This is a genomic window from Streptomyces sp. NPDC048291 (assembly GCF_043201715.1).
Classification (GTDB): Bacteria; Actinomycetota; Actinomycetes; order Streptomycetales; family Streptomycetaceae; genus Streptomyces.
Window position 1 is genome coordinate 113,500 of sequence record NZ_JBICZC010000018.1, and the last position, 115,343, is coordinate 228,842.

Annotated in this window: 72 protein-coding genes and 2 pseudogenes (2 of these 74 only partly in view); 21 read left to right on the forward strand and 53 right to left on the reverse strand. The window is 72.8% G+C overall.

Annotated features, from left to right (window positions below; all coding sequences use genetic code 11):
• Both ACGF5O_RS41295 and ACGF5O_RS41300 read right to left on the reverse strand, forming a co-directional pair.
• Positions 1-1,478: the 5' portion of a phosphocholine-specific phospholipase C gene (locus tag ACGF5O_RS41295; RefSeq protein ID WP_393815078.1), read on the reverse strand. Its footprint begins 550 nt before the window's first position; the window shows 1,478 of its 2,028 coding nt (coding positions 1-1,478); the start codon lies at positions 1,476-1,478; its stop codon lies off the left edge, out of view.
• 140 nt (positions 1,479-1,618) lie between these two features.
• Entirely contained in the window at positions 1,619-2,032 is a 414-nt protein-coding gene (locus ACGF5O_RS41300; RefSeq protein ID WP_393815079.1) for an SsgA family sporulation/cell division regulator, read from the reverse strand.
• A gap of 348 nt (positions 2,033-2,380) precedes the next feature.
• Between ACGF5O_RS41300 and ACGF5O_RS41305 the strand changes: the two genes are divergently transcribed.
• Entirely contained in the window at positions 2,381-3,811 is a 1,431-nt protein-coding gene (locus ACGF5O_RS41305; RefSeq protein ID WP_393815080.1) for a PP2C family protein-serine/threonine phosphatase, read from the forward strand.
• Positions 3,812-3,881: 70 nt separating this feature from the next.
• Here the strand turns inward: ACGF5O_RS41305 and ACGF5O_RS41310 are convergent, their stop codons facing one another.
• A complete protein-coding gene (locus ACGF5O_RS41310; RefSeq protein ID WP_393815081.1) occupies positions 3,882-5,378 on the reverse strand; it encodes a hypothetical protein in 1,497 nt (498 codons plus the stop codon).
• 266 nt (positions 5,379-5,644) lie between these two features.
• Here ACGF5O_RS41310 and ACGF5O_RS41315 point away from each other — a divergent pair, with 266 nt between their 5' ends.
• Positions 5,645-6,784, forward strand: a complete 1,140-nt coding sequence (locus ACGF5O_RS41315) for an aminoglycoside phosphotransferase family protein (RefSeq protein ID WP_393815082.1) — start codon at positions 5,645-5,647, stop codon at positions 6,782-6,784.
• A gap of 295 nt (positions 6,785-7,079) precedes the next feature.
• On the forward strand, positions 7,080-9,092 hold the full coding sequence (locus tag ACGF5O_RS41320) for an N-acetylmuramoyl-L-alanine amidase (RefSeq protein ID WP_393815083.1): 2,013 nt from the start codon (positions 7,080-7,082) through the stop codon (positions 9,090-9,092).
• 21 nt (positions 9,093-9,113) lie between these two features.
• On the opposite strand, the gene ACGF5O_RS41325 is transcribed toward ACGF5O_RS41320, so the two are convergent.
• From ACGF5O_RS41325 to ACGF5O_RS41360, 8 genes are all read right to left on the reverse strand, one after another.
• Positions 9,114-9,611: a hypothetical protein gene (locus ACGF5O_RS41325; RefSeq protein WP_351960988.1), complete on the reverse strand. Its 498-nt coding sequence runs from the start codon at positions 9,609-9,611 to the stop codon at positions 9,114-9,116.
• A gap of 512 nt (positions 9,612-10,123) precedes the next feature.
• Positions 10,124-12,787, reverse strand: coding sequence for an ATP-binding protein (locus ACGF5O_RS41330; RefSeq protein WP_393815084.1), 2,664 nt, complete (start codon positions 12,785-12,787; stop codon positions 10,124-10,126).
• A gap of 131 nt (positions 12,788-12,918) precedes the next feature.
• The gene (locus ACGF5O_RS41335) at positions 12,919-13,821 is read right to left on the reverse strand and encodes a universal stress protein (RefSeq protein ID WP_393815085.1); all 903 of its coding nucleotides are present in this window, start codon (positions 13,819-13,821) and stop codon (positions 12,919-12,921) included.
• Between the two features lie 155 nt (positions 13,822-13,976).
• The gene (locus tag ACGF5O_RS41340) at positions 13,977-14,219 is read right to left on the reverse strand and encodes a DUF397 domain-containing protein (protein ID WP_362587515.1); all 243 of its coding nucleotides are present in this window, start codon (positions 14,217-14,219) and stop codon (positions 13,977-13,979) included.
• Positions 14,220-14,302: 83 nt separating this feature from the next.
• The gene (locus ACGF5O_RS41345) at positions 14,303-15,469 is read right to left on the reverse strand and encodes a thiolase domain-containing protein (protein WP_393815086.1); all 1,167 of its coding nucleotides are present in this window, start codon (positions 15,467-15,469) and stop codon (positions 14,303-14,305) included.
• Positions 15,466-16,512, reverse strand: a complete 1,047-nt coding sequence (locus ACGF5O_RS41350) for a thiolase domain-containing protein (protein ID WP_393815087.1) — start codon at positions 16,510-16,512, stop codon at positions 15,466-15,468. The genes ACGF5O_RS41345 and ACGF5O_RS41350 overlap by 4 nt, the downstream gene beginning before the upstream one ends.
• Positions 16,512-17,453, reverse strand: coding sequence for a Zn-ribbon domain-containing OB-fold protein (locus tag ACGF5O_RS41355; protein ID WP_393815088.1), 942 nt, complete (start codon positions 17,451-17,453; stop codon positions 16,512-16,514). The genes ACGF5O_RS41350 and ACGF5O_RS41355 overlap by 1 nt, the downstream gene beginning before the upstream one ends.
• 111 nt (positions 17,454-17,564) lie before the next feature.
• Positions 17,565-18,365, reverse strand: coding sequence for a crotonase/enoyl-CoA hydratase family protein (locus ACGF5O_RS41360; RefSeq protein WP_393815089.1), 801 nt, complete (start codon positions 18,363-18,365; stop codon positions 17,565-17,567).
• Positions 18,366-18,552: 187 nt separating this feature from the next.
• On the opposite strand from ACGF5O_RS41360, the gene ACGF5O_RS41365 reads away from it, so the two are divergent.
• Together ACGF5O_RS41365 and ACGF5O_RS41370 are read left to right on the forward strand one after the other, a co-directional pair.
• Positions 18,553-20,163: an acyl-CoA synthetase gene (locus ACGF5O_RS41365; protein WP_393815090.1), complete on the forward strand. Its 1,611-nt coding sequence runs from the start codon at positions 18,553-18,555 to the stop codon at positions 20,161-20,163.
• 111 nt (positions 20,164-20,274) lie between these two features.
• The gene (locus tag ACGF5O_RS41370; protein ID WP_393815091.1) at positions 20,275-22,053 is read left to right on the forward strand and encodes a sulfatase; all 1,779 of its coding nucleotides are present in this window, start codon (positions 20,275-20,277) and stop codon (positions 22,051-22,053) included.
• On the opposite strand, the gene ACGF5O_RS41375 is transcribed toward ACGF5O_RS41370, so the two are convergent.
• The 4 genes from ACGF5O_RS41375 to ACGF5O_RS41390 all read right to left on the reverse strand — a co-directional run bounded on the left by ACGF5O_RS41375 (position 21,990) and on the right by ACGF5O_RS41390 (position 26,803).
• Positions 21,990-22,826, reverse strand: a complete 837-nt coding sequence (locus ACGF5O_RS41375) for an alpha/beta fold hydrolase (protein ID WP_393815092.1) — start codon at positions 22,824-22,826, stop codon at positions 21,990-21,992. The genes ACGF5O_RS41370 and ACGF5O_RS41375 overlap by 64 nt on opposite strands.
• Before the next feature lie 63 nt (positions 22,827-22,889).
• Positions 22,890-23,609, reverse strand: a complete 720-nt coding sequence (locus ACGF5O_RS41380) for a class I SAM-dependent methyltransferase (RefSeq protein WP_393815093.1) — start codon at positions 23,607-23,609, stop codon at positions 22,890-22,892.
• Positions 23,610-23,637: 28 nt separating this feature from the next.
• Positions 23,638-25,158, reverse strand: coding sequence for a fibronectin type III domain-containing protein (locus ACGF5O_RS41385; RefSeq protein WP_393815094.1), 1,521 nt, complete (start codon positions 25,156-25,158; stop codon positions 23,638-23,640).
• Positions 25,159-25,300: 142 nt separating this feature from the next.
• Positions 25,301-26,803, reverse strand: coding sequence for an acyl-CoA synthetase (locus tag ACGF5O_RS41390; protein ID WP_393815095.1), 1,503 nt, complete (start codon positions 26,801-26,803; stop codon positions 25,301-25,303).
• A 302-nt stretch (positions 26,804-27,105) separates the two neighbouring features.
• On the opposite strand from ACGF5O_RS41390, the gene ACGF5O_RS41395 reads away from it, so the two are divergent.
• The 3 genes from ACGF5O_RS41395 to ACGF5O_RS41405 all read left to right on the forward strand — a co-directional run bounded on the left by ACGF5O_RS41395 (position 27,106) and on the right by ACGF5O_RS41405 (position 32,673).
• Positions 27,106-28,581: a cytochrome P450 gene (locus ACGF5O_RS41395; RefSeq protein WP_393815096.1), complete on the forward strand. Its 1,476-nt coding sequence runs from the start codon at positions 27,106-27,108 to the stop codon at positions 28,579-28,581.
• Entirely contained in the window at positions 28,565-29,572 is a 1,008-nt protein-coding gene (locus ACGF5O_RS41400) for a (-)-alpha-amorphene synthase (protein ID WP_393815097.1), read from the forward strand. The genes ACGF5O_RS41395 and ACGF5O_RS41400 overlap by 17 nt, the downstream gene beginning before the upstream one ends.
• A gap of 188 nt (positions 29,573-29,760) precedes the next feature.
• Positions 29,761-32,673, forward strand: a complete 2,913-nt coding sequence (locus tag ACGF5O_RS41405) for an ATP-binding protein (protein ID WP_393815098.1) — start codon at positions 29,761-29,763, stop codon at positions 32,671-32,673.
• 27 nt (positions 32,674-32,700) lie between these two features.
• Here ACGF5O_RS41405 and ACGF5O_RS41410 read toward each other — a convergent pair whose 3' ends face one another.
• From ACGF5O_RS41410 to ACGF5O_RS41450, 9 genes are all read right to left on the reverse strand, one after another.
• Positions 32,701-34,254 carry an acyl-CoA synthetase gene (locus tag ACGF5O_RS41410; protein WP_393815099.1) on the reverse strand — a complete coding sequence of 518 codons (1,554 nt, stop codon included), beginning with the start codon at positions 34,252-34,254 and terminating at the stop codon, positions 32,701-32,703.
• Positions 34,251-35,360, reverse strand: coding sequence for a nitronate monooxygenase (locus ACGF5O_RS41415; RefSeq protein ID WP_393815100.1), 1,110 nt, complete (start codon positions 35,358-35,360; stop codon positions 34,251-34,253). Before ACGF5O_RS41415 ends, ACGF5O_RS41410 begins: the two co-directional genes overlap by 4 nt.
• Positions 35,361-35,467: 107 nt before the next feature.
• Positions 35,468-37,039 (reverse strand): phytoene desaturase family protein, encoded by a 1,572-nt coding sequence (locus tag ACGF5O_RS41420; RefSeq protein ID WP_393815101.1) that lies wholly within the window; start codon positions 37,037-37,039, stop codon positions 35,468-35,470.
• Between the two features lie 130 nt (positions 37,040-37,169).
• A complete protein-coding gene (locus ACGF5O_RS41425) occupies positions 37,170-39,392 on the reverse strand; it encodes a tetratricopeptide repeat protein (RefSeq protein ID WP_393815102.1) in 2,223 nt (740 codons plus the stop codon).
• Positions 39,393-39,452: 60 nt separating this feature from the next.
• Positions 39,453-40,298, reverse strand: a complete 846-nt coding sequence (locus tag ACGF5O_RS41430; RefSeq protein WP_393815103.1) for an oxygenase MpaB family protein — start codon at positions 40,296-40,298, stop codon at positions 39,453-39,455.
• Positions 40,299-40,307: 9 nt separating this feature from the next.
• Positions 40,308-41,486, reverse strand: coding sequence for an acyl-CoA dehydrogenase family protein (locus ACGF5O_RS41435; RefSeq protein WP_393815104.1), 1,179 nt, complete (start codon positions 41,484-41,486; stop codon positions 40,308-40,310).
• Positions 41,487-41,580: 94 nt separating this feature from the next.
• Positions 41,581-42,105, reverse strand: coding sequence for a cupin domain-containing protein (locus ACGF5O_RS41440; protein WP_393815105.1), 525 nt, complete (start codon positions 42,103-42,105; stop codon positions 41,581-41,583).
• 110 nt (positions 42,106-42,215) lie between these two features.
• The gene (locus ACGF5O_RS41445) at positions 42,216-43,448 is read right to left on the reverse strand and encodes an MFS transporter (protein ID WP_393815106.1); all 1,233 of its coding nucleotides are present in this window, start codon (positions 43,446-43,448) and stop codon (positions 42,216-42,218) included.
• Positions 43,449-43,471: 23 nt separating this feature from the next.
• A complete protein-coding gene (locus tag ACGF5O_RS41450; protein WP_393815107.1) occupies positions 43,472-43,924 on the reverse strand; it encodes a hypothetical protein in 453 nt (150 codons plus the stop codon).
• Positions 43,925-44,126: 202 nt separating this feature from the next.
• Between ACGF5O_RS41450 and ACGF5O_RS41455 the strand changes: the two genes are divergently transcribed.
• Positions 44,127-45,113 carry a methyltransferase gene (locus ACGF5O_RS41455; RefSeq protein WP_393815108.1) on the forward strand — a complete coding sequence of 329 codons (987 nt, stop codon included), beginning with the start codon at positions 44,127-44,129 and terminating at the stop codon, positions 45,111-45,113.
• Between the two features lie 77 nt (positions 45,114-45,190).
• Here ACGF5O_RS41455 and ACGF5O_RS41460 read toward each other — a convergent pair whose 3' ends face one another.
• On the reverse strand, positions 45,191-46,420 hold the full coding sequence (locus tag ACGF5O_RS41460) for a cytochrome P450 (RefSeq protein ID WP_393815109.1): 1,230 nt from the start codon (positions 46,418-46,420) through the stop codon (positions 45,191-45,193).
• 600 nt (positions 46,421-47,020) lie between these two features.
• Positions 47,021-47,308: a hypothetical protein gene (locus ACGF5O_RS41465; RefSeq protein ID WP_393815110.1), complete on the reverse strand. Its 288-nt coding sequence runs from the start codon at positions 47,306-47,308 to the stop codon at positions 47,021-47,023.
• A 9-nt stretch (positions 47,309-47,317) separates the two neighbouring features.
• On the opposite strand from ACGF5O_RS41465, the gene ACGF5O_RS41470 reads away from it, so the two are divergent.
• Positions 47,318-47,566: a cytochrome P450 gene (locus ACGF5O_RS41470; protein ID WP_393815111.1), complete on the forward strand. Its 249-nt coding sequence runs from the start codon at positions 47,318-47,320 to the stop codon at positions 47,564-47,566.
• Positions 47,567-47,570: 4 nt separating this feature from the next.
• Here ACGF5O_RS41470 and ACGF5O_RS41475 read toward each other — a convergent pair whose 3' ends face one another.
• Positions 47,571-50,429 carry an ATP-binding protein gene (locus tag ACGF5O_RS41475; RefSeq protein WP_393815112.1) on the reverse strand — a complete coding sequence of 953 codons (2,859 nt, stop codon included), beginning with the start codon at positions 50,427-50,429 and terminating at the stop codon, positions 47,571-47,573.
• A 206-nt stretch (positions 50,430-50,635) separates the two neighbouring features.
• On the opposite strand from ACGF5O_RS41475, the gene ACGF5O_RS41480 reads away from it, so the two are divergent.
• Positions 50,636-51,292 (forward strand): sigma-70 family RNA polymerase sigma factor, encoded by a 657-nt coding sequence (locus tag ACGF5O_RS41480; protein ID WP_393815113.1) that lies wholly within the window; start codon positions 50,636-50,638, stop codon positions 51,290-51,292.
• 655 nt (positions 51,293-51,947) lie between these two features.
• Here the strand turns inward: ACGF5O_RS41480 and eccCa are convergent.
• From eccCa to ACGF5O_RS41505, 5 genes are all read right to left on the reverse strand, one after another.
• Positions 51,948-55,961 carry a type VII secretion protein EccCa gene (gene eccCa, locus ACGF5O_RS41485; protein ID WP_393815114.1) on the reverse strand — a complete coding sequence of 1,338 codons (4,014 nt, stop codon included), beginning with the start codon at positions 55,959-55,961 and terminating at the stop codon, positions 51,948-51,950.
• Positions 55,962-55,995: 34 nt separating this feature from the next.
• A complete protein-coding gene (locus ACGF5O_RS41490) occupies positions 55,996-56,394 on the reverse strand; it encodes a YbaB/EbfC family nucleoid-associated protein (RefSeq protein ID WP_393815115.1) in 399 nt (132 codons plus the stop codon).
• 122 nt (positions 56,395-56,516) lie between these two features.
• Positions 56,517-80,075 (reverse strand): lonely Cys domain-containing protein, encoded by a 23,559-nt coding sequence (locus tag ACGF5O_RS41495; RefSeq protein WP_393815116.1) that lies wholly within the window; start codon positions 80,073-80,075, stop codon positions 56,517-56,519.
• A gap of 14 nt (positions 80,076-80,089) precedes the next feature.
• Complete coding sequence (locus ACGF5O_RS41500; RefSeq protein ID WP_393815117.1) at positions 80,090-80,563, reverse strand: WXG100 family type VII secretion target; 474 nt, start codon at positions 80,561-80,563, stop codon at positions 80,090-80,092.
• Between the two features lie 13 nt (positions 80,564-80,576).
• Positions 80,577-83,387, reverse strand: a complete 2,811-nt coding sequence (locus ACGF5O_RS41505) for a WXG100 family type VII secretion target (RefSeq protein ID WP_393815118.1) — start codon at positions 83,385-83,387, stop codon at positions 80,577-80,579.
• Positions 83,388-83,564: 177 nt separating this feature from the next.
• On the opposite strand from ACGF5O_RS41505, the gene ACGF5O_RS41510 reads away from it, so the two are divergent.
• Positions 83,565-84,311: a hypothetical protein gene (locus ACGF5O_RS41510; RefSeq protein WP_393815119.1), complete on the forward strand. Its 747-nt coding sequence runs from the start codon at positions 83,565-83,567 to the stop codon at positions 84,309-84,311.
• 86 nt (positions 84,312-84,397) lie between these two features.
• Here ACGF5O_RS41510 and ACGF5O_RS41515 read toward each other — a convergent pair whose 3' ends face one another.
• Positions 84,398-87,118, reverse strand: a complete 2,721-nt coding sequence (locus ACGF5O_RS41515) for a right-handed parallel beta-helix repeat-containing protein (protein ID WP_393815120.1) — start codon at positions 87,116-87,118, stop codon at positions 84,398-84,400.
• Complete coding sequence (locus ACGF5O_RS41520) at positions 87,115-87,945, reverse strand: hypothetical protein (RefSeq protein WP_393815121.1); 831 nt, start codon at positions 87,943-87,945, stop codon at positions 87,115-87,117. The genes ACGF5O_RS41515 and ACGF5O_RS41520 overlap by 4 nt, the downstream gene beginning before the upstream one ends.
• Positions 87,946-88,191: 246 nt before the next feature.
• On the opposite strand from ACGF5O_RS41520, the gene ACGF5O_RS41525 reads away from it, so the two are divergent.
• A complete protein-coding gene (locus ACGF5O_RS41525; RefSeq protein WP_393815122.1) occupies positions 88,192-88,875 on the forward strand; it encodes a LuxR C-terminal-related transcriptional regulator in 684 nt (227 codons plus the stop codon).
• Positions 88,876-88,966: 91 nt separating this feature from the next.
• Here ACGF5O_RS41525 and ACGF5O_RS41530 read toward each other — a convergent pair whose 3' ends face one another.
• The 4 genes and pseudogenes from ACGF5O_RS41530 to ACGF5O_RS41545 form a co-directional block, all read right to left on the reverse strand.
• On the reverse strand, positions 88,967-90,361 hold the full coding sequence (locus ACGF5O_RS41530) for an EsaB/YukD family protein (RefSeq protein ID WP_393815123.1): 1,395 nt from the start codon (positions 90,359-90,361) through the stop codon (positions 88,967-88,969).
• Positions 90,362-90,412: 51 nt separating this feature from the next.
• Positions 90,413-90,736, reverse strand: coding sequence for a WXG100 family type VII secretion target (locus ACGF5O_RS41535; protein ID WP_362587402.1), 324 nt, complete (start codon positions 90,734-90,736; stop codon positions 90,413-90,415).
• A 54-nt stretch (positions 90,737-90,790) separates the two neighbouring features.
• Positions 90,791-91,114, reverse strand: a complete 324-nt coding sequence (locus ACGF5O_RS41540; protein WP_362587399.1) for a WXG100 family type VII secretion target — start codon at positions 91,112-91,114, stop codon at positions 90,791-90,793.
• A gap of 283 nt (positions 91,115-91,397) precedes the next feature.
• A pseudogene (locus tag ACGF5O_RS41545) lies at positions 91,398-91,940 on the reverse strand (IS5/IS1182 family transposase); the annotation flags it as partial.
• Positions 91,941-92,088: 148 nt separating this feature from the next.
• On the opposite strand from ACGF5O_RS41545, the gene ACGF5O_RS41550 reads away from it, so the two are divergent.
• Positions 92,089-92,478 (forward strand): hypothetical protein, encoded by a 390-nt coding sequence (locus ACGF5O_RS41550; RefSeq protein ID WP_393815124.1) that lies wholly within the window; start codon positions 92,089-92,091, stop codon positions 92,476-92,478.
• Between the two features lie 147 nt (positions 92,479-92,625).
• A pseudogene (locus tag ACGF5O_RS41555) lies at positions 92,626-93,416 on the forward strand (IS5 family transposase); the annotation flags it as partial.
• Here ACGF5O_RS41555 and ACGF5O_RS41560 read toward each other — a convergent pair.
• Together ACGF5O_RS41560 and ACGF5O_RS41565 are read right to left on the reverse strand one after the other, a co-directional pair.
• Complete coding sequence (locus tag ACGF5O_RS41560) at positions 93,407-94,201, reverse strand: DeoR/GlpR family DNA-binding transcription regulator (protein ID WP_393815125.1); 795 nt, start codon at positions 94,199-94,201, stop codon at positions 93,407-93,409. The pseudogene ACGF5O_RS41555 and the gene ACGF5O_RS41560 sit on opposite strands and share 10 nt — an antisense overlap.
• Positions 94,202-94,594: 393 nt before the next feature.
• Complete coding sequence (locus tag ACGF5O_RS41565; protein WP_393815126.1) at positions 94,595-95,566, reverse strand: LysR family transcriptional regulator; 972 nt, start codon at positions 95,564-95,566, stop codon at positions 94,595-94,597.
• Positions 95,567-95,749: 183 nt separating this feature from the next.
• On the opposite strand from ACGF5O_RS41565, the gene ACGF5O_RS41570 reads away from it, so the two are divergent.
• Positions 95,750-96,331 carry an RICIN domain-containing protein gene (locus tag ACGF5O_RS41570; protein ID WP_393815127.1) on the forward strand — a complete coding sequence of 194 codons (582 nt, stop codon included), beginning with the start codon at positions 95,750-95,752 and terminating at the stop codon, positions 96,329-96,331.
• Positions 96,332-96,641: 310 nt separating this feature from the next.
• Here ACGF5O_RS41570 and ACGF5O_RS41575 read toward each other — a convergent pair whose 3' ends face one another.
• From ACGF5O_RS41575 to ACGF5O_RS41605, 7 genes are all read right to left on the reverse strand, one after another.
• Positions 96,642-99,095, reverse strand: a complete 2,454-nt coding sequence (locus ACGF5O_RS41575) for a hypothetical protein (RefSeq protein WP_393815128.1) — start codon at positions 99,093-99,095, stop codon at positions 96,642-96,644.
• Between the two features lie 107 nt (positions 99,096-99,202).
• Positions 99,203-101,782 carry a hypothetical protein gene (locus ACGF5O_RS41580; RefSeq protein ID WP_393815129.1) on the reverse strand — a complete coding sequence of 860 codons (2,580 nt, stop codon included), beginning with the start codon at positions 101,780-101,782 and terminating at the stop codon, positions 99,203-99,205.
• A 151-nt stretch (positions 101,783-101,933) separates the two neighbouring features.
• Positions 101,934-102,401 carry a nuclear transport factor 2 family protein gene (locus tag ACGF5O_RS41585; RefSeq protein ID WP_393815130.1) on the reverse strand — a complete coding sequence of 156 codons (468 nt, stop codon included), beginning with the start codon at positions 102,399-102,401 and terminating at the stop codon, positions 101,934-101,936.
• Positions 102,402-102,475: 74 nt separating this feature from the next.
• Entirely contained in the window at positions 102,476-103,312 is an 837-nt protein-coding gene (locus ACGF5O_RS41590) for an EamA family transporter (RefSeq protein WP_393815131.1), read from the reverse strand.
• The gene (locus tag ACGF5O_RS41595; RefSeq protein ID WP_393815178.1) at positions 103,312-104,514 is read right to left on the reverse strand and encodes a Glu/Leu/Phe/Val dehydrogenase dimerization domain-containing protein; all 1,203 of its coding nucleotides are present in this window, start codon (positions 104,512-104,514) and stop codon (positions 103,312-103,314) included. The genes ACGF5O_RS41590 and ACGF5O_RS41595 overlap by 1 nt, the downstream gene beginning before the upstream one ends.
• Positions 104,515-104,940: 426 nt before the next feature.
• A complete protein-coding gene (locus ACGF5O_RS41600) occupies positions 104,941-105,321 on the reverse strand; it encodes a ferredoxin (RefSeq protein WP_393815132.1) in 381 nt (126 codons plus the stop codon).
• A 56-nt stretch (positions 105,322-105,377) separates the two neighbouring features.
• Entirely contained in the window at positions 105,378-105,821 is a 444-nt protein-coding gene (locus tag ACGF5O_RS41605; protein ID WP_393815133.1) for a universal stress protein, read from the reverse strand.
• A 359-nt stretch (positions 105,822-106,180) separates the two neighbouring features.
• Here ACGF5O_RS41605 and ACGF5O_RS41610 point away from each other — a divergent pair, with 359 nt between their 5' ends.
• Both ACGF5O_RS41610 and ACGF5O_RS41615 read left to right on the forward strand, forming a co-directional pair.
• Positions 106,181-106,846 (forward strand): CBS domain-containing protein, encoded by a 666-nt coding sequence (locus ACGF5O_RS41610; RefSeq protein WP_393815134.1) that lies wholly within the window; start codon positions 106,181-106,183, stop codon positions 106,844-106,846.
• A 117-nt stretch (positions 106,847-106,963) separates the two neighbouring features.
• On the forward strand, positions 106,964-107,329 hold the full coding sequence (locus ACGF5O_RS41615; protein ID WP_393815135.1) for a DUF6479 family protein: 366 nt from the start codon (positions 106,964-106,966) through the stop codon (positions 107,327-107,329).
• 25 nt (positions 107,330-107,354) lie between these two features.
• Here the strand turns inward: ACGF5O_RS41615 and ACGF5O_RS41620 are convergent, their stop codons facing one another.
• The 3 genes from ACGF5O_RS41620 to ACGF5O_RS41630 all read right to left on the reverse strand — a co-directional run bounded on the left by ACGF5O_RS41620 (position 107,355) and on the right by ACGF5O_RS41630 (position 109,380).
• Positions 107,355-107,810 carry an RpiB/LacA/LacB family sugar-phosphate isomerase gene (locus ACGF5O_RS41620; RefSeq protein ID WP_393815136.1) on the reverse strand — a complete coding sequence of 152 codons (456 nt, stop codon included), beginning with the start codon at positions 107,808-107,810 and terminating at the stop codon, positions 107,355-107,357.
• A gap of 20 nt (positions 107,811-107,830) precedes the next feature.
• Positions 107,831-108,757: an NAD(P)-dependent oxidoreductase gene (locus ACGF5O_RS41625; protein ID WP_393815137.1), complete on the reverse strand. Its 927-nt coding sequence runs from the start codon at positions 108,755-108,757 to the stop codon at positions 107,831-107,833.
• A gap of 137 nt (positions 108,758-108,894) precedes the next feature.
• The gene (locus ACGF5O_RS41630; RefSeq protein ID WP_393815138.1) at positions 108,895-109,380 is read right to left on the reverse strand and encodes a MarR family winged helix-turn-helix transcriptional regulator; all 486 of its coding nucleotides are present in this window, start codon (positions 109,378-109,380) and stop codon (positions 108,895-108,897) included.
• A 200-nt stretch (positions 109,381-109,580) separates the two neighbouring features.
• Between ACGF5O_RS41630 and ACGF5O_RS41635 the strand changes: the two genes are divergently transcribed.
• The gene (locus tag ACGF5O_RS41635) at positions 109,581-110,549 is read left to right on the forward strand and encodes an alpha/beta hydrolase (protein ID WP_393815139.1); all 969 of its coding nucleotides are present in this window, start codon (positions 109,581-109,583) and stop codon (positions 110,547-110,549) included.
• Between the two features lie 75 nt (positions 110,550-110,624).
• Here ACGF5O_RS41635 and ACGF5O_RS41640 read toward each other — a convergent pair whose 3' ends face one another.
• On the reverse strand, positions 110,625-110,981 hold the full coding sequence (locus tag ACGF5O_RS41640; RefSeq protein ID WP_393815140.1) for a 5-carboxymethyl-2-hydroxymuconate Delta-isomerase: 357 nt from the start codon (positions 110,979-110,981) through the stop codon (positions 110,625-110,627).
• Between the two features lie 313 nt (positions 110,982-111,294).
• Here ACGF5O_RS41640 and ACGF5O_RS41645 point away from each other — a divergent pair, with 313 nt between their 5' ends.
• On the forward strand, positions 111,295-112,116 hold the full coding sequence (locus ACGF5O_RS41645) for a class I SAM-dependent methyltransferase (protein WP_393815141.1): 822 nt from the start codon (positions 111,295-111,297) through the stop codon (positions 112,114-112,116).
• A gap of 15 nt (positions 112,117-112,131) precedes the next feature.
• On the opposite strand, the gene ACGF5O_RS41650 is transcribed toward ACGF5O_RS41645, so the two are convergent.
• Positions 112,132-113,703 carry a Fic family protein gene (locus ACGF5O_RS41650; RefSeq protein ID WP_393815142.1) on the reverse strand — a complete coding sequence of 524 codons (1,572 nt, stop codon included), beginning with the start codon at positions 113,701-113,703 and terminating at the stop codon, positions 112,132-112,134.
• Positions 113,704-113,961: 258 nt separating this feature from the next.
• Here ACGF5O_RS41650 and ACGF5O_RS41655 point away from each other — a divergent pair, with 258 nt between their 5' ends.
• The gene (locus ACGF5O_RS41655; RefSeq protein ID WP_393815179.1) at positions 113,962-115,131 is read left to right on the forward strand and encodes an MFS transporter; all 1,170 of its coding nucleotides are present in this window, start codon (positions 113,962-113,964) and stop codon (positions 115,129-115,131) included.
• On the opposite strand, the gene ACGF5O_RS41660 is transcribed toward ACGF5O_RS41655, so the two are convergent.
• Positions 115,117-115,343 carry the 3' portion of a response regulator gene (locus ACGF5O_RS41660; protein WP_393815143.1) on the reverse strand. The gene runs 454 nt beyond the window's last position, so 227 of the gene's 681 nt are visible here — the last part of the coding sequence; its start codon lies beyond the right edge, outside the window — the gene reads right to left on this strand; it ends in the stop codon at positions 115,117-115,119. The genes ACGF5O_RS41655 and ACGF5O_RS41660 overlap by 15 nt on opposite strands.

The following is a 115,343-nucleotide window of genomic DNA, read 5'->3' on the forward strand; positions in this document are numbered from 1 at the left end:
CCGGTCCCGAACTCCAGGTGGTCCAGGTAGCCGTTGGGCTGGTAGGGCAGCGCGCGGGCCGGGCGGGTGCCGGACTCCTGGGCGGGCAGGGCGTTGGTGGTGGGCACCGGGTTGGGCAGCGGGCCGCAGGTGGAGTAGCCGATGACGCCGGTCGCGGGCAGGGAGACGGCGCCGTGGACCGGGTTGGCGAAGTCGAAGACGCCGGTCAGGTCGCCGCTCACGGCGCGCCGCCAGTCGCTGATGTTGGGGCAGTTGGCGGGTTTGCCGAGGGCCGTGGTCCAGGTCTCCAGGAAGCGCAGCACCGAGGTGTGCTCGAAGACCTCGGAGGAGACCCAGCCGCCGCGGGTCCAGGGCGAGATGACGATCATCGGGACCCGGAAGCCGAAGCCGTAGGGCACGCCGTTCAGGAACTCACCGGCCGTGCCGGCGGGCGGGGCCGGGGGCGGGACGTGGTCGAAGTAGCCGTCGTTCTCGTCGTAGTTGAGGAACAGGACGGTGGAGTCGAAGACGTCCGCGTCGGCGGCGAGGGCCTGGTATACCAGGTTGACGAAGTGCGCGCCGTCGCCGGGCGGGGCGTAGGGGTGCTCGGAGAAGGCCTGGTTGGCGACCACCCAGGAGACCTGCGGGAGGGTGCCGGCCACGACGTCCGCCTTGATCGCGGCGGCGATGTCGTCGGGGGTGGAGCCGGTCACCGCCGGGACGGAGGACATGCCCCGGTCGTAGAGCGGGTTGCCCGCTCTGGCGTTCGCGAAGTTCTTGAAGTAGGCGCAGCCGTTGTCACCGTAGTTGTCCTGGGCGTTCTGGTAGACCTTCCAGGTCACTCCGGCGCTCTGCAGGGCCTCGGCGTAGTTCTGCCAGGTCAGGCCGGACTCGTCGCCGCCGTCGTAGCTGGCGGAGTCGACCTTGCCGCTCCACAGGTAGGTGCGGTTGGGGCCGGTGGCGCTGAGGGTTGAGCAGAAGTAGGCGTCGCAGATCGTGTAGTTGTCGGCGAGCGCGTAGTGGAAGGGGATGTCGGCGCGGTCCAGGTAGCCGAGGGAGCGCACGTTGCCGACGCCCGCGACCCAGTTGTCGAGGCGGCCCTTGTTCCAGGCGGAGTGCTGGGAGGACCAGGAGTGCGGGAGGTCGCCGTTGCACTGGGCGAGGGTCTCGCCGTCCTTGCCTCCGGCGTCGGGGGTGGCGCTGAGCTTCCACGGGTACTGGCGGCCCGTGCCGTTGGGCTGGTTGAAGACCGGATAGCCGCCGCTCAGGGTGATGCCGCTGCGGTCGGCGAAGCCGCGGACGCCCTTGAGGCGCCCGAAGTAGTGGTCGAAGCTGCGGTTCTCCTGCATGAGGATCACCACGTGCCTGACGTCCGAGATCGTGCCGGTCGCCGTGCTCTGGGCCGCGGTCGCGGTCCGTGGGCCGGCGGCGCCCACCGTCATGCCCGCCGCAACGGAAGCGCCCAGTCCCACGAAGCCTCTTCGGCTGATCGGTGTCATTCGCCCCGTCCTCGTCACCGGTGCGCCCGTGCGGCACACCGCGCGCCAGAGTGCACCTGGCGGTCGGCGGGCTCCGGGCCGGATCGGTGAGGCGGGAGTGAACAAGAGTCAAAGTACGGGTCGGTACCGCCCCGTGCGCCTCACACGCCCCCGAACAGCGTGCTCAGGCCCCGTTCCACCACGCCCTCGACGTCTTCCTGTCCCGGGGCCACCACCTCGTGGGTGCGCTGCAGGAACCGGACCAGCGCCTGGGTGTCGAACTGGAGCAGGGCGAGCCCGTGCGGCGAGTGGAACTCCACGGCCGTACGGCCCGGACCGCAGGGCCAGATGTGGACGTCCCCACGCCCGGCCGGGGCGCTGAGCCCCTGGTCGAGCAGCGAGCGGGCGAAGGTCCAGGTGACCTCCTCGCCGCCGAGGGTGACCTCGGCCGGGAAGTCGACGAAGACGGCCAGGGGATCACCGGAGGTGTACCGGAGCGTGGCGGGCACCGGGACCTCCTCGTCCTCGGCGGTGATCAGCCGGGCGCGGGCGGGTTGCTCGAAAGTGATGTCCATGCCTGTAGGACTCCGAGAGGGCCCCTCGCATGACGCGAAATCCGGACAGAGTTGCCGTGGTTGGCCGAGACCGCGACACTGTGAACACAGAGGCGTCGAACAACCGCCCGAGCGCGACACGAATTGCTCGCGAAGTCCGTCAAGTCGCGTAGTCCCACTACGACTTGCACCTCCGCTCACGTACACCTTTCATGGGCGGCGACCAGGCCATGAAGACTCTGGCATATGCCAGAAGCACCACCGTATCGTGTGTTGCCAAATCCCTTACGGGGCGTCGCAGGCTGTGCAACAGTCGTAACCGGTCCCACCGTCCGCCTTGGCCGTTCAGTCCCCTCATCGGAGTGCGTCATGCCGTCCCATGTCTCCGCGGACCGCCCCGCCGCCCAGCCGCCCGGGCGTGGCTCGGTCGAGGCGTTGATATCGCAGACGCGGCGGCTCAAGGGCGATGTCGACGCGGTGCGCCGGGACACCCGGAGTCCGGGTTCGGACTCCGAGGAACGCTGGCAGCGGGCCCTCTACGACCTGGCGCTCCATCAGCTCAACGACCTGGACGAGCACTTGGCCCAGCTGCGCGACGGACCGGCGCCCCTGCCGGCCGGTGCGGAGGCCGCGGCGCCTGCCCGCCCCGCCCCGCCCGCCCCGGGCTCGCTGCTCAGCCGGGTCGGCAGCGCGGAGTGGAACCTCCTGACGGACGAGGCCAGTTGGTCCGGCGAGCTCTACCGGATCCTCGGCCACGACCCGGCCGCGCCCGCGCTCACCCTCGACGAACTGCCCGCCCTGGTGCTGGACGAGGACCGGCCCCGGCTGACCACGATGGTCACCGACTGCCTGGTCGACGCCAAGCCGATCGACGGTGAGTTCCGCGTCCTGCGGCCCGACGGGAACGTGCGGACCGTCCACATGATGGGCGAGCCGGTGCTCGACGGCGACGGCAGCACCGCCTCCATGTGGGCCGTGCTGCGCGACGTCAGCGAACTGCGGCTCAGTCAGCGGACGGTGCGCGAGTCCCGGGACACGATGCAGCGGCACCGCCGGCGGGCCGAGACCGAGCAGCGGCTCGCCGTCGAACTCCAGGAGGCCGTGCTGCCGCCCGGGCGCGGTGCCCTGCGACTGCCGCGCCGCGGGCCCGGCTCGCTCGACGTCGCCGCCCGCCACCTGCCCTCCGGGGCCGGAACCCTGCTGGGCGGCGACTGGTACGACGCGCTGGAGCTGCCCGACGGCGGCACCCTGCTGAGCGTCGGTGACCTCACCGGACACGGCGTCGCCGTCGCCTCGGGCATGACGATGCTGCTGGGCGCCGTACGCGGCATGGCGATGGCCGGCACCCAGCCGGGGCAGCTCATGTCCCTGCTGAACCGGTTACTCGACGCCACCGTGCAACCCGTGCTGGGCAGCGCCGTCTGCTGCCGCTACCACCCGGCCACCCGCACCCTGACCTGGGCACAGGCAGGACACCCCGCCCCGCTGCTGTTCCGCGGCGGGACGGGGTGTGCGCTCAGCGCGCCGGACGGCGTGCTGCTCGGGGTCACCTCGGGAGCCGGTTACGGGCAGGCCGAAGTGACCCTGGAACCGGGCGATCTGCTCCTGCTGCACACCGACGGCGTGGTGCCCGGGCACAGCGGAGCGGACTCTCTGGGCGCGCTCCTCGGCCTGGCCCCCCGGTTCGGGGCGGCGCGCACCGCCCAGGACTGTGTCAGGGCCGTGGTCGAGGAGTTCGGCGAGAGCGAGAGCGAGCGCGAGGACGAGGCCTGCGTGCTCGTCGCCAAGGTGGGTGGCTAGGGAGAACGGGCAGGGGCAGCGGCTGCCGACCGGACGAGATCAGCCGGCTCGTGTCGAGCGCACAGGTCCCCTATGCCTGTGCGCTGTTGTGGTTCCCCTTGCTCCTGGCCCTGGGCAGGGCGAGCTTGATCTCCTCCCGCAGTTCCTGGATCTTCGGGTAGCCGGAGTACTCGGCGGTGAGCCGGTACATCTGGCGCAGCCGGTCCCAGGTTCGGTGGGAGGAGTTGGATCCCATCGACATCAGGGCCAGCCTGGCGTACCGGTCCGCCTGCTCGGGGTCGTCCGCGATGAAGCAGGCGGAGGCCATGGACAGGAAGTCGAAGATCTTCGACCGCTGGCGGCCGTCGATCCGCAGGGCCAGGGCCTTCTCCGCGTAGTACTGGGCGTGCGCGGCCGCGGCCGGGTCGTGCTCGGCCAGCGTGCGGTAGGCGAGGGCCTGCATGCCGTACAGGTCCTCTTCCCTGAACATCTGCATCCAGCTCGGCGGCGGCACGTCGCCCCGGTCGGAGACGAAGAGGTCCTCCGCCTGGCCGAGGGTGCGGCGCATCGCCTGGCCCTTGCCCATGGACGCCTGTGCCCAGGCCTCGATGGTGTAGAGCATCGCCCGGGTGCGCGGCAGCACCTCGTCGCCCGAGCCGGACTTGGCGAGCTTCATCAGGTCGAGTGCGTCGTCGGGCCGGCCGAGGTGCACCATCTGGCGAGCCGCTCTGGAGAGCGCCTCCCCGGCACGCGGCCGGTCACCGCCCTCACGGGCCGCGTGGGCGGCGATGACGAAGTACTTCTGGGCCGTGGGCTCCAGGCCGACGTCGTGCGACATCCAGCCCGCGAGGACGGCGAGGTTGGCGGCGACGCCCCACAGGCGCCGCTGGAGATGCTCGGGGTGGCGGTAGGCGAGCATGCCGCCCACCTCGTTGAGCTGTCCCACCACGGCCTTGCGCTGGAGACCGCCGCCGCGTGCCGCGTCCCAGGCGCGGAACACCTCGACGGAGCGCTCCAGTTCCTCCATCTCCTCGGACCCGATGGGGGCGGCCTCGTAGCGGTCGAACCCGGCGGGGTCGGCGTGCAGAGGATCGTCGAGGACGGGGGCGTCGGCCCTGAGTGTGGGGTCGGTGTGCAGCCATTCGTACATGGCGCTGCTGAGTACGGATCCCGCGGTGAGCGCGGCACCCGCGCCCACCAAGCCGCGTCGGTTGAGCATGAGGTCCATTCCCGTGAATTCGGTGAGGACCGCGGCGGTTCGTTCGGGCGCCCACGGCATGCCGTCGGGATGTTCCACGTTCCCGTCGTCCGGCCGTTTTCCCGTACGCCCGTGCCGTACCAGACCGAGGTCCTCGATGGTCACGACACGGCCGAGACGCTCGGTGAACAGGGCCGCCAGCACCCGCGGCACCGGATCGCGCGGGATCTCTCCCGTGTCGATCCACCGCCGCACCCGGGAGGTGTCGGTCGCCAGCTGGGGGTGGCCCATGGCCGCCGCCTGCCGGTTGACCAGCCTCGCGAGTTCGCCCTTGGACCAGCCGGCCAGGCCGAACAGGTCCGAGAGGCGGGTGTTGGGTTCTCCGGTCACGTCAAGCCCCCAGGTTCTCGGCTGAGTTGACAGTAGCCCCGTGCCGGTTGCCGGGCGACTATTCGCCACGGTTCGCCAGGGTGCGCCAGATGGTGTGCCACTGGGCGCCGGGTGTCAGGTAGGAACGCGCCACCCCGACCCGACCGCCACTCGACGGGCACACTCCCCAGGGTGTGTCCGGGCGGCCGGGACGGGCTGGGCGCGAGAACCCCTCACAGGACTTCTCAGGCAGGCACCGCAGGTACACGAAGGGATCTGTATCGCCCATGTACGCAGCATCGTCCTCCGTGTCCGCTCCGCCCCGGCCGCTGCGCCCCCGTCCGGCGGGCAGCGGACCCTATCTGGACCCCGCGCGGCCGGGGGCCGCCGTACCGGTCGTGGGCCGGCAACGGCGCGCCGCGGGTCTCGGCACCCAGCCCCTCAGCGGCAGACTCGACCTGTCCGGCCCCCAGGGCGCGCAGCTGCGCACCGCGATCGCGTCGGTGCACCGGATCTGCCCGGAGTTCGCTCCGGTGCAGGTGCTGCGCCGCACCGGGCGGTCGGTGATCCTCGTCGGCACCACGGGGCGCAGTACCGCCGTGGCGAAGTGTCTGCTGGACCACTCCCCCGCCTGGGCGGAGCGGACCCGCCACGAAATAGCCGCATACCGCTCGTTCGTCCGGCACCGGCCGCCGATCCGGGTGCCGAGACTGATCGCGGCGGACCCGGACAACTGCACGCTGGTGATCGAGCGGATGCCCGGCCGGGTGGCGGCGGTCCAGCGCCACCCGACGGAGGCACCGCCCCGGGCGGACATCCGGGCCGCGCTGGGCGCGATCTGCCGGCTGAACGCGTGGCGGCCCCCGGCCGGCACCTTCGACGCCCCGGTGGACTACCCGGCCCGGATCGCCCGGTACCACGAGCTGGGTCTGCTCACCGACCGCGACATGGGTGACCTGCAGAAGCTGCTGCACGGCATCGCGGTCGCGGCGGGCCGCCAGGGGATGGGCCAGTTCTGCCACGGCGACGCCCTGCTCTCGAACATCCTGCTGTCCCCGGCCGGTCCAGTGCTGGTGGACTGGGAGCACGCGGGCTGGTATCTGCCGGGGTACGACCTGGCCACGCTCTGGTCGGTCCTCGGCGACGCCCCGGTGGCACGCCGTCAGATCAGCCAGATCGCCCAGTCGGCGGGGCCCGCGTCCCGGGACGCCTTCCTGGTGAACCTGATGCTGGTCCTCACCCGGGAGATCCGGACCTACGAGACCGCCGTGCAGCGTTCGATGCACGACGCGACCCCGGCGGCACCGGGTACGGCCCACCCGGGTGCCGCGCCGACCGGCGAGGAACAACGGCTGCTGCTCCGGCGGCTGCACGACGACTGCCAGCTGGCCCGCCGGGCCGTACGCGCGGCGGTCGGCACTCGCTGACGGGGACGAGGATCCGCGGTGCGCTCAGGGCAAGCGCGCACCGCGGATCCTCGCATGTCCGGGGGTTTCCCCGGGATGTCGGTGGATTTCTTCGGGCGTCGGAGGCGCCCATTGGTGTACGCCACTGACGCCCCGCAGGCCTGCGGGGCGTCACCGCGAAACTCCCACGATCATCGCATGACATGGGAATTCCGGTCTCTCTGGGCATGATTGACGGATCGTCGGCAAGCCGGTACCACTGAGCCACGCTCAGCCCCGCACGCCCCGTCGCGCCCCATCGCCCCAGGAGGCTGCATTGCGAGGATCCGTCACCGAGCCCGCGCCCCCGCGCAGTGGCAGACGCACGCGCAGGACGGCCGGGGCCGTCGCCGCCGCGGCTCTGCTGCTGCCGCTGCTGGGCGCGGCACCGCCCCCGGACACGAGCGAGTCGTCCGCCGGACTGCTCCAGCGGACGTTCGCGTCCGCCGCCACCGAGTACCACGTGCCGCAGAGCGTGCTGCTCGCCGTCTCCTACCTCCAGTCCCGCTGGGACACGCACGACGGCGCGCCCAGCGTGACCGGCGGCTACGGCCCGATGCACCTCACCGACGCGCACACCGCGCTGGCGACGGCCACCGAGCACTTCGCCGACGGCACCGAGGACGCCCGCGGCGACAGCGCCCGCCCCGCCCTCCACCCCGGCGTGCGGGTCCCGCAGAACTCCGCGCTCCCGGCCCGCCTCAGGACCCTGCCGAAGGCCGCCGCGCTGACCGGGATCCCGGCCGAGCGGCTGCGCACCGACGCGGCGGCCAACGTGGCCGGCGGCGCCGCCCTGCTGGCCGCCGCCCAGCGGGACCTGCACCAGCCGCTCAGCGCCGATCCGGCCGCCTGGTACGGCGCGATCGCCCGCTTCTCCGGCGCCGACGACACGGCGACCGCGGCGGCCTACGCCAACGACGTGTTCGACGTCCTCCACACGGGTGAGGAGCGCACCACCGACGCCGGACAGTTCGTCGCCCTCGCCGCCCAGCCGGAGCTGCGGGCCGACACCGCGCAGCTGGAGCTGACCGGGCTCCGCCCGGCGGCGGACGACGGCACGGAGTGCCCGACAACGGTGTCGTGCGAGTGGATCCCCGCGCCGTACGCGCAGTTCGGGGACAACGACTACGGCAACCACGACCTCGCCGACCGGCCGGCCTCGCAGAGCATCAAGTACATCGTCGTCCATGACACCGAGGGCTCCTGGGACACCACCATCAAGCTGGTCCAGGATCCGACCTATGTGTCCTGGAACTACACGATCCGCTCCACCGACGGTCTGATCGCCCAGCACGTCAAGGCGAAGGACGTGGCCTGGCACGCGGGCAACTGGTACATCAACGCCAAGTCGATCGGCATCGAGCACGAGGGCTTCCTCGCCTCGCCGGACGCCTGGTACACGGAGGCGATGTACCGGTCCTCGGCGCGGCTGGTGAAGTACCTCTCCGAGCAGTACGGCATCCCGCTGGACCGGCAGCACATCCTCGGCCACGACACCGTGCCCGGCCCGACCACGTCCACGATCCCCGGGATGCACACCGACCCCGGCCCCTACTGGGACTGGCGGCACTACTTCGAGCTGCTGGACCACCCCTTCAAGCACAAGGGCAAGAAGCACCGGGTGGTGACGGGCGGGGTGGTCACGATCCTGCCGGACTACGCCACGAACCAGCCGGGCTACACCGGCTGCGTCACCAAGGGCCAGCCCTGCGCCGCGCACGGGTCCGGCGAGGTTCGGCTGTACTCCGACCACGACGAGAAGTCGGCGCTGATCAAGGACATCGGCATGGGCACGACGCCGACGACCGACGTGAACGACCTCTCCTCACGGGCCTCCACCGGGCAGCAGTACACGGTGGCGGACACCTGGGGTGACTGGACGGCGATCTGGTACCTCGGGCAGAAGGCCTGGTTCGAGAACCCGGCTAGCGCCCCGACGGCGGTCGGCTCGACCGGGGTGGTGATCACGCCGAAGGCGGGCCTGACCAGCGTCCCGGTGTACGGCCGCGCCTACCCTGAGGCGTCCGCGTACCCCTCCGGAGTACCGGCCCAGTCGATCTCCCCGCTGCCGTACACGATCCCGGCGGGCCAGAAGTACGTGGCCGGTGACAAGGTGCCGGGCGAGTACTACTACGCGGTCACCTTCAGCACCGACTCGCACAAGGTCGTGGTCGGCAAGGACCTGTACTACGAGATCCAGTACGGCCACCGGGTCGAGTTCGTCCGCGCGGCCGACGTCGACGTGGTGCCGGCCGCGAAGGCCGGACGGCACCACGGCCACGGTAAGTAGCCGACGGAAGGCGGCCGGCCCTCAGCCCTGCTGGAAAAGCTCCGCCGGGAGCGGCTTCAGCAGGGCGTACAGGTCGTCGGTGATCGGGCGGTCCCAGGCCGCGATGGTCACCAGGACGCCGTCGCTGCGGTCGAACTGGACGCAGGAGATCCGGCTCTCTGAGAGCTTGAGGCGCCGCACGATCAGCAGGTTGTCGCCCTGCAGGACCGGCATGTCCTCGGTGCCGACGACGGTGACGTCCTCGTCGTTCTCCAGTGCGAGGAGGAGCTGGCCGACCTCGAAGGGGATCTCGTCCTCCTCCACCTCGCGGGCCGGGGAGCCCTCGGGGAGGTTGCCGATGATCATCGCGGGGCCGCGGCCGCCGAAGAGGTCGTAGCGCAGGAAGACGCCCTGGCAGGTGCCGTCGGGGGCGGGCAGCAGCCCGGCACCGAGGTTGCCGGGCCAGTCGCCCGGGTCCATGGCCAGAACGTCGAATTCGGGGCCGGCGGGAGTGGCGCTGCGGCGACGGAGGAACGACATGCGCTCCATGGTACGGGGCCCGGGTTGTGGGGCGGGGATCAGTGCGGGGTACGGGGTACGGGTCGGCCGACGTCGGTGCGGCGCGCCGGGTCCGCCGCCGCTCTTGCTCCGCCGCCCTCGGTCCGCGCCCCCTCTCGATCCGCCCCTGGGTTCGCCCCCCCTCTCGATCCGCCGACACCCTCGATCCGCCACCGCTCTCGGCCTGGCGCCTCTCCGGGTTCGTCACCCTTCTCGGTCCGCCGCCGCTCTCGATCCGCCACCGCGCCGGGTGCGCCGACACCCTCAATCCGGTGCCGTGCGTGATCCGCGGCAGCCCTCGATTCGCGGCCACTCTGGTCTGCCGTGAGTCTTGATCCGCCGCGGCGGTGATCAGCCACGACGGTGGTGTTCGGCGGTGCCGTGCCGGGCGGGGGTGTTCGCCGTGGTGGCTGGCGGTGCTTCGCCGGGTGCCGCGCCGTCGTGGCTTGTCGCGCAGTTCCCCGCGCCCCTGGGTGGGTCGGCGTTGGCGCCCGCTACAGAGCCGCGCTCTCAGCGGTTGCCAACTCGGCCCGTGCCGCGTCCGCCAAGCCGTCGGCTCCGCACTGGTGGGCGGTTTCGAGGCCTCGGCGCAGGTGGGTGGTGTCGTGGAGTTCCGTGCCGAGGGCCACTAGTGCGCAGGCCAGTTCGTAGGCGGCCGGGGAGCGGTCCAGGTAGGTGACCGACTCGCGCAGGTAGGCCAGGCGGGCCTCGCCCGAGGAGACCTCGGCCGCTGTGCGCAGGGCCTGGCCGATCGCGGACGGGGCGCCGAAACGGCGGGCGCGGGTGAGCGCGTCGAGGGCTGTCGTCAGGGCGCGCTCCGGGGTGTCGTGGGCTTCGGCGCGGGCCAGGTGGAGCTGCCAGGGGCACCAGGAGGGGTTGCGGACGCCGCGTGGTTCGAGGCGGCGGCCGGCCGCGGAGAGCTCGGCCGCCGCGTCCTTGGTGAGGCCGCGGGCGAGGAGCAGTTCGCCGTAGACCGTCTGGGCGTCGGGGAAGACCACGGCCGCGGGGAAGGGCTCCCGGAAGGCGTGGTCCTCGGCGAGGCGGGTGGCCTCGCCGGTGCGGCCGCGCGCCAGCAGGGTCTGGATCAGGATGCCGACGGCGTACCAGTGGGCGGGGGTGCCGGGGCCGACCCGTTCGGCGAGGCGCAGGCCGGAGCGGGCGTGCTCCTCGGCCTCGGCGAGACGGCCCCGCCGGTAGCGGACGTAGCCGAGGAGGGTGTAGGCGAAGGAGAGGTGGGCTCCGCGCCAGCCCTGGCGTTCGAAGTCGGCGATCCCGGCGGCGAAGAGCTCCTCCGTGCGCTCGGGCCGGTCGGCGTACATGAAGGCGAGGGCGACCAGCACGGGGACCTCGAAGCCGCGGTCGGCCTCCGCCCAGCCGAGGCCGCCGGCCAGGGCGCGTTCGGCGTGGTGGAGGGCGACGTCGGCGGGTTCGCCGCGCTGGACGGCGTCCCAGGTGCGCAGCCCGATGACGTACCGCTCGGTGAGGTCGCGGCCCCGGAGCCGGTCGGCGAGCCGGGTCAGGCGGCGGGAGCGGGAGGGGTGGTCGGGCTCGTCGGCGCGGAAGGCGTCCCACATGAACTGCTCGGAGAGCATGCGGAGCCGGACGCGGGCATCGCCGGTCACGTGGATCTCGCGGGCGAGGGTCTCGGAGGCCTCGGCGAGTCGGTCGCTGTGGGCGAGGACCTGGGAGAGGCGGTAGACGATGTGGTGGCGCAGGGCGGGCTCGGCGATGGGTTCCTGGAGGGCCGCGCGCAGGTGGTTGACGGTCGTGGCGGGCTCGGTGAGGAGGGAGGCGCTGCCCAGTTCGTGCAGGACGGCGGCGCGCTGCTTGGCCGGCGGGGGTTCGCGCAGGGCGCGGGCGAGGTAGGCGCGGGCGGTGTCGGGGGCACCGGCCCGGAGGGTCTCGCCGGCGGCGGCGCGCAGTTGCCGGACGACCCAGGTGTCGCCCTCGGGGTGGGTCTCCAGGAGGTGGCGGGCGGCGGCGGTGGCGCCCTGGCCGTCGTCGGTGACGCACCAGGCGGCTTGGCCGTGCAGGGCGACCCGGGTGGCGGGCGGGATGGCCCGGTAGACGGCGGTGGCGATCAGCGGGTGGACGAACTCCAGGGTCTCGGCGCCGGTGAGAACGCGGGCGCCGCGCAGGGCGTCGGCCGCGTCGGCGGCCTCCTCGTGTCCGAGCCCGGCGACGGCGGCGGCGAGCGCGGGATGGATCTCGGTGCCGAGGACGGCGCAGGCCCAGGAGAACCGGACGGCGGAGGGGCCCAGGCGTTCGAGGCGGGCGATGAGCCCGCTGCCCTTGACGGCGGCGGCGAGGTCGCGCAGCAGGGGTGCGCCGGCCTCGGTGGGGTCGAGGCCCCGGTCGTGGACCTTGGCGGTCAGTTCGACGGCCTCGAAGGGGTTGCCCGCGGTGACGGCCCAGCACTCGTGGCAGAAGGCGTCGTCGGCGTGGTCGCCGAGGCTCTCGCGGACCAGGCCGGCCACGGCGTCGGCGCTGAGCGGTTCGAGGCCGTGCGGGCGGCCGCCGGCCCGTCCGGGCAGGCCGCGGAGCGCGTCGGCGTGCTCGGGGAGTTCGTCGGGCCGGTACGCGACGACGACGAGCAGCGGGAGTTGCTCGGCGCGTGGTGCGAACGCGGCCAGCCAGCCGAGGGATTCGGGGTCGGCCCAGTGGGCGTCGTCGAGGACGAGGACCACCGGGGCCTGGCGCACGGCGAGGTGGGTGAGGACCCAGTCGAGGCCGTCCCGCAGGCCCTGCTGGTCGGGCGGGGCGCCCTCGGTCGGGGCGCACAGGCCGAGGGCGGGGCCGACGATGTCGTACCAACTGCCAAGCGAGGCACGGAGTTCGGCCTCCGGTGCGCCGGCGAGGCGGGGTTGCAGGAGCTGGCGGGCGACGTGGAAGGCGACGCGCTGTTCCTGCTCGCCGCCGCGCGCGGAGAGCACGGTGCAGCCCTGGGCGGCGGCGCGGCGGCGGACCTCGGCGAGCAGGGTGGTCTTGCCTATGCCCGCGCGCCCGGCGAAGGCGAGCAGCGCGCCGAGCGACCGGTCGCCCGGCGCCGCGCCGTCCGTGCGCAGGCCGGTGAGCTCGGCCAACGCCTCGTCGACGGCCGCGAGTTCGCTGTCACGCTCGTAGAGCGTCCGTCGGTTCCGCAGGACCCGCTGTCCCATGACCACCCCCCGCCACGGTGTTGCGCGAGCGCGGGGAGCGGGCGCGCACCGTGGCTTGCAGGCAGCTCAGCGTACGCCCGACTGCGGTGATCCGCTCTCTACTGACGGTAACTGGGCGAAGGGACTTGACATCACTGCTGCGGCGGGGACGGCGGGACCACCGCGATCGGGGCGGCGGCGTGCAGCAGTACGGCGTGGGTGACCGAGCCCATCATGCGGGCCGGGGCGGGCAGCCGTCGGCGGTGACGGCCGACGACGACCAGTGCGGCGTCCTTGGAGGCGGACACCAGCAGCCCTGCCGCGTCGCCGGGCAGCGCGAGGACGTCGGCACGCAGGTTCGGGCGGTCCTTGAGGTACGGGGCGAGGAAGCCCTCGGCGAGGGTGCGGGTCTCCTGCTCGACCTCGTCCCGGTCGACGGCCGGTGGGACGAGCTCCCCGGCCGCGAACCAGCTCTGCACCGGCCACGGGTAGGCGGCGATCACCTGGAGCCGGGCGCCGCGCCGGGCGGCCTCCTCGAAGGCGAAGGCGAGGGTGGCGTCGTCGGGACTGTCCACGTCCAGGCCGACGACGACCCGGGGGCCGGGCTCGGCGGGCAGTTCCTCGTGCACCTCCCGGCCGGGCCGGGGCACGACGACCACCGGGCAGGCGGCGTCGCGGGCGGCGGCCATGCCGTTGGAGCCGAGGAGCAGGCTGGCGAAGCCGCCGCGGCCCCGCGAGCCGAGCACCAGCAGCTGTGCGTCGGCGCCCAGTTCGGGCAGCAGCGCGCTCGGGGCACCCTCCAGGGCGACGTATTCGACGGTCAGCCCGACGGCGCCGCTGCGCAGCCGGTCCCGGACCTCGTCGAGCACGGGGTCGCCGCCCTCGTCCGGTTCCCCGGCGACCAGGACGTCGGGCTGCCCCCAGGCGGCGTACTGGCGGACATGGACCACCCGCAGCGGTGCGTCCCGTTGCCGGGCCGCCTGTACGGCCCAGTCCAGGGCCCGCAGGCTGTCGTCCGAACCGTCCGCCGCGGCGATGACCGGCGCAGCGCTCATCGTTCCTCACCTCCGGAATACGACCTTCCCCGTCCGGGGCCAGCCTGTCTCAGGCGGCGGCCCCGGAAGGGCGCTGCTGGTCACGTGTCCGGAAATCCTTGCGGAACACCCCCCGGTTCACCTCTCTGCCACGGCGGCGGAGCCGGGGGAGGCGCTCAGGTGAGGTCGAACTCGCCCTCCCGGGCCCCCGACACGAAGGCACCCCATTCGGCGGGGGTGAAGATCAGGGAAGGGCTCTGCGGGCTGCCGCTGTTGCGCATCGCGATGAATCCCTCGACAAAGGCGATCTGGACATCCCCCAGGCCCCGGCTGCTGGACTGCCAATCGGCCCCGCTGAGGTCCAGCTTCGGCTTCTCCCAGCCCAGTACCGGCTGCTGCTGGATGGTGCTCTCGGCCACGTCCGTGCTCCTCCCGAATTCGTCGTCCGCGGCCAGCCTAGCTTTCGGTTCCGGCACTCAACAGGCCACGTGAACGGGTCCTTTCAGTTGTCGGGGGCCGCGGCGCCGACGAGCCACATGGAGAAGAACTGGGAGCCGCCGCCGTAGGCGTGCCCGAGCACCCTGCGGGCGCCGTCCACCTGGTGTTCTCCGGCCTGGCCGCGCACCTGGAGGGCGGCCTCCGCGAACCGGATCATCCCGGAGGCACCGATCGGATTGGTGGAGAGCACTCCGCCCGACATGTTGACGGGGAGGTCACCGTCGAGCTCCGTGACACCCGATTCGGTGAGTTTCCAGCCCTCGCCCTCCTCGGCGAAGCCGAGGTTCTCCAGCCACATGGGCTCGTACCAGGAGAACGGCACGTACATCTCGACGGCGTCGATGTCCCGGCGCGGGTCGGCGATGCCCGCCTGCCGGTAGACGTCGGCGGCGCAGTCCTTGCCTGCCTGCGGCGACACCGCGTCCTTGCCGGCGAACAGGGTGGGCTCGCTGCGCATGGCGCCGCCGAGCATCCAGGCCGGCGGCTTGGCGGAGCGCGCGGCTCCGGCGCGGTCGGTGAGGACCATGGCGCAGGCGCCGTCGGAGGAGGGGCAGGTCTCCGAGTAGCGGATGGGGTCCCACAGCATGGGGGACGCCTGGACCTTCTCCAGGGTGATGTCGTGCTCGTGGAGGTGGGCGTAGGGGTTCTTGAGCGCGTTGCGTCGGTCCTTGTAGGCGACCAGCGAGCCGACGGTGTCCGGGGCGCCGCTGCGCCGCATGTAGGCCCGCACGTGGGGGGCGAAGAAGCCGCCCGCGCCGGCCAGCAGCGGCTGCTGGAAGGGGATCGGCAGGGAGAGGCCCCACATGGCGTTGGACTCGGACTGCTTTTCGAAGGCGAGGGTCAGCACGGTGGAGTGGACGCGGGCGGCGACGAGGTTGGCCGCGACGAGCGCGGTCGAGCCGCCCACCGACCCCGCGGTGTGGACCCGCAACATGGGTTTCCCGACCGCTCCCAGCGCGTCCGCCAGGTAGAGCTCCGGCATCATCACGCCCTCGAAGAAGTCGGGCGCCTTGCCGATGACGACCGCGTCGACGTCGGCCCAGTCCAACTCGGCGTCGTCGAGGGCGCGTCGCGCGGCCTCGCGGACGAGCCCGGCGATCGACACGTCCCGCCGGGCCGCCACGTGCTTGGTCTGGCCGATCCCTACGACGGCCACGGGCTCCTTGCTCATCGCGGATCCCCTTCGAGTACGGCGACCAGGTTCTGCTGCAGGCAGGGCCCGGAGGTGGCGTGGGCGAGGGCGCGGTCTGACTCGCCGCGGTGGATGCGGGCGGCGGCCTCGCCGATGCGGATCAGCCCGGCGGCCATGATCGGGTTGGCGGCGAGGGCTCCGCCGGACGGGTTCACGCGCACGTCGTCGCCGAGGCGCAGCGCCTTGCGCAGGACGACCTCCTGCGAGCTGAACGGCGCGTGCAGCTCGGCGGTGTCCACGGGCCGTTCGAAGGCACCGGCCCGTTCGGCGGCGAGCCGCGCGGACGGCGAGTCGGTCAGGTCGCGGACGCCCAGGCTGTGCGCCTCGATGCGGTGGTCGATGCCCCGGATCCAGGCGGGCCGCTCGCACAGCTCCCGGGCCCGCTCCCCCGCCGCGAGGATCACGGCGGCGGCGCCGTCGCCGATCGGCGGGCAGTCGCCGGTGCGCAGCGGCCGTACGACATAGTCCCCCTGCGGTACCGAACCCCGTAGCTGGGCGTGGGAGTTGGCTTTCGCCGCCGTCCTGCTCCGGGCGCCGACGGCGGCCAGCGCGGGCTCGTCCGTCTCCCCCGCGTCGATGAGTGCCTGCGCCTGGAGGGCGGCGAGCGCGACGGAGTCCGGCCAGAGGGGGGCCACGTAGTAGGGGTCGAGCTGGCGGGTCAGCACGTCCCGCACCGAGCCGGGCGAGGACTTGCCGTAGGAGTAGACGAGCGCGGTGTCCGCGTCCCCGGTGAGCAGCTTCGTCCAGGCCTCGTACAGGGCCCAGGCGCCGTCCATCTCGACGTGCGACTCGGAGATCGGCGGCCAGGCGCCGACGCCGTCGAGGGCGAGGGTGAAGGAGAAGGCGCGGCCTGCCAGGTAGTCGCTGGAGCCGGAGCAGGTGAAGCCGATGTCGGCGGTCTTCAGCCCGGTCTGCCCGAGCACGTCGTGCAGCACCGGCATGAGCATCTCGACCTCGGAGAGGTCCTCGCTGGTGCGGCGGTGGTCGGTCTGCGCGAAGGCGACCAGTGCTATGTCACGCATCACAGCAGCTCCTTGTACGTGTCGTAGTCCGCGTCGGGCTCGCCGGTGGGCCGGTAGTGGTCGGGGAAGCGGGCCCCCTCGGTCCACACCGGTTCGACCCTGAGCCCCATCCGCACCTGGTCGTAGGGGATCCCGCCGATGCGGCCGTGCAGGGCGAGGCCGGCGCCGTCGAGGGCGATGTGGGCGTAGACGTAGGGCACCTCGATGTCGAGGTTCTTCGCCTTGATGTTGACGATGCAGAAGGTGGTGACCGTGCCGCCGGGACCCACCTCGACCTGTTCCGATGTGGCCACCCCACAGGTGGGGCACGCGCCCCTCGGCGGGATGTACACCTTCCGGCAGGAGGGACAGCGTTCGCCGAAGGTCCGCCGGGTGGAGAGCGCGTCGATGTAGGCGGACTGGGCGCGGCCGGGCGAGTAGGTGTAGTCGAGGCGGGCATGGGCGACGATGCCGTGGATGGCGTCCTCGAACTCGCCGCCGTCCCCGCCGGGTTCGACCGCCTCGCCGTCGTACGGCTCGAAGCAGGCGATGTCGGTGATGGCCCCCGACCGGTCCTCGGCCCAGCGGACCCGGACCCGCATGCCGGTGTGCACGGCCTCGGGGCCGGAGACGTCCAGGGCGTGCAGCAGGGCGGTGTCGGCGCCGTCGAGCCGGACCAGCACCCAGGCGAAGGGGGTGCCGAGGGGCTGGCCGCGGCGGGGTTCGTGGTTCCAGGCCCAGGTGGTGACGGTGCCGGTGGGGGCGACCTCGACGAGGTCACGGAGCTCGTCGGCGGTGACCGGGTCGTACTCGACGGGCGGGACGAGGGTGCGGCCGTCGGCGGTCTTCACCCCGAGGACCACGCGCTCGCGCAGCCCGGTGAGAAAGGCGCTCTGGACGGGCCCGAGGGACCGGGTGAAGGGAAACTCGACGACGAGGGGGGCTTTGAGGACTTCGGGCATAGGGGGCTGACCTCCTTAAGGTCGGTGAGGGGGGCGCCCCGTCTTTCAGGGGCGCGGGGAACTGCGCGACCAGCCACATGCGGCCCGCGGCGTCCCGAGCACCTCGGACACTCACGCACGCCTGTAAGCAGGCACCCGCTTCTCCGCGAACGCACGGGCCCCTTCCTTCGCATCGGCCGTATCGAAGATCGGCCACCCCCGCTTCAGCTCCGCGGCAAGCCCGTCCGCCTCCGTCATCTCCGCGGTCTCGTACACCGACGCCTTGACCGCCTCGACCGCCAACGGCCCGCACGCGTTGATCTGTTCGGCGATCTCCAGCGCCTTGTCGAGCGCGCCGCCATCCGGAACGACATGTCCGACCAGCCCGATGTCCGCGGCCTCGCGCGCGCTGTACGGCCGCCCGGTGAGCAGCATCTCCAGCGCGTGCGTGCGCGGAATCTGCCGCTGGAGCCGTACGGTCGAACCGCCGATCGGGAAGAGCCCCCGCCGGACCTCGAAGAGCCCGAACGTCGCGGACTCGCCCGCGACCCGGATGTCGGTGCCCTGGAGGATCTCCGTGCCGCCCGCGACGCAGTACCCCTCGACGGCGGCGATCACCGGTTTGCGCGGGCGATGGTGGCGGAGCATCGCCTTCCAGTGCAGATCCGGGTCGGCCTTCAGCCGGTCGCGCAGGTGCTCGCCCGCCATGCCCTGCCCGGCCAGCGCCTTGAGGTCCATCCCGGCGCAGAAGGCACCCCCGGCCCCGGTGAGCACGATCGAGCGGATGCCGTCGTCCGCGTCGGCCTCGATCCAGCCGTCGTACAGCCCGACGAGCATGGAGATCGAGAGCGCGTTCTTCGCCTCGGGCCTGTTGAGCGTGAGCACCAGTGTGGCGCCCTCGCGCCGCACGGTGAGGTGTTCCGTCCCACCCATGGACCGTCTCCCCTCTGAAAGAACGAGAACAGGTTGCAGTAGGCCGGGAGGCACTTCAAGGGTTTTCTGACAGACAGTCAGATTTCTTCGCGTGAACCCTTCACACTTGCCGCGCCCTTTGCTCTGATGACCGGCGAACGGACAGGTGTGCCTTTCTTCGTCACGGTTGCCGGGGTCAGGAGGAGCGGTGGAGTACAACCTTGCCGATCTGTTCGAGTCGGTCGTCGACGTGGCCTCGGACCGCGAGGCGCTCGTGTACGTCGACCACCCCGGCACGGGTGCCGAACGCCGGCTGACCTACGCCGAGCTGGACGCCGCCGCCAACCGCATCGGCCATCACCTGATCGACAGCGGGATCCGCCCCGGCGAGCATCTCGGCCTGCACCTCTACAACGGGATCGAGTACCTCCAGACGGTGTTCGGGTGCATGAAGGCGCGGGTCGTGCCGGTCAACGTCAACTACCGTTACGTCGAAGAGGAGTTGGTGTACCTCTACCGGGACGCCGACCTGGTCGCGCTGGTCTTCGACGCGGAGTTCGACGACCGGGTGGCGGCGGCGCTGCCCAGGACGCCGAAGTTGCGGCACCTGGTGCGCGTGGGCGCGCCGGCGTCGGAACCCAAGGCCCTGTCCTTCGCGGAGGCCGAGGCCGCCGGATCGCCCGGGCGGGGGTTCCCGGCGCGCTCGGGCGACGACCAGTTCATCATCTACACCGGCGGCACCACGGGCATGCCCAAGGGCGTGATGTGGCGTCAGGAGGATCTGTTCTTCGCCGGGTTGGGCGGCGGGGCGCCGACAGGAGAGCCGGTGAAGCGGCCCGAGGAGCTGGCCGAGCGGGTGGCGGCCGGCGGGACCGGGATCACCTTCTTCCCCACTCCCCCGCTGATGCACGGCACGTCGACCCTCACCTCCCTCATCGGCTTCAACTTCGGGCAGCGGGTGGTGATCCACCGCAAGTTCGTGCCCGAGGAGGTGCTGCGGACCGTCGCGCGGGAGAAGGTCACCAGCATGTCGCTGGTCGGCGACGCGATGCTGCGCCCGCTGATCGACGCACTCAACGGGCCGATGAAGGGCACCGACTGCTCCGCCCTGTTCAGCGTCTCCTCCTCCGGTGCGATCCTCTCCGAGACCGTGCGCAGGCTGTTCAGCGAACTCGTCCCGAACGCCATGCTGCTGAACAACTTCGGGTCCTCCGAGTCCGGTTTCAACGGCACCGCCACCGACGACTCCGGGGCCGGCAGCGGCTTCCGCGTCCGCGTCAACTCCCGTACCCAGGTGGTCGATCCGGCGACCCACGAGCCGGTGGCGGTGGGCGAGGTCGGCCGGGTCGCGCAGAGCGGGCACGTACCGCTCGGCTACTACAACGACCCGGCGAAAACCGCCGAGACGTTCTTCGAGAAGGACGGCCGCAGGTGGGTGCTCCTCGGTGACATGGCGACGGTCGACGAGGACGGTGTCGTCACCGTGCTCGGCCGGGGCTCGCAGTGCATCAACACCGGGGGCGAGAAGGTGTACCCGGAGGAGGTCGAACAGGCGCTCAAGTCCCACCCGGACGTGTACGACGCGCTCGTCGCCGGGGTGCCCGACGCCACCTGGGGCAACCATGTGGCGGCCGTGGTGCAGTTGCGCGCGGGCGCCGAGCGGCCCTCCCTCGCGGACATCCAGACCCACTGCCGCAGCCGGCTGGCCGGGTACAAGGTCCCCCGCCAGCTGGTGATCGCCGAGGCCATCCAGCGGTCGCCGAGCGGCAAGGCGGACTACCGGTGGGCGCGGCAGGTGGCGGTGGCCGCCGACCGGTAGACCGTGCGGGTGCGCCACCCCCGCGGGGTGGCGCACGGGCCGTACGCTGTGCGCACGATCAGCAGTCGATCATGCACACGGTGTCACAGCCGCCGCACGGAAGGACCTCCGGTGTCGCACCCCACGCCCGACCGGCCGCCGGAGACCGCGTCCGCGCCGGCGGATCCCGGCACGGACGAGGGCCGGCGGCGGAGGCGTCCACGCACCGCCCGAGGCATCGCGGTGGGAACGACCGCGCTCTCCGCCCTCCTGCTGCCGGCCGCGCTGCTGCTGCCGAACCGGCTGGACCTGCTCACGCCGGCCGCGTTCCTGCGTCTCCCGGTCGAGGGGATCGTGCTCGCGGCCGTGCTGCTGACCCTGCCCGGCCGGGCGCGGCGCGTCACGGCGGTGGCGGCGGGCGCGTCGGTGGGGGTGCTGACGCTGGTGAAGTGCCTGGACATGGGCTTCTACTCGGTGCTTGAGCGGCCGTTCGACCTGGTGCTCGACTGGGTCCTGCTGGACGACGCGGCGGACTACGTGCGGGAGTCGTTCGGCCGGACCAGTGAGCTGCTCGCGATCACCGCGGCCGTGCTCCTCGCCGCGGCCGTTCCGGCCGTCACCGCCCTCGCCCTGCTGCGGGTCGCCGAGCGGATGGCACGCCGGCGCCCGCAGGCCGTCCGTACGGCCCTGGTCCTGGCCGTCGCCTGGGTCACCTGTGCCGTCTTCGGTCTCCGGGCCGGCGGCGTGCCTGTCGCCTCGACCCTCGACGCGCAACTGGTGGACGATCGGGTGCGGGCGGTCCGCGCCGGTCTCGCGGACGCGCGGGTCTTCGCGGCGGAGGCCGCCGTCGACGCCTTCGGGAACACTCCGCCGGACCGGCTGCTGACGGGCCTGCGCGGCAAGGACGTGCTGATCACGTTCATCGAGAGCTACGGCCGTACGGCGATCGAGGACCCGGCGATGGCGCGGCAGGTCGGCGCGGTCCTCCAGGAGGGCACCGCCACGCTCGGGGCGGCCGGTTTCGAGGCGCGCAGCGGCTGGCTGCGGTCCCCGGTGCTCGGGGCGGGCAGCTGGATGTGCCATGCCACGCTGCTGTCCGGGCTGTGGATCGACAACCAGCAGCGTTACCGCGATCTCGTCTCGGGCGACCGGACGACCCTCAACGAGTACTTCCGCAGAACCGGCGCCTGGCGCACGGTCGGTGTCGTGCCGGGCGTCCGGAAGGCCTGGCCGGAGGCCCGGTTCTTCGGCCTCGACCGCGCCTACGACGCCACGCACCTCGGCTACCGCGGCCCGTACTTCAGCTGGACGCCCGTCCCCGACCAGTTCACGCTGGAGGCCTTCGACCGCCTGGAGTACGGGAAACCGGACCGGCGTCCGGTGATGGCGGAGATCATCCTCGCCTCCAGCCACCAGCCCTGGGCACCCCTGCCCCGCATGATCGACTGGAAGGACCTCGGCGACGGCTCGGTCTTCGGGCCGATGCGGAAGACGGGCAAGGACCCGGCGGAGGTCTGGAAGGACCCGGAGAGCGTGCGGACCGAGTACCGGGTCTCGATCGAGTACTCGCTGCGCAGCCTGTTCGGGTTCATGCGGCGCCACGCCCGCCGGGACACGGTCCTGGTCTTCCTCGGCGACCACCAGCCCCGCCCGGAGGTCGTCGTCGGCAGCCCGCGCCGGGACGTGCCGGTCACGATCGTCGCCCACGACCCGGCGGTCCTGGACCGGGTCGCCGGCTGGGGCTGGACACCGGGCCTGAAGCCCGCCGCGGACGCGCCGATCTGGGCGATGGACAAGTTCCGCGACCGCTTCCTGACGGCGTTCGGGCCGCAGGACCCGGGCGCGGCTCAGGCGTCCAGGAAGCCGACGGTACGGCGGACGAACCACTCGGGGTCGTCGAGCCAGGGATAGTGGCCGGCGCCGGGCTGCACGACGACCTCCGCGTGCGGGAAGGCATCGGCGACGCGCCCGGCCAGGGCGGGGCTGGGACCGCCGTCGAGTTCCCCGGCGTACACCAGGACGGGGGCGGCGAGGGCGCGCAGGGCGGCCCGGGTGACGTCCGGGGTGAAGGCGCCCTCGGCGAAGCAGCGGTCGCCCGCCTCGAAGTTGCTCTGCTGCTCGGTGGCGGCGACATGGGCCCGGGCGGCGGCGTCCCAGCGGCCGTGGAAGAAGGGCATGAACACCACGTCGAACTCCCCGGAGCCGGTCAGCCACGCCTCCAGCGCGGGGAACGCCTCCTCGAACCAGGGCTCTCCCGCCCGCAGCCGGGCCGCCGCCAGCCGGTCCTCGGGGGTGGCGCTCAGGCCGAGGGCCGAGGAGTTGCCGGTGATCAGCGCGAGCCGCCGCACCCGGTGCGGATGGGCCGCCGCGTACAGGGTCGCCAGGGCGGCGCCCGCCGAGTGCGCCAGTACGTCCATGTGGTCGAGACCCATGTGGGCCCGCAACATCTCCACGTCGTCGACCAGTCGGTCGCAGCGGTACGACGCCGGGTCGGCGGGCACCGCGGAGTCGCCGGTTCCGCGCAGGTCGAGGAGGATCAGCCTGCGGTGGGCGGTGAGCCCGCCGAGGTCACCCAGGTAGACGGAGGCCCGCATGGGGCCGCCCGGCAGTACGACGAGCGGTTCGCCCTCCCCTCTGACGTGGTAGGCGAGGCGGGTCCCGTCGGCTGCGGCGAAGGTGGGCATGGCGCTGATCCTCCGGGACGGCGGCGCGGTGCCGCAACGGATTTCGGCGGCCGGCCCCCGGTGTCAGGCAGCCGGGGCCGGCTTGCTCACCCGGAACGCGAACTGGCCGCAGAACGTGAGCTTGCGGAGGTTCACCAGGGCCGTCTCCCGCTTGCTCCTGCGGGCCCAGGCGTCGATCTCCGTGTTGAGCGGCGACTCCGTCTGCCAGAAGCGGCCGTACTCTTTCTTCCGCGCGCTGTGGTAGGCGCGCATGATCAGTGTCACGCCGTCGAGCGAGGGCCGGATCTCCTCCAGGGCGAGCCCGGCCTCCTCGACCAGCACCCGGAATCCGTAGGGCGTGTAGTTCCACAGGCTGAAGGAGTGGTAGGGCTCGAACTGCGAGGTGCTGCCGATGAACAGGCCGCCCGGGCGCAGCACCCTGCCCACCTCGGCGAGCAGTTCCCTGGGCCGGGCCACGTGTTCGAAGACCTGGTGGGAGTAGACGAGCGGGACCGCGCCGGAGCGGAACGGCAGGTTGACGCCGTCGAAGTACACGACGCTGTCGCCCCCGGGCGTGCGCTGGGCGGCCTCCGGCGAATCGCGGATGTCGACTCCCACCCAGCGGACGCCGGAGTCGTGCTTGCGGAAGAGCTCCGCCGACGTGCCCCGACCGCACCCGAGGTCGACCACCCGGTCCGGTGCCCGCGGCGAGCTCATGGCTTCGTCGAGGTAGTAGCGGGAGGTGACCTGACGGGCGTGGTCGTCAGGGATGCAGTCGTGCATGAGTTCCCACAGGGTCGACATGTCCCCACGCTACGGACGTGTCGTTCTTCTAGGCCACATCCAGGCGGGGGTTCGGGACCGCGGTCATCCCTTGGGGCGAACGGGACTGGGCGGACGGCGGCACGAGGCGGCCGATGCCGGACAGGTCGCGGGCGGCCACACTGTTGCGGTCGGCGACGGTCCGGCCGAGTGCGTGGTACGGCCAGAGTCCCCCGGCCTGCCGGCGGCTGCGCTCGTTCCACTCCAGGGCGTCGGCGGCGCGTGCCCGGAAGAAGTTGAGCGCGTAGCCGCCGCTGTGGATCCGCAGCAGGAAGAAACCGCCGGGGTACTCCTTGGCGGCACCGACCTCCAGGTGGGTCACCTGCGGGGCGAGGGGCACATGGGTGCGCTTGTTGCGGTGTGTGTGGCCCACATGGTGGAGGAACACACCCGGGGCGGAGGCGTAGGCCCGGAGGATCGCGCGGGCCTGGCGGCGGCCGACGCGCTGCGCCGGGCTCACCGGGAAGAGTGCCTCCCGGACGGTCAGCGGGTGGTGGCCGAAGACGACGGTGGGCTGTTCCCGGTGGGCGCGCAACCGGCGCCGGAACCAGGAGAGCTGCTCGGCGCCGAGTCCGCCCGCGTCACCGCCGTTGCCGCGCTTGTCGTAGGTGTCGAGGCCGACGATCCGCAGTCCGGCCACGTCGTGCTCGAACCAGCCGGGCCCGTCCGGTGTGCCGAACTCGCGGTGGAAGGAGTCGCCGTCGCCCGCGGCCCGGTCGTGGTTGCCCCGGACGACGAGGTAGTCCCGCCGGTGGGTGCCGAAGCCGTCGAGGATGCGCCTGGCCTCCGCCAGGTCGCGCGGTCCGCCGCCGGCGGAGATGTCACCGGCGGCCAGCAGCAGCCGGGCGCCGCGGCTGCGGGCCTCGTCCACCACGGCGCGGCTCATGAGTTCGGGGTAGGGGGTCTGTCCCGTCCGCTGCGCCACTCCGCGCAGGAAGGGGACGCCGGCCACGAGGCCGGCGACGGTCTCGCCGATGTGCAGGTCGTTGCAGAGGGCGACGGAGAACAGGTGGCGGCCGGGCGGGGGCTGCGGGGTGGTGAAGGAATAGGGGCCGCCGGAAGTGCCGAGGCCGTGGCGCGAGGTGCCGGCCGCGTTGCCGCGCACCAGGTGCAGCGCGGTGGGTGTGGCGGGCACGCCCCGGGAACGGGCCTGGTAGTAGTAGGTCTGTCCCGGCTCCAGGCCGGTGAGTTCGACGTGGTGGTGCGCGGTGGGCCGGTCCTCGCCCGCGGTGCGGTTGAGGCGGGCCGGATGGGTGCCGTAGACGACCTCGCCCTCGGTGACGGCGGGCAGCATCCGGCCGGTGCCGTCGTCGGTGCCGGGCAGGGCGGTGTGCCAGGTGATGACGGCGCGGTCCTCGGTGAGGGTGACCAGTTCCAGGTGGACGGCGGCGAGGGAGCGGGGGTGACGGGGACGGGGGGCGGCGGCGGAGCGGAGCAGGGCGGGTGCGAGGAGGAAGCCGGAGCGCAGCATCTCGCAGGGACCGGGGATGCCCGCGAGTGCGCCGAGGGGGACGGGGAGGCAGCAGCGCATGTCGGTTGTGTGCTCGCCGGCGGTGAACGGCGGACGTGGTGTCGGAAGCCGCACAAGGTATGGAACCAGACTTCTTGGGTCCGTACGGGGCCTTGTGTCGACGCTCACGTCCCGGGACCGGCAGTAGCCGTCGCCCCGGTCCTCACGAGGCGGGGCCGAACCGCTCCCGCAGTTCCCGCTTCAGGATCTTTCCGCTGGCGTTGCGGGGCAGCGCGTCCACGAACAGGATCCGCTTGGGCGCCTTGAAGGCGGGCAGCTTCTCCTTCACGTGGGCGATCAGCCCGGCCTCGTCGACTTCGCCGCGGGCGACGACGACCGCGGTGACCGCCTCGATCCACCGCTCGTCGGGCAGGCCGATCACGGCGGCCTCGGCGACCGCCTCGTGGGTGTACAGGGCGTCCTCGACCTGCCGCGAAGCGACCAGCACGCCACCGGAGTTGATGACGTCCTTCACCCGGTCGACGATCGTGTAGTAGCCGTCGGCGTCGCGCACCGCGAGGTCACCGGAGCGGAACCAGCCCTCCCGGAAGGCCTGTTCGGTCTCCTCGGGCTTGTCCCAGTAGCCCTCGCACAGCTGCGGTGAGCGGTAGACGATCTCGCCGGGGGTGCCGTCGGGCACGTCGGCGCCGTCCTCGTCCACCACGCGTGCCTCGACGAACAGGACGGTGCGGCCGCAGGAGTCGAGCCGCCCCTTGTGCTCCTCGGGGGCGAGCACGGTGGCCAGCGGTCCGATCTCGCTCTGCCCGAAGCAGTTGAACAGGGCGAGTTTCGGCAGCCGATCGCGCAGTCGCTCCAGGACGGGCACCGGCATGATCGAGGCCCCGTAGTAGGCCTTGCGCAGTCCGCCGAGGTCGCGGGTGGCGAAGTCGGGCCGGTTGGCGAGCCCGATCCACACGGTGGGCGGAGCGAAAAGGCTGTCGACGTCTCCGGCCTCGACGAGGTCGAAGAGGGTGTCGCCGTCCGGCCCGTCGAGGATGACGTTGGTGGCGCCCACCGCCAGGTAGGGCAGCAGGAACACGTGCATCTGGGCGGAGTGATAGAGCGGCAGCGCGTGTGCGGGCCGGTCCCCGGCGCTCAGGTCGAGGGCGGCGATCGCGCTCAGGTACTCGTGCACCAGGGCCCGGTGGGTCATCATCGCGCCCTTGGGCAGCGCCGTGGTCCCCGAGGTGTAGAGCAGCTGCACCAGGTCCTCGGTGCGCGGTTCGGGCCCGTCGTACGGCACCGCGTCGGCGAGCCGGGCCAGCAGCGAGCCGTCGGCGTCCCGCAGCGGCAGCGCCGGTACGCCGTCGGGGAGCCGGCCGGTGAGGGCTGGGTCGGCGAGGACCAGGGAGCTGCCCGACTGGCCGACGATGTACGCGAGGTCGTCGCCGGTCAGGTTCTGGTTGACCGGGACGTGGACCAGGCCGGCGCGGGCGCAGGCGAGGAAGGCGATCAGGTAGGCGTCGGAGTTGTGTCCGTAGGTGCCGACCCGGTCACCGCGGCCGAGGCCCTGGCCGAGCAGGACGCTCGCCGCGCGCGAGACGGCGTCGTCGAGTTCCTCGTACGTCCAGTGTCGTTCGCCGTACCGCACCGCCACCCGCGCGGGGGTGCGGCGGGCGCTGCGCCGCAGCACCCCGTCGACCGTGCTGCCCTGTCCCTGCGTCATGGCTCATGATCCTCGGCCCGTCGCCCGGGCAGGTCAAGCGAACGCGAAGGGCGACGCCGAAAACCCCCGGGTCCGGACGGGAAGGAACCACACTGGAGTGACAGAAAGAATCACCATCGATGCGTCATGCATCAAGAGGCGTTCACCGATTGGGCTCTTTGCTTCAACGTGCCCCTGTGCGCCCCTTTGGAGAAAGGTTTCCGGAAACCCGCACATGATTGAAGTGGGCAGGACTTGTCTCGGGCTGTCAGCCTCGAAGCAGGTTCGCTCATTTCACGCGTTGCACTGGGCAGGAGGTTTCCATGAACGGTGCTGTGCCCGAACAAAAACGGACATGGACAGCAGGTACTGCTCCCGGCATATTCCCACTCCTCGGTCACGCTATCGCCTTATACCGTCGCCCGCTGGCGTTTCTCAATTCTTTGCCCGCGCACGGGGATCTGGTCGAGATACGGCTGGGCCCCCGGCGCGCCTGGATGGTGTGCCACCCTGAGCTGGCCCACGAGGTGCTCATGGATCCGCGCACCTTCGGCAAAGGGGGCCCGCTGTACGACAGGCTGGGCAAGCTGATGGGCGACGGACTGGTCACCTGCCGTCAGTCGGCGCACCGGGACAAACGCAGGCTGTTGCAGCCGGCGTTCCGTCCGTCCCACGCCGCCGCGTACACGGAACTCGTCGCCGAGGAGGCCGAGTCGGTGTGCGAGGGGTGGCAGGCGGGCCGGGCGGTTCCCGTCACCGAGGCGATGATGGCCCTCACGACCCGCGTGATCAGCCGGGTCCTGCTCTCCGACTCGCTGGACGACACGGCCGCCGCCCAGGTGCGGGACTGTCTCGCCGACGTCGTCCGCGGTCTCTTCGTCCGCACGGTCGTACCGGTCGGCGCGCTGTTCCTGCTCCCGACCCCGGCCAACCGCCGCTACCGGCGGGCGCTCGCCCGCCTGCACGCCGTCATCGACGCGGTGATCGCCGAACGCCGCCGGGGCATCCCGCGGGACGACGTCCTGGGAACGCTGCTGGCGGTCCCCCACGGCCACGGCACGCAACCCGCCCGTACCGACCAGGAGATCCACGACCACCTGATCACCCTGCTGCTCACGGGCGCCGAGACCTCGGCCCTGTCCCTGGCCGCGGCGTTCAGCCTGCTGGCCCGCCATCCCGAGGCCGAACGGCGTCTGCACGCCGAGCTGGACACCGTGCTGCCCGGTGGCCGCCGGCCACGCCCCGACGACCTGCCGCACCTCGTCCGGACCCGGTGCGTCGTCTCCGAGACGCTGCGCCACTCGTCCCCCGGCTGGCTCTTCACCCGCGTCGCCACCCGGGAGACGGAACTCGCAGGACGCCGGCTGCCCGCCGGGGCCACCGTGCTCTACAGCCCCTACCTCCTCCACCACGATCCGTCCTCGTTCCCCGACCCCGAACGCTTCGACCCCGACCGCTGGTTGCCGGGGCGGCCCACCGCCGGTCAGCGGCGCGCGATGATGCCGTTCTCCGCGGGCAACCGCAAATGCCTCGGCGACGAGTTCGCCATGGTGGAGATCACCGTGGCGCTCGCGACCATCGCCGGCCGGGTGCGGCTGCGCCATCTGCCCGGGTACACGGCACGGGCACCGCGCCCCGCGATCACACTGGGGCCGCGCTCCCTGGTCATGATCCGCGAGACACGTTCACCCGGCCCGCAGGCGCCGTCGTCCCACGCACCGCTCCCGCGCCGCTCGGTCTGCACCCGACAGGCACCGGACTCCCGATCGGCAGGTGACCACAGTGTCGGCAACACATGAGGAAGTCGCGGTCGGCGTAGCGGACGGAACACGCGCCGCCAACCTCGGAGACCTGATCGACGCCCACCTCCACATGCCCTTCCCCTTCCGGCGCAACCCCCATGAAGCCGAAGCCGCGGTCGGCGTCGGCGTGTGGCTGCGCGCGCGGGGGCTGACGGACGAGCCGGGCGTGGCGAAGATGATCGCCCGCACGCGCCCCGCCGAACTCGCGTCCTACATCAGCGCCGACGTGGATTCCGGTCTGCTCCAGATCGTGGCCAATCAGATCGCCTATCAGTTCGTCTTCGACGACCGGGCGGAGGACGTCGGGCAGCGATCTCCGGGCCTGCTGCTGCCGATGCTGTTCGAAAGCATCGCGATCCTGCGCGACGACCGGCCACCCAGCACTCCCCTCGGCGCGGCCCTGGCCGATCTCCACCGGCAGGTCCGGGAACGGTGTACTCCCGCGCAGGCCGCACGGTGGGCCTGGAAGAGCCGCGAATACGTGCACGGCCTGTTGTACGAAGCGGTGGCCCAGGCCCAGCCCTACCTTCTGCGGGCCGGAGACTGCACCTCCATACGGTCCCTGATCGCAGGAGTCGAACCGTTCTACCCGCTGTGCGAGGCCGCTCAGCCGGACGAACTGTCCGCCGCCGAACTCCACCATCCCGTCGTACGGCGACTGGCCCGGCTCTCGGCCGACGCGGCGGTGTGGATACCGGACCTGTTCTCCGCGGTGAAGGAACAGCGGGCCGGCGGAATGATCAACCTGGCCCTGGCCCACCAGCGCGAGAGCCGGTGTTCCCTGCAGGCCGCCGTCGTCCTCGCCATCCGGCAGATCAACAGCACGATCGAGGAGTTCCAGGAGCTCTACGCCAGGGTCGAACCGGAGCTCAGCGCCGCGGGGGTCGGTTACGTGGAAGGCATGACCGGCTGGATCCGCGGGTGCTACCACTGGTCCCGGACCGTACCCCGGTACGCGGATGTGGCGTCGGTGGCCGTCTTGTCGTAGGTGTACCCGCCGCCGTCCGGCGACCGCCCCTCAGGAAGGTGGCGATCAGGGCCTCCTACCCGGAAGGCGGACATTATCCCTTCTACAGTTCATGATTCACCCGATAGTACTCAGTCCGGTCTGCCCGCACCGCGACAGGGCGTACGCTCGGCTGTCCCCGGGCCGAACGAAAGAAAGCGGTACGGCATATGGCAATGGAGCCGCGGCAATCGGTCTTGGATCAGCAGACCTTGATCGAGCGCCGACGGGAACTTCAGGCCCTCGACGCGGCGTTCCGGGAATTGCGGCGGACCACGAGCGGAGTACCGCGAGCACGGCGCAAGGGATTGCTGGCCTTCACGGGGCGGGCCGGACTGGGCAAGACAGCCCTCATGGCGGAAGCACGCGCGAGAGCCGCGGCGGGCGGATTCACCGTGCTGTCGGGCAGGGGCGGCGAAGCGGAACAGGGTTCGGCCTTCCGCGTCGTACGCCAGCTGATGCAGCCCCCGCTCGCGCGGATGGAGGAGGCGGAACTCCGCGCCTTTCTGGGCAGTTGGTACGACACCGTCGCCGCCGTGCTCGGTCTGGAAGCAAGGGGGTCCGCTCCTGCTCCGGATCCCACCGGGGTCCGTGAGGGTCTGGACTGGGTCATGACGCGGCTCACGGTGAAGAAGGCACCCGTGGTCCTGCTCCTGGACGACCTGCACTGGGCGGACCCCGAGTCCCTGAAGTGGCTCACCTCCTTCGTACCCCGGGTCGACGACCTCCCTCTGCTGCTCGTGGTCGCCTACCGGCCCGACGAACTGCCGCCCGAGGGAGGCGAACTGCGCACCCTCGTGGGACACCACGGGGACCGCCCTCACGAGCTCGAACTGCTCACCGCCGAAGGGGTGGCCACTATCGTCAGGGCCGAAGTCGGTGAGGTGGCCCACGACGAGTTCTGCAGGGAATGCTGGTCCGCCACCGGCGGGAGCCCCTTCGAGACGGTGGAGTTCGCCATCAAGCTCGCCGAGCAGAGGGTGGGCGGTACCGAGGACGACCTGCTCGCGATGCGTGAGCTCGCCGCGGAGATCAAGGGCCCGGGGCTGATCGAGCGGTTGAAGCGGCTCGGCACGGCGACGGTCCGGTTCGCGCACGCCGCGGCCGTGCTGGGTTCGCCCTTCTCTCCACAGCTCGCCGCGACCATCGCGGTGCTCGGCGACGAGGAGGCGAACGAGGCGATCCACAAGCTGCGAGCGGCCCGGATCCTGTCCTACGGACGCGAACTCGACGGCTCCCTGCATTTCGTGCACCCGCTGATCGCCACGACGATCTACCGGTCCATCCGCCCGCAGGCCATCCGGGTCGGCATGCACAACGCCGCCGCAGAGGCCGTCCTCGCCGCGGGACACAGCCCCACCGCCGCCGCCCGGCATCTGCTGGAGGTCCCCTGCGAAGGCAGTCCGGAAGCGGTTGCGTGTCTCCGCGAGGCGGCTCGCGTGTACCTGCGTGCCGGTGCCACCGAGGCCGCCCGGCGCCTGCTGACCCGGGCCCTGCGGGAGCCGCCCCGGCCCGAGGACCGTGCCGCGGTCCTCCACGAACTCGCGTGCTCCACGTTCCTGATCGAGCCCACGGCCACCGTCCGGCACCTGCGCCAGGCGCTGGCGCAGTCCGACGTCGACCCCGATCTGCGCGCCTCGATCGTCTTCCGGCTCACGCAGGCTCTGGCCCACACCGACCAGCTGGCCGAGGCCGTGGGCGTGGCCACCGAGGAAGCGCGGCAGGCCACCAATCCGCGCGTCAAACTGCGCATGCAGGCCGATCAGTTCGTCTGGGGCATGTTCCAGGCCGACGACCACGACTCGCCCGCACGCTCCCGGACCCTGGCGCGGCTGGCCGAACAGTTGCCCGGCCGCAGTCTGGAGGAGCGGTACATCCTTGGGCTGCGGGCCTGGGACTCCGTCCTGCGCGGCGAGCCACGGCAGAGCATCCTCGGCCATGCCGAGAGGGCCCTGGACGGCGGCATGAGCTGGACCGACGAGAACCGGGGTTTCGAGGTCCCCGCTTCGGTCGCCCTGGTCTTCATGTACGCCGACCAGCCCCGACGAGCCGAGGAGTTGTTCAGCAAGGGGATCGCGGAGTGCGTGGCCAAAGGCTGGCGCGGCTCCCACCTGGCGCTCGGCCAGACCCTCGCCGGTTACATCCGCTACCGCCGCGGGTGCCTCGCAGAGGCCGAGGAACTGGTACGGGGAGGGCTGCTGATCGCCGACAAGGTGGAGGGGGCCGTGCCGGCGCAGTGGTTCGCCGTCGGCATCCTGATCCAGACGCTGCTGGCCCGCGGGCGCGTCGCCGAGGCGCGGGCGCTCGCCGACGAGCACCACTTCGGTGCGACGGCTCCCAACGCCGTCATCTACCCCGACCCCCGCACCGTCTACGCCGAACTCCTCCTCGCCGAGGGCCGGCACGCCGAGGCGGCGGGGCTGTTGGTCTCGGTCGGGGAGTGGCTGGACGCGCGGGGCTGGCGGAATCCGGCCTGGTGTCCGTGGCAGCTGCGGCTCGCGACCGCGCTCGCGCCCACCGCGCCCGAGGAGGCGGTGGGGCATGCCGAGGAAGCCGTGCGCCGGGCCCGGGAGTTCGGTGCCGCCTCGGCCGTCGGGCAGGCCCTGTACACGCTCGCCGAGGTGACCCGCGGGCCGGCGGCGGTCGACCTGTACGCGCAGGCCGTCGAACAGCTGGAGCAGTCGCCGGCCGCCTACGAACTCGCCCGCGCCCAGATCGGCCACGGTGCCGCGCTGTCCCTGGACGGCCGGCTCCAGGAGGCCGCCGACCGGCTCTACCAGGGGCTGGAGGGAGCCGTGCACTGCGGGGCCGAGGCGCTCGCCGCCCGGGCCAGGGAGGAGCTGTCGGCGGCCGGGCTGCGGCCGTTGCCGTTGCGCTACGCGCAGGTGGACACGCTCACCGTGCCGGAACTGCGGACCGCCGAACTGACCGTCCAGGGACACTCGGCGGGCGTGGTCGCCAAGGAGCTGCACCGCACCGAACAGGGCGTGCGGCAGCTGCTGTCCCGGGTCTACCGCAAGCTCGGCACCGATGCGGCCGGCCTCGCCGGGTTCCTGGAGGTCAGGCAGCGTCCACGCCCCTGATGGGCCGGGCCGCCGGGTCCCGGTCGGTCACACCGGCCTGGTGCGCCCCTCCCAGTAGGGGTCGCGCAGCCGCCGCTTGTACAGCTTGCCGTTGGGGTCGCGGGGCATCTCGGCGATGAAGTCGAGGGTCTTGGGGCACTTGTAGCCGGCGAGCTGTCCGGCGCAGTGGGCGAGCAGGTCGGCGGCGAGTTCCGGGCCGGGCTCGTGGCCGGGGGCGGGTTCGACGACGGCCTTGACCTCCTCGCCCCAGTCGTCGTGCGGGATGCCGAAGGCGGCGGCGTCGGCGACGGCGGGGTGGGAGAGGAGCACGGACTCGATCTCGGCGGGGTAGATGTTGACCCCGCCCGAGATGATCATGTCGATCTTGCGGTCGCGGAGGAACAGGTAGCCGTCCTCGTCGAGGTAACCGAGGTCGCCGACGGTGAAGAAGTCGCCGATGCGGTTCTTCTCCGTCTTGGCCCGGTCCTTGTGGTAGGCGAAGCCACCGGTGTTCATCTTCATGTAGACGGTGCCGAGTTCGCCGGGCGGCAGCCGGTTGCCGTCGTCGTCGAAGACCGCGAGTTCGCTGATGGGCCACGCCTTGCCGACCGTACCGGGCTTCTTCAGCCAGTCCTCGGCGGTGGCGAAGGCGCCGCCGCCCTCGCTGGCCGCGTAGTACTCCTCCACGCTGGGGCCCCACCAGTCGAGCATGGCCCGCTTGACGTGGTCCGGGCAGGGGGCGGCGCCGTGGATGGCGTGCCGCATGGCGGAGACGTCATGTTGTGCGCGCACATGCTCGGGAAGGGCGAGCAGGCGGTGGAACTGGGTCGGGACCATATGGGTGTGGGTGCACCTGTGTGTGTCGATCAGGCGGAGCATCTCTTCGGGGATCCACTTGTCCATGAGGACCAGGCGGTGGCCTATGTGGAGGGACGCGCCCGCGAACTGGAGTACGGCCGTGTGGTAGAGCGGCGAGCAGACCAGGTGGACGTTGTCGTCGAAGGGGCGGATGCCGAAGATGCCGAGGAAGCCGCCGAGGTAGGCCTCCTCGGGGAGTTTGCCGGGCAGCGGGCGGCGGATGCCGCGGGGGCGGCCCGTCGTACCGGAGGTGTAGTTCATGACCCAGCCGAGTTCGCGGTCCGCGGGCGCCGACTCCGGCTGTCCGTCGAGGAGTTCGGCGTACGGCCGGAAGCCCTCGATCTCGCCGACCGCGTACCGGTGGGTGGCGGGGAGGCCGGCCTCGTCGGCGGCGTGCCGGGCCGGGCCGGCGAACCGCTCGTGGGCGAGGAGCACCTTGGCGCCGGAGTCGGCGACGATCCAGCCGATCTCCGGGCCGACGAAGTGGTGGTTGATCGGGACGAGGTAGAGGCCGGCCTGGGTGGCGGCGAGGTAGGCGGTGAAGAACTCGGGCCCGTTGGGCAGGACGACCGCGAAGGCGTCGCCGCGTTCCAGGCCCGCGGCCCGGAGTCCGTGGACGAGCCGGTTGACGGCCGCGTGCAGGCGGCCGGCGGTCCATTCCTCGCCGTCGGGTGCGACGAGCACCTTGCGGTCGGGATCGCTCGTGGCCTGGGCCCAGAACCCGGTGGGGGGCGTACTGGTCACTTGCCGCTCCTTCCGGCGATGCGGTTGATGCGGTCGACGGCCTGTTCGAAGCCCCGGGTGAGGTCGTCGAAGACGGCCTGGACGCTGCGTTCGGCGGTCATGCGGCCGACGATCTGGCCGACGGGGGTGCCGAGCAGGGGCTCGACCTCGTACTTCTGGATGCGGGTCAGCGCCTCGGCGACGAGCAGGCCCTGGAGGGGCATGGGGAGGGTGCCGGGGCCGTTCGCGTCGTCCCAGGCGTCGGTCCACTCGGTGCGCAGCTGGCGGGCCGGTTTGCCGGTCAGGGCGCGGGAGCGGACGGTGTCGCCGGAGCCGGCGGCGAGCAGTTTGCGGGTCACGGCGGGCGAGGAGAGGTCCGCCTCGGTGACGGTCAGCCACATGGAGCCCAGCCACACTCCCTGAGCGCCGAGGCTGAGCGCGGCGGCCACCTGCCGGCCGCTGCCGATTCCGCCGGCCGCGAGCACGGGCAGGGGCGCGACGGCGTCGACGACCTCGGGGGTGAGCACCATGGTGGCGATCTCGCCGGTGTGGCCGCCGGCCTCGTAGCCCTGGGCCACCACGATGTCGATGCCCGCGTCCCTGTGCTTGACCGCGTGCCGGGCGCTGCCGGCGAGCGCGGCGACGAGGACGTCCTGGTCGTGGGCGCGGTCGACGACGTCGGCGGGCGGGGAGCCGAGGGCGTTGGCGAGCAGCCGGATCGGGTAGTCGAAGGCGACGTCGAGCTGGGTGCGGGCGACCTGTTCCATCCAGCCGGTGATGCGCCAGCCGGACGCCTCGCCGTCGGCCAGTTCGGGCACGCCGTACTTGGCGAGGGTGTCCCGGACGAACTGCCGGTGCCCCTCCGGGATCATCGCCTCGACGTCGGCCTCGGTGACGCCCTCCACCTTCTTGGCGGGCATCACGACATCGAGCCCGTAGGGCTTGCCTTCGACGTGCGCCTCGATCCAGTCGAGGTCGCGTTTGAGGTCGTCGGGGGCGGTGTAGCGGACCGCGCCGAGCACTCCGAAGCCGCCGGCCCGGCTGATGGCCGCGGCCACGGCGGGAAACGGCGTGAAGCCGAAGACGGCGTGCTCGACTCCCAGGGTCTTGCTCAGCTCCGTCTGCATGGGCGCAGGATGCCGCAGTCACGCGGACGACGGAAGAGGTTTTCTGATGACCCGTCAGATTCTTTGCCGGTGTCCCGGTCGGCGGTGTCCCGGTCGGGGGCCGGGGGTCAGCCGTTCCGCTGTTCCAGAACCGCCATCGCCGCGTTGTGCCCCGGCACCCCGCTCACCCCTCCCCCGCGGACCGCGCCCGCCCCGCACAGCAGGACGTTGGCGTGCCGGGTCTCCACGCCCCAGCGGCCGGTGCCGTCCTCGGCGTAGGGCCAGGAGAGGTCGCGGTGGAAGATGTTGCCGCCGGGCAGGCGCAGGTCGCGTTCGAGGTCGAGGGGGGTCTTCGCCTCGATGCAGGGGCGGCCGTCGGCGTCGAGGGCCAGGCAGTCGGCGATCGGCTCGGCGAGGTGGGCGTCGAGCTGGGCCAGGGTCGACTTGAGGAGTTCGTCGCGTACCGCGTCGTTGTCGGCGGCGAAGAGCCGGGCCGGGGTGTGCAGGCCGAAGAGGGTGAGCGTCTGGTAGCCGCGATCGGCCAGGTCACGGCCGAGGATGGTGGGGTCGGTCAGGGAGTGGCAGTAGATCTCGGAGGGCGGCGCGGCGGGCAGCAGGCCGGCCGCCGCCTGGGCGTGCGCGGTGGCGAGCTGCCCGTAGCCCTCGGCGACGTGGAAGGTGCCGGAGAACGCCTCGCGCGGGTCGACGGCGGTGTCGCGCAGTCTGGGCAGCCGCTTGAGCAGCATGTTCACCTTGAGCTGGGCGCCCTCGGCGGGCTCCGGGGCCGGGTCGCCGGTGAGGGCGGCGAGTTCCTGCGGGGAGGCGCCCACCAGGACGTGCCGGGCGACCGCCACGCCCTCCCCGTCGGCGGTGCGGTAGGCGACCTCCGCGGTCTGCCCGTCCGTCTCGATCCGTACCGCCTCGTGCCCGGTGGCGAGCACCGCGCCCGCCGAGCGCGCGGCGTTGGCCAGTGCGTCGGTGAGGGCGCCCATGCCGCCGACCGGTACGTCCCAGGCGCCGGTGCCGCCGCCGATGACGTGGTAGAGGAAGCAGCGGTTCTGGCGCAGCGAGGCGTCGTGGGCGTCGGCGAAGGTGCCGATCAGCGCGTCCGTGAGGACGACGCCGCGCACCAGGTCGTCGGTGAAGTTCTCCTCGATCGCGACCCCGACCGGCTCCTCGAACAGGGCCCGCCAGGCCGCCTCGTCGTCGATCCGGCGGCGGAGTTCCTCGCGCGCGGGCAGCGGTTCGGTGAGCGTCGGGAAGACGCGTTCGGCGACCCGGCCGGTCATGGCGTAGAACCGCTGCCAGGCCTGGTACTCCGTCTTGCCCCCGGTGAGCCGTTCGAACGCCTCGCGGATCCGGCGTTCGCCGCCGCCGACCAGCAGTCCGGTGGGCCGGCCGTCGCGTTCCACGGGCGTGTACGAGGAGATGGTGCGGCCGCGGACCCGGAAGTCCAGGCCGAGGTCGCGGACGATCTTCCTCGGCAACAGGCTGACCAGGTACGAGTAGCGGGAGAGCCGCGCGTCGACGCCGGCGAAGGGGCGGGTGGAGACCGCGGCGCCGCCGGTGCGGCCGAGCCGCTCCAGCACCAGGACGGTGCGGCCGGCCCGGGCCAGGTAGGCCGCCGCGACGAGGCCGTTGTGGCCGCCGCCGACGATGACGGCGTCGTAGGTGCGGGTTGCTTCCGTGGCAGGGGGCATGGTTCTTCGTAACACATGATGATCTAGGCGGGTAAGAGGCGTGCCGGTTCGCTCCGCGGGATGGGCCGGTTTCGACCTGCGGGTCGTGGGTGGCTGGTCGCGCAGTTCCCCGCGCCCCTTTCGGGGCGCTTCACGGACGGCGTTGCTGCCGCAGCACCGCCACTCTCCGGTACAACTCCACCGCCTCGGGGCCTCGGCCCAGTTGTTCCAGGCAGTGGGCCTCGTCGTTGCGGCTGGCGAGGGTGTCGGGGTGGTCCGGGCCGAGGACTCGTTCCCGGGCGCTCGCCACCCGCCGGTACTCCGTCAGCGCGTCCGGCCAGCGGCCCAGCCAGCCGAGGCTCACGGCGACCTCGCGGCGGCTGACCAGGGTGTCGAGGTGGTCCGGGCCCAGGATCCGGTCGCGGATCGCGCACACGTCGCGGGACTCCGCCAGGGCCTCCTCCCAGCGGCCGAGGCGGCCGAGGTTGACGCCGAGGCCGTGGCGGGCGCGCAGGGTCTCGGGGTGGGCGGGGCCCTGGACGCGGGTGCGGTCGTCGATCAGGGCGCGGTAGAGGGTGAGCGCGTCGGCGCTGCGGCCCAGGCGGCCCAGGCTGATGCCGACCTCGTAGCGGGCGGCGAGGGTGTCGGGGTGGTCGGCGCCGAGGGCGCGGGCGCGGGCCTCGGCCACCTCGCGGTAGGTCTGCAGGGCCTCCTCCCAGCGGCCCAACTGGCCGAGAGCGTAGGCGACTTCGTAGCAGGTGACCAGGGTGTCGGGGTGCAGCGGGCCGAGCACCCGGGTGCGGGCCGCGGCCACGTCGTGGGCCATGCGGTACGAGTCCTCCAGGCGGCCCAGCCTGCTGAGGTTGAAGGCGAGGTTGTGGCGGCAGCGCAGGGTGTCGGGATGGTCGGGGCCGGCCAGCCGCTGCCGGGCGGCGAGGACGGCCGTGTACATCTGGTGGGCGTCGAAGTGGCGGCCCAACTGGCCCAGTACGTAGGCGGTTTCCTGGCGGGCGGCCAGGGTGTCCGGGTGGTCGGCGCCCAGGGCGTGCTCCCGGGCGGCGGTGACCTCGGTGTACGCCCGCAGCGCGTCGGCGGCGTGGCCGGTGCGGCTGAGGGTGAAGGCGATCTCGTAGCGGCTGGCGAGGGTGTCGGGGTGGTCGGGGCCGAGGAGGCGGGTGCGTTCGGCGGCGACGGCCCGGTGCACCTCGCCGGCCTCGGCCCAGCGGCCGAGCCGTCCCAGGCTGAGCCCCGCGTTGTGCCGGCCGGCGAGGGCGGCGAGGGCCGCCGGGGAGGGTGCGGGGTCCGCCGGGATCGGTGCCGCGGCGCCGGTGGCCGGGCGGGCGATCCACTCGCCGGTGAGCCCGGCGCCGGGGTCGGGCGGGGTGGTGCGCAGGGCGGCGCCGGTCGCCTTGTGGCCGGTGGTCATACCCCGGGTCCAGGACGGCAGCCGGGGCTCGCGGGCGGCCGGTTCCGGGGGCCGGAGCCGTGGCTGCGCGGTGACGACGGTGGGGACGTACGTGGGTGTCGTCCGCCCGGAGGTGATCCGGCGGCCCAGTTCCCGGGCGTCGTAGGGTCGTTGCTCCGGTCGTTTGGCCAGCAGGTCGAGGACGACCCGCTCGAACCAGCCGGGCAGTTCGGGGCGGTGGGAGCGCGGCGGGGCGGGCGGGGTGTCGCGGTGGCCGACGAGGATCGCCCAGGCGTCGTCGAGGTCGAACGGCGGTGCCCCGGTGGCGATCTCGTAGAGGACGCAGCCCAGTGAGTACAGGTCGCTGCGCTGGTCGACCTCGGTACCGCCGATCTGCTCCGGGGACATGTAGTGCGGGGTGCCCATGGCGATGCCGGTGCCGGTCAGCCGGGAGGTGAAGCCGATGTCGTGGCCGAGGCGGGCGATGCCGAAGTCGCAGATCTTCACGGTGCCGTCGGTGAGCCGCATGATGTTCGCCGGTTTCAGGTCCCGGTGCACGATGCCCTGCTGGTGGGTGTAGGCGAGGGCGGCGGCGACCTGCTCGGCGATGTCGACGACGTCGCCGACGGGCAGCGGGTGGTGCCGGTCGTCCTCCAGGAGCTGGCTGAGGTTGCGGCCGTCCAGCAGCTCCATCACCAGGTAGAGGATGCCGTCGTACTCGCCGAAGTCGTGGACGACGGTGACCCCGCGGTGCGAGAGGGCGGCGGCGACTCTCGCCTCGCGCCGGAACCGCTCCCGCAGGATGCGGGTGAACGCCTGGTCGTGGTGCGGGCCGAGCGGTTTGAGGCACTTCACGGCGACCTGCCGGCCGAGCGACTCGTCGCGGGCCCGCCACACCTCGCCCATCCCGCCCCGCCCGATCAGGTCGAGCAGCCGGTACCTCTCCTGGACCAGCCTGCTGTCAGCCATCGCGCGCCGTCGCCCCCCGTCGCGGTCCGTGACACCCCCCTGCTCGCCCAGTATGGCTGTCTATCGCCCGACTTTGTACGGTGCGGGGCGTGCGCCCGGGCCGAGCCTCGCGATGGCGTCCAGGATGTGTTTCGGCGGGAGTTGCCAGCGCAGACGTGCGGGAACACAGCGCAGCAGGGTGCCGGTGGCGCGCAGTCGGCGGGTGACGACGGCGGGTTCCGGGGCCGGTCTGCCGTACAGCTCGTGGGCGTACGGCGGCAGGGAGGCGTACGCGAGGTGGGCCACGCGCCGCCACAGCACCTCGCGCGCCGGTATCAGGAGCGGGTGCGTCGACGGGCGGAGCAGGAACTCGTCCACCGCGCGGGCGTCGGCGCCGACGGCGAGTACCGGCCGTACCGACTCGAAGTAGGCGGCCAGTGCCGCCCGGTCGCCGGGTACGGCGTCGGTGACGAGGCCCACCAGGCGGGCGCGGGCGCGCTGTTCGGCGATGTACCGGTCGGCCTGCGCGTCGGTGAGCGGGATGCCGGAGCGGCGGCCGACGTGCAGGTACGAGTCGATCTCGGCGCAGTGCACCCACAGCAGCAGCTCGGGTTCGTCCACGCCGTACCGTTCGCCGGTGTCGGGGTCGGTGGCGCCCAGCATGCTGTGGATCTTCCGTACCCTGGCTCCGGCGCGCTCGGCGTCCTCGGTGGTGCCGTAGACGGTGGTGCGCACGTAGGTCGCGGTCCGCATCAGGCGGCCCCAGGCGTCGCTGCGGAAGTCCGAGTTCTCCATCACGCCGCGCACGGCGCGCGGGTGCAGCGCCTGGAGGTAGAGCGCCCGGATGCCGGCGATCCACATCATGGGGTCGCCGTGCAGGTGCCAGGTCACGGAGTCGGGGGTGAAGAGCCCGGCGTCACCGTCCATACCGGCAGGCTAACGCCGTACCCGTGGCATCCCCAGTCCGATCCAGGAGATGATCTCCCGCTGGATCTCGTTGTTGCCGCCGCCGAAGGTGAAGATGACCGCCGAGCGGTAGCCGCGCTCCAGGTCGCCGTGGAGGACCGCGCCCGCCGAGCCCTCCTTGAGCGGCCCGGCCGCGCCGGCCACCTCCATCAGCGAGGCGTAGGCGTCGCGCCGTGCCTCGGAGCCGTAGACCTTGACGGCGGAGGCGTCCTGCGGGGTGAGGGTGCCCTCCTGGACGGCGCTCACCATCTGCCAGTTGAGGAGCTTCATGGCGTCGAGACGGGTGTGGGTGCGGGCGAGGTTGCGCCGTACCCAGGGCAGGTCGACGACCCGGCGGCCGTCGGCGAGCTTGGTCTCCATGGCCCAGCGCTGCACGTCGTGCAGGGCGCGGATGGCCATGGTGCCGTGGGCGGCGAGGGTGACGCGCTCGTGGTTGAGCTGGTTGGTGATCAGCCGCCAGCCGCGGTTCTCCTCGCCGACCCGGCGGGCGACGGGGACACGGATGTTCTCGTAGTAGCTGGCAGTGGTGTCGTGCGAGGCGAGGGTGTTGATCACCGTGCAGGAGTAGCCGGGGTCGGTGGTCGGCACCAGGAGCATGGTGATGCCCTTGTGCGGCGGGGCCTCGGGGTCGGTGCGGGTGGCGAGCCAGACCCAGTCGGCGGTGTCGCCGTTGGTGGTCCAGATCTTCTGGCCGTTGACGACGTACTCGTCGCCGTCGCGTACGGCCCGGGTCCTCAGGGCGGCGAGGTCGGTGCCGGCGTCGGGTTCGCTGTAGCCGATGGCGAAGTCGATCTCGCCGGAGAGGATGCGGGGCAGGAAGTACGACTTCTGCTCGTCGGTGCCGTACTGCATGATCGTCGGGCCGACGGTGTTCAGCGCCATCAGCGGGAGCGGCACGCCGGCCTGGGCGGCCTCGTCGAAGAAGATGAACTGCTCCATCGCGGTCAGGCCACGGCCGCCGTACTCCTTCGGCCAGCCCACGCCGAGCCAGCCGTCGGTGCCGAGGCGGCGGACGGTCTCCCGGTAGAAGCGTTTCTGCGCGGCCGGGTCGGCGTAGCGGGCGTAGGCGTTCTCCGGCACCAGGCCGGCGAAGTAGGCGCGCAGTTCGGTGCGCAGCCGCTGCTGCTCGGGCGTGTGGTCGAGGTGCACGGCGCCTCCAGGCTCCCCAAGGGCGGTCCTGACGGCGCACACCGTAGAACGTGTTCCAGAAATTGGGAATGGCGGCGGCCCGCCGTGACCGGTGTCAGCTCTCGTCGGGCGCCAGCGGACTGCCGTGCAGGGAGTCGAGCACCCCCGTGCCCAGGACCTTCAGCAGGGGCTCGGTGAAGACGCCGTCCACCAGGACGAACGCCATGCGGGCCGCCGTGGCCGTGCGGTTCTCCCAGCGGTGGTCGGTGCCGCGCTGGACCACCACGTCCCCGGCGCGCAGCACCCGCTCGGAGTCGTCGAGGACCAGGACGACCTCGCCGTCGAGGACGATGCCGTAGTCCACGGTCTGGGTCCGGTGCGTCGGGGAGACGCAGCCCGGCGGGAACTCGTTGACCCGGATCTTGGTGCCGCCGGGGGCCGGCGGCACGGTCAGGTCGCGCTGCGTGGGCTCGGGCTCGTCCGCCGCGAGGGGGGCCGGTACGGAGTCGGTGTTCCACATCTCGTAGAAGGCAGCGCCGTCGGGCGCGGTGCGGATGACGGGCGGCTCGCCGTCGGAGAGGAACACGGAGGTACCCGTCTCGTCGTGACCGGTGACGATCCGGCGGGGCGGCTGGCTCATGGCGGAGCTCCTCTTGTCGCACACGGGCTGCGGGGAACGGCGGTACCCGGGTCACGCTAGGCAGCGCGGCGGTACGGCGGAAACGCGTATCGGCGATGCCAGCCATCGGGTCAGCGGTTCGCGGCGGCCCGGCCCGCCTCCGCGCGGATCTCCTTCGGTGCCAGGGCGAGCAGGGTGACCGCGACCGCCAGCAGCACCGCCGCGAACTGGGCCGGCCGGATTCCGATGGTGGCCGCGAGCGGGCCCGCCAGCAGCGCCCCGAGCGGTGTGGCGGCCACCGAGCCGAGCATGTCGTACGAGCCGACCCGGGCGAGCCGGTCCGCCGGGATGGTCCGGGCCATGACCACGTTCCACTGGACCATCATCAGCTCCACCAGGACCCCGGTCCCGAACGAGAACGCGCAGATCAGCCAGAGCGGCAGGAGCAGCGCCAGGGCCAGCGTGGGCGCGGCGACCGCCGCTCCGCACAGGGTGACGAACCGCAGGGGCCGCCGGGTGGTGAAGCGGGTCGCGGCGCAGGCCCCGACGACGAGTCCGAGCGACTCGGCGACCAGGATCTCGCCCCAGGCGGCCGAACCGCCCAGGCTGTCCCGGGCGACCACGGGACCGAGCACGCTGTACCCCCACGCGCAGGCCATGAAGACCAGCGAGTACTGCAGGACGATGACCCACAGCCAGGTGTGGGAGCGGAACTCCCGCCAGCCCTCGCGTGCTTCGCCGAGCAGGCCGGGAACGGGGCGGAAGGCGTTCGGGGCGGTGCGGATCAGCAGGTTGGGGACGGCCGCGGCGAGCATCGCGGCCGCGTCCGCGGCCAGCGCCCAGCCGGGGCCGAAGGAGGCCACCGCCACCCCGGCGAACGCGCCGCCGCCGACGGTCGCCCCGTTCGTCGCCAGCCTGCTGATCGCGTTGGCCCGCTGGAGCTCCGCGTCCGGCACCAGGCGGGGCAGGAGCGCCGTCGAGGCGGGGAGGAACATCGCGAGGGCCGATCCGGTGCCGGCCTCCAGCAGCATGATCTGCCCGATGCCGGGGCGTCCCGTCAGCAGCAGGCAGGCGAGGGTGCCTTCGCAGCACGCGGTGAGCAGGCAGGCCGCGGCGATCACGTACTGGGCGCCGAACCGGTCCGCGAGGACTCCGCTGACCGGCATGAGCAGCAGGGCCGGGAGGACCTGGGCGGCCAGCACGTGCGACAGGTCGGCGACGGAGCCGGTGAGGCCGAGGACGGCGAAGGAGACGGCGACCGTCGAGACGGCCGTCGCGGCGGGGGCGAGCAGCCGGTCGAGGAGCAGCAGGCGGAAGCCGTGCAGGTGCCACACGCTCCGCGGCGCGATCAGCTGGACGGACATGACGGTGTGGATCCCCCCGGCCCTCAGCTGCCGGTCCGCGGGAAGGCCACGGCCCGGACCGGGGCTCCGGTGCCGCCGCGCAGCGGGACGGGGAAACCCGCGAACCAGAAGATGGAGATCTCGTGGCTGCGCACGCCCAGGTTGTCGGCGCGGCGGCGGGCGTCCGCCCTGGTCTCGGCGGAGTTGTAGCGGGACGGCATGAGCAGCGCCTCGACGTGGCCTGCGCCGAGCGCGTCGACCGCGAGGAGGACGAGCGCGGAGTCGATCCCGCCGGAGACGCCGAGGCAGACCTTCTCGAGGCCGTCCTTGCGCACGTAGCCGCGGACACCGAGCACCAACCCGGCGTAGACCTCGGCCAGTTCGTCCAGGACGGGCGCGACGGAGGGGACCGGGCGGGCCGGCGGGGGCGTGGCACTGGAGGGCCGGGGCAGGGGCGTACGGCTGGTGGTCGTACCCCCGTTGCGGTGCGCGCTCATCGGCCGCCTCTCGGTCCGGGGTCCGGGCCCGGAAGCGGGCCGCGGCCCTGGCTGATGCCGGTCGACACCGTACGGCCGTACCCCGGGGACATTCCCAGATCCCCGAACGAAGACCTGTCGGGCGTCGGGGCGCCGCTCCTACCTTCTTGTCCCACGCGATCCGGACGTGCCCGGCCACCGACGAGAGGGAACCCTGCCCGTCATGACCCAGCAATCCCCCGAGACGATCCACGCGCTCGCGTACGGCGCCTACCCGGCGCGCTGTCTGCAGGTCGCAGCCGAGATCGGCGTCGCCGATCTCGTCGACGACGAGCCGGTCCCCGTCGGCAAGCTCGCGGCGGCCTGCGGGGCCGCTCCCGGCGCGCTCGACCGGGTGCTGCGCCTGCTCACCTCGTTCGGCGTCTTCGAGGAGCGGGACGGCGGCTACGCGCACACCGAAGCGTCCCGCGTGCTGCGGGACGACCACCCGATGAGCGCGCGCCCGCTGCTCCGCCTGATGGGGCTGCCGCTGCACCTGGACAGCCTCTCGCTGCTGGAGCACACGGTGATGACCGGGGAGCCGGCCATCGAGGTGCTCCGGGCCGGCGGGCTGTGGGCCTATCTGCGGGAGCAGCCCGACGACGCCGAGATCTTCAACCACGCCATGACCTCGAAGGCGGCGGCGGACGGCCCGGCGGTCGTCGAGACCTACGACTTCACGCCGTTCGGCGTGATCGCCGACATCGGCGGGGGCAGAGGGCACCTCCTGCGGGGCATCCTGGACGCCGTCCCCGACGCCGAGGGAGTCCTGTTCGACCAGCCGGGCGTCATCGAGGCCCTGGGCTTCGCCGACCACCCGCGGCTGGCGCTGCGCGCCGGGGACTTCTTCGACGAGGTGCCCGCCGCCGACGCCTACGTGCTGATGCACGTCCTGCACAACTGGGACGACGAACGGGCCGCGCGGATCCTCGCCACGGTCCGGAGGTCGGCCGCCGCCGGAGCCACCCTGCTCGTCATCGAGAACGTGCTGCCCGACGAGCGGCCGGCCCCGGCGGCGCTCACGATGGACGTCATCATGCTCGCCCTCACCCGCGGCCGTGAACGCACCGAGGGCGAACTGTCCGCGCTCCTCGACACCGCAGGATTCCGGTTCACCGGGATGACGGAGACCTCGGGCACCATGCGCATCGCCGAGGCGAAGGCGGTCTGACCCGCACGACAGCGCCACCCCTGCCGACGGGAGCCCGGCCGGGGTGGCGCTGTCGTGTGTGCGGGGCGCAGGCTCCGCTACGCGGCGGGGCCCAGGATCACGGGCAGTTCGGCGAGGTCGTTGCCGATGAAGGAGTGCTGGGGCTCCAGCTCGTCGGGGGCGATGGAGAGGGCCAGCCGGGGGAAGCGGGCGAACAGGGCCGGCAGGGCGATCTCGGCTTCGAGCCTGCCGAGCGGGGCGCCGACGCAGTAGTGGATGCCGTGGCCGAAGGCCAGATGCTGCTTGTCGGCGCGGTCGATGTGGAAGGCGGCCGGGTCGTCGTGGATGCCGGGGTCGCGGCCGTGGGCGCCGAAGGCGATGAGGATGGCGTCCCCGGCCCGTACGGTGACGCCCTCGCCGAGGTCGATGTCCTCGGTGGCGTACCGCAGCGGCAGGTGCATGATCGGCGGGTGCAGCCGCAGCGTCTCGTCGATCACGTCGGCCCAGCGGGCGGGTTCGGCGAGGACGGCGGCGAGCTGGTCGGGGTGGGTGAGGAGTTCGCGTACGGCGGCGTCGACGAGGGAGACGGTGGTCTCGCTGCCGCCGCCGATCATCGCGATCAGGGTGGAGACGAGTTCCGTCTCGCTGAGCCGGTCGCCGTCCTCCTCCTGGGCGGTCAGCAGGACGCTGGTCAGGTCGTCGGCGGGGGCGCTGCGCTTGGCCGCGACGAGGGTCCGCATCGCGCCGTAGAGGTCGTTGGCCACGGCCGCGGAGTGCTCGGGCGTGACGTCGGTGGCGAAGACGTCGCCCATGATGCGGAGCATCTCGGGCCGCTGGTCGGCGGGGACGCCGAACAGGTCGCAGATGACCCGGGTGGGCACGCCGTGCGCGAACCCGGCGCGCAGGTCGACGCGTTGGTCGGCGCCACGGGCCGCCAGGTCGTCCAGGAGGTCGGTGACGACGGCCTCGATCGCGGGCCGCAGTTCCTCGATCCTGCGCGGGGTGAAGGCCCTGCCGAGCAGCTGCCTCAGCCGCGCGTGGTCGTCGCCGTCGGAGGTGAACATGCTGATCACGTCCACCCAGGGATAGAGCCAGGGTACGGCGCCGGGTTGGTGTCCGGGCCAGGACCTGCGGGCGTCCTTGGAGACGTGCGGGTGTACGAGGAGCTGCTTGGCGATGTCTCCGCGGGTGACCGACCAGGCGACGACGTCCTCGGGCATGCGCACGCGGACGGCGGGTCCGGCGGCACGGAGTTCGTCCGCCTGCTCGTACAGCCGTCTGCCGCCGTCGCTGTCGAGGGTCACGGTCTCGATGGGGATGCTGGTCACGCGGTACCTCCGGGGTGTGGGCCGCGGCGTGGACGCACGCCGGGTACGCGGGCGGGAGCATGCGCGGTGCCGGGCGGGGGCGTGAACCGCCTCGTCCTCGGATGATGAACTGCCTTACCGCGCGGGCGAGTTGGACGAGCGCAGCGCAACCGTACGGCCGTCTCGCGAGGACAGGCACAGATCCCCGAACGGGGACCTGGCGGCCGGCCGGGCCCTGTTCCTACCTTGGGTGGAGTGCGGACGACGGCTGCCCCGAGGCCGGTCGGCGCGACACGTACTGCGGTGCCGAACCGGCGAGTGGGTCATGGTTGCTGATGGCAGAGTCGTTCCGTCCTTCCCGATGCCCCGGGCACCCGGACGGCCCTTCGATCCCCCGCCGGGCCTGTACCGGCTGCGCCGGGAGGCGCCCGTGTGCCGGGGGCGGCTGTGGGACGGCGGCGTCGCCCGGCTGCTGACCCGGCACGCGGACCAGCGGGCCGTGCTGCTGGACAGCGAGCGGTTCAGCTCCGACACCGACCTGCCGGGGTTCCCTCATCGCAGCGCGAGTTCGAAGGCGATGCGGTCGCGGGAGCGGGCCTTCATCGACATGGACGATCCCGGTCACGGCAGGTTGCGCCGACTGGTGATCCCGGACTTCGCGGCACGGCGGACCGACGCCCTCCAGCCGATGATCCGGCGGGTCGTGGACGAGCGCGTCGACGCGCTGCTCCGCGGACCCGGGCGGTTCGACCTGGTGGCGGACTTCGCCACCCCGGTGACCCTGCTGGTGCTCTTCGAGGTCCTCGGAGTCCCGTTCCGGGGCGACCCGTTCCTGCGGGACGCGGCGCTGACGATGCAGTCGGCCGGCCATTCGGAGGCGGTGGGCACCTCGGTCAAGGCCCGGGTCATGACGAGGAGGTGTTCCCGGACGCGGACCGGCTGGACCTCGGGCGCTACGCCCGCGGTCATCTCGCCTTCGGCTTCGGCCGGCACCTGTGCCTGGGCCACCATCTCGCCCGCGCCCAGCTCCGGATCGCCCTCGGCACCCTGCACCGGCGGCTGCCGTCACTGCGGCTCGCCGTGCCGCGCGACACGCTGGCCTTCCGCCACGACAAGATGATCTACGGCGTCCACGAGCTGCCGTTGGTCCGCCGCGCACCCGGGTGACCCGTCAGCCGCGTGCCTCCGCTCGTCCGGGGCCGGAGCCGGGGTCCGCGGCGGCGCCGACCTCGCGCCGGGAACGTACCTGCAACTTGGTGAGGATGTGCGAGACATGGGTCTCCACGGTGCGCCGCGAGAGCAGCAGCCGGGTGGCGATGTCCGGGTTGGACAGGCCCTCGGCGACCAGGTCGGCGACGCGCCGTTCGGTCGCGGTCAGCGCCTCCCAGCCGAACGACGGCCGCACGTGCGGGGCCCGGCTGCCGGCCCGCACGCCCCAGGGGCGCAGCCGGGCGGCGGCCCGGCGGGCGTCCCAGTCCGCGCCCAGCTCGGCGCAGACCGCGAGGGCCTCGCCGAACGAGGCGCGGGCCGCGTCGAGTTCGCCGGACGCGGCCTGGACCACGGCGAGGTCCTCCAGGGCGTTGCCCAGATCCGGCTGCCGGTCGGCGCCCCGGTGGTAGCCGACGGCGGCGGTCAGCCGGGCCGGATCCTGGTCGAGCAGCCCGGCGCACCAGTCGGCGGCGGCCAGGGTCCGTGGCCGCGGCCTGCGGTCGGCGGCCTGCCGGGCGGCGATCCCGGCGGCGCTCGCGGTCTGCCGGTCCTCGGCGGCCAGCGCCAGCCGGACCAGGGCGGGCAGCCACTCCGGGTGGTTCCCCAGATCGTGTGCGTAGGTCTCGGCCATCAGCCCCATGAGCGCCTCGACGGCCTCGGGGAGCCGGCCCGCCCGTTCGGCGACCAGGCCGCGAGCGAGCAGCAGGTGTCCCGCGGCGACGGGTCCCTGCCCCGGAGCCCGGCCGCCGATCGGGGCGTCCAGGAACCCGGCCGCCTCCTCCCACTCTCCGCGGCGGGCGCTGATCAGCGCCTTCAGGCCCCGGCGGGCGAGCCGCCACAGCGGCGGGAGGTCGGTGACCTCGTCCAGCACCGCCAGCGCGTCGTCCCAGCGGCCGTGCTCGTAGTACCGCTCGGCCCCCTGTACGAGGGTCATCGACAGCCGGGTCGCGCCGACCCGTTCGGCGAGGGTACGGGCCCGGGTGAGCGCCTCCTCCGCCTCCTGGAGGCGGTCGACGCCGTCCAGGTCGGTGGCCCGCTTGCCGAGCAGGATGAGCCGCAGGTCGACGAGGTCCGGGTCGGTGCCGACCTCCGCCAGCGCCTCGTCGTTCAGGGCCAGCGCGCCGGCCTGGTCGCCGTGCCAGCTGCGGATGACGGAGGCGGCGTGCAGGGCGTATCCGACGGTGGTCGGGTCGCTCAGCTTCCGGCCCTCGTCCAGCGCCTCGGCCATCGCCAGCCGGGCCCGGCCGATCTGCCCGAGAAGTTGTCGGGCGAGCGCCACCAGGGCCAGCAGCCGGGCCCGCCAGACGGGGCCGATCCGGGGGTCGTTGGTGGCGGCGCGCCAGTTCTCGACGACGGCCTCGTAGCGTCCGGTGCGCATCCCGATGGTGCTGAGCAGCCATCTGACCCGGCCGAGCAGCTCGGGGTCGGCCGTCTGCCGCAGTACGGTGCGGGCCAGTTCCTCGGCACGGTCCAGGGGGCCCATGCGGAAGTAGAGCGCGGCCAGCCGGCCGGTGAGCACGGGCAGCCGCGGATCGTCCGGGCCCGCCTGGCGCACCGCGTGCTCCAGGAGTTCCGCGGCGGCGATCGGGGCTCGTACGACGAGACGCTCCGCGTTCTCCGCGAGCCACTCCCACTCGCGGTCCTCGGCCGTGTCCAGGACCGGGAGGATCAGCTCGGCCACCCGCTCCGCGGGGGCTCCGGAGGCCATCAGCTCCTGTGCGGCGCGCCGCAGGAACGCCGTGCGCAGGGCGGGCGGCATCGCCTCGTACAGCACCTCACGCAGCAGGCCGTGCCGGAACCGGAGGCGGGACCCGGCGGACTCCAGCACGGCGGCGCCGAGCGCCTCCTCCACCACGGCCAGCAGGGAGCCGGTGCCGCGGCCCACCGCCGCGGCCAGGTCCCGTACCGAGAACTCCGGCCCGAGCAACGACGCGGCGCGCAGTGCCTCCTGGGTGTCGGCGGAGAGGCCGGCCAGGCGGTCCGCGATCACGTCCCGCAGTTCGGTGAGTTTCTCCACGTCCCGGCCGGCCGACGTCAGCTCCACCCGGCCGTCCGTGGTCCGCAGGGCGCCGACGCGGGCGAGGGCGTCCAGCAACTCCCTTACGTAGAGCGGGTTTCCGGCGGCGGAGCGGAGCCGTTCGGCGAGCACCGGGCCGGGTTCGCCGTGCGCGAGCAGCCCGGTCAGCCGGGCGACCTCGGCCTCGGGCAGCCGGTCGAGCGAGATCAACTGCCCGCCCCGGGACCGCAGATCGCGGCGCAACGGCTCCAGCTCGGTGTTGCCCGGCACCGGTCGGCAGGTGCCGATGACGAGTAACGGCAGCTGGACGGAGGCCCGGCACAGCCGACGCCACATCAGCAGGCTCGCCTCGTCGGCCCAGTGCAGGTCCTCCACCGCCAGCACCAGCGGGCCTGTCGCACACAACCGGTCGACCAGCACGAGGAGTTGTTCGGTCGCCGCCACCACCGGGTCCCCGGCGAGCAGCCTCATCGTCCAGCCCGCCGCCTGCTGCGGCTGTTCCAGGGCGAGCGCCGCCTCCGCGCGACGGGGGTCGGACGAGCCGGGGTCGATCTCCAGGAGCCGGGTCATCACGGAGAGCGGCAGCCGCCGGCCCAGTTCGTCGCACTGCCCGGCCGACACCTCGCAGCCGACCTCGCGAGCCTTGGCCAGGGCGTGCGCAAGCAAAGTCGATTTACCGATGCCCGGCTCACCCTCGATCAGGAGACTCCCGCCGCGACCTGCAACGACATCGGAGACCAACCGGTCCAAAGTGGCCTGCTCCGCTTCCCGGCCGATCACCGGATGCAGCTGTTGCCCGAGCATGTTCATGACTCTAGAGCCTCTCTGTGAGATCCCACTCCGTTTCAGATGACGCCTGGGAAAACTGCGGCCTCGGTCACACGGCCGGCCCCGGCTCACTGAGTCGGCCGGTCCGCCGAGCCTCCGGGATCTCAGTGAGGCTCACGGATGTCTCCGTATCGGCGCTGCCGCAGGCTCGTTCCATCGGTCGGCAACAGATGGGGCAGCTCATGACGACGGCACTCGCACCCGAGGCACGGACTTCCGCACCGCAGACGTTCCCCGTCCCGGGGTCCGCGGAGGAGAAGATGCGGATGATCTACGACGTCAACAAGAACTCCCTGATGCGCAGCCTGCTCGGCTGGACCCAGGGTGACCGGCAGACGGCGGAGGACCTCGTCCAGGAGACCATGGTGCGCGCCTGGCGCAATCTGGACATCCTGCCCGACGACCCGCGGGCGGTGCGGCCGTGGCTGCTGACGGTGTCGCGGCGGCTGGCGATCGACATGCTGCGGGCCCGCTCGTCGCGACCCACCGAGGTGGAGGACGACCCGCTGGAGTCGATCCCGGTGGCGGGCGAGCCGCTGGAGCAGGTCCTCGACCGGCAGGTGCTGCGCACCGCGCTCGCCGGGCTGTCCGCCACGCACCGCGCGGTGCTGGCCCAGGTCTACTTCCTGCACCAGCCGGTCCGGCACGCGGCCGAGGTGCTCAACGTCCCCGAGGGCACGGTCAAGTCCCGTACCCACAACGCCCTGCGGGCGCTGCGCGAGGCACTGGGCGACCGCAACGGCGCGACCCTGCGCGCCCGGCACGGCCTCCCGGCCCAGGCCCAGCGGCATCCGGGCCGGCGCCCGGCCGCCGTACGGCCGTCCGTCGCCGCGCACTGACCGAGGACGCCGGAACGGCCCCCGCGCTGGCCCCTTCCGGCACCGCACTCCCCCGCCGCCGCCCGCGCGCGGACTCCCTCGGGACGGGAGCCTGCCTCCGGACCGCCGCCGGGACCAGCCGGGTCCCCTTCGCGCTCTCAGCGCCCTCCGCCCCGGCACCGCGCCGTCTTCGACAATCCCGGCCCCGCCGACGTGCCCGCGCCGCGCCTCCCGATGAGCGGGACGGGCGGCGCCGCCCGTACGGGCGAGTACCCCGTGTCGTGGAGAGAGCCCCCCCGGTGCTTCCCACCGGAGACGCAGCCCCGCGCCGTCGCACACCAGGCCCCCGCCGACCATGCCGGCGGGGGCCTTTCGCAATCCCCGCACCGCCGTGGCGCCTCTGCCTGACCCGCCCTCGGCGACCGAGAGGTCCGCTCCCCGCGGGGCGGCCCCGTGTGCCGGGGCCGGGGTGGGGGCGTTCGGTCGTCCGCGCCGTGCGGTGGTGTTCGCCGAACCGTGGAGCGGCAGGGCGAGTCCGGTCTGCCGTCGGACGGCCGGGGCCGTCGCGTGGGCTGGCATGCGGCGGAGCGTAGCGATCACCCGGGAGGCGGAGGTTCCGCGGAGATGGCGGAGATGAACGTTTCCCGCTTCCCCTCCGTCCCACCGGGGCCGCTCCTCAGACGTCCAGGGCGACCTGGACCAGGGTCGGCGGCGTGTGGCGGCCGACCAGGACGCCCCGGCCGGCCGGGCGCTGTGCCGCGCGCTCGCTGCCGAGCACCACGCCCTCCCGCGGGTCGCCGGACAGGACGAGGCCTGCGGTGCCCAACTCCTTCACCCGCGTGAGCAGTTGCTCGGACATCGAGCCGCGGGCGGTGCCGGCGACCCGGCGGGCCACCACCAGGTGCAGGCCGATCTCACGGGCCTGCGGCAGGAAGTCCATCAGCGGATTGAGCGGTGACGTACGGCCGTTGGCGACCAGGTCGTAGTCGTCGACCACCACGTAGAACTCCGGTCCTGTCCACCAGTCGCGCCTGCGCAGTTGCTCCATGGTCACGTTCGGTGGGGGCAGCCGCTCGGTGAGTTTGGCGACGACCTGCTCGATGTAGACCTGGGCCGCGTTGGCGTCGCCGATGTAGGCGCCGATGTACTCCTCGGCCACCGCGCCCATCAGGGCACGCCGGTAGTCGACGACGATGAAACGCGCGTCGACGGCGGAGCGCCGGGCCGCGAGACCCTTCATCCAGCCGCGCAGGAACGTGGACTTGCCGCAGCCGGCGTCGCCGAAGACCAGGAAGTGCGGGTCGGCGTTGGTGAGGTCCAGGCGGACCGGGGCCAGGTCGGCCTCGGCGATGCCGATCGGCACGCCCGGGGTGGTGTCGTCCTCCCGGATCCGGTCCGCCAGCTGGGCGGCGGTGAGGCGCTCGGGCAGCATCCGGATCGGCGGGGCCACCGGCCCGGACCAGGAGGCGGTGAGCTTGCCGATCGCCTCCTCCTGCGCCTCCGCGAGGCCGTCGGCGCTGTCCCTGCCGTCGAGGCGGGGCAGGGCGACCTGGAACTGGATGCCGGGCGGCGCCATGCCGCGGCCGGGGGCGGCGAGCCCGAAGGCGCGGGCCGCACGACGGTTGATCTCCGAATCGCCCGGGTCGTTGAGGCGCAGTTCCAGACGGGCCGAGATGGCGTCGCGCAGGGCGGTGCGGATGTCGGCCCAGCGGCCGGCGGCCAGCACCAGATGGACGGCGACACCGAGACCGCGGCCCGCGATGTCCAGGACGGCCGCTTCGACGCCCTCCATCTCACCGCGCACCGCACCCCAGTTGTCGATCAACAGGAAGACGTCGGCGGTGCGCATGTCCTTGGGCAGCCGGTCGGTGTTGCGCAGCCGGCGGAACTCGTCGGCGGAGTCGATGCCGAGGTGACGGAAGACCCGCTCGCGCTCGGCGATCAGCTGCCGGACCTCGGCCACCGCCCGCCGGGCCCGGGTCGGGTCGTGCCGGCCGGCCACCCCGCTGACGTGCGGGGCCCGTTCGAAGGGCTGGAGCGAACCGCCGCCGAAGTCCAGGCAGATGAACTGGGCCTCGGCCGGGGTGTGGGTGAGCATCGTGGAGAGCATCAGGGTGCGCAGGAAGGTGCTCTTGCCGGACTGCGGGGCGCCGACCACCGCGAGGTGTCCGGCCTTGGCGAAGTCCGGTACCAGCGGCTGCTGGAGCTGTTGCAGCGGTACGTCCAGGACGCCGACCGGGGTGCGCAGGGCCCCCTTGTGCGACCACCAGTCGGCGGTCATGCCCCGCTCCGGGCGGACCACGACCGGTCCGGTGAGGTCGTCCAGGGCCAGCGCGCCGGGCAGCGGGGGCAGCCACACCTGGTGGGCCAACTGGCCTGCCGTGCCCAGCCGTTCGACGATGACCTGCATCTCGCTGGGCCCCTCCAGCATGGGCCGCACCCGCTCGCGCTCCTCCTCCGGCTCCGCGTCGGGGTCGGGCGGCAGCCGCAGCGCGAAGTGCACGGGGTCGGTGGGCGGCGGTCCGGCGGCGAGGGCGCGCTGCTCGTCCGAGAGGTGGGTCCCGGAGACATGGGCGACGCGGAACCGCTCCAGGACCGTCTCGGCGACCTTGAGGTAGGCGGAGCCGGGGATCGGCGGCAGCCGGTAGGCGTCCGGGGTGCCGATGACGACCCGGGACTCGGCCGCCGAGAAGGTGCGCAGGCAGATCCGGTAGGAGAGGTTGGCCTCCAGGCCGCGCAGCCGCCCCTCCTCCAGGCGCTGGGTGGCGAGCAGCAGATGGATGCCCAGGGAGCGGCCGACCCGGCCGATCTGGACGAACAGCTCGATGAAATCGGGCCGGTTGGCGAGCAGTTCACCGAACTCGTCGACGATGACCAGTAGGTAGGGCAGCGGTTCCAGGGGGCGCCCGTCCGGGCCGGTGGCCCCGGCGGCCCGCCGCAGCTGGTACTCGCGGACGTTGTCGATGTTGCCGGCGTCGCGGAGCATCTTCTGCCGCCGCTGCTGTTCGCCGACGAGGGCGTCCTTGACCCGGTCGACCAGGGCGACCTCGTCCACCAGGTTGGTGATCAGGCCTGCCACGTGCGGGAGTTCGGTGACGCCCGCGAAGGTGGCGCCGCCCTTGAAGTCGACGAGGACCAGGCTGAGGAGTTCCGGCGAGTGGGTCATGGTCAGGCCGGTGACCAGGGTGCGCAGCAGCTCGCTCTTGCCGGAGCCGGTGGCGCCGACGACCAGACCGTGCGGGCCCATGCCGCCCTGCGCGGACTCCTTGAGGTCCAGGACGAGTTGCCGGCCGCCGCTGTCGAAGCCGATCGGCATGCGCAGCACCCCCTCGTCCTGCGCGTCGACCCACAGGGACTCGGGGCTGAAGTTCTCCAGGTCGGAGATGCCCAGCATGCTGGGCAGCGACATGGTCTGGGCGAGGATCTCCTCGCCCTCCGCGGAGAGCGCGAGCGGGGCCAGCGCCCGGGCGACGGCCTCGCACAACGGCAGTTCCGCGCGGGCCGCGACGGCCGACTCGACCGCGGAGCGGGCGTCGGCGCGGCGGCCCTCCACGGTGACGGCGCCGTGTGCGTCGAGACGTACCCGGACGTCGGCGCGGGTGGGTTCGTCGTTCTCGTGCTCCACCAGGCAGATGACGGTGATCGCGCTCTGCGGGCCGGCCGCCGCGAGGAGTTCGGCGGCGAGCGGCGAGCGGGCCCAGGCGGCCCGCGGCAGGTACCGGTCGAGGACGACGACCAGGCGGCGCCGGGTGTCCGGGCCCTCCCGCTCGGCGAGGGTCAGCCGGCGGGACGGCTGCTGGGCCGCCGCCTCCAGTGCCTGCTGGAGATGGTCGGCGATGCCTTCGAAGTCCTCGGCTACCAGCGGGACCACGCCGGCGTCCCCGGTGGTGTCGGGTTCATGGGTGTGCGGCAGCCACTTGGCCCAGTTCCAGTCCTCGCCGCCGGTCGCGACGGCGATGCCCACGTCGTCCGGCGCGTGCAGGACGGCGATCTGGCAGAGCAGGGCGCGCACGGCCTCGCGGGCCGCCTTGGGCGGCCCGAGGACGCTGACCACACCGGCCTTCGCCAGGTCCAGCACGGCGGGCTGGTCGCCGACCACGGACATCGAGTCGACCAGCCGGTCGGCCGCCGTCTTGGCGCGCGGGTCGTACTCCACGGTCGGGTCGTTGCGGGTGGACATCCGGATGGGCGTCGACAGCGGCGCGCTGCCCGAACCGACCGACACCTTCAGGAAGTCGGAGTCGGTCACCCGGCGCTCCCACACCCGACGGCGCTGGGACGCGATCGCCCACAGCCGGTGCGGCGAGGGGAACTGCCAGGCGGCGACGGCGCGTTGGCTCTCCGCCACCTGCCGGGCGGTGCGCCGCACCTCGACCAGGTGGTCCAGGTAGCGGTCGCGGGCGCGCAGCTTCTGCTTGCGGGCCTGTCCGCGCATCTGCATCCGCACGCCGACGGTGACGCCGATGGACAGCACGACGAACGCGATGCCCAGCAGCACCAGCATCCGGCGGCCACCGGACATCAGATAGGCGGCCATGCTGATGCTGGACAGCAACGGCATCAGCAGCATCAGCCAGCTGCCGTTGCCGTCCTTGCCGACCGGCTGCGGCGGCGCGGAGAGCACCACCGGGTCGGTGGGCAGCGGGGGCGGCACCACCCTGGCGGGCCGGTGGAAGATGACCCGGGACATCAGATCTCCTCGTCGGTCGGGCTCGCGGGCGCGGTCATCGCCGGGAACGGCGGTCGGGGAAGCGCGGTGCGACGGAGGCCCTCTTGTTCTCGGTCTTCTCGCCGTTCAGCCCGGCCAGGATGTCCTGGAGGCCGCCGGTGATGCCCGACACGGCCTGGGCGCGCTGCTCGGTGACGGTGTCGTGGGCGCTGTCGACGGCTTCGACGAGGAGCCGGACCAGCCGCTCCGGGTTGTCCGGGTCGATCACCGACGGGTCGATGCGCAGGTCCACGACCCGGCTCTCGGCCGAGACGGTCGCGCTGACCATGCCGTCCGAACTGTGGCCCGTGGCCTCGATGCTGTGCAGGTCGAGCTGTGCGTCCGCCACACTGCCCTGGATCCGCCGGGCCTGGTTGGCGAGCGCGGAGAAGTCGATCTGCTCGTACTCGGGCATGCGGGCATCTCCCTTCCTGGGGGCCGTAGTTCGCTGAGAGGTTCCGCTGCGAGGTTCCGCTGATGGGTTCCACTGACGGGTTCCACTCGGAGATACGGATCCGGGGCCGGATCGGGTCTGTGTCACTTTCGCGAGGAGCAGATCTCGACGGGTGTCCGCAGGCCGCCGACGGTGAGCACGGCCCGGCGCCCGAGACCGTTCGCGACGACCTGGGCCAGTGCCATGCCCGCGAGGGAGGAGCTCCCGTCCTTCATGGTCAGGTACACGTCGACGTGGCCGGGCGCCGTGCGCTCCTTCGCGAGCTCCGCCTCGATGTGGTCGATCAGCCTGGCCCCCAGTGCGCGCGCGTGCTCTTCGCCCGCCTCCGTGTCCCTCTGGTCCAGCGACTCGTTCAGGAACCGCAGTTCGTCCGCGGACACCACGTCCTCCACCGGGAACTCACGCTTCTCGACCACCACCGAGAGCGGCAGCCTGCGTCCGGGGGCGGTGCCGTAGTGGGGGTTGGGGATCCGCTCGCCGAGGGTGTTCCCCTCGCCGCCGGGGACGACGGCCCAGCCGCCCTTGACGAACCGGGAGGCGACGCCGCCCGCGAAGAGGATCTCCTGCCCGCCGCTGGCCGTCCCGGACAACCCGTAGGCGTCGAGCGTCGCGGTGAGGTCGATGCCGCCGGGCGCGTCGACCTCCCAGACGTAGCCCCGCGTACCGTCCGTCAGCCGTCGCGCCGCCGCCTCGGGCGAGGTGTCCGCGGTCACGAATCCGTGGCCGGAGTCACCCGCCTCCTGGGCGTAGGCGACGAGGTCCAGGCCGGTGCCGGCGGGCACCAGCCCCTCGGCGAGGACCGATGCGGGACCGTCGGTGAGGGCGACGAAGACCTGTCGGCCCGGGTACGGGATCGGCGGCGGGATGATGTCCGCCGCGTCCGTGGGAATCACGGCGTTCGGCATCGGTCCCTCGACGACCTCCGCGGCGGAGGCGGACGCATCCACGGTCGCGTCGGCCACGGACGACGACAGCACCGTCTCGTCGTCGGCGCCCTGCCCCGCGGCCGTCGCCAGGGCTTCAGGGGCGGGGGCCACCGGGACCGGGGCGGGGGTGGCCAGGGCCGGGGGTTCGGTGAGTTCCCATTCCGTTCCGGCCAAGGCCCCTGGTGACAGCTGCGCGGTGACGATGACGTGGTCGTGGGTCGTGGTGTCGTGGAAGAGGTCGAGTTCCACCGCGGGCGTGTACACCTTCCTGGCGGTGGCCGACCGGCTCGCCAGGGCCTTCGCCAGGATCTCGCCGCGGCCAGAGCCCGGCACGACGGGCACGATCGCCTCCTTCGTCGGACGACCGCTCAACACCGGGTCGTTGGCGAGCAGTTCGGCGATCTCGTCGGCGGGCACCTGGCGCCGCGTGCCGTCGGGCCACGGCATGTCGAGGTGGCCGGAACCGCCCGTGCCCAGCACGAAGTAGGCGGGGGGCCGCTGGCCCGCGAGGGCTCCGTCGACGCGCCACGGGGCGTAGTACAGCTTCGCGTTGGCCGCGGAGGTGCCGTTGGACGAGACCAGGTACGCGTCCGCGACCAGCGGGTCCCGCAACGCGGTGCCGGTCCAGTTGCGGCCCAGGACGACCCCCTTGGCCGTCTTGAGCAGGGTGGCCGGGTCCAGGGCGCCGTTGCGTTCCAGATGGTGGGCGGCGACGGCCGACGGGTTGCCGAGGTCACGGCCGGCCGCCGCCGCCGATGCCATCGCCCACACGAGTTCGGCCCGCCGTGCGCCGTCCACGGTGGCGGCGGAAGCGGGCAGGTGCAGGACCTTGGCCGCCAGGGCGTCCACGTCGGCGGCGCCGTCCAGGCTCTCCACGGCCTTGACCGTCGCCCACAGCAGCCGCTGCCGGTGCACCGCCGTCACCGTACCGGCGGGCTCCAGGTCCAGAACCTCGACGGCCCGCCGGTCGGCATCACCCTGCGCCAGCAGCCCGAGGGCCCTGTCCACCGACGCGAGCGGCACGAAGTCGCGCAGCACCGTCCCGGCGGGCCGCAGCGCCGCGGCCTCCAGCACGGTGAGGATGTCCTTCGCGTCCAGGGCCGAGCCGGCCGCCCGTCCGAGGTGCGAACGGGCGGCGCGCGCCAGCAGGTCCATGGTGAACGGCCCCTCGTCCCGGAGCCGCGCGTCGTTGCGGCGCATCGACTCCAGCGCGCCGATCCCGCGGACCAGCCGCGTGTACTCCCCGTGGGCACCGTCCTCGACCGCGGCACCGAACGTCTGCCGCAGGGCCCGCACCAGCCGCAGCGTGGCGACCCTGAGCTCCTCGGGAGCCGGACCCTGAGCGGTGTGCAGGCCCGCGGCCCGGGCCAGGTCGTCCAGTACCTCCCCCGCCGGCTCCGGCCGCAGCTCCAGCCACTTGCGCCGCTGCCCCTCGGCGGTCGCGGCGACTCCTTGCCGCCGCACGTTCTTCTCGCGTGTGAAGTAGAAGATCCGGTCGACGGCGAACACGGTGCGGTCGGTGTGGTTGGCCACCTGCTGGGCCTCGGAGACGGTCGCCAGCGGATCGGCGACGAAGGGAGCGGGACTGGCGTCGGTCACATGCGGTTTGCTGTCCGCCGGCGCGCCGACCCAGCACGACATGAGGACGACGACGCCGTCGGCGGCGAGCCGCTGGAGGCTCGGACGCCGTTGCAGGTACTCGCCGACCTGGTCGCCGCGTGCCGACACGTTGGTCCTGCCCGTCGTCACGATGCCGAACGACCCGGGGCTTCCGTGCAGTTGGAAGAAGTACGCCGTGCGCCCGGCCCAGGGAACGCGCTCCGCGTCGCCGTACACGTTCTCGGTGACGGGATCGAGGTGCACGTACTCGTCCAGCGTCGGCACGAGGTCGAAGTACGGCTCGCGGTGGGACTGGTCGACCTTGTTGAAGATGGCGCGGCCGTACGGGCGTCCGTCGGCGGCGAGGGTGTAGCTCATGATCTCGTCGTCAGGAAGGAGGGTCCCGTCGAGCAGGCGTACGGAGCGGCTCGACGCCCCGGGCGTGAGGGCCGTGAGCCCCGGATAGTCCGGCTCGCTGGCGAACCAGGTGCCCAGCGGTTCCCCGCGGAGCCTGCGGTCGGTCACCCTGATCCGGGTCTCCTGCTTCACCGCGTCGTTGTACAGCGACACATTGCCGCTGTGCGCCCACACGGTCCTGCCGCTCCGGGCGGCGGCGACGCGCGGCAGACGCGGACTCCGGGCACCCGCGTGCGGAACCACGAGGACGACCGGCAGGTGACCGTCGAGACCGGCCAGTTCCTGGTCCATGGCCAGCAGTTCGGCGAACTCCCCCAGTGGCACCCGCGGCAGGGAACGGTCCGGCAGCCGTATGTCGACATGATCGTGGTTGCCCTGCGCGGCGATGACATAGGGGCGGTGGTCACCGGGACCCTGCTGGTCCCACGCCGCCGCGGGAGTCTGCTCGCCCTTGTCGCTCACCTGGTCGTAGGTCGCGGTGATCAGGTCGTCGACCTGGCTGTCCGACCAGTTGCGGCCCAGCGCCCTGCCGTCCGGAGCGGTGATCCCGGTGGCCGCGGACAGTGCCCCGCGCCGCCAGAGGTCGAACGCGCCGAGCGCGTCCAGGCTCGTCGCCCGGCCGGCCGCCATCGCGTCCTCCACCAGCGAGTACAACGCGCTGCGATGGGTGTCCCGTACCGGCCCGTACGCGCCGATGTGCAGGATCCGGCGGGCGAGCGCATCCCGGTCGAAGGCTCCCTCGTGGAGACCGGCCTCGGGATCGGCCAGGCGCAGCTTGTTCAGCAGTTCGACGGCGGGCGAGCGGTCCGCCAGGTCGATCTCGATCTCCACCTGCCGCCGCAGGGCCCGCAGGTCCGAGCCGTCGGCCGGGCCGCCGGTGGCGGTCTTGCGCCCCTCGCTGAATCGGTCGATCCCGAAGCCGTCGACGTCGACGCGTACGGCGGTGGGCGGATCGTTCTGCTGGAGCAGGGTCAGGGCATTGCCGATCTCGGTCCGCAGCGCGTCGGCGACGGCGTCGGCACGCTGCCGGCCCGTCTGTTCGGCGCCCCGGTCCGTGCTCGCCAGTTTGAGCCACGAACCGTTGCCGTGCCCGGTGATGGTGATCAGGGGTTCCAGGAACCCTTCCCGGATGTCCCGCAGGCCCGCTTCCGCGATCTTCCGGGCGAGAGCGGCCAGACCGGCGCGCTGCACCGGGTCGATGTCCTTGGAGCCCTCCTCGAAGGTGACCTTCGCCGTGGTCCAGGACGCCGGGGCCGTGGTCGCGCCGACGGTGGCGGCAGCGGCGGTACCGGCGGATGCCGACGCGACCCGCGGCGTGGGCGGTGCGGGGGCCGCGGTGAGCACCTCCGTCGCATCCGTCGCATCAGCCGCGTCAGCCGCGTCGATCGTCTCGGCCGCGTCGGCAGCCTCCTGCGCAGGCATCGAGTTGGTTACGGTCACGGTGGCCGACGCCGTACCGGGTGACGTCAGGGCCGGCGGCTCGGTGCGGGCCCAGCCGGTCGTGGCGCTCGTCCCCTGAGCCGGTTCGTCCACGACCAGGTAGTACTCCTTGGCCGCGGTGTCGTGGAACAGGTCTACGTGCGCCGCGGGCATGTAGGCGGTCCTGCCCGTCGCCGCCCGGTCCGACAGGGCCCTCATGAGGGGGCGGCTCCGCCCGGTGCGCAGCAGGACCGGCACGATCGGCTCCGTCTGCGGGCGGGAGCTCAACTCGTCGTCGCTGGCGAGCAGTTCGGCGATCTCGTCGGCCGGCACGGGGCGCCGGGAGCCGTCGGGCCAGGGCATGTCGACGTGGGCGCGACCGCCCTCGGCCAGCACCAGGAAGCCGGATGCCTTCGTGCCGGCGGCGGTTACGGAGGCACGCCACGGCACCGGGCGGACCGCGGCACCGGCCTTGCCGACGGCCGGGTCCACCGCGATGTACCGGTCCCTGAGTACCGGGTCGGTCATCGGCCGGCCGGTCCAGTTGCGGCCGATCACCCGGCCGTTGCCCGCGCGGAGCAGCGTGTCCTTGGACAGGGCGCCGTTGCGGCGCAGGTGGTGGGTGGCGACCGCCGTCGGGTTGTGCACGTCACGGCCTGCCGCGGCGGCCCCGGCCAGCGTCCGGAGGAGTTCCTCGCGCAACGCGTCGTCCACGGGCCGGGCGGTGGCGCCCAGGTGCAGGACCTTGGCCGCCAGGGCGTCCACGTCGGCGGCGCCGTCCAGGCCCTCGACGGCCTTGACCGTCGCCCAGAGCAGCCGCTGCCGGTGGGCGGCCGTGACCGTATCGGCCGGCTCCAGGTCCAGGACCTCGGCGGCCCGCCGGTCGGCATCGCCCTGCGCCAGCAGCCCGAGGGCCTTGTCCACCGAGGGAAGTCGGACGAAGTCACGCAGCGCGGTCCCGGCGGGGTGGGTCCCGGCCGCCTCCAGTACGGCGAGGATGTGCGTCGAGTCCAGGGCCGAGCCCGCTGACCGGCCCAGGTGGGCACGGGCGGCACGCTCCAGCAGGTCCATCGTGAACGGCCCGGCGTCCCGCAGCCGCGCGTCGTTGCGGCGCATCGACTCCAGCGCGCCGATACCGCGCACCAGCCGCTGGTACTCCCCGTGGGCGTCGTCCTTGTCGTCCTCGACCGCGGCACCGAACACCTGGCGCAGCGCCCGCACCAGACGGAGGGTCGACTCCCGGGCCTCATCCGGAGCCGGACCGTCGGCCGTGTGCAGGCTCGCCGTACGGGCCAGGTCGTCGAGTGCCGCGCCCGTCGGCTCGGGCCGCAGCTCCAGCCACTGGCGCCGCCCGCCCTCGGCGGTGGTGGCGATACCCTGGCGTTTCGTCCCCTGCTCGTAGGTGAGGTAGTGGACCCGGTCGACCGCGAACACGGTGCGGTCGGTGTGGTTGGCGACCTGCTGGGCCTCGGACAGGGTCGTCAGCGGATCGGCGACGAAGGGGGCGCGGCCGGCCGTGTTGACGAAGGCGTGGCCGTTCGCGGCGGCGCCGACCCAGCAGGACATGAGCACCACGACGCCGTCGGCGGGAAGCCGGCGGAAACTCGGGCTGCGCCGCAGATAGCCGCCGACCTGGTCACCGCGGGCGGTCTTGAGGGTGCCGTCCGCCCTGCTGATCTCGAACTCGCCGGGATGCCCGTGCAGGTTGAAGAAGTACGCCTCCCGGCCGGACCAGGGCACGCTCTGCGCGGCGCCCTGGAGCTGCCCGCTGACCGGATCGATGTGCACGTACTCGTTCATCGCGGGCAGGGAGTCGAAGTACGCCTCCCGCCGGACGATGTCGTCCTTGCCGAGTACGGCGCGGCCGTAGGCGCGCCCGTCCGCGGCGAGGGTGTGGGTCATGATGTCGTCGTCCGGGACGAGCGTCCCGTCGATCGTGCGCAGGAACCGGTCCTCGGCCCCGGCCGCCGAGGCGTCGAGCGGGAGGAGGTCCGGCCCGCTGGCGAACCAGCTGCCCAGCGGCTCCCCCGCCGCCCTGCGGTCGGCCACCACGATCCGGGTCCGCTGCGACTTCGGGTCGTCGTAGAGCTCGGTCTGGCCGCTGTACGCCCACACGGTCCTGCCGGTCCGGGCGGCGGCGGTGCGCGGCAGCCGCGGACTGCGGGCACCGGCGTGCGGGACGGCGAGTACGACGGGGAGCCCGGCGTCGAGTCCGGCCAGGTCGGTGTCCATGGCCAGCAGCTCGGCGAACTCGTCCAGCGGCACGCGCGGTTCGGAACCGTTCGCCAACGGCACCACGACATGGTCGTGACCGCCCTTGGCCGCGACGACGTAGGGGCGGGTGTCGCCGGTGCCCGGCTGCTGCCACAGCGCCGCCGGACTGTCCACGAAACGGCCCTCACGCACCAGGAAGTAGGACTTCGTGGCCAGGTCCGTGATCTGGGCGCCGGTCCAGTTGCGGCCCAGGGCCCTGCCGTCCGGACCGGTGATCCGGGTCGCGGCGGACAGCGCCCCGTGCCGCCAGAGGTGGTACGCGCCGAGCGCTGCCACGCTCGTCGCCCGGCCGGCCGCGATCGCCTCGTCCACCAGCGCGTACAGCTCCTGGCGATGGTGGTCGCGCACCTGCTGCTGCTCGCCCAGGTGCAGGATCCGGCGGGCGAACGGATCCGGGTTGAACGGCGCCTCGCGCAGCGCGGGATCGGGGCCGGCCGAGCGCAGTCCGTCGAGCAGTTCGACGGCCGCCGAGCGGGGCGCCGGCTCTATCTCGACGTCCGCCACCCGCCGCAGGGTGCGCAGCTCGGCGCCCTCGGACGCGCCGTCGGAGGAGATCGTCCGTCCTCCGCTGACGGCGCGGACTGTGAAGGCGCCGGCGTCGACGTGCGTGGTGGTGGGCAGGTCGTTCTGCTGGAGCAGGTACAGGGCGTTCCAGATCTCGGTCCGCAACGCGTCGGCGACGGCGTCCGCACGCTCCTGGCCCGTCCGTGCGGCGCCCCGGTCGTCGCGGGTCGGCGTGAGCCACGAGCCGTTGCCGTGCCCGGTGACGGTGATCCAGGGAGCCGGCAGGCCCGCCCGTACGTCGCGCAGGCCCACCTCGGCCACCTTGCGGGCGAGCGTGGTGAGTCGACCGCGCTGGACGGGGTCGATCGCCTTGGAGCCCTCCTCGAAGGTGACCTTTCCCCTGGTCCAGGGTTCTGGTGACGCGGTCTCTTCGGTGCCGTCGGCCGGATCGGCGGCGGCTCGGGTACCGGCCGGGGTGTGGTGCAGGGCGTTGTCCGGGCGTCCGGCGGGGGTGTGGGTGACCCGTTCGGGGTGTGCCAGGCCCAGGTCGCCCGACTCGTGGTGCAGGGACGGCGCGTCGGCCGCGCCCGTGTCGGGGTCCAGATGCGTGAGCGGTGTGGAAGCGGTGGGTTCCGCGAAGCCCGGGTTGGGTGTGAACGGCATGGTGAGGCTCGACCCCGTGGCGGGCTCGATGGTGATGCCGCCCCTGCCGTCCGGGACGGGGTTGTAGTAGCCGGAGACCCGGATCACGCCCTTGATCCGCTCGGGCGGGACGCTGTCGAGTGCCGCCCATTCCTCCTGGTAACGGAAGCGCGCGAGGTTCTCCGGCAGGTTCTGCGAATGCAGGTGGATCAGCGGCGCGTCGCCGGGGTCCACCACGTAGATGTATCCCTCCCGCTTCATGTACGTGTTCTTGCCGACCCGCGTCGTGTCGCCGCTGGGACGGATGAACTGCAGGGCCACGTTCTGGTTCGCCGTCGTGGAGACGAACCCGCTGCCCCGGGCGTTGTGGATGTGCTGCGTGATGTCGTAGTGCGGAACGCCCCCCTCCTGCCGGGCGGCGGAGTTCAGTCCCTCGCGGAAGACGTTCTCCGGCGGAGCGCTCGACCCGTGGTACAGGTATCCGTTCAGCGGCGGATTGGGGTTCAGCGGCTGGGCCAGTGCCGGATGCGACGCCGCGGGGGCGGCCTGCGACCCGGCCGGCGGCGCGACCTCTCGCGAGGGTGCCAGATCCGTGATGTCCATGCTCAGCGCCCGCGGGCGCTCGGGCAGGCTTTCCGCGTACGGCGACGCCGGGCCGTTCTCGACGCGCTCCGGGGAGTCGAAGTCCCGCGCCGCCTGGCTCCGGCCCTCCGAGTCCCCTTCCGGACCGGCGGTCAGCTCCTCGAACAGGCCCTCCGCGGTGGCCAGTTCCCGGCGGGCCGCGGCGAGGTCACGCCACGCCCGTGCGAGCAGTGCGTTCGTCGGATCGTCGGCGGATCCGGACACCTCCGTGTCGCGCACGGCCGGAAGGCTGGGCGCGAGGCCGCCGAGGATCTGCCCGGCGCCCTCCCGGAGTTCGGTCAGCCGGTGCTCGGCCGCCTCGAACCGGGCCATCGCCTCGTCCAGGCGCTGTTGCGGTGCCACCCGCGGGTCACGCGTGCCGGACGGACCGGCACCGGCCTGCCACGTCTGTTCCGCCCGGCGGAGCAGGGCGTTCAGCCGCCCCACTTCCGCGGCGGCGGACACGCGCTCGTTCTGCGCCTCCGCCACGGCCGCCTCGTGGTCCGCCACGGCGGTCGGCACATCCACGCGCCGGGCGGTCGCCGCGGCCGGGTTCTCCCCCTCGTCCGTCGCCCGCTGCTTGCCCTTCCCACCGCCGACGCCGACGACCAGGCCGGCACCCTCACCCTGGGCAGCATCTTCGACCTGAGCCGCACCCTCGGCCCGGGCAGCGCCGCCATCGTGAGCGGTACTCGCAGTCTGGGGCGCGTCGAGCGGGGTGGCCGGGACGGCCGCGAGGTACTCGTCCCCGCGCTCGTACACCGTCACCGTGGTGTCGGCGCCGGTAGCCGCCGCGCCGAAGGCGTGGACCGTGCCGTCCTCGTGGACGAGGGTCAGTCGGATCCCGTTGGCCTCGGCGGTCAGCTCGGCGGCCAGCAGGGCCGTCGCGCGGTCCCAGCGCCGGGCCGCGGTCAACTGCGCCCGGATCAGCGCCTCTTCCTGCGGTCGGGTGAGCGTCAGGGACGCGGGCAGCCGGCCGCCGCTCCGCTCGAACTCCCCGGTCTGCTCCGGGGTGAGCGTCAGCCCGGCGTCCGTCAGCTCCCCCGGCCGGAACGTCGCCCGGGAGGCGAGCCGGGCGGTGGCGGGCACCGCCTGGGCCGCCCCGGGGACGGTCACGGCGGCCACGGCGGCGGCCGGCTGGTTCCGGACGGCCGTCAGCGCGGTCGCCACGGCCGCGTAGAAGCGGTTCCCGTCACCGGTGGCCTCCACCAGGTCGGAGACCCGACCGTCGGGGGCGATCAGGTGGCCGGGGCGGGTCGCCGCGTCGAACCGGGAGCGGTCCGTGGCCGCCGTGCCGTCCAGGCCCTCCCAGGTCCAGGGGCGGGTCGCGTGGGCGGGCAGGTCGCCCGAGGGCCCGGTCGGCGTGGTCTCCGCCGTCGCGGGCGGCGCGGCCTTTCCGGCGGTGCCTCCCGTCGGCGTCCGGTCGACGGCGCGGAAATGCCGGTCCGTGAGATGCAGCACCACCCTTTCGGCATCGGCCGCGGCCGGGACGTCGGGGTCCGGTCCGTAGTCCTGGAAGGTGCCGTCGGCTGCGACGACCCGGACGACGACGCCGAACCGCTGGGCGGCGAGCGACGCGAGGACGTCGGCGGCGCTGTGGTCCCAGCCGGTCTCGTCGGCCGCGTCGGCGGCGGCCGGACGGCGCAGCTGGGCCACGGCGATGGCGCGGCGCTGGGCGGCGGTGAGCGGCCGGTGGCGCTGGTCGGGGGTGGCCTGCGGTCCTGCGGAGTGCGGGAGTACGCCCAGGGCGTCGAACTCGCGCCGTTGCGGGGTGTCGGTGCCGAGGTCGACTCCGGCGGCGCGCAACTCGTCGTCGGTGAAGGTGTCCTTGGTGTCCGGGGTGACGTACGCGAGCAGCGGTGAGTCGTCCGGCAGCGCGGCCAGCCGGTCGGCGAACTCCCGCCTCAGGGTGTCCGCGTCACCGGCCGACTCCCGGCCCAGGCTCTCGCCGAGCGCGTGGAAGAACGACCTGCCGTCCTCGGGGACGTCGACCAGCCGGTGGACGGTGCCGCCCTCGGGGGCGATCAGCGCGGGCGAGCCGTCGAGGGTGACGGCGTCGGCGTAGCCGGGGCGCGGGGCGGCCTTGGGCTTCTCCGCGGTGGCGGCGGCGGGGGCCAGTTCCGGTTCGGGCACCCCGGCCCGGGTCCGGGCCGCGTTCGGGTCGGCCGCGGTGCGCGGGTCGTCGGGCAGCCGGTGCCAGCGGGTCAGCCGGTCGGTCTCGGCCCGTACCTGGTGAAAGGCGGCGGCCGCGGTCTCGGCGGCGGTCTGCTGCTCGCTCACCTCGCGGACCCGGATGTCCAGGGCCTCCTGCGCCGTCCGGACGGCCCGGGCCGCGGTGCGTATGTTCTCCTCGGCGGCCCGCACCGGCCGGTCCACGACGGCCCGCCGGGCGCCGGCCGTCTGCCTGGCCTCCCTGACGGTCCGGTCCAGTTCGGCCTGCCGGTTCTCGAGTTCCTCCCGCTCGACTGCGGCGAGCCGCTCCTCGGCGCCGCGTCGGGCCCGGCGCGCCAGGTCGATCCGCTCGTCGAGTGTGCGGAGCTGGTCGTGGACGAGGTCGGCCCAGCCGTCGTGCTCGGGCTCCGCCGCGCTCAGCGCATCCCGCTCGGCGTCGAGCGCCTCGACCGTCGCCCGGGCGTTCTCGGCCGTGGTCCGGGCCCGGGCGAGCTGTTCGGACGGGGGGCCGTCGCGCCGTTCCGCGGCCCGCGTTTCGGCGGCCGTGATCGTGGCGACGAGTTCGTCGTGGACGGCGATGTGCTCCGGCCGTGCGGCGGCGTGGAGCGCGTCGCGGTCGCGGCGGGCGACGGACCGGGCGGCCACGGCCGCGTCGACGGACTCCTGCAGATCGGCGAGGCTCCGGCGGAGCTTCCAGTACTTCCCGTCGGCGTCGGCCCACTCCTTGCCCGCGTCCTTCACCCGGTCCCAGGCCTTGGCGACCTGGGAGGGGAAGTTGGCGTCGGTGATCAGCCCGAGGTCGCGGGCGACGTCCTCGCGGACCCAGGCGACGGCATGGCTACGGGACTCGACGGCCTGCGGGCCGGGCCTGGTGCCGCCGAAGGGGCCCATCAGGTGGTCCCGGAGCCAGGTGGCGACCGAGCCGTCCTTGAACTGCCGGTTGACGTCGGCGACGCTCAGCCAGGTGACCGGGACGGCGAACGCGAACGCGCGGGCCGCCTTCGGCTTGATCCGGTCCTGCTTCACCCGTTCCTCGGTGACCAGCCGCCCGTCGGTCTCGATGGTGTCGGTGCCCGTGCCGCTCGCGCCGGGGCCGGTCACGCCGACCATGTCGGTCTTGAGGGCCGGGAACGCGCCGAGCGACGAGTCCTGGGTACCGCCCTGGGAGGCGGTCACGTTACCGCTCTCCGTGTAGCGGTCGGCGGCCTCCATCCGGACGTCGTCGGCCACCGCCAGCAACTCCGCGCCGGCCAGGTCCGGCCTGGAGTACATGGCCAGCGTGCCGTCGGACCGGTCCGCGAACAGGTCCTCGGTCAGCCCGGCGACCTGGTAGCCGTGGCTGCCGGCGCTGTCGTGGAAGAACGCGGACAGCGCGCCCTTTCCGGTGCCGTCCTCCAGCGCCTGTGCCGAGCCGGTGCCCGGTGCCGTCAGGCCGTTGGCCGTCGCCCTGTCCAGAGCCCGGTCCAGTGCCTCGCCGGTCAGCGGTCCCCGGATGCCGGCGAGGGTGTTGTCGTACGCCTTGGCGAGCGCGATGACGTTCGCGGCCTGGACCTGGTCGGCGCCGACCACGGTACGGACCTGGAATCCTTCGGCCGGCATGGTGAACGGCCTGGTGGTGCCGTCGGGGTGGCGGGTGGCGCGCCAGGCGTCGATCCGCTCGGGGGTCGTGGGGACCTGGGCTCCGGTCAGTACGGTCACGCTCGGCGGCCCGGCGGTCGGCTCCGGCGGGGCCAGCGCGTCGGGGGCGGCGTCCGCGGCGGTGGTCGCCGTGGTGTCCGGCCGCATCAGGCTGGTGGGGACCAGTTCCGTCAGCCTGCCGACGTCGCCCTCGGTGAAGACCTGCTGCTTCTTCTTGGCCTTCCGCCTGCTGCCGCGGCCCGACTCGGCCCCGTCGCCCTCGATCTCCATGCTGAGTTCGAGCCGGTACCCGGTGCTGAACTCGGCGTGCGGCTCGTTGGTGTAGGACGACCACAGCTTCGTGCGGGTGGTTGCCCGGGACCCGGACACACCCTGCCGGTTGGAGCCCAGCTCGGCGTAGGTGGGACCGCCCGAACGCACGGTGGGGTCGGAGGTGTGCACTCCCTCGGTGACCAGTACGCCCGTGTCGCGGCCGGTCGTCGCGTCGAACGCCTCGGTGACGGTCTCGACCGCCAGCCGGTGGTCCTCCAGCTCAAGGCCCGCCCACAGCCCCCTGAACTGCTGGCCGTTGAGGTCCGGGACCAGCCGCGCCCGCACCCGCACCGTCCGGGTGCCGATCCTGATCCGCTTCCAGCCGGGGCCGCCGATCCTGGCCGGGGCCGAGGTGCCGATGCCCGTCATCTCCCGGCGCAGCGCCCGCACGACACGGGCCGAGACCAGCTGCCGGATGGCCTCCCGGCTGGAGTCGTCGAGCCCGAGGTCACGGGTCCTGCGGTCGAAGTCGTCCAGCACCCGGGTGGTGTCCAGCGAGTTCACCGGATAGGTGGCGAAGAGGTTGTTCCGGAACCACTCCGGCTGCTTCCAGGGGCTGTTCGTGTACGTCGGTACGGCCCCGGCCGCGTCCTTGATGACCTTGAGCAGGTGGGCGCTGCGCTCGGGGATGTGCCCGAGCCAGCCGCCGCGGACCTGCCAGCGCTCCCCGGCCGAGCCCTGCGTGCGGCCCGGCAGCAGTCGCGACAGCGGCGCCAGCAGACCGGCGGTGCGCACGGACGCCGCGACCTCGTGCTCGGCGTCACCGGCGACCAGCACCTGGTGACCGCCGTCGACCCGGTTGATGTCCGAGGTGATGGTCCGGGCGACCTGGACCGCCTTCCCCCGGGAGCTCCACCACGGGCGCATCACCAGTCCGTAGCCGCCGGTGATCCCCGGGCCGGCCGTGTGGGAGTGGTTGTAGACCAGGGTGCCGCCGAAGGAATGGGTGAAGGACTTGGTCTGGGACCCCGACGCCTGGGTGCTGCCGCCGACGGTCAGCTCGACCTTCAGCGGAACCGGCCGGCCCAGGGCCCGCAGCGCGCTCACCCGCACCCGGTGCACCACGGTCCCCAGGTAGTCCAGGTAGGGGCCCTTGCCGAACAGCCCGGTGGTGCGCGAGCCCAGCGGGCCGGAGCTCTGGTCGAAGTCCGCCGTCAGGAACTGTGCCCGCTCCGGGCGCACCGCCGCGTCGTGCGCGGGCGCGCCCGCCTCGGTGAGGTGCCACAGCCCGCCCGACGCCTTCTTGAGGACCCTGTCCACGATGCCGGGCTCACCGCCCAGGCCCAGCACGGACACCGTGTGGTGGGCGTGCTCGCCGAGCGGACCCGCCTGGCGTCCGGTGTCGACGGCCGCCAGGGAGCCCGCCGCCAGCGCCTTGGCCTGGGCGTCGGTCATGGGCTCGCGCGTGACGCGGTCGGCGTCCGTGCCCGCGTACGGGTTGACGGCGCCGGCCGTGTGCGGGTCCCGCGCCGGCATGTGCTCGGAGGGGACGCTCAGCAGGACCCGGCCCCGGGTGGCGGGGTCGGCCGCGGTGTCCCCGAGGATCTCGGTCTTGCCCTGGCTGAAGACGAAGGGCTGGGTGCCCAGGATGCCGAGCGAGGCGATGCCCCGGAAGAGGCTGCGGAAGCGCCAGTAGCCACCGGTGCTCGCGGTGAGCGTGAGGCCGTAGCTGTACAGGTGGGACGGCTTGGTGCTGATCGCCATCGGCTCGAACGTCGCGCTCGGGCCGTAGCCGATGGCGTGCTGCGTCTTGCTCTCCGCCTGGTAACCCAGCTGCGCGGTACCGGCGTGCAGCGGCGCGTTGACGTTGTCGACGGCCTTGTCGCGCACCGATGCCAGGAACTCGAAGCCGCCGCCCGCGCTCTGCGCCATGCTCTGCTGCCCGGCGACGGAGGTGGCGCCCGGGGCGCTGAACCGCATCTTGAGGTCGTTCTGGGTGCCCTCGTAGCGGCGGTCGGTCAGTTCGGCGTCCAGCCAGATGTACCGGTAGCCGCGGGTGGCGCGGCCGGGGTCCACCAGACCGACCCGGATGCCGGTCGTGGTCAGCGCCTCCAGGTTCCCGGCCATGCTGTGGTGGGACAGCGCGTTGATGACGGTCAGGGTGTTGGACAGGACCATCTGGTAGTGCGCGGCGTTGCGCCACGCGGACGGATCGCCGAGCTCGGCCGGCGGGGCGACCATCCCCGGGTACTTCTGGGCGACCACCTCCAGCACCTGGTCGATGAGGGTGTCGAGTACGGTCCGCGCGGGTCCGGTGTCCGTGTCGGTGAGTTCGATGCCGTCGGCGCCCTCCACCGCCGGGGCGGCCGGGGCAGGTGTGCCGCTGTAGCGGCCGTCGGCGAAGGTGAACTGTTCCACCCTGCTCATGCCGAGGGTGGGCGGGTGGTCCGGGGTGAGGTACGCCGGGGCGTACGGCTCCCCGCCGTGCCGCGCCGGCAGGGTCGTGCCGTCGTCCCAGCCTGCCAGCCGGCGCGCCTCGGTCTGCGTCATCCGGTCCAGGCTCCAGGTGACGAACCGCGTCGGCTGCGCGTCCCCGGTCTTGCGCACGTAGACGAACTTCTCGACGACGTACAGGGCGGTGGTGCTGTCCTTCACCTGCCCGACCGCCTTGACCGCGCCCGAACCGCCCGTCACCTGCGCGCGCCCCGAGGAGTGGCCGTAACGTCCGCTCGGCCCGAGCTGGAGGCGCAGTTTCACCGCGTCGGTCAGGCCGAACAGGCTGGGCAGGTTGAAGGTCGGACCCGTGACGACGGCGAAGTCCTGGTTGAGGGACTTGGTCTCCTTGCGCTCGTTGCGCACCGTCAACTGGCCGGTCTCACGCAGCTCCTGCAGGTCCGTCTCGGTGACGAACCGCGCCCGTCCGGGGACCAGCCGCTCGATCACGAACGCACCGAGCGGGGTGCGCTTCCTGTCGTCCGCCTGCAGCGGCACACTCGTCACCCGGGAGTGGGTCAGCCGCCCGGCCAGCTGCTGGAAGCTGTCGGAGGAGAAGAGACCGTCGAGTTCCTGGTAGGCGGAACTGGCGGGCTCGGCACCGATCCTGTCCGCCGCCCAGTCCCGGATCTCCCGGAGCGGGCCGAAGTCCTCGGTGTACACCAGCCGGTAGTCGGACTCCGCACCGAGGTCCATCTCCCTCGGCGTCCGGCCCGGCTCCGACTGATCCGTCAGGCTGTCCGGCAGCCGCACTCCGAGACCGTCGCGCACGCCGAAGCCGAAGACCTGGTCGGCGCGGTGTTCCTCGGCGGGCCTGCGCCGCCAGGCAGTGCCGAGGACGCCCTTGCGCGCGGCCCGCGGCGGCCCGTCGATGACCGTCAACTCGTAGTGCACGTCGTCGAGATGCTGATGGGAGCCGCCGCCCGAGCGGTTCTCGCTCTGGCTGACCACCTGTTCACTCATCAGGTAGTCGAAGGCCCTGGAGTATCCGAACCGGGCGGAGACCCGCCCGAACCCGGCGAACACCCCGCTCGGCGGCCCCAGCGGCACGCCCGGGGCCAGCTGCCGGGTGGTGGCGACCGTCTTGCCGGCCCCGGTGGTGGCCTGGCTGCGGTTCAGGTTGTCGACCTTGTTCTGCTTCCCCGAACCGTCGTCGAACCGCTCCCACTCCCCGTAGTTGCGGGTCCTGACGCGGAGCGTGCGGATCCGTCCCTCGGCAGTGCGGTAGACGAAGTCGCGCCCTTCGCCCGCGAAGGTCCGCGGCGCGCTCCCCAGGGCCTGCCGCACCCGGCCGAGCAGGTCGTCGGCGCCGCCGGGACGCTGCCGCCGTCCGCTCGGTCGCGGCTCCTGCGGCCGGGTCGTCGGGTCCTGTCCGAGCAGCCGCTCCATCTCCGCCACGACCTGGCCGGTGCCGCGCAGCGTCACCTCGCTCTGCCCGTAGGCGACGGAGTCGTCGAGCACGGCCCTGCGGTCCGGGTCGACGAGCACGTCCGGTTCGCCCCCGGCCATGAACGTCAGGAGGTTGAGGTGGTCCGGCATCCTGCTGCCGTCCTCGAACCGGCGGGGGCCCTGGTGGACGGGCGGCGGCAGCAGGTCGTGGTCCAGCCGGGCCGGCCGGTGCAGTGCCAGTTCCTCGTCGATCCGGGCGCCGGGAACCCTGGGCTGCTGGGTCAGGGGGGCCGGCTCGTCGGCGGGCGGGGCGGCGACGATCTGCGGGATCCCGCCCGGGTCCTGGCCCTGGCCCGGCTCTTGGGGCTGGGCCTGCCGCCCGGCCCGGGTCCGGCTCCGGGGGATGACGGCGTCCAGGTTGGGGGCGCCGCCGGGTCCCCTGCCCAGCTTGATGTCCCTGATGTCGTCCGTCCCGGCCAGCGCCATTTTGACGACCGCGCCGGCGGTCACCTCCACGATCGACTTCAGGTCCGTCTTCCAGTACGACGGCAGCGCGGCGAACACCCTCGCCACGTCCTCGTTCGTCACGGGACCCCGGCGCCAGTTCTGCCGCGCCAGCTCCTTGTTCACACCGGCCTTGACCAGGGAGAGGTCGGCGGCCGACAGCCCGTCGGCGAACCGCTTGCGCCCCTGTCCGTGCTCCGGCTCCGCCGGCACCGGCACCGCCGCGACCTCGTCGTTCTCCGCGTACTCGGCCTCGAACGCCCGGACGTGTTCCGCGCGGATGCGGTCGATCTCCCGGCGGGCCCAGCCTGCCACGGCGTCCGAGGTCACGGTCACGGGCGCGAGCCGTACGGCGGACAGCGCGCCGGCCAGGTCCTGGTCGGCGAGATGACGGACCCGGGCCGCGTCCCGCAGCGCGTCGAGCCCGGCGGCGAGGTCGGCCATGGCCGGGGCTCGGTCGCCCGGCCGCAGTTGCCCCAGGTAGGCGACGAAGTCCTGGACGAGCGCCCCCTGTTCGGTGCTGTGCCGGCGGGTCAGCTCGCGGGACCAGCCAGACTCCGCGCCCCGCGCCCGGGCCAGCTCGGCGGCCTGCCGGACCGGCCCGCCCAGGGACTCGGCGCGGGCCAGCAGGATCGACGCCGCCCGGCGGACCCCCGTCTCCAGGCGGCTCGCCGTGTCCGCGCCGGGCCGGCCCTCGCCGGCGGCCAGCCACTCCTTCGTGTACAGCCCGCGCAGCTCCCGCAGCCCGCCGTCGTACCAGGCGCGCTGCTCCTGGGCCCACGACGGGCGCCCGCGCGTCAGGTCGACCCCCTCGGGAAGAACGAGCGCCTTCTCGAACGACTCGTGCGCCCGCTGCTCGGCCCGCCAGCCCTCGTACGCCTGCGTGTACCGCTGCCGGAACTCCTCCGTCAGCCGCGCGGCCACCCCCTCCTCACCGGCGGCGGTGGCGGCGGCATCGGTCATCGCCCGGCCGAAGTCGTCCCGGATCGAGCGGGCCACGGACGAGGCGCCGAAGGACGCGTATGTCGAGCGCAGCTTCCACGACAGGGCGATCTCACGGTCGAAGACCTCGTGCGCCTGTGCCGTGGCCTTCGCCTGGCTGTATGCCTGCGCCAGCTTCTGCGTCAGCTCGGTGTCCAGCGCGGTGTTCGGCTCGTCGTGGCCGACGGCGTCCGGCTCCTGTGCCCCTTGCGTCCACCGGTCGGCGTACCACTCCCGGACCTGCGCCTGCTCCGCGTACGGGATGGTGTCCCGCAGCGCCGGGTTGTCGGCGAGCCGCTGTTCGAACTGCTGGTACGGCTGCTCGCGGAGCTCCACTCCGGCTCGCAGGCCGGCCAGCGCACCGACCGGACCCTGTGCGGCCATCGACACGGCCTGCGCCCGTTCGTCGGGGGCCCCGGTGTCCCGGGAGGCCGTCGCGCCGGCTTGTCCGTGCTGTCGGCCGGATTCCCCGAGCGGGGTCCGGTCGATCGTCAGCCGGGTGAAGTCGAGCTTCCACGAGGGGGTTTCCCGCGGCCGGCGGAACTCCGCGTCGGCCTGCGCCGCCTCGTCGTACAGGGACTGGATCTTCTCCTGCGCCGTGCGCACCGCTGTGCTGAGGTCGTCCGTCGTCCGGGCCGCCGTCAGCTCCTGCCTGAAGGAGTCCAGGACCTGCCGGCTGTCCTCCCGGAAGGTCTGGCGGACGCTGTCGGAGCCAAGGGCCGACGCGTGCGTCTCGACCTGTCCGCGCACGCCGGCGTCCGCCTCGAAGGAGGAGAACATCTGGCGCAGTTGGGCCCGCCACGCGTCCTGCTCGGCACGCTGCCGGGGGCCCTCCACCTCGTTCACGAGGTCGCGCCACGCCTGGCTGCGGGCCGTGCCGAAGACGTCGCCGTCGGCCCGCTCCGTGCCGAGGGCGGCTTCCACGTCGCGGTCGGCGGGGCCGAAGATCTCCTGGTGGGTCCGCGCGGCGTCGTTCCTGAAGTCGTCGGCCACGCGGCCCAGGTCGTAGCCGTTCAGCGCGTAGCGTCCGGTGACCGCTCCGGTGGCCTCGTCGACCTTGCTCGACAAGTCGTTGAACCGGCGGCCCCCTTCGGCGAGGGCGGTGTCGAAGGCGCCCTCGTAGGCCAGGCGGTCGCTGAGGGACCGGACGTAGGGATCGAGGACCGTGTCGTGGAACTCCGCTTCCCTGGCGCTCAGTTCCTCGCCGGACCACTGGCCCCTCTCGGGCATCCCGACCTGTTCGCGGTAGGCGTCGGTGAGCGTCCTGTGCATGTCGTCCTGGACGCGCTTGGCCTGCGAGCCCAGTTCGGCTTCCTTCCGGGATCCGACGACCGCGTAGAGGTAGTCGTCCGCCTGTGCCAGCGTCTTCTCCAGGCCGGAGTGCAGGTCGTGCCGGGCGGCCAGCTGCTCCGTCAGCCGCAGGTGGGCCTCGCTCAGGTCGGCCGTGTACGCGGCCCAGTCGTCGGCGGACAGGTCGGCCGGTTCGCGGGAGTCGAGGATCCCGGTGACTTCCTCGTCGAAGGCCTTGGTGTGGTCCGCGAGCATCTTGTCGGCGACCTCGCGGGAGGCGACGTACCGGTTGTCGCGCACCTCGGCGGCCTGCTCGCGCAGGTCGCGTTCGGCGGCCTTCGCGTCGAGCCTGGCCGCCCAGCGGTCATGCAGTTCCTGCACGGCGCGGTTGAACCGGGGGGCCGCGTCCGCGTACTCGTCCCTGGTCAGTTCGCGCAGCGGGCGGCCGTCGGCGAGTGTGCCGGTGGCCTCGGCGTACTCGTCGAGGAAGTCCTTGCGCACCGTGCCCATGTCGTCGGAGGACCGGTCCAGGGATCTGGCGTCGGCCATGGAGTCGAAGGTGCGCGTGGCGTCCTCTGCGAGCGTCAGCCGAGTCTCCAGGCCGCGTGTCAGGGCGTCGAAGCGCGCCTGCGCGCCCTGGAACAGGTCCGGCAGGAAGTCCCGGTGCACCAGGTTCCCGTCCAGGTCCAACTGGCGGGTGATGCCGTGCAGGTCGGTGGTGAACTCGTTCAGGAAGTCGGTCCTGAAGGCCGCCTCGTCCTTCGGCGAGAACGGCCGCCGGTCGAAGAGGGCCTCGGAGGTGAACAGGTTCTCGCCGGGACGGTCCGGGTGGGTCAGGGCGCGGTCGAAGGCGTCCGCCGCCGCACTGCGCAGCTGGCGGAGGGCAGCCTCCAGGGCGAACTCCTGGGGCAGTCCCTCGTACAGGCTCTGGATCGCGGCCTCGCCCTGCCGGGCGGTGAGGTCGCCCCGCTCGACGGCGTCGCCGATGCCCTCGATCCGGGTTTCGAGCCGCTGCTTGACCTCCTCCCGCCAGGGCCGCGGCTGACCGCCCTGGAACCGGTTCTCCTCACGGATCATCCGGTCGGCCAAGGACCTTGTCGGCAGGTGGTGTTCCAGGTTGCCGAGGTGGTCCTCCAGCCTGGCGGCCAACGTCTCCTCGAACGCGTGGGTGTGGAGATCGGTCCCGCCCGCGCGCGAGTGCTCGAAGCGGGCCTCCTGGAAGGCGCCGGCCACGGTGGAGACGAGGTCTTCCGGAACGCCGATCTTCCGGGCCCAGTCCTTCGGCCCGAAGTTCTCGTCCGACGACCGCCGGATCGCCTCGACGAGCTCGGCGGGCGACGGACCCCGGTAGCCGTCGTCCAGGACGGACTCCAGCGCCTTCGCCAGCTTGGCCTGCAGCGGGGAGTGCGTGACGGCGCCGGTCTCGGCGTCGGTCCCCACCCGGAGTTCGTCGGCCCGCTTCTCCGGGTGCTCCTCCAGGTACTGCCGGTGTTCGTCCACCGCCTTGTGGTACGCGTCGGACATCCCCTCGGCATAGCGGTCCGGGACACCCTCGCCTCTGACGACGGCCTCGATGTCGCCGACCGGCTCGGACCTGACCGCGGGGTATTCGTGGGCCAGATCGTCGCGGACGTCCTCGAAGGCGTTCCACAGGCGCCGGTTGTGTTCCAGCCGCCGGCCGGCCCGCTCCGCCTCGTCCGCCAGCCTGGACTCGTAGGTCTCGTTCTGCCGGCCCTTGGCCTCCTCGTACGCGGCGTTCTTCGCGTCCGACATGTCGTGCCGGTAGGCGTAGGCAGGCTGCTCGTGCCCGGGCTGCTCCTCGGTGCCGGTCCCGGCTCCGTCCTCGTGCTCGGACTTGGCGACCGCCGTGCGGGCCTCCGTGCGGGCCTCCGTGCCGGCGACGGCCGGCTCGTGGTTCGTCGCCCGGTCCGCCGGGCTCTGGTCCCTGAGCTGCCCCGGTGACTTCTCCCCCGCCCCGGACGCGTCGGTCGCTTCCGTCGCCTCGGCGGACCTCGCCGCGGCGGAGCGGGACATGTCGTCGGCGGACCCGGACACCGCATCGTCACGGCTCGCGCCGGCGCTCCGCTCGGTGGCCTCCTCGCGGACCGTGGTCGTCCGGCTGTCCGCCGCCTTCTGGCGCTGTGCGGTCTCCCTGAACTCCGCGACCCGCTGTCGCTCCGCGCGGGTGGCGGTGACGTCCGTGTCACCGGACGTGCGGTCCGATGCCGGCCGCTCGGGCCCGGCCGCTTCGGAGGTGGTGGCGGACCGTGCCTCGGACACAGCCCTCGCCGATGCTCCGTGCACGGTTCCGTCGGCCGGCGAGATCCCCTCGGGCGCCTCCACGGGCGCGGTCCTGTCCTCCGCCGGCCTGGCGAGCGCGGCCGTGTGGCCGCCGTCGTCCGCCGTGGACCCGGTGGCCGCCCTGTCTGCGGCGGGCCGGACCTGCCGGCCGCCCAGACCGGCGGCCGACTTCAGCGGTGCGCGGCCCGCGTTCGGAGCCGTGCGGGTGCCCTCGGCGGCAGCGGAGGCGCGCTGCACCTGGTCCGCCTCCGGGCGTACGGCCGTGTCCCCGAGGTTGGCCCGGGCGCCGACCGCCTTCGCCGCGGCGCCGCCGTCCGCCGTGCCGCGGGCACCCTGCTCCCCCGCCACTGCCCTGGGAGCCGTGCTTCCCGCCACCTCCGACGTGCCCGTACGGGCACCGCCCTCGATCTGCCCGGCCGACGCCTCGCGCACCGGACCGGCCGGATGGACGACCTCCGGCTTCCCCGACGCGACGGACCGCACCGGGGACACAGTCTCCTCGGGCGTCGCGTTGCGGACGGCCGCGTCCGACGTGACGGCGTGGTTGTCGCCGACGGTCCGCAGCGCGCTCTGCGTCTGCTTCACCCCGGCGTCGACCGCCTTCGCCACGCCCGGTGCCGCGCTGCCGCCCGTGTCCTGTGCCCGGGCGCCGGTGTCGGCGGCCGACGTCGGGCTCGGCGTCTGCGCGGTCGCCTGGTGCGGAGTGCCGGTGGCCGGCTGGGCCTCCAGGTTCGTCCGCACCACGTGCTCGGCGCCCGCGGCACCCGCCGACTCCGGGCCGCCGCCGGTCGAGTGTCCGACCGTCGTCGCGTCCACCGTCCGCTGCACGGCCTGCGCCGTCTTGGCCACACCGCTCAGGCCGGAGCCGACGTCGTGCAGGACGGACTGACTCGTGGAGCCGTCCGCCACGCCGCTCGTGATACTGCTGCCGCCCGTGCTCCCGACTGTGTTCCCGGCTGTGTTCCCGCCGGTGTTCCCGCCGACCGTGTCGGTCTTGGGAGCGGGCTGTACGGGCTGGGTGGCGCCGTCGGTGGCCGTCCTGACCGCCGAGGAGCCGCCGGGAGAGGCGCCGGCGTCCACCGGGGTCACCTTGTCGGGTACGGCCGTCCCGCCGCCGGCGCTCGGGCCGTCGGGTGCCACGGTCGCCGTCACCTTGGTGGGCGTCGGGGCCGGTGCCGTGTCCGTGGAGGTGCGCACCGTGGTGCCCGTGAGGGTCTGGGTCACGGCGGAGTTGACCTCGACGTCCGAGGACAGCGTCAGGTCGGACTTGGTGAGGCCCTTGGAGGAGTCGGCGATCGTTCCGCTGACGGAGGAGACGGCGGTGACCGAGGACGGCAGGGTCGGGCTCGTTCCGGAACCGGCGCCCGTCGACGCGCTGCCGGCCGAGGTGCCCACGTCGCCGACGCCGACGTTCACGTCCCCGACGTTCATGTCGGACTTGATGATGTCCAGCTTCTCCCTGGCCACATTGACCAGGCCCTTGGCGGCGGAGGCCACGGCGACGCCGATCCCGCCCCACAGCACCATGTCCGAGATGAAGCCGGGGATCTGCTCCAGGGAGGTGGGGACGGGGATGAGCTGCTCGGCGGTCGTCTCCAGACCGGCGGCGGCGTTGCCCGCCGCCACCGAAGCCGCGTTGACGCCCATGAACTCGATGCCGAACCGGGCGACGTTCCCGGTGACGCCGGCCATCGTCACCACCCAGTCGGGCAGGGCCTCGCCGACCGCGGTGGCAGCGCTGCCGACGAACTGGCCGACGCTCTTCCCGACGTTCACCAGGAAGGTGAAGATGCTCCCCAGCATCCCGCCGATGTCCGCGAGGATGCTCATACCGACACCGATGAGGCCGAGGAGTTCCGGTGCCACGAACAGGAGCGCACCGAGCAGGACACCGACGATGCCCGCGATGAGATTCGCCAGCGACTGCTTCGCGAGGGTGGCCTCCTGCTCGGTGCGGAGCATGGCGTAGTAGTTGATCATTTCGCCGGTGTCCCAGAACTCCTCGATGATCTCCATCACCGATTCGCGCTGGTCGGAGTAGGCCTGAGTCATCCACATCTCGGCGTCGCCCTGCCACGCCCCGTTGTTCAGATCGAACTCGGCGCTGGTCATCCGGGCGACCTGCTCGTCCAGGTAGTCACCGAAGTCGATGAGGGCGTTGCCGAGTTCGTAAACGGGGTTGGGGTCCCAGTTCTTGTCCTGGAAGATCGACTCAGACATGATCGGGGGCTACCTCAGAATCCGGTTTCGTTTACCGCGGTGGTGTGGAAGTTCTCGTTCGGAGTACCGGTCGGCTGGTCCACCACGTCGCTCGGGGCACCGGAGGACGTCGAGCCGCCGCTCTTGCCCAGCGTTATCCCGTGGTGGAAATTCCAGAACATCGCCTTGACGGCGCCCTCGCCGCTGGCGTAGTTCTGCGCGGCCTTGGAAACGCCTGCGGTCAGGACGTTGAGGACGCCCTTGGAGGGATTCGCCTGGGTGCCGTAGAGCTGCTCCGTCACATTCGTCCAGCGTGTGTTGAAGTCGTCGGCGACGTCCGCCGAGTCCCCGGTCCACGCAAGCCGCAGTTCGCTCAGGGAGTTCATGATGTCGGCGAGCGCGTCGCTGATGTTCTGGCCGGCCGAGTTCAGTTGGTCGCACGCGGCAGTGAGACTGTTCGGATCCACCGAGAGCGTGACGGCGTTGTAGTCGTGGGGGATGTTCGGCATTGCTGACGCCTCCTCAGGAGCCCTGTGAATTCGCGATGTTGGCGGTCTCGGCGGAGATGTAGTTCTCCTTGCTGGTCATCATGCGCTCGATCATGTCGGTGAGGAGATCCTGGAGGTCCGTCATGACTTTGCTGAGCTGGGTGGAGACATCGGTGAACGAATTGCCGGCGGGGCCGTTCCAGGCGTCTTCGATGACGCGATACTGGTCCTGGACGGCGTTGATGTTGTCCTCGATCACACCGGACCGGTTCCGGACGAGCGTGATGGACTCCCCCAGCTGACCGATGTCGACGGCCCAGGCCCCGGGGGTCATCACCGTCGAGCCGTCGGCGAGCAGGTAGGAGCCGTCGCTCTGCAGGGTGGCGCTGTCGACTCCGTCGTCGGTGACGAGGTAGGTGGAGCCGTCGGAGGCGGTGAAGATGCCGGTCCCGGTGTCGAGGTTGCCGGTGAGCACGGTGCCGTCCGCCAGGACGACGGTGGTCCCGTCGGACGAGTAGAAGTCGCCGCCCGACATGTAGCCGTAGAGGACGGTGCCGTCGGGGAGGGTCTTGGTCACCCCGTCCTTCAGGAAGCTGCCGTCCGGGGTGCTGATGCCGTGCTCGACCTCGCCGTCCGCCGCTACGTAGACGGTCCCGTCCTGGGAGATCCAGCCGCCGTCCTGGGTGGCGGTCCCCAGCAGCGTCTGCCCGTCGACGTCCCGCGAGACGAGGAACTGCCCGTCCGCCGTGGTCTGTCCGTTCAGGACGGTGCCGTCGGGCTGGATCTCGACGGTCCCGTCCTCCGACACCCACGTGCCGTCGCTCAGGACGCTTCCGTACACCTGCTGCCCGTTGACGGTACGCGCCTCGCCGTTCGGCAGGAACGTACCGTCCGGCGAGGTCAGCCCGTTCTCCACCTCGCCCGTCGGGGAGACGTAGACGGTCCCGTCCTCCGAGATCCACCCGCCGTCCTGGGTGGCCGTCCCCAGCAACGTCTGTCCGCCGACGGTCCGCGAGGTCAGTCCCGAAGAATCCGACGCCGACTCCTCGGACTCCTCGGACTCCTCGGAGGTGGTCCCGCCGGAGGAGTCCACCACGCCCGACGTGGTCGTCCCGTCGGCTACGGTGCCGTCGTCCGAGACGGTGGTCGTGCCGTCGTCCGGGACCGTGGACGTCGTGCCGTCATCCGAGACCGTGGACGTCGTGCCGTCATCCGAGACGGTCGCTGTGCCGTCGTCCGGGACCGTCGTCGTCGTACCGTCGTCCGCCGCGGCCGTCGTCGTGCCGTCCCCGCCCGACGTGTCTCCGGCCGCCACGAACGATCCGTCGGACGAGGTCTGCCCGTACTCGACCTCTCCGTCCGCCGAGACATATACGGTCCCGTCCTCGGAAATCCACCCACCGTCCTGGGTGTCGGAGCCGAGCAGCTCCTGGCCGTCGACAGTGCGCTCGGTGAGGAACTGCCCGCCGGACGAGATCTCCCCATGCTCCACCACACCATCGGCGGTGACCATCGTCGTCCCGTCCTCCGACAGAAACGACCCATCATCCAAACGCGACCCGTAAACCGTCTCACCATCAACCTGCTGCACCTCACCATTCGCCAAAAACGAACCATCAGGCGCCGTCAAACCATGCTCCACCGAACCATCACTCGAGACATAAACCGTCCCGTCCTGCGAAACCCACCCCCCATCCTGCGTATCCGAACCCCACATCGCCCGACCATCAACAGTCCGCTCCGTCAGAAACTGCCCGTCGGACGAGACCTCCCCATGCTCGACTGCACCACCAGCAGTCACCATGGTCGTCCCGTCCTCCGACAAGAACGACCCGTCGTCCAAACGACTGCCGTATACGGCCTGTCCATCAATCTGCTGAACTTCACCGTTCGCCAAAAACGAACCATCGGGCGCCGTCAGACCATGCTGCACCGTGCCGTCGCCGGAGACGTAAACCGTGCCGTCCTGGGAGATCCAGCCGCCGTCCTGGGTATCAGAGCCCCACAAATCCTGGCCGTCAACGGCCCGTTCCGTGACGAACTGCCCATCCGGAGTCGTCTGCCCGAGCTCGACCACGCCGCCGGGAGTGACCATGGTCTTTCCGTCTTCGGACAGAAACGACCCGTCATCCAAACGAGTCCCGTAGACCGGGTCACCATCGATCTGCCGCACTTCGCCATTCGCCAGAAACACGCCGTCGGGCGCCGTCAGACCATGCTCCACCGTGCCGTCGCTGGAGACGTAAACCGTGCCGTCCTGGGAGATCCAGCCGCCGTCCTGGGTGTCGTTGCCCAGCAGGTGCTGGTCGTCGACGGTCCGTTCGGTGAGGTTCTGGTCGTTCGACGGGGTCTGCCCGGGGTTTGAGTCGCCAGCGTCCGTGGGGGTGTTCGGTGCGCCCGGTTCTGCCTCTGCCGATGGTGTCGACGCGGGTGTGGTCGGGGCAGCGGACGGATGGGGCTCGGCGGCGTCCCCGTGCGAGGGGGGCGCCTGGACGGTGAATTGCGTGTCGCCGGTGTCCGCGTGCTCCGCCGGCATGTGGCCCGCATGGTCCTCATGTCCCTCGGGGACTCCGTGGCCGTGGCCGTCATGGGGCCTCGCATGCGGCTCCCCCGTCGTCCGGCTGAAGAATTCCCTGTCCAGGTGAACCAACGAACCGTCGTCCGGTGATTGACCAACCTCGCCGGAAACGGAGCCGTGAGCGTCGGCCGCCGGTTCCGCCGGAGTGGAGCTCTGTGTATCCGGTGCCGGAGCGGCGGCGTCCTGGTCCGTCGATGCCGTCGCGGGCTCGAACAGCCCCTGGTTCAGGGGAATCAACGCCTCGCCGTCGGTGTGCGCGTTCGCCATCTCGCCCCGTCTCCTTTCCCCGCCCCGCCGGCGACCTCATATGTGTCCGCACGTTAAGAGTCGTGGGGCGGCAGGGGATTTCCCAGATCCTTCTTCCTGACATGGGGAGGTCCTGGAACGGGGACGTCGAGCGGCGCTCGATATCCCGGCACCATGGACAGGTCGATAGGAAGGCCGATGACCGAAGAAGCGGGGTATCTCATGGGCGACAGCGACAGCGACGACGTAAGCCCGCACGCATCGAAATACCAGAGCGACCCCTGGGTACCGAACGTAGACCCGGACGCGAGCGATCACGGCGACGAGGAGGACGCCGCCGAACAATACGCCGAGATCTACGGGGTCACGGCGACGACCAACAAGCCCGACGACTCGGACTCCGACGACCCGCCCGACCCGATGGTCACCATGCCGAAGCTGAGCATGGCCTACACCACGGCTCCCGACCTGGTACCCACCGAGTCGAGCGGCGGATCGGACGGCCCGCCGCCCCTTCCGGACACCAACGCCTTCTCGATCGACCTGGGCGCCCTGCGAGCCGCGGAGGGGACTTTCCTCGACGCCGTCTCGAACGTGACGAGCGCGTACGAAGCGCTGCGGACCAAGGTGCAGGCCGCCATCCACGATGACACCCTGTTCGGCCAGGACAACGGTCACTTCGAGAACTCCGGCCCGCACGGCACCCCGATGTGGCACAAGGACGAACTCGCGGAAAGCGGAGCCCAGTTCGCCGAGGCGATCAACCCGCAGCTGACGAAGGTCATGCAGGACGGTGCCGGTGGCATCGAACTGATGGGCACCTTCACCGCGTTGCTGAACAACGCCGGCCAGACCTACGCGCAGACGGACGCGAAGTCGTCCATGGATCCGTCCGCCCAGTCGGCGGTGCAGGGCAGCGACGCGGATACGCCCTCGGCGGTCTGACGAGCGGAGCGCATGCGGCGCCCGGCCGGAGTTTCTCGGCCGGGCGCCGTTCCGTGTACCCCCGTGTGCTGCCTCCTGCCGTCGCCTCACTCCACGGCGACGGTCGGCAGGTCGTCGGGGAGCAGGGTCACCAGGTCCTCCGTGGTCGGCTCCACCAGTTCCACGACCCGCTGGGCGTGCCGTTCCGTCATGCGCTGGAAGATCTGGCGGGCGGTGCGGCCGTTGCCGAAGCGGTCGTCGCGGACCAGGTCGCCGAAGTAGCCGAGCAGGGCCTCGCGGGTGTCCTTCGGGAGTTCGTATTCGTGCTTGGCCGCGTGGAACTCGACGATCCGGCCCAGCTCTTCGCTGCCGTAGTCGTCGAACATCAGGGTACGGGTGAAGCGCGAGGCCAGGCCGGGGTTGATGTCGACGAAGCGTTCCATCTCGTCGGGGTAGCCGGCCACGATGACGACGACGTCGTCGCGGTGGTCCTCCATGAGTTTGACGAGGGTGGCGATGGCCTCGCGGCCGTAGTCGTTGCCCTGTCCGGCGGGGGTGAGGGCGTACGCCTCGTCGATGAACAGGACGCCGCCGAGGGCCCGTTTGAAGACGGCGGTGGTCTTGGGCGCGGTGTGGCCGACGTACTCGCCGACCAGGGACGCCCGGTCGGCCTCGACCAGGTGGCCGCGGGAGAGCAGGCCGAGGGCGGCGAGGACCCGGCTGTACAGGCGGGCCACCGTCGTCTTGCCGGTGCCGGGGTTGCCGGCGAAGACCAGGTGGCGGCTGAGCGGCGGGGCGGCGAGCCCCGCCTCGGTGCGCTGGCGGACCAGCTGCATGACCTTGACCATGGTGCTGACGTCCTGTTTGACGCTCTCCAGGCCGATCAGGTCGTCGAGTTCGGCCAGCACCTCGGAGAGGCTCTCGGCCCGGGACTGCCGGGTGCCGGTGCCTGGAGCGGATGCCGTCGAGGAGCCGGCGGGCTGCCCGCCCGGTGTCACCGCGAGCGCGCCGGCGCCGGCCGGTGCGGGCAGTGGGTCACCGCCCAGTGCCTCCTCCGGCATCGTGCTGATCTTCACGTCGTCGACGCGGCAGCGCTCGATGGTGGGGGCGGCGCCGTCGGCGAGTTTGAGGTCCTCGTCGGTGTCGTGGATACGGCAGCCGCGCAGCAGCGGGGTCGCCTCCTTGCCGACGTAGACGGCGGGGAAGCCGGTGGCGCTGATGTCGCAGTCCTCGAAGCGTCCCGCGGCGTTGTCGGCGATGTAGAGGCCGTTCTTCGCGGTGCCGGTGACGGTGGTGCCGCGGACCCGGGGCCTGGCCTTCGCCTGGACCACGAGGCCGGTGCCCTTGGTGTCGGTGACGGAGCAGTCGGTGAGCCAGGCGGCGGCGCCCTCGCGGACGAAGACGCCGGCCGCGCCGGTGCCGGTGACGCGGGTGTCGACGACGAGTGCGGCGGTGCCGGCGCCGATGTCGATGCCGACGCCGGAGCAGGAGCTGATGGAGCAGTCGTCGACGAGCGGACGGTGGTCGGTGCGCAGGCCGATGCCGGTGGCGGCCTTGGTGATGCGGCAGCCGCGGGCGGACAGGTCGCCGCCGTCCACCTCGATGCCGCACAGCTCGGTGTCGTCGATCTTCGTGTCGGTGAGGGTGAGCAGGGCCTGGTCCACGCTGCGCAGGCCGTGTTCCGGAGTGCCCTGGACGCGGCTGTCGTGGACCGTGACCCGGCTGCCGTCGCCGGCGTGGACCCCGGTGAAGGCGGAGACGGTGACGGCGCAGTCGACGAGGGTGAGGCGGGCGGTGTCGGAGGCGTAGACGCCGTTGGCGCCGGAGCGGGTGAAGGCTCCGCCGCGTACCTCCACCTGTGCCTCGCCGCCGGCCGCGAGACCGGAGCCGGCGGTGTCGGTGGTGGTGGTGTCGTGCAGCCGGAGCCGGCCGGAGCCGGTGGCGACGACGCCGGCCGCGCGGACGTCGCTGACCCGGCAGTCGACGAGGGAGGCGACGGCCCGGCCGGTGACGTGGACGCCGTCCCGGCCGGTGCGGGCGATCTCGCAGCCGCGCAGGGCGACCCCGAACTCGCCGCCGGCGGACGGTGCTTCACCGGCCGCGTCGTCGTCGGGGGCGGCGTCGGCCCCGGCGTCGCCGGTGATGACGACTCCCCCGGCCTCGCTGTCCCCGATCCGGCAGGTGCGCAGCACGGGCCGGGCGCTGTCGTCCACGGCGACCGCGGCGGCGCCGGTGTGGGTGACCGCGCACAGTTCCAGGGCGGCGCGGGCCGCGCCGGTGATGCGGATGCCGTGGCCTCCGGTGCGGGTCACCGAGACCCGGGTGAGGGTGGGGGCCGCGCCGTGATCGACCAGGATGCCGACGGCGTCCACGTCGCTGATGCCGGTGTTCTCGACCACGGCCCGGCTGTCGCCGCCGAGGTAGAGCCCGATGTCCCCGGTGTGGTGGAGTTCGCAGTCCCGCAGGACGGGGGTGGCGGTGCCGGTGACCTGGACGCCGCCGCCGGTGATCTCGCAGCCGTCGATCTCCACCGCGCCCGCGGTGACCAGGACGGCCGGTTCCTTGCCACGGCCTTCGAGGACCAGGCCCTGGACCCGGCCGCCGGGACTCTGCACGGTGAGCGCGGGTCCGTGGGGTCCGGCGGTGAGCCGTACCGTGCCGCGGCCTTTCTCGGCGGCGAGGGTGATGTCCCGGTCCAGGACGACGCTCTCGGTGTAGGTGCCGGGCTGGACGGAGATCACCGCGCCCGCCGGGGCCTCGCGGACCGCGGCGACGATGGTCTTGAACGTGCCCCAGCCACGGGGCGCGACGCGGAGTCCGGCGCTCATGTCGAGGTGCAGGTCAGGCGCAGCTGCGCGGCGGCGACATGGACGCCGTCGGCCGCGTCGGTGCGCTCGGCACCGGCGTCCACGAGCTTGACGGTGACCCGGCCGGTCCGCACGGTGAACGCGGGCGAGGTGTACCAGCGGCCCTGGTGGGTCTTGCCTACCTGGTCGACGAGGAAGCCGCCGAGCGGCTTGGGCTCGCTGTCGGCGCTGGTGGCGGGGGCGGCGGGGGTGTAGTCGTCGTCGTAGTAGTAGAAGTAGGCGGGTGAGCCGCCGACCCGGGTGCGGGAGGAGTTGACGGGCACGTAGCTGGAGACCCGGCAGGAGGCGACCGTGAAGTGGGAGCTGAAGTCGTACTTCCACAGGGCGTAGCGGGTGGCGTCGTAGCCGTCGGCCTTGCCGGAGACCGGCATGGAGAGGTAGCCGCCGGTGCATGCCTCGCCGGTGTAGCCGCCGCTGTCCGACTGGGTCCAGGCCGCGGTGCCGTCGGCGTCGGTGCCGGTGGCGTAGCCGTAGGCGGCGAAGCTGGTCGAACCGTCGCTGCTGGCCGCGCAGTCGGGGCCGGCGATGGCCTTCCAGGTCTGTCCGGAGCTCTGGCCGCCGGCCTGGTAGGGCGTGGCGTCCGGGCTGGGGGCGATCGGCTTGACCTCGCTGGGCAGTGCGAACGCCGGGCCGCCGAGCGCGCCGTAGACCAGCGCGCCGAGGGCGACGGCGAGGAGCGTGGAGACGCTCACCACGAGCATGCGTTTGCCGGTCCGGCCGCGCGGGTCCTCGGGCCTTACGGATTCGGCGAATGCGGAGGAGAACTCACGCCAGTCCTCTTCAATCATGCGGGAAAGCACCCCTCGTTGTTGAGTTTCTGAATAATCCTGGGAAAGGGATGGCGGGACGAATGGCCGCGGCGCGGGCGCACGAGTGGGCTACTCGGCCGCAGGGCACCCGACTTGAGTTACGTACGAGGTCATGGGCAGGTTCACGTGTTTTCTCTCACGGGTCCCGGGGCGGGGTTGGGGGCTGACGCGGAGGCTACGTTCGTACTCAGGAACTCCCCGAAACCGAGAATTGGCAGGAGCCCGATGTCCCCCCAGATTGCTCAGATCGCCGTTGTCGAGCAGCACAGTCTGGTGCGCCTGGGTCTGGAGACCCTGCTCTCCGGCAGCGCGTTGCTGCGGGTGGTCGCGCTGGCCGCGGATCCGGCGGAGCTGCCGGAGTCGGCGGCGCAGCGCCTGGACGTCATCGTCTACGGGGCCCCGCAGCAGCCCGGGCCGTCGCTCGCCAGGACCGTGGCCGCGCTCACCCAGCGCGGCCGGGTGCTGGTGGTCGCCGACCTCGCGGGCTGGCAGCCGGTGACCGACGCGCTGCGCGCCGGGGCGTACGGCTGTGTCGGCAAGCAGGCGGGCGAGCAGGAGTTGCTGCGCGCGGTCGAGACCGTGGCGCTGGGCGGTCTGCATGTGGCGCCCGGCCTCGCCGGCCGGCTCCACCACGAGCTGCGGCAGCCCGTCGGCACCCCCGCCCCGGCGCTCGCGCACCGGGAGCGGGAGGCGCTGCGGCTGCTGGCCACAGGGCTGACGCACGGTCAGATCGCCCGTCGGATGGGGCTGACGGAGGCCACGGTCAGCACCTATGTGAAGCGGATCCGGAACAAGCTGAACGTCCGCAACAAGGCGGATCTCACCCGGAAGGCGATCGAACTCGGGCTGCTCCAGGACGACGAGTTCCGCAGCCCCGTTCTCGCGGCCGGCTACTCCTCCGCCGCCTGACATCGCGCGCCCTTCCTGTCGTGACCGCCGGCCCGCACAGCACCTGTGCGGGCCGGCGGTCACGCCTGTTGCCGACGGCGGTGACGTCTCGTCAGATGTGGTGTCCCAGACCGACGATCGAGCCGAACGCGCCGAACGTCGCCACCGCGAGGGCGACGCTGCCCCCGGCCAGTACCGAACCGAATCCGGTCAGCCAGCGGGGCCGGGCCGTCGCCGGCAGGTCCGGGCGCCGCATCATGCGCCGGAATCCGTAGACCAGGAGCACGGCCGCGCCCAGGGCGCTGCAGACGGGCCCGACCCAGCCCGCCGAGCCGAACCGCTCGGGGCCGGTGACGAGCAGTGTGAAGAGTCCGGCCGTACCGGCCAGCAGCAGCGGTACCACCTCGGCGACCAGCCGGGCCGATCCGGCGCGCAGCAGGACCGCGAGCCCCAGCAGTCCGGCCGCGAGGTCGGCGTACGGGGAGGCGGAGGCGGCCATGACCACCACCGCGCCGCCGAGGACCACGCTCAGGGCGGCGCTCCAGGTCACCAGCAGGACGGTCGCGGCGCGTACGGCGTCGGCGACCTCGTCGTCGCGGGGCTCCTCCTGCACCCGCATCCGCACCCGCCGCCAGGTGAAGGCCACCGTGCCGCTGACGGCCGACGGCACGACGGTGAGCAGGGCGAAGGCGACGACGGCGACGACGGAGGCCGCCTGGACGCCGCTCGCCCGCAGTGCGGCGAGGCCGATGCCGAGGGCGGCCGCGACGACGGCCGTGAAGAGGGTGGCGGAGGTGGTGACCGCGGGCGCCGCCAGGGCGGCGAGGAAGGCGCCGAGCAGCGCGCCCACGGCGAGGGCCGCCACGGCCAGCCCGGTCCTGGTCATGATCCCCGCGAGGCCCAGCCGTTCGGTGCCCTGGCCCAGGGCGGCGGACCAGGCGCACAGGGCCAGCGCGGGCACCGCGCACAGGCCCATCGTCATCCGCAGGGCGGCCGGGACGGGCCAGGTGCGCTCCGTCGCGACCCAGGCCAGGACGGGCAGGGCGAGCCCGGCGGCGAGCGCGAGATCGAGGAGGACGCCCGTGCCGGGCCGGTGCCGGACGGCGAGCACGGCAAGCGTGGCGACGAGCCATCCCAGGGCGAGCGCGGTCAGGGCGTACGTGCGGGAGCGGGCCTCCCACCGGCGGTCCAGGACGCCCCCGGAGACGTCGGCGACCCGTTCGGCGACGTCGTGCACGACCGGGTCGTCGAGTTCGTCGGCGGTGGCGTCGCGCAGGTAGAGGACCTGCCCGTCGGTGACGCCCAGTTCGGCGAGCGACCACTCGGGGGCGAAGGCACTCCCGGTCGCCGCGCCCAGGGTCCAGGCCGCCGGCATGATGTCGGACTCCCGCTGGTCGCACAGGCGGGCCAGGGTGTCGGCATAGCTCACGATCGGGGCGCCGGCCGGGACCGCGAGGTCCACCTTCCGGCGCTCGCCGACGACGGTGATACGGCAGTGCTCATCCACGATGACGATTCCTCAGGGGATGCGGGGGCGTTGCGCCACGGGGACGGCGGGTCAGCGGTGCTGCCAGGTGCGGCCGTTGGCCCACTCGGCCTCGGAGTAGTTGTTCCAGTTGACGTGCATCGCGTTGGCGACCTCGCCGAGCACACCGTCCGGACCGAAGAGCCCGTTCGCGGCGTAGTTCCACTCCGCTTCCAGGCCCTCGAAGTACCGCTGTGCGTCACCGGTCCAGTCGCCGCCGGCGAGGACCGGCTGGAGCTGGTTCTTGAGGTCCCTCAGTTCGTCCGCGATGGTCTGGGCCATGCCGTTGATGTCCTTGCCCGCCTGGGCGAGTTCCGGCCTGACCACGAGGTTCGCGCCGTCGATGTTTCCTGCCATGATCACTCCCTGGTGTGCTGGGTGCTGTGCCGGGTCGGCGGTGGTGACGGGGCGTCAGCCGAGGTTGGCGTTGGAGAGGCCGGCCTCGATGGTGTTGATCGAGTTGATGTTCTGCTGCTCGGCGTCGCCGTAGTTGACGTAGTTTCCGCGCAGGCCGCCGGCGATGTCGGTGAGCGCGTCGTGGAGCATGCGGGAGTAGATGTCGTACTCCTGCATGAGGGCCTGGAAGGTGTCCTGGGCGATGCCCTGCCACGAGGCCTCCATGTTGGCCACGTAGTTCTTGAGGTTCGCCAACTGGCCGTCGATCTCGCCCGCCTTGGTGTCACAGGCCGCTGCGGCCATCGAGATCTGCTCCGGTGTCACCTTGAAATCGGTCACCGTACTGCTCCTCTCCGGGTGGCGTAATACCGGCCCGGTAAGCGTCGCAGCGGTGGACGTGAGGCGGGCAGATCCCCTTTCCGGTGTCCCCTTCGGACGGCGAACGGCGTCCCCGCGCCCGTGCATGCCAGGGGACTTGACGGATCGTCAGCAAGGAGGGAAAGGGGGCCGGCCGCCCTCGGGTCAGCCCCTGAGCCAGCCCCTGGGCCGTGTCTGGCAATGATCACGATGCTGGTTGGCGGAGCCAGAGGACGAGCGAGGCGAGTTCGAGTCCGGCCCGTTAGCGGGTGGCGAGCTTGTCGAAGCGGGGCGCGATGGTGCGGAACTGCTTGAGCCGGTCGGCGGACGGTCCCCTCGGGAGCCCTGGCGGAGCCGATCGGCCTGCCGGTCTCGACGTTCCAGGACGGTGGCGGCGACGCCGCGCCGCCTGCAGCGCGCCCGAACGGCCCAGGACGAGTGCGCCTTGTCCGCCACGACATGGTGGCGTCGTTGACGGCCGACGTGCGGGCCGGGGCGAGCGGGAGGCCACGGCCGTCGACGGTCAGGTGGACCTTGACCGTCAGCCCGCCCCGGGACCGACCGGGGGCCTGCCGCGCCGTCGAGCGTTCCGAATCCGCCTGTTACGAGCACCGGCCCCGTACTGATGGGCGCGGTTGATCGTGGAGTCCACCGAAACGGGCCCTTCCACCTCCCCCACGGCGTCGTTGTGAACCTGGACATGTGCCAGCAGCTTCGCCCAGGTCCCGTCCTTCTTCTCCCATCGCGCGAAGCGCTCGTAGACCGTCCGACAAGACCCGTACGGTTCGGGCAGTTCCCGCCACGGCGCCAGATCGGGGTCCTCTCTCAGCATGTCGCCGGTCGCCGCATAGAGTTCCGTCGCGAGGGTGTCCACGTCGTTCGCAACAAAACGTTTTGGGACGGCCTCGTTCTCGTCTCTGCAGGCACCCCTTGGACCACATCGCCAGGAGGAACCAGTGCCGTCCCCGCAACCGCTCACCCCCGAGAAGAAACTCGCCGAAGCAAAGAAGCAGCTGAGCCTCCCGCGTATCGTCGTGATCTGCGGCTCCACACGCTTCATGACCGAGATGAATGAGGCCGATCTGCGGGAGACCAAAGCCGGAAAGATTGTCGTCAAGCCGGGTCTCGACATGAAGTCGCCGCACGAACTCTGGTCCGATCCTGCCGAGGCCCAAGCGCTGAAGGTTCGACTCGACGGCCTGCACCGAGCGAAGATCCGGCTCGCTGACGAGGTACTCATAGTCGGCGACTACATCGGAGACAGCACCCGAGCCGAAATCGCCTACGCCCGGTCGCTGGGCAAGCCCGTGCGTTTCACGCACCCCGAAGTCGACCCCGACGCCTGACCACCCACCCCCACACCCTCCGCAGCCACCCCTGGAATTGACCATCCAGGACGAGTCGTGTCCTCCAACCGCGGCTAACACAATGAAGTGGATCGCACCTGGTTGCAGTGTCCAGGGTGGGAGTTGAGCGTTGGCTCCGGTGTGGGGATATCGCCGTGGATCGTGTCGGATGAGCTGTGGGATCACCTGGAGCCGCTGCTGCCGCAGCGCGAGCGGCGCTTCCGCTATCCGGGTCGCAAACCTCCTCTGCCGGACCGGGAGGTGCTGTGCGGGATACTCCATGTGCTGCACACCGGGATCCAGTGGGAGTACCTGCCGCAGGAACTGGGGTTCGGCTCGGGCATGACGTGTTGGCGGCGGCTGCGCGACTGGAACGATGCCGGCGTGTGGCAGCGGCTCCATGAAGTCCTGCTCGCCGAGCTCAACGCGGCCTCGCGGCTGGACTGGTCTCGGCGTGTAGTCGACTCGTCCCACGTCCGGGCCCTGAAAGGGGGAGCCACACGGTCCCCTCTCCGGTTGACCGAGGTCGGGCCGGCTCCAAGCAACATCTGATCACCGATGGGCACGCCACTCCGCTTGCGGTGCCGCTGACCGGCGGCAACCGCAACGACGTCACGCGGCTGCTGCCACTGCTCAACGCGATCCCGCCGGTCCGCGGCAGGGTCGGCCGTCCACGCCGTAGACCGGACTCTCTGTTTGCCGACCAAGGCTACGATCACGACGTCTACCGCGATCAGGTACGCGATCGTGGCATCGTGCCCGCGATCGCACGCCGCGGCACCCGGCACGGAACCGGACTTGGCGTCTACCGCTGGGTGATCGAGCGGAGTTTTGCGTGGCTGTACGGCTTCCTGCGCCTGCGGATCCGCTGGGAGCGACGGGCTGACATCCACGAGGCGTTCCTCAAGCTTGCCTGCTGCCTCATCGCCTACCGGCAATGCAGCGTGCTTTGTTGGCCGTCGATTGTGGCCGACGCTGTCGGCACGACCCTTACGCCGGCTTCCCGCAGGGCCACGCAGGTCGCGTCATCATCGGGGGCATTGGTGATGATCATGTCCAGGTCCTCGGGACCGCAGATCTTCACCATGCCGGCTCCGGGAAACTTAGTCCTGTCGGCCAAGAGGACCACCTTGTCGCTAGCAGCGATCATGGCGCGGCGGGCGGGCACCTCAGCCACTGTGGTGTCCATGACCTGACCCCCGGACCGGAGGCCGCAAGCACCCATGAAGAGCCAGTCGGCGTGAACCTGGCGGAGGTTGTCCTCGGCCATGAAGCCGTCCAGCATGCGTGACTCACGGATGACCATGCCGCCCAGCAGCATCAGGTCGACGTTCTCGTCCGCGATGAGTTCCTCATACACCGCAAGGTTGTTGGTGATCACGGTGATTCGGCGACCGCGCAGTTGGAGTGCCAGCCGGTGGACGGTTGTGCCGCTGTCGAGAATGACCGACTGGCCGTCCTCGACCAGTGCGGCTGCTCGGGCTGCGATGGCGTCCTTCTCTGCCACCTGAACTTCGGCGGCCTCGTTGAAGGGCGGTTGATCGTCCTCGATGACTGCTCCGCCGTGGACGCGGGTGATCAGCCCGTCCGCCTCCAGTTTGAGGAGGTCCCGGCGGATAGTTGCCGCGCTGGCGTCGAGTTGCTCGGCGAGGTCGGCCACGGAGGCGGTGCCGCCGGAACGCAGGGACCGCAGGATGAATTGGTGTCGTTGCTCAGCCAGCACGCAACGGGACACTACACGCTGTTGAGTGAGCCAATCTCTTTACTTCTGGGCGCAGTTGACGAGCAGGCATGCAGATCCAGGCGGCGCTGACGCTGTGCTGCCTGCCCAGCCCACCGGCCGATCGGTTCAGACCGCTTGAAGTCGGCCCAGGGCGCCACACGTCGGAGAGACTGCTCACCGTCGTGCAGGGCAAGTGGCTCTGATGGCCGTCCGTTGCATTGTGTTAACCCTTGTTGGAGCTCCGGGCAAAAGAGGCGTCCGATCAGCTCGCGGCGTCATGGGGGTGCCCCCTGCTCGAATGTGTTCCAGGATGGCTTTGACCTGTGAGGTCTCGCGCATGAGGACGTGGGAGCGGGAGGAGGCGGAGCGGGACGGGGGGGGGACGGGCGGAGCCTAAGATGGCGCTCTACTTGGGTCGTCGTCCGTCGGGCGATCTCTCCAGTGATCGACGTCGACGTTCCTGCCTTGGTTGCCGACCCTGCAGCCGTGATCGACTATTTGCAGGAACGTGCGAGCCAGCGCGCTGTGCCGCGAGCGCTGCCAGAGCAGGTGGTACCAGGCGGTGGGCGCTCCGGCGAGCCTCAGTGAGCGAATGCCGGGCGGTAGCTGTGCCTGGGCCGCGGCGTGCAGCGCGAGTACCTCACGGCCGGCCTCCAGGCGCGTCATGATGTCGTCGAGTACCCGCGGCGCGACCAGCTCGATCCGGGCGCCGTCCAGCGACCGCACGTCGCCCAGTACCCACAGCGACGCGAACCTCGGCTCCATCAGGTGCGCGTGCAACGTCGGCTCGGCCGCGAACGTCTCGACGTCGACCGTGTCCCAGGCGGCGAGCCGATGGCGCCCGGACACCACGCCGATCCGCCTGAGAGGCCAGAGCCGTGCTGACGCGAGGCCGGGATCGTGGGCCGGCATCGGGCTGAAGACCAGATCGCATGAGCTGGACCGCAGTGCCGTCACCGGGTGCACATAGCCCAGCCCCCACATCGAGACCGACGCCCGCGGATGCATGACGCGCAGCGCCGCGGTCGCCGTACGGACCCTCGCGTCCAGCTCGGGGGAGCGGCCGAAGCCCTCCACGCCGATGCGCAGCGTCTCCGGGGTCGCGGTGTGGACTGCCGTGCGGATGGTGTCGGCGAGGCCGAGCAGCGTCGGCGCGCTCGTCGCCAGCAACGCCCCCTGGTGCGTGAGGCCGCTGACCCCGCCCTGGTCCCGCTCGACCAGCGCCGTTCCCAACTGCCGCTCCAGCGACTGGATACGTTTGGTCAGGCCTGCGGGCGAGATGCGCAGCTCGCGCGCCGCCGACGTGAAGTTCCGGGTGCGTGCGAGAACCACGAAGCTCCGTACCCCCGTTAAGTCCAGCTCCATGGCCTACCAGTGTGCAGGCAAAGGTGCGTCCGCAGTAGTCGGTCGACGACAGCTTGCGGGTTCGACCCCGGTGGTTCGGCCCGGTCAAGAGGTCCTTCCACAGTGGAACAACACCTCGGGTGGGCGTCCCGCTCCGGCACAGAATCGCACCGAACAAACCTCTCGAAAAGGAGCACAGCAGCAGTGAAAGCCTTCGCAAGAACCTTCGCCCACGCAACGGCCGCGCTGGCCCTGGCCTCGGCCGGGGGTATGGCGATGTCCACCGAGGCCGGCGCACACACCACGTCCACGTCCGTTGTGGTCCCGCACTTTCCGGGCGCTTTCCACGAGATTCGCAACAACTTCCACACGCCCGCCATGTGCCTCCAGCCGACGAGCCTGACCGACAGCGCGCCCATCATCCAGGCACCCTGCAACGGCAGCAGCATCCAGGGCTGGGTCGACAACCCCGTGGACAGCAGCAACCACTACCGGTTCATCGGCCCCAGCGGCGAATGTATCTTCCTCAACACCGACACCCCCACCACCGGTTCGAAACTCATCCTGGGCGAGTGCCAGGTGCCCGGGGGAACCACCGTCAGCAACGCCGAGTGGACGTCGACGCACCCGCTGCCCAACACCGACGTCGCCCTGAGCACCCATGTGCACTTCCGCGAGAACAACTTCTGCATCGATGAGCCCAACGGCACCGGTGCCCAAGTCGCGATCCAGGTCGCCACCTGCAACGGCACGACCGCCCAGCGTTGGAGCGTCGGCTTCAACTGAGCCGCTCGAAGCCGATCGGCCATCACAACACCATGGTGGCCGATCGCCGTTGGGCACGCAGAGGGAGTGCCATGACGCGGATTTCCCGGCGGATGCGTCACCGGTTGCCCGACAGCACCTTGCGGAATTCCAGATGCCTGCGGGCCGGATGATCGGGCCGGCGCGGTACAACCGGCGGCAACGGCTCGATCCGCGCGCACAGCTCATCGGAGACGACCCACGGAAGCTACTCACCCCTCCCCGCATGAAGGCTGACGCGCCATCAGAGGCCGGCATTCCAAGGCAAGATGCGCCATTCTGTCAGGCGTTCTTAGGGGCCCTCGCCCACCGGGCCCGCGCAGCGCTCCGGCCAGCCTCCGCCGCCGTTCTGGGCGCTCCGGACGCGGAGTACCTCGTCCAGGCCGGCGAGCGCGGCACGGTCGGCACCGCCGAGTTCGGCGTCCGCGTCCCGGCCCGGTGCGGACGCCGGCGCCCCGCCCGAGGCGGGCAGTTCGCGCAGCAGGACCACCGGGGACGGGCCGCCGCGTCGTACGTCGAGGACCATGAAGGGTGTGCCGGGGGCGAACACCACTTCCGGGACCACCGCTTCCGGTCCCTGCTCCGGCCGGTCGGGGTCGGCGAACAGCGGCCGGGCTAGCCGGCCGGTGACCGACCAGATTGCATAGCGCGGGCCGCGCGGCCAGGTCGCTCCCGCGGCCGCGCGCACGCCGCTGAGCGGGGCGCGGTCCCGGAGCACGGTGCCGGGGCGGAGCGGATCGGTCTCCGGGTCCTCCGCCTGCGGCAGCGCGGAACCCGCGCCGCGCAGGACCGCGCCGCGGTGCGTCGGCAGCCGGCGCAGCCCGGACACCAGACAGGAGGCGAACGGCAGGAGCCGGTCGTCGCGCCCCTGGCAGGCCGCGGCGACCGCGTGGTGGTCCAGCAGTCCGCCCGCGTCGTCGAGGTGGAGGAGAACCGCCGTCAGATCCGCCTCGGCTGCTGCCCGTTCCCCGTCGGACATGGCCGGCAGCCGGGCGAGCGCACGGGCGACGGCGGGCGCGTGCCGCTCCCAGGCCGGGCCCGCGAGCAGCCGCAGCGCCGCGTGCTCCGCGGGACCGCTGCGGTGGCCGGCCCGGAAGGCGGACCGGGCGGGCGCCGGCCCCGTCGGCCGGGTGGCGTCCGGGTGGGACGGTCGCGGCCGGGACGTCGGCCGGTTCGAGGCGCCCGACGTCTCCGAGGCCTCCGGCACCGGGGTGGTGTTCGGCGTGGGGCGCCGGCTCAGGTGCTCCCACGCCTCGTCGAGGTCGGGCCCGGCGGGCGGGTCCGGGATCAGCGGTTCCCTGGGGGCGGCGGTCTCCGCCCGCCCCCCGATGAGGTGCTCCCACGCGTCGGCGAGATCGGGTACGGCCAGTGGATCCGCCACGGTGCGGGGCACGGCCGGTGCGGGTGCGGCGACCGGGACCCGCGGGTACGGGACGAGCTGGGCCCCTCCGGTCGGGGCCTGGGCGCGCAGGCCGTGGCGGGCCGTCAGCTCGCGCAGGGCGTCGGCGTCGTCCGGTGCGGAACCGTGCACCTGGAGCGTGGCGTTCGCACGCGTCTGCGGCGGCAGCGCACCGAGCAGGCGGTCCAGCGCCGGCCACAGCGAGGGGTCGGGCCGCTCCCCCGGGACCCCGGCCTCCACGACCGGTCCCGTCGGGCCGACCGCGAGCCCCGCACCCGGGCGGCCGGTACCGTGCTCGCCGACCCACAGCCCGGCCCGGGTCACCGTGACCTGCCAGCGGTCGGTGAGCCGGACCGCTCCGTCGGGCGGATCGTCCGGGCCGTGCAGCGGTGCCGCACAGCCCAGCATCCGGGGCTCCTGTCCGGGCCGGCACTCGACGGCGTTGACGAACGGCACCCAGCCGGGCGCGCCGTCCGTCCCGATCACGACGGACCGGACCGCGCGGGCGCCGCCGGACGGACCCTCGGTCAGCAGCGGCAGCCCGGTCGCGGCCAGCACGGGGACGCCGAACCGGTCGGCCAGTCGCTGGGCCGGCGGCAGCAGATCCCGGGGACCGCAGGGTGCCAGCCGTACGGCGTCACGCACCGGCTCGGGCAGCGCGGACAGCACGGCGCCGATGTCGTCCGCGGATGCCTCGTCCCCCGGCGGGCCGCCCACGACCACGGTGAGCCGGCGGGGGTCGAGCGGAACGGTGTGGTGGAGATCGCCCGGTACGGTCGCGGGTGCCTGCGCGGGCCGCAGCAGCAGTCCTGCGGGGATCCGCTCGATCACCTGTCCGCCGGCCGTGTACCCGGGAACGGCGTCCAGTGCGGCCTCCCACGCGGGCCTCGGGCACCGCGCGCCGAGCAGCACCGGGGCGAGACCGGGGGCGAACCCCAGCCATCCGCCGGGGGCGTACAGCGAGGCACCCGGCACCAGGTGCACCCCGGCGGTGGGGGCCTCCACAGTCACGGCCCAGCTGTCGGCGACGCGCCGGGCCAACGCCGGGCGGCCGGGCCGCTCCTCGCCCGCGCCCGCCATCGCCAGCCGTACGGCGGTGTGGCCGGCTCCGCGCAGCGCGTCGAGCACTCCGCCGAGCCGGGGCCGGAAGTCCGCCCGGGCCATGGTCTGCGGATCGGAGACCAGCGTGACCGTCCGGTCGCCCGCCCAGCGCAGCACACGGGCGAGGTCGTCGACGTCGTCCACGGGCCCGGAGACGCCGGAACGGAGCACCAGCAGGCAGTCGTGCTCCTCGACACGTACCGCCCCGTCGTCCACGCCGGTTCCCCTGGAGGTTGCCTGTGCCATCCCCGCTCACTTTCGGGTCGACGGGAGGGTGCGGCGGACGCGAGGGTGGCGCCGCGGGTACGGGCGTCCGCCCTCACGGCGCCCTTCCGTCCCGGGTCCGTGCCGCATCAGGAACGCCCCGCCACAGCCGAGCACGAGGTGGCGGCCACGGGTTCGTCGGCGTTCCCGAAAGCCGACGGCTGCGGCGGGAGAACGCCGGTGGCCCTCGTCTGCCCGGACGGCACCACCGGCACGAGTTCCCGCTGCGCGGACGACCGCCGCACGCGGGGCGCGGCGGGGGCGACAGGAGCGGGGGCGACGGCAGCGGCGACAGGGACGGGGGCTACGGCGGGGCCGACGGCCGAGGGCGTGCGCGACTCGACGCCGACCCGGGATGTCCGCGCCCCGCCCGCCGCCGGAGCCGTCCGCGACTCAGCGGCAGCCGCAGCCCGAGCCGGAGCCGGCCGATCCCCGTGGGTGGCCGGAGGTGTCCAGGACTCAGCGGCAGCCGCGGGCAACCGGTGCCCGTCGGCGGCCGGAGCCGTTCGCGGCTCGCCGGCAGCCGCAAGCGGCCGATCCCCGTCGGTGGCCGGAGCCGTCCGGGGCTCGGCGGCAGCCGCGGGAGTTCGCGGCTCGGTGGCCGTCCGGGACGGCCGTGGGCCGGTGAGGGCCGGCGGGGTCCGGTGGCTGTCGGCCGGCGGTGGGGGTGTCATCGGGACCGGTACGGCCGACGGCAGGTGCGGCGTGTGCGGGGTGGCGTGGGCCGACTCCAACTGGTCCCGGTAGCGTTCCGCGGCCCGCAGCAGGCGGCCGTCCGGGCCCGGCACCTTCTCCCGCAGGGAGATGATCGACGGCGCGATGCGCAGGGCCAGCGCGATGTCGGCGGTGTCCCGCCAGCAGGCGTCCGCGTTGGCGGCGGCCTGCTCGGCGTCGACGCTGTCCAGGCCGGCGGTGACCAGCAGGCTGAACGCGACGCGCCGGTAGAGGTCGGCCGCGAGGGCGTTGTGCCCGGCCAGCCGCATCACGTGGGCCCTGATCTGGCGGATCTGCAGGGACGTCGGGTGTTCCGAGCCGTGGGCGGTGAACGCCTCGCGTTCGAGTGCCGTGGCGAGGGTCGTGGCGTCGTCGTACCGGCCGCTGTTCGCGGCCTGCACGATGCCGCCGATCCGTTCGCGGTAGACGGAGAACCCGTCCGGGGCCGGTGCTTCCCCGGCGGTCGCCGGGGACTGTGCGGCGGCGGCCGGTTCGGGCAGGGCCTCCGGGTCGGCGCCGGCGGTCGGCGGCCACAGCATCCGGACTCCGTGCTGCACGGCGAGCCGGCGCAGCATGCGGCTCTCCCCGGCCGTGCGGCCGGGCGCGTGCAGGACGGCGAACTCGCGTGCCTCGGGGTCGAGGTAGTCGAGCACGTGCGAGAGGGCGGCCCAGCAGGACTCGTCGAGCGGCTGGTCCGACGGGGCGATCTCGACGGCGAGTTGGTCCGCGAGCACCGGGCGTTCAGCGATCGGCAGGGGCTGGTCGGCAGGTCCGAGGGCGAGTCCCGACCGGGTCATGGTGAGCTGCCAGCGCTCCGACAGCCGGACCATGCCGGCGTCCTGGAGCTGGGCGCCGGGCACCGGGGAACGCCAGCGCAGCAGCCGGGGACCGGTGGTCGAGGTGGCCTCGGAGACCTCCACGTCGTCACCGGAGTCGCCGGAGTGAACGGGGCGGCACATCACCGCTTCGACGTAGGGCCGCCAGGTCGGCCGGCCGGTGCCGTCGACGAGGACGGGCCCGGCGGCGAGGTCCGCGTCGGCCGGTGTCTCGGCGCGGACCGCGAGCGGCGGCCCGGTGAGTACCTCGATCTCGATGTCCAGCGCGCCGGTGACCTGCTGGACGACGGGGAACAGGTCGCCCTCGGCGCCGGGCGCCACGCGGATGTCGTCGCGCACCGCCGGCGGCAGCGCGGTGAGCAGCGCGGCCAGGTCGTCGGCCGGGATCCGGGCACCGCCGCCGGGGCCGGGCACGCCGACCAGCACGGTGGGGTGGGCGGGGTCGACGGGCACCGCGTAGCACAGGTCGCCGGGGACGGGCGGCGGCGTGCCCGGGGGCTGGAGCAGGAGGCCGGCGGGGATGGGGCGGACGGCGTGTCCGGCAACGGTGTGTTCGGGGAGCGCCGCGAAGGCGGTCTGCCAGCCGGGGGTGGGGTGACGCGCCCCGAGCGGCGTCGGCTCCGTGCCGGGCTGAAAGAGCTGCCAGCCGCCGGACGGCTCGGGCGCGTCGGGGACGAAGAGGGTCCCGCCGGGGACGAGCAGAGCGCTGCCCGCGGGCGCGATCACGCCCAACCCCCAGGCGTCGGCGATGCGTTGGGCCAGGGCGGGCCGGTCCGCGGTGCCGCGCCCCGCGCCGGAGACCACCAGGCGGACGGTCGTCGTCCCGTTGTCCCGGAGCGCGTCGAGGACGTCTCCCAGCCGGGTCCACAGCACGGGCGGCACCGCGCCGTCGACGCCGACGACGACGGTGGCGACGGTCTGCCCCGCTTCGGCGCCCAGGGACCGGGCGAGTTCCGCCGCGTCCTCCGGTCCGGGGACGGCCCGTTCGGTGGCGCGCAGCAGGGTCAGTCCGTCGTACTCGTCGACGAGGACGGGCGTGTCGAGCTCTCCCGGCGCGCTGCCGGGCTGCTCGCCCCGGCCCGGTGCCAGGCGCGTGAAGAGGGTCCCCCAGCGGGACATGAACTGCTCCTTCCGTGACGGCATGCCCTTCCCGGACGTACCGGACGTACGTCGGCGGACGGCTTCCGTCCCTCGGTTCACCGGCTCCGGCCTCGTCTACAGCTACGGACGGCCGCCAAGATCGGTTCGCCGCGGGTGCCGGTGTTCCCGCTCACCCGAGCGGACGGGGCGGCCCGGCCGGGTCGGGCGGGTCGGGCGGGAAGGGGAGGGCCGGTGACAGGTGTTCGTGCACGGCGAGCCAACGGCCGTCGGCGGCGCGGCGGAAGACGACGGTCTCCCGCTCGTGGAGGGTGCCGGTGCCGGTGCGCGTCGAGACGTCCGTCTCCACGGTGTGGGTGAACACCGCGGTGCCGTCGAGGAGTTGGACCCTACGGTCGGAGGAGCGGCACTTCAGCACATGGAAGTCGTCGTCGGCCGCCCAACGGGCCCAGACCCGCCGGTACTCGGCGACGGACTCGATGCGCCGGTCGGTGGTGTGGAAGACGAAGGTCGCGTCGGGGGCGAAGGCGGAGAAGTAGTCGTCCAGGCGCTCCTCGGCGAAGGCGGCGACGAGATCGTCGGCGGCCCGAAGCACCTGCTGTTCCTGATGCTGTTGCTGTTGTTCCTGCTCGTTGCTCATGCGGGTTGCTCTTCTTCCGGCGGTGAAGTGGCGGCGGTGGTGTTCCCGGTCGCGGGCGCTGGGGCGCTGTGGCGCTACACGGTGACGAGGAACAGTGCCCCGGCCCCCAGGAAGAGCCCGAGCGCCTGATGGGCCGTCACACGTTCGCCGTCGAGGACCAGCGCGAGGACGACGGTGGCCGCCGGATAGAGCGACACGATCGACCCGACCACGCTCAACAGCCCCTGGTCGGCGGCGAACAGGCAGAAGGCGAAGGCCGCCGTGTCGAGGACGCCGGCCAGTACGACGGGCAGCCAGGGCACGGACGTGCCGCCCGTCTCCGGGCGTGCGCGCAGGGCGCCCGGGGTCACGCACAGGATGGAGACCGCGCGGGCGCCGGCCAGCGGCCACAGTCCCGCGTCCGGTCCCGGATGGGAGATGAACACCAACTGGAGTCCGAGCGCGGCACCCGTCGCCAGGGCGAGGAGCAGGGTGCGCAGCACGACGGTGGCCTCCCGGACCCGCCCCACCAGGCTCACCAGCGCGATCGACAGCAGCGCGCAGCAGACGCCGCCCAGCGCGAACGGCCCGGGGGCCGACTCGAGGGCCAGTCCGGCCGCCAGGGGTACGACGGCCGCCGTGACCGCCGTGACCGGGGCGACGAGCACGATCCCCTCGGCCGCGAGCGTGCGGTAGAGCAGCACCAGGCCCAGCACTCCGAAGGCTCCGGCCCCGCATCCCCAGGCGAGGGCGGTCAGGTCGGGTCCGTGGTCGGCGGTCGCCGCCAGCCAGCCGGCGAGCACCGGGAGGGACAGCACCTGGGAGAGGAGGACGACCCGTCCGGCGGGCATGGTCCGCGACGCGCGGGCTCCGCAGTAGTCCGCGGCTCCCCATCCCGCCGCCGCGACCGCGGCCAGCAGTGTGGTGATCATCAGGCACCCGGCCGGCTGAGGAGGAAGTCCCGTCTGGCATCGGCCAGATGACGGGCGGCCTCGCGGGGCGTGCAGACCGCGTCCTCGGCGAGCCGCAGGGTCTCGGTCACCAGGGCGCGCAGCGCCGCCCGCACCTTGGCCAGGGAGGCCGCCGCGTCCGGTGCGACGTCTCCGTAGAGCACCCACCACCACCAGGCGTTGGTCCCGGAGTTGGCGACGACGTCGGGGACGACGACGCAGCCGCGGCGCAGCAGCCGTTCCTCCGCGTCGGCCGTGACGGGGAGGTTCGCCGCCTCCACGATGTACCGGGCGGCGACGCGGTCCTGGTTGGCGCCGTTGATGCTGTAGGAGGTCGCGGCCGGGACCAGCACATCGGCTTCGAGTGCCAGGCAGGCGTCGCGTTCCAGCAGGACGTCGTCGGGACCGAGCCGGCCCCGGTCGACGGTTCCGAACGCCCGGCGGTGGCGCAGCATGTCCTCGACGGCGAGGCCGCGCGGGTTGGCGACGGTGCCGTGGACGTCGGAGACGCCGACCACCCGGACGCCCGCCGCGTGCAGGTACCGTGCGGTGGCACCGCCCATGGCCCCGAAGCCCTGGACGACGGCGGTGGCGGAGGACCGGGGGATCCCGTCCCGGTCCAGGAGCGTGAGGGCGGCCTCCGCGACCCCGCAGCCGCCCACGAGTTCGGCGAGTCCGATGCCGTCGACCTCGACGGAGAACGCCTCGGCGAATCGCTTCCGTGCCGCCGCGGGGTCGTCGAGGGTGCGCACGACCGGGGCGATGCAGCCGTCCACGCCCAGCTCGCCGAGCACCTCGTCGATGAGTTCCGTGGTGGTGCCGAGGTCGTCGCCGGTCGCCCAGTTGTTCGCCACGTAGGGCCGGATGAACGCGAGGAACCGGGAGAGCACACCGCGTGCCTCGCTGCTGAGCGGGTCACAGTCGATCCCGCCCTTGGCACCGCCCATGGGGAGGTAGCGGCCCGCGGGGTCGTAGTGCAGCGCCTCCTTCACGCTCATCGCCGCCGCGAGTTCCCTGACCTCGTCGTAACGGCAGCCTTCGCGCATCCGCAGGCCGCCGCTGGCCAGGCCCCGGACGAGCCGGTCGACGACGAGGAAGCCCTGGCGTCCCGTGACGGGGTCGGTCCAGGTCAGTGCTGCTTCGGGAGGTCGGGGTGCGGCGGCACCGGCACGGACCGCGGGCATGGTGAGAAGACCGCTGTTCACGGCGAAGGGCTCCTAGCGAAAGCCGACGAGGACGGGCCACGGAGCGCGCCGGTGACAGCCGCGGCGGCCGGGCGGCGGCCACCACGGGTGGCGGCCGACAACCGTCGCAAGGCGGCCACCCGCGCGCGCTCCGACGGTAGTTCCGGCCCTGCGCGACTGGGCAGTCCCCCGTTCCGGGGCATGCCCGGTACCCCGCTCGGGGACAGTCCTTTCCCAACGGCGGCTCACCTACAGCACGCTGACGGCTCATCAGCCGCCGATCGGCCGCGATCCGGCCGCTCTCCGGCCGCTCTCCGGCCGCTCTTCGGATTCTCACCGGCCGCTCTTCGGATTCTCACCGGCGCCGCTCGTACGCCCGACCGGGCGCCCGTGTCGCCGGCCTCGCCGGTTCCGGGATGCCGGCGGTCAGGCGAGTACCGCCATGAAGTCCGTGCAGGCCGCCGCGCACGCCCGGCAGGCCGCCGCGCTCGGCTCGGCGCCCGGAAGGGTGTCGAAGGCCTGCGCGCAGCCGAGACAGACCGTGCGGCACCATTCGAGTCGGTCGCGCAGGCCGTCCGCGTCCCGGCCGGTCCCCTCGGTCAGGTCCCGGCAGGTCGCGTCGCACACCTCGGCGCACATGATGCCGGTGCGACGCAACCGGTCCGCCTCGGTGTCCGGGGTTCCGCCCGGATCCAGCGCCCCCGCACGCAGTGCGCACATCCGGGCGCACTCCGTACATGCCTGCGCGCACGCGAACCGGTCCTCCAGGAACCGGTACAGATCCCGCTCGGAAGACGCCCAAGTCATGCGGTCCGGGTAACCGGCACGCGGCGGGGCAAACTCCGCGTGCCGCCGGCCGTGGCTCAGCCCTGCTCCGCGCGGACGATCACCACCGGGCAGGTGGCGTGCTGGGACACCTGCTGGCTGACGGAACCGAGCAGGGCGCGGGCGAACCCGCCCCGGCCGCGGCTGCCGACGACCAGGGCCTCGGCGCCCTCCGCGGCCCGCAGCAGAACGTCGGTGGTGTTGCCGTGCACCAGGTGGGACCGGACCGAGCCCGCTGCGTCCGCGCCGAGTACGTCGGTCAGCTCCTGCCGCATCTTGTCCCGGGCCTCCTCCGCGTCGAGGTCCATGTCCACGGCGGGCCCCGACCATCCGTAGAGACCCGGCAGCTCCCACACGGCGACCGCCTCCACCACGCCGTCCACGAGGCCGGCGTACCGCAGCGCCCAGCGCAGGGCCGCGTACGAGGACGGCGATCCGTCGACGCCGACCACGACCCGCCGCTCGGTGACATCCCTGTCCATGCGTTCCACCTCTCCTCGGGGTCTGCTCCGGTCCTCGGGCTCTGCTCCGGCGTTCGGCAGGCCCCTCCTCCACGCTGCGCGACAGGCGGCCGTGCCGCCAGAGAAGTGCGGCCGGCGGCATGACACGGTCCGCCGCCCGCCGCGGGTGCGGGGCGGCGGGTGCGGGGCGCGGTGAATTCCGGACCGGTCGGCCCCTGGTGGCGCGGGCGTTCCCGTGGTGTGCTGGAGGTGACGGGAAGGACTCCCAGTGACGCGGGGAAGCGGTCGGCCACGGCCGCGCACCGCGCAATCAGGATCCGCGAGAAGTGGATGGCGTCCTTCCCGCCCTCTCGTGATCGGCGGGATCCGAGGAGGCGACCATGCACGGCAGCCCGCACACCGTCGGCGACGTGATGACCCGCGCCCCCGTGGCCGTGGGCCGTGACGCCCCGTTCAAGGACGTCGTCACGCTGATGGACCGGTGGAAGGTCAGCGCTCTGCCCGTGCTGGCGGGCGACGGCAGGGTGATCGGCGTCGTGTCCGAGGCCGACCTGCTGTTCAAGGAGGCCTTCCGGGACCGCGATCCGGACCGCTTCGTCGCGCGGGAACGGCCGGCCGACGTCGCCAAGGCGGGCGGGGTGACCGCCGGGGAGCTGATGAACGCGCCCGCGGTGACCGTGCACGCCGACACCACCGTGGCGGAGGCGGCGCGCATCATGGCCCGGCGCGGGGTCAAGCGGCTGCCCGTCGTCGACGGAACGGGCGTGCTCAGGGGGATCGTCAGCCGGGCCGACCTGCTGAAGGTGTTCCTGCGCGCGGACGAGGAACTGACCGAGGAAGTGCGCCGGGAGGTCGTCGACCGCCTGTTCCCGCTCTCCGCCGACCACATCCGGGTCGAGGTCTCCGAAGGGGTCGTCACCCTGACCGGCTGGATCGACAGCCCGGAACCGGCGCCGGTCGCCGAACGGCTGACCCGCGCCGTGGAGGGCGTGGTCGACGTCCACTGCCGCCTCTGCCCGGTCTCGGTACGCGACGACCAGCACTGACGCCCGGCCGGCCCCCGCCCTTTCCCTTCTCCGGAGTTCGCCGCTGTCGCCCGCCGCGTACGATCAGTCACCGATTGCGTCCGGTTCGCACCGTTCTGGGTGGGGTATCCCCTTGCTATGAGTACGGAACCGATGGAGCTGGCCGCCCCCAGCGGCCTACTGAGTCTCGCGCTCTTCGTGGTGGCAGTGGCCGTACTGGCGATGCTCGCCGGGGGCTTCTGGCTGGGCAACCGGATCAAGTACCGCGAGTCGCCAAGGCCACGTCCCGAGGAGCAGCCGAAGCTGCCGCCGGAGGGCGCTGTCCACGAGATCCGGGAGAACCGCGAGTCGGAGGAGATCCCCCTGACACCCAAGGGCGGCCGTCCGCTCACCCCGTACGAACTCAGCAACCAGCAGACCAGGCCGAGCGCGTCGAAGGACCGGCCACGCTGGAGTCCGGGCTCCAGCGGCTCGTTCGGCGGCGGCGGGCTCGGCGCCCACTGATCCCGGAAGCTATCCCGGACACTCCCTAGACAGTCCCGCGGCCCGCGTCGAGGCGACCGACGTGGGCCACGTTCCCGAGGTCCTCGGCGTCCTGGCTCGGCGTGGCCGCGAACCAGGCGTCGAGGATCTCCTTGAGCACCGGCGGCGAGGTCAGGCGCAGGCCGATGGCGAGGACGTTGGCGTCGTTCCAGCGGCGGGCGCCGTCGGCCGTGTAGGCGTCGGCGCACAGGGCGGCGCGGACGCCGGGCACCTTGTTGGCGGCGATCGAGGCACCGGTCCCGGTCCAGCAGCACACCACGGCCTGATCGGCGGCGCCGGCCGCGACGTCCCGGGCGGCCACCTCCGAGCAGACGGCCCACTGCGGGTCGGCCCCGGGTTCCAGGGCACCGTACGTGCGCACGTCATGGCCACGGCGCCGCAGCTCCTCCACGAGGAGGCGGGCGACGGGTTCGTCCATGTCGGAGGAGACGGAGATCCGCATGCCCTGGAGCCTAGTGGAGCCTAGTCGGCGGCCGTTGACGGCGTCGCGGTGTCCGTGCGGGCCTCGATCGCGGTGAGCACCGAGGACATGTCGAGGCGGGCATGGCCCAGCCGCACGCTCTCGCCGTAGAGCTCGCTGCTGAGGTCGAGCATGGGGGTGGCGATCCCCGCCGCGCGGGCCGCGTCGGCGATGAGCCTGGTGTTGGCGTAGGCGTCGGCGGTGGCGGCCTGCACCGTGAAGTCGTGGGCCGCGAGCATCGGGACCTTGACCCGGGTGATGCCGCTGCCCAGCTGGCCGGAGTCGACGACGGAGCGGAAGGCCTCCAGGTCCAGCCCCTGCCGCTGGGCGAAGTGGACGGCCTCGGCCAGTGCCGCGAGGGTCGTGTCCAGGTAGAGGTTGACGGCCAGTTTCATGAGGACGCCGGACCCGGCCGGACCGCAGTAGACGGTCTCCCGGCACATCGGGGCGAGCAGCGGCCGTACCTCCGCCACCGTGTCCGGGTCGCCGCCGAGCATCGCGACGAGGTCACCCGCCTCGGCCGGCCTGCGCGACCCGGAGACCGGCGCCTCGACGAACCGGCCGCCCGCGGCCTCGATGTCGGCGGCGAGTCCCCGCGCGTACTCCGGTGCCGTCGAGCCCGTCGACACGACGACCCGGCCGGCGACCAGCTTGGCGAACTCCGGGCCGCCCCGGCCCAGGACCGCGTCTGTCACCGTCCCGTCGACGAGCATGAGGAACACGACGCGGGCGTGGGCGAAGACCTCCTCGACGCTCGCCGCCACCCGCGCCCCGGCCGCCCGCAGCGCCTCCGTCCGCTCCGGCGTCCGGTTCCAGACGACGAGCGGGGTGCCGGCCCGGGCGAGGTTGAGCGCCATGGGCTGCCCCATCACCCCGAGCCCGACGAAGCCGTACATCGGGGCACCGGCACCGCCGGTCGCTTGCGTCATGGTCGCAACTCCTGGTCGTCGTACGGCGGGTGAGGATCACCGGCACTGTACGGCGCCAGGCGCCAGGTGCTCGGCGCCTGGTGTGTCCGATACCTGGTGCGCGGCGCCTGGTGCGCGGCGCCGTCAGCCGTCAGCCGTCAGCCGTCGGAGACGTTCGCGGTGAGCAGGCGCAGCAGCTGCTTGGCGGTGGCGTCCTGCGCGGGCGTCAGGCCCATGGCGTCGCCGATGGCGACCGGGACGGAGTGGGCGCGGTCCCGGAGCCGCGCGCCCTCCTCGGTCAGCCGGATGGCAACCGACCGCTCGTCGTCGGGGCGCCGTTCCCGGGTGACCAGTCCGCCCGCCTCCAGACGCTTCAGCAGCGGGGAGAGCGTGCTCGACTCCAGCTGAAGTGCGGCGCCGAGCTCGCGCACGGACACCGAGTCCTGGTCCCAGAGGACGAGCATCACCAGGTACTGGGGATAGGTCAGCCCCAGCTCGTCCAGGAGCGGCCGGTAGCGCGCGGTCACGGCGCGGGAGGCGGCGTACAGCGCGAAACAGAGCTGGTCGTCGAGGAGGAGCGAGCCCTCGGCCGGCTCGGCGGCGGTGCGTTCCACGGGGCGACTCCTGGTTCCTGCGGCGTTCATGGCCGCTCACCACCTTAGCTTTCCGGTCCCCTCGACCCCATGGAGCCCAAACACATCGCATGCGATGATATTGGGCACGAACAGATCGCCCAGCAATAAGTAGTGCACGACTTAATCGTGCGCTATTCTCTTCCTCGTGCCGCCGCCCCGGCGAACACCGCCGGCCGCCCCTGCGCGGCACCCGAACCGAGGAGCCCGTCATGACCGACGCCACGCCCGTCCGCCCCGTCCTCGAACCCGCCGCTCAGGCTTTCGTCGAGGCCACCGCCAACCCGCCCTACCTCTTCGACCTCGCCCCCGCCGAGGGCCGCAAGGCCGTCGACGAGGTGCAGTCCGGCGAGATCGCGAAGCCGGCCGTCGACGAGGAGTGGGTGACCGTCGAGGGCGGTCCCACCGGAACCGTGCGGGCCCGCATCGTGCGCCCGGCCGGCGCCACCGGCCCGCTCCCCGTGATCGTCTACATCCACGGCGCCGGCTGGGTCTTCGGCAACGCCCACACCCACGACCGCCTGGTCCGCGAGCTCGCCGTCGGCGCCGACGCCGCCGTCGTCTTCCCCGAGTACGACCTCTCCCCCGAGGTCCGCTACCCCGTCGCCATCGAGCAGAACTACGCCGTGGCGCGCTGGGTCGTGGCCGAGGGCGCGGCCAGGGACCTGGACGCCACCCGGATCGCGGTGGCCGGCGACTCGGTCGGCGGCAACATGACCGCCGCCCTCACCCTGATGGCCAAGGAACGCGGCGACGTGCCCCTGCTCCAGCAGGTGCTGTTCTACCCGGTCACCGACGCGAGCTTCGACACCGCGTCCTACCACCAGTTCGCCGAGGGCTACTTCCTGCGCCGCGACGGCATGCAGTGGTTCTGGGACCAGTACACGACCGACGAGGCCGAGCGCGCCCAGATCACCGCCTCCCCGCTGCGCGCCACCGTCGACCAGCTCACCGGGCTGCCCCCGGCCCTCGTCATCACCGGCGAGGCGGACGTCCTGCGCGACGAGGGCGAGGCCTACGCCAACAAGCTCCGCGAGGCCGGGGTGCCCGTCACCGCCGTCCGCTACCAGGGCATCATCCACGACTTCGTGATGCTCGACGCCCTGCGCGAGACCCACGCCGCCGAAGCCGCGATCAACCAGGCCGTCGCCGTCCTGCGCACCGCGCTGCACACCGGCTGACGGCCGGTGGCGCGGCCCCCTGCCGAGGCCGGGGTTCGGGGCCGTGCACCTCGTCCCCCGCGCGGCGAGTGCGGCTCAGAAGGTCCGCAGGCGGTACGAGTCGCCCAGGTCACGCACCTGTACGGAGCAGACCACAGCGGGGGTCGTGCCCACCCCCAGGTGCTTCTCCAGCAGGGCCAGCACGTCCTCGGACAGCTGGGCCCTGACCGTGTCGGGCCGCCCGGGGAGCAGTCCCACCTCCACGTGCACGAAGGCCGCCGCGTCGCCGTCCCCGTCCGCCGGCCGGGCCTCGGCCGCCTGCCGGAACAGCGTCTTGCACGTGCCGGCCGAGCCGCTGCCCTCGAGAACCGTCGGCTGCAACTCCGCCGCGAAGACCCGCAGGTCGAAGGAGTCGGCGAGCCGCGCGGAGTAGTCGACGGTGATGTGCGGCATGGCGACCCTGATCCTCTTGGCCGGTTGGCTTCCTCGACCGTGTTGCGCTGTGACGGTCGCCCCCGGCACGACTCGTGTGCTCGTGTGCTGATGTGCTCGTGAGCTGGTGTGCGGCGGAGTTAGTTGTATCAGCCCTCGATCTGCCCGAGGTCCGGCCCCTCGGCCGATCGGCCGCCCGCGCGGCGCGCCTCGGCCGCGCGGGCGGGCGCCGGTGGAGTATCGGTGGGGCGGGCGGCCCCGGCATGGGCCGCCCGGTACCCCCCACCACCTGCGAGGGCCCAGCCATGAAACCCTTCGACGCTCCGGCGGCGGTGTGACCGCCGCGCCCGGCGGCGGCCGCTACGGCGAGGCCGTCTTCCGTCCCGAACAGGCCGGCGAGGGCGAGCGCATCGACGTCGGCGCCCTTGTCTACGACGACATCACCATGGCGCGGCTCCGGGCACTCGGCGCCGGGCCGGGGTGGCGTTGCCTCGACGTGGGGGCCGGTACCGGCACGGTCTCCCGCCGGCTGCTGGACGAGGCCGGGGTGGACAGCGTGCTCGCCGTCGACCGCGACGTGCGGTTCCTCACCGGGCGGCCCGGGCTCGATGTCCTGGAGGCCGACATCACCGCCGCCGGCACCACCGCCGCGGGCCTGGTCCCCGGGCGGTTCCGGCTCGTCCACGCGCGCTTCGTGCTGATGCACCTGGTCGAGCACGAGCGTCTGGTCTCGACGCTGGCCGAACTCGTCGCGCCCGGCGGTGTGCTGGTGCTCAGCGACGCGGTCGACCTGACGAGCGACCGGACGCCCGACACTCCGTACAGCACGATGATGCGGGCGATGTGGCAGGGGCTGCGGGCCACGATCGGGACGGACGTCTCCTGGGTGCCGTCGTATCCGCAGGTACTGCGCGGTGCGGGGCTCGGGTCGGTGGCCGCCGAGATCCATGTGCCGCCGCTGCTGCCGGGCAGTCCCGTCAGCCGCTTCTGGGCGGACACCTGGGAGCGGAGCCGGGCGGCGATGCTCGCCACCGGCCTGGTCGACGACGCGGCCGTCGACGCGGCGGTCCGGTACCTGGACTCCGAGGAGTGTGCCGCGCTGTCGGCCGGCATGCTCACCGTCTGGGGCTGGAAGGCCGCCGCCCCGGCCGGCTGACCGGAGGCGACCCGGTCAGCCGGCCGGGGCGGCGGCCTGGCGCCGGCTCTCCGCGAGGTGCAGGTCGGTGTAGCTGGTGAGCGCCACCGCGTCCCGGGGGTCGTCGGCCCGGAAGGTGACGCGGCGGAGCAGGCTGACGCTGTCGAGCGCGACGCCTTCGCGGGCGAGGACGTAGACCAGGGCGAGGAAGGCGGAGCGGGCGTTCCCGTCGTCGAAGGGGTGGAAGAAGCAGACGTCGAGACAGGCACGGGCGGCGCGGGCGGTCAGGGGCAACGGTACTCCGGCGCCTTCGGCGCTCCCGACGTCTCCGGCCTCCTCAGTGCTCCCGGTGCTCCCGGGCCTCCCGGTGCCCTCGGCGTTCCCAGCCTCCTCAAGGCTCCCAGCCCCCTCAACGCTCCCAGCGCCCCCGACGTCCTCAACGCTCCCGACCTCCTCAAGGCCCTCGGCGCTGTCGGCACTCCTGGCGCTGCCGGCGCTCTCGACGCCCCTCGCGCTCTCGGCCAAGCACGCGTCGAGGCGGGCCCGGGTGTCCGGTGCGATGCCGTAGCGCTCCCGGCCGTGCTTGGCGAAGGCGGGCGTGGTGCGGAAGGCGGGTGGGTGGGCGGTGCCCAGGACGTGCTGTTGCCAGCCCTGGAGCAGGGCGAAGTCGAGCGGCGCGTCGTGCGCCGCGTCGGCCCGGAGCCGTTCGAGTGCGGCGAGCAGGCCGTCGGCGCGGGCGGGGTCCAGGGAGCGGTCGAAGGCGTGGATGTCCTCGGCCGCACCGTCGCGCACCGGTGTCACCGGCCCCTCCCCGCCCCGGTCGGAGGCCTCCCGCCAGGCCACGGTCCCGCGTACGGTGAGCCACCGCGCCAGGTGGTCGACGGCCGGCCCGGCGGGCGCCGGCGGCGCGCCCGACGGCGGCAGCGACCGCGCGAGGCGCTCCGCGATGTCGTCGACGACCACGCTCTCCGGGGCGACCCAGCTGTGGAACCGGCCGCCGACCGCCTCGTCGACGAGTGCGCGGGCGTTGCCCGGTGCGACTCCCCAGCGGTCGAGGAACCATCCGAGCACCTGCCGGCAGTGCCCGTACCAGCCGCTGCCGCAGCCCGTACGGTCGACGACCTGCAGGATGAGGTTCCGGGCGGCGCGTTCCCACAGGATCCGCTGGTCGTCGACGGCGTCCGGGTCCAGCGGGTACGCGTCGAACCGCCCGGCGAGGCTCTCCAGCCACGCCCGCCACTCGCGCAGCGCCGCGACGACCCGGTCGAGGGTCTCCTCGGGGGTGGTGATCGAGTCCCGCGGGCAGCACCAGCTCCCGACGGGCCCGCCGTCGAAGTCCCCCTCGTCGTGCGCCCAGCGCCAGCCCACGGCCCAGCGGCCGTAGCGCTCCATGAGGGCGTACGACATGGCGGTCGCCCAGAGGTTGCCCTCGCGGTGGCTCCAGGAACTCATCGCCGGGTCGACGCGCGATACGTCGGGAGGGCTCGGAACGCATCGGGCCGGGCCGAGCGAGCGCACCGCCCGCGCCGCCGCCTCGTGGTCGAACGGATGACGGGCGGGGTCCACCTCGTCCCAGGACAGGTCGAACGGCCACAGCACGGACTTCACCCGCGCAAGTCTCGACGGGCGGCCCGCGGCCCGGCAACTGCGTTTCGGAGGAGCCGGGAGCCGGTCTGCCACGGGCAGCGGGGGTGGCGTACCGGCGTGGCCCGACCGTCAATTGTGTTGCGGCCGGGTGGGTGGGCCCGGTGAGCTGGCCGGGTGGAGGGTGCGACCGGGCAGGCGCGACGGCCGGTGGCCGGGCGGGACCGGGCAGGCGCGGGGCGGTCGGCCCCGTGGCGCGGACCGGCGGTGCTGGCGGCCCTGATGCTGGCCGCGTTCACGTTCAACACGGCCGAGAACCTGCCGGTGGGGCTTCTGGAGCTCGTCTCCGGCAGCCTCCGGGTGTCGCTGTCGGCGGTCGGACTGCTGGTCACCGGTTACGCGGCGGCGGTCGCGGCGGCCTCCGTGCCGCTGGCCTGGGTGACCCGGCGGGTGCCCCGCCGTGATGTGCTCACGGGGCTGCTGGCCGCGTTGGTGGTGTCCAGTCTGATCGCGGCGCTGGCCACCTCCTACTGGCTGCTGCTCGTGGCGCGGCTGCTGACCGCGCTCGCGCAGGCGTTGTTCTGGGCCGTGACGGGGCCGGTCGCGGTGGGCTTGTTCGCGCCCGGTGTGCGCGGGCGGGTGGTGGGGGCGCTGTCGGTGGCCGGTTCGCTCGCCCTCGTGGTCGGTGTCCCGGCCGGGACCTGGCTCGGGCAGCGGAGCGGCTGGCGGGTGCCCGTCGCCGGGCCGGCCGTTCCGGCGCTCCTCTGCCTGGTGACCGTCGCCGTTCTGCTGCCCGCCACGCCCGCGGAGCGGGAGCCCGCCGCCCGCGGGACCGGCCCGGACACCCGCCGGTTCGGGATCGTCCTGGCGGCCGGGGCCCTGTCCGCCGCCGGGGCGTTCACGGGGTACACGTACGTCGTGACGTTCCTCGGCGAGGTGAGCGGGTTCTCCGCGCACGCCGTCGGCGTCCTGCTGGTGGTCTTCGGTCTCGCGTGTCTGGCCGGGGTGAGCGTCACCGGGGCCCTGCTGGACCGGTTCCCGCGCTCCGCGCTGGCCACTGCCGTCGCCGTGCAGGCGGCGGGCCTGCTCGGCCTGTACGCGGCCGGCACCCGCCCGGTGGTCGCGGTGGTGTTCCTGGCGCTGCTGGGCGGTGCGCTCGGGCCGGTGTTCATGACCACGCAGAACGAGATGCTGCGCTGCGCGCCCGGCCGCACGGACAGCGCGCTCGCGGCGAACTCCGGCTGCTACCACGCCGGGATCGCGGCGGGCGCCGCGCTGGGCGGACTGATCCTGGCCCTGGCCGACGTGCGTGTTGCCTTCCTCGCCGGCGGACTGCTGACCGTGGGGGCGGGCGTGGTGCTGGCCGGCGGGTGGCGGTGGCGCCGGAGACCGGCGCCGGACCTGCCGGGCCCGCCGAACGGGCGGGTGGCCGCGTCCTCAGAACTGCCGTGACTCGGGGCGTACGAGGCCGGTCTGGTAGGCGATGACGACGAGCTGGGCGCGGTCGCGGGCGCCGAGCTTGGTCAGCGCGCGCTGGATGTGGCTGCGGACGGTCAGGACGCTCAGGACGAGTTCCCCGGCGATCTCGTCGTTCGACTTGCCGCGGGCCGCGAGCGCGGTGACCTCCCGTTCTCGCGGGGTGAGGTCGTTCAGGCGCTCCGCGG

Bases quoted from the DNA above. Each gene is read 5' to 3' on its own strand.
- ACGF5O_RS41300 (WP_393815079.1), bottom strand. From the start codon at position 2,032: ATGGACATCACTTTCGAGCAACCCGCCCGCGCCCGGCTGATCACCGCC.
- ACGF5O_RS41305 (WP_393815080.1), top strand. From the start codon at position 2,381: ATGCCGTCCCATGTCTCCGCGGACCGCCCCGCCGCCCAGCCGCCCGGG.
- ACGF5O_RS41315 (WP_393815082.1), top strand. From the start codon at position 5,645: ATGTACGCAGCATCGTCCTCCGTGTCCGCTCCGCCCCGGCCGCTGCGC.
- ACGF5O_RS41325 (WP_351960988.1), bottom strand. From the start codon at position 9,611: ATGTCGTTCCTCCGTCGCCGCAGCGCCACTCCCGCCGGCCCCGAATTC.
- ACGF5O_RS41330 (WP_393815084.1), bottom strand. From the start codon at position 12,787: ATGGGACAGCGGGTCCTGCGGAACCGACGGACGCTCTACGAGCGTGAC.
- ACGF5O_RS41335 (WP_393815085.1), bottom strand. From the start codon at position 13,821: ATGAGCGCTGCGCCGGTCATCGCCGCGGCGGACGGTTCGGACGACAGC.
- ACGF5O_RS41345 (WP_393815086.1), bottom strand. From the start codon at position 15,469: ATGAGCAAGGAGCCCGTGGCCGTCGTAGGGATCGGCCAGACCAAGCAC.
- ACGF5O_RS41350 (WP_393815087.1), bottom strand. From the start codon at position 16,512: ATGCGTGACATAGCACTGGTCGCCTTCGCGCAGACCGACCACCGCCGC.
- ACGF5O_RS41355 (WP_393815088.1), bottom strand. From the start codon at position 17,453: ATGCCCGAAGTCCTCAAAGCCCCCCTCGTCGTCGAGTTTCCCTTCACC.
- ACGF5O_RS41360 (WP_393815089.1), bottom strand. From the start codon at position 18,365: ATGGGTGGGACGGAACACCTCACCGTGCGGCGCGAGGGCGCCACACTG.
- ACGF5O_RS41375 (WP_393815092.1), bottom strand. From the start codon at position 22,826: ATGCCCACCTTCGCCGCAGCCGACGGGACCCGCCTCGCCTACCACGTC.
- ACGF5O_RS41380 (WP_393815093.1), bottom strand. From the start codon at position 23,609: ATGTCGACCCTGTGGGAACTCATGCACGACTGCATCCCTGACGACCAC.
- ACGF5O_RS41385 (WP_393815094.1), bottom strand. From the start codon at position 25,158: ATGCGCTGCTGCCTCCCCGTCCCCCTCGGCGCACTCGCGGGCATCCCC.
- ACGF5O_RS41390 (WP_393815095.1), bottom strand. From the start codon at position 26,803: ATGACGCAGGGACAGGGCAGCACGGTCGACGGGGTGCTGCGGCGCAGC.
- ACGF5O_RS41395 (WP_393815096.1), top strand. From the start codon at position 27,106: ATGAACGGTGCTGTGCCCGAACAAAAACGGACATGGACAGCAGGTACT.
- ACGF5O_RS41405 (WP_393815098.1), top strand. From the start codon at position 29,761: ATGGCAATGGAGCCGCGGCAATCGGTCTTGGATCAGCAGACCTTGATC.
- ACGF5O_RS41415 (WP_393815100.1), bottom strand. From the start codon at position 35,360: ATGCAGACGGAGCTGAGCAAGACCCTGGGAGTCGAGCACGCCGTCTTC.
- ACGF5O_RS41420 (WP_393815101.1), bottom strand. From the start codon at position 37,039: ATGCCCCCTGCCACGGAAGCAACCCGCACCTACGACGCCGTCATCGTC.
- ACGF5O_RS41425 (WP_393815102.1), bottom strand. From the start codon at position 39,392: ATGGCTGACAGCAGGCTGGTCCAGGAGAGGTACCGGCTGCTCGACCTG.
- ACGF5O_RS41430 (WP_393815103.1), bottom strand. From the start codon at position 40,298: ATGGACGGTGACGCCGGGCTCTTCACCCCCGACTCCGTGACCTGGCAC.
- ACGF5O_RS41440 (WP_393815105.1), bottom strand. From the start codon at position 42,105: ATGAGCCAGCCGCCCCGCCGGATCGTCACCGGTCACGACGAGACGGGT.
- ACGF5O_RS41445 (WP_393815106.1), bottom strand. From the start codon at position 43,448: ATGTCCGTCCAGCTGATCGCGCCGCGGAGCGTGTGGCACCTGCACGGC.
- ACGF5O_RS41450 (WP_393815107.1), bottom strand. From the start codon at position 43,924: ATGAGCGCGCACCGCAACGGGGGTACGACCACCAGCCGTACGCCCCTG.
- ACGF5O_RS41455 (WP_393815108.1), top strand. From the start codon at position 44,127: ATGACCCAGCAATCCCCCGAGACGATCCACGCGCTCGCGTACGGCGCC.
- ACGF5O_RS41465 (WP_393815110.1), bottom strand. From the start codon at position 47,308: ATGACCCGGGCCTTGACCGAGGTGCCCACCGCCTCCGAATGGCCGGCC.
- ACGF5O_RS41475 (WP_393815112.1), bottom strand. From the start codon at position 50,429: ATGCTCGGGCAACAGCTGCATCCGGTGATCGGCCGGGAAGCGGAGCAG.
- ACGF5O_RS41480 (WP_393815113.1), top strand. From the start codon at position 50,636: ATGACGACGGCACTCGCACCCGAGGCACGGACTTCCGCACCGCAGACG.
- eccCa (WP_393815114.1), bottom strand. From the start codon at position 55,961: ATGTCCCGGGTCATCTTCCACCGGCCCGCCAGGGTGGTGCCGCCCCCG.
- ACGF5O_RS41490 (WP_393815115.1), bottom strand. From the start codon at position 56,394: ATGCCCGAGTACGAGCAGATCGACTTCTCCGCGCTCGCCAACCAGGCC.
- ACGF5O_RS41495 (WP_393815116.1), bottom strand. From the start codon at position 80,075: ATGTCTGAGTCGATCTTCCAGGACAAGAACTGGGACCCCAACCCCGTT.
- ACGF5O_RS41500 (WP_393815117.1), bottom strand. From the start codon at position 80,563: ATGCCGAACATCCCCCACGACTACAACGCCGTCACGCTCTCGGTGGAT.
- ACGF5O_RS41505 (WP_393815118.1), bottom strand. From the start codon at position 83,387: ATGGCGAACGCGCACACCGACGGCGAGGCGTTGATTCCCCTGAACCAG.
- ACGF5O_RS41510 (WP_393815119.1), top strand. From the start codon at position 83,565: ATGACCGAAGAAGCGGGGTATCTCATGGGCGACAGCGACAGCGACGAC.
- ACGF5O_RS41515 (WP_393815120.1), bottom strand. From the start codon at position 87,118: ATGAGCGCCGGACTCCGCGTCGCGCCCCGTGGCTGGGGCACGTTCAAG.
- ACGF5O_RS41520 (WP_393815121.1), bottom strand. From the start codon at position 87,945: ATGATTGAAGAGGACTGGCGTGAGTTCTCCTCCGCATTCGCCGAATCC.
- ACGF5O_RS41525 (WP_393815122.1), top strand. From the start codon at position 88,192: ATGTCCCCCCAGATTGCTCAGATCGCCGTTGTCGAGCAGCACAGTCTG.
- ACGF5O_RS41535 (WP_362587402.1), bottom strand. From the start codon at position 90,736: ATGGCAGGAAACATCGACGGCGCGAACCTCGTGGTCAGGCCGGAACTC.
- ACGF5O_RS41565 (WP_393815126.1), bottom strand. From the start codon at position 95,566: ATGGAGCTGGACTTAACGGGGGTACGGAGCTTCGTGGTTCTCGCACGC.
- ACGF5O_RS41575 (WP_393815128.1), bottom strand. From the start codon at position 99,095: ATGGCACAGGCAACCTCCAGGGGAACCGGCGTGGACGACGGGGCGGTA.
- ACGF5O_RS41580 (WP_393815129.1), bottom strand. From the start codon at position 101,782: ATGTCCCGCTGGGGGACCCTCTTCACGCGCCTGGCACCGGGCCGGGGC.
- ACGF5O_RS41585 (WP_393815130.1), bottom strand. From the start codon at position 102,401: ATGAGCAACGAGCAGGAACAACAGCAACAGCATCAGGAACAGCAGGTG.
- ACGF5O_RS41590 (WP_393815131.1), bottom strand. From the start codon at position 103,312: ATGATCACCACACTGCTGGCCGCGGTCGCGGCGGCGGGATGGGGAGCC.
- ACGF5O_RS41595 (WP_393815178.1), bottom strand. From the start codon at position 104,514: ATGCCCGCGGTCCGTGCCGGTGCCGCCGCACCCCGACCTCCCGAAGCA.
- ACGF5O_RS41600 (WP_393815132.1), bottom strand. From the start codon at position 105,321: ATGACTTGGGCGTCTTCCGAGCGGGATCTGTACCGGTTCCTGGAGGAC.
- ACGF5O_RS41605 (WP_393815133.1), bottom strand. From the start codon at position 105,821: ATGGACAGGGATGTCACCGAGCGGCGGGTCGTGGTCGGCGTCGACGGA.
- ACGF5O_RS41610 (WP_393815134.1), top strand. From the start codon at position 106,181: ATGCACGGCAGCCCGCACACCGTCGGCGACGTGATGACCCGCGCCCCC.
- ACGF5O_RS41615 (WP_393815135.1), top strand. From the start codon at position 106,964: ATGAGTACGGAACCGATGGAGCTGGCCGCCCCCAGCGGCCTACTGAGT.
- ACGF5O_RS41620 (WP_393815136.1), bottom strand. From the start codon at position 107,810: ATGCGGATCTCCGTCTCCTCCGACATGGACGAACCCGTCGCCCGCCTC.
- ACGF5O_RS41625 (WP_393815137.1), bottom strand. From the start codon at position 108,757: ATGACGCAAGCGACCGGCGGTGCCGGTGCCCCGATGTACGGCTTCGTC.
- ACGF5O_RS41630 (WP_393815138.1), bottom strand. From the start codon at position 109,380: ATGAACGCCGCAGGAACCAGGAGTCGCCCCGTGGAACGCACCGCCGCC.
- ACGF5O_RS41635 (WP_393815139.1), top strand. From the start codon at position 109,581: ATGACCGACGCCACGCCCGTCCGCCCCGTCCTCGAACCCGCCGCTCAG.
- ACGF5O_RS41640 (WP_393815140.1), bottom strand. From the start codon at position 110,981: ATGCCGCACATCACCGTCGACTACTCCGCGCGGCTCGCCGACTCCTTC.
- ACGF5O_RS41655 (WP_393815179.1), top strand. From the start codon at position 113,962: ATGCTGGCCGCGTTCACGTTCAACACGGCCGAGAACCTGCCGGTGGGG.